Annotated in this window: 102 protein-coding genes (1 of these 102 running past the window's edge); 72 read left to right on the top strand and 30 right to left on the bottom strand. The window is 62.6% G+C overall.

Annotated features, from left to right (window positions below; genetic code table 11):
* Positions 1-112, top strand: partial view of a metallophosphoesterase gene (locus G365_RS0109270; protein ID WP_019645245.1) — the end only. The gene continues 893 nt to the left of window position 1, outside the view; 112 of the gene's 1005 nt are visible here — the last part of the coding sequence; its start codon lies beyond the left edge, outside the window; it ends in the stop codon at positions 110-112.
* Between the two features lie 66 nt (positions 113-178).
* Here G365_RS0109270 and G365_RS0109265 read toward each other — a convergent pair whose 3' ends face one another.
* Together G365_RS0109265 and serB are read right to left on the bottom strand one after the other, a co-directional pair.
* On the bottom strand, positions 179-1633 hold the full coding sequence (locus tag G365_RS0109265; RefSeq protein ID WP_019645244.1) for a sigma-54-dependent transcriptional regulator: 1455 nt from the start codon (positions 1631-1633) through the stop codon (positions 179-181).
* Positions 1634-1717: 84 nt separating this feature from the next.
* Positions 1718-2614: a phosphoserine phosphatase SerB gene (gene serB / locus G365_RS0109260; RefSeq protein ID WP_019645243.1), complete on the bottom strand. Its 897-nt coding sequence runs from the start codon at positions 2612-2614 to the stop codon at positions 1718-1720.
* Positions 2615-2788: 174 nt separating this feature from the next.
* Here serB and miaA point away from each other — a divergent pair, with 174 nt between their 5' ends.
* From miaA to G365_RS0109230, 6 genes are all read left to right on the top strand, one after another.
* Positions 2789-3751, top strand: a complete 963-nt coding sequence (gene miaA / locus G365_RS0109255; RefSeq protein WP_019645242.1) for a tRNA (adenosine(37)-N6)-dimethylallyltransferase MiaA — start codon at positions 2789-2791, stop codon at positions 3749-3751.
* Between the two features lie 127 nt (positions 3752-3878).
* Entirely contained in the window at positions 3879-5639 is a 1761-nt protein-coding gene (locus G365_RS0109250) for an acetolactate synthase 3 large subunit (RefSeq protein ID WP_019645241.1), read from the top strand.
* Between the two features lie 32 nt (positions 5640-5671).
* Positions 5672-6178, top strand: coding sequence for an acetolactate synthase small subunit (ilvN, locus tag G365_RS0109245; RefSeq protein WP_019645240.1), 507 nt, complete (start codon positions 5672-5674; stop codon positions 6176-6178).
* Positions 6179-6262: 84 nt separating this feature from the next.
* Entirely contained in the window at positions 6263-7282 is a 1020-nt protein-coding gene (ilvC, locus tag G365_RS0109240; protein ID WP_019645239.1) for a ketol-acid reductoisomerase, read from the top strand.
* A gap of 428 nt (positions 7283-7710) precedes the next feature.
* Positions 7711-8286 (top strand): substrate-binding periplasmic protein, encoded by a 576-nt coding sequence (locus tag G365_RS0109235; protein WP_407635439.1) that lies wholly within the window; start codon positions 7711-7713, stop codon positions 8284-8286.
* A gap of 212 nt (positions 8287-8498) precedes the next feature.
* The gene (locus tag G365_RS0109230) at positions 8499-9215 is read left to right on the top strand and encodes a substrate-binding periplasmic protein (RefSeq protein WP_019645237.1); all 717 of its coding nucleotides are present in this window, start codon (positions 8499-8501) and stop codon (positions 9213-9215) included.
* Between the two features lie 592 nt (positions 9216-9807).
* On the opposite strand, the gene G365_RS20915 is transcribed toward G365_RS0109230, so the two are convergent.
* Positions 9808-10602 carry a DeoR/GlpR family DNA-binding transcription regulator gene (locus G365_RS20915; protein ID WP_019645236.1) on the bottom strand — a complete coding sequence of 265 codons (795 nt, stop codon included), beginning with the start codon at positions 10600-10602 and terminating at the stop codon, positions 9808-9810.
* Between the two features lie 479 nt (positions 10603-11081).
* Between G365_RS20915 and glpD the strand changes: the two genes are divergently transcribed.
* The 9 genes from glpD to glpK all read left to right on the top strand — a co-directional run bounded on the left by glpD (position 11082) and on the right by glpK (position 20811).
* Positions 11082-12608 carry a glycerol-3-phosphate dehydrogenase gene (gene glpD / locus G365_RS0109220; RefSeq protein WP_019645235.1) on the top strand — a complete coding sequence of 509 codons (1527 nt, stop codon included), beginning with the start codon at positions 11082-11084 and terminating at the stop codon, positions 12606-12608.
* A 72-nt stretch (positions 12609-12680) separates the two neighbouring features.
* Positions 12681-13769, top strand: a complete 1089-nt coding sequence (locus G365_RS0109215) for an ABC transporter ATP-binding protein (protein ID WP_019645234.1) — start codon at positions 12681-12683, stop codon at positions 13767-13769.
* Between the two features lie 17 nt (positions 13770-13786).
* Positions 13787-14872: an ABC transporter ATP-binding protein gene (locus G365_RS0109210; protein ID WP_019645233.1), complete on the top strand. Its 1086-nt coding sequence runs from the start codon at positions 13787-13789 to the stop codon at positions 14870-14872.
* Positions 14872-15744, top strand: a complete 873-nt coding sequence (locus G365_RS0109205; RefSeq protein WP_019645232.1) for a carbohydrate ABC transporter permease — start codon at positions 14872-14874, stop codon at positions 15742-15744. Before G365_RS0109210 ends, G365_RS0109205 begins: the two co-directional genes overlap by 1 nt.
* Entirely contained in the window at positions 15744-16574 is an 831-nt protein-coding gene (locus G365_RS0109200) for a carbohydrate ABC transporter permease (RefSeq protein WP_019645231.1), read from the top strand. Before G365_RS0109205 ends, G365_RS0109200 begins: the two co-directional genes overlap by 1 nt.
* A gap of 22 nt (positions 16575-16596) precedes the next feature.
* The gene (locus G365_RS0109195) at positions 16597-16875 is read left to right on the top strand and encodes a DUF2160 domain-containing protein (protein WP_019645230.1); all 279 of its coding nucleotides are present in this window, start codon (positions 16597-16599) and stop codon (positions 16873-16875) included.
* A gap of 93 nt (positions 16876-16968) precedes the next feature.
* A complete protein-coding gene (locus G365_RS0109190) occupies positions 16969-18693 on the top strand; it encodes an ABC transporter substrate-binding protein (RefSeq protein ID WP_019645229.1) in 1725 nt (574 codons plus the stop codon).
* A gap of 247 nt (positions 18694-18940) precedes the next feature.
* Positions 18941-19189, top strand: coding sequence for a hypothetical protein (locus tag G365_RS0109185; protein ID WP_019645228.1), 249 nt, complete (start codon positions 18941-18943; stop codon positions 19187-19189).
* Between the two features lie 116 nt (positions 19190-19305).
* Positions 19306-20811: a glycerol kinase GlpK gene (gene glpK, locus G365_RS0109180; protein ID WP_019645227.1), complete on the top strand. Its 1506-nt coding sequence runs from the start codon at positions 19306-19308 to the stop codon at positions 20809-20811.
* Between the two features lie 127 nt (positions 20812-20938).
* Here the strand turns inward: glpK and alaS are convergent, their stop codons facing one another.
* Positions 20939-23563 carry an alanine--tRNA ligase gene (alaS, locus tag G365_RS0109175; protein ID WP_019645226.1) on the bottom strand — a complete coding sequence of 875 codons (2625 nt, stop codon included), beginning with the start codon at positions 23561-23563 and terminating at the stop codon, positions 20939-20941.
* 290 nt (positions 23564-23853) lie between these two features.
* Entirely contained in the window at positions 23854-24888 is a 1035-nt protein-coding gene (locus G365_RS0109170; protein WP_019645225.1) for a threonine aldolase family protein, read from the bottom strand.
* 459 nt (positions 24889-25347) lie between these two features.
* Here G365_RS0109170 and G365_RS0109165 point away from each other — a divergent pair, with 459 nt between their 5' ends.
* The 4 genes from G365_RS0109165 (at position 25348) to G365_RS0109150 (ending at position 28626) form a co-directional block, all read left to right on the top strand.
* A complete protein-coding gene (locus G365_RS0109165) occupies positions 25348-26205 on the top strand; it encodes an ABC transporter ATP-binding protein (protein ID WP_019645224.1) in 858 nt (285 codons plus the stop codon).
* 160 nt (positions 26206-26365) lie between these two features.
* The gene (locus tag G365_RS0109160; protein ID WP_019645223.1) at positions 26366-27124 is read left to right on the top strand and encodes an ABC transporter substrate-binding protein; all 759 of its coding nucleotides are present in this window, start codon (positions 26366-26368) and stop codon (positions 27122-27124) included.
* Positions 27125-27240: 116 nt separating this feature from the next.
* Entirely contained in the window at positions 27241-27885 is a 645-nt protein-coding gene (locus G365_RS0109155) for an ABC transporter permease (RefSeq protein WP_245554728.1), read from the top strand.
* Positions 27886-27900: 15 nt separating this feature from the next.
* Positions 27901-28626, top strand: a complete 726-nt coding sequence (locus tag G365_RS0109150; protein WP_019645221.1) for an ABC transporter permease — start codon at positions 27901-27903, stop codon at positions 28624-28626.
* Positions 28627-28707: 81 nt separating this feature from the next.
* Here the strand turns inward: G365_RS0109150 and G365_RS20910 are convergent, their stop codons facing one another.
* On the bottom strand, positions 28708-29631 hold the full coding sequence (locus tag G365_RS20910) for a LysR substrate-binding domain-containing protein (RefSeq protein ID WP_019645220.1): 924 nt from the start codon (positions 29629-29631) through the stop codon (positions 28708-28710).
* Between the two features lie 302 nt (positions 29632-29933).
* On the opposite strand from G365_RS20910, the gene argE reads away from it, so the two are divergent.
* From argE to G365_RS20905, 10 genes are all read left to right on the top strand, one after another.
* Positions 29934-31085: an acetylornithine deacetylase gene (gene argE / locus G365_RS0109140; RefSeq protein WP_019645219.1), complete on the top strand. Its 1152-nt coding sequence runs from the start codon at positions 29934-29936 to the stop codon at positions 31083-31085.
* Between the two features lie 63 nt (positions 31086-31148).
* A complete protein-coding gene (locus G365_RS23790) occupies positions 31149-31298 on the top strand; it encodes a hypothetical protein (RefSeq protein WP_155976204.1) in 150 nt (49 codons plus the stop codon).
* 60 nt (positions 31299-31358) lie between these two features.
* Positions 31359-31766 (top strand): SAM-dependent methyltransferase, encoded by a 408-nt coding sequence (locus G365_RS0109135; RefSeq protein WP_019645218.1) that lies wholly within the window; start codon positions 31359-31361, stop codon positions 31764-31766.
* 85 nt (positions 31767-31851) lie between these two features.
* Positions 31852-32151 carry a DUF2849 domain-containing protein gene (locus tag G365_RS0109130; protein ID WP_019645217.1) on the top strand — a complete coding sequence of 100 codons (300 nt, stop codon included), beginning with the start codon at positions 31852-31854 and terminating at the stop codon, positions 32149-32151.
* A 2-nt stretch (positions 32152-32153) separates the two neighbouring features.
* Positions 32154-33809 (top strand): nitrite/sulfite reductase, encoded by a 1656-nt coding sequence (locus G365_RS0109125; protein ID WP_019645216.1) that lies wholly within the window; start codon positions 32154-32156, stop codon positions 33807-33809.
* Positions 33796-34332 carry a DUF934 domain-containing protein gene (locus tag G365_RS0109120; RefSeq protein ID WP_019645215.1) on the top strand — a complete coding sequence of 179 codons (537 nt, stop codon included), beginning with the start codon at positions 33796-33798 and terminating at the stop codon, positions 34330-34332. Before G365_RS0109125 ends, G365_RS0109120 begins: the two co-directional genes overlap by 14 nt.
* Complete coding sequence (locus G365_RS0109115; protein WP_019645214.1) at positions 34329-35081, top strand: phosphoadenylyl-sulfate reductase; 753 nt, start codon at positions 34329-34331, stop codon at positions 35079-35081. Before G365_RS0109120 ends, G365_RS0109115 begins: the two co-directional genes overlap by 4 nt.
* Positions 35082-35091: 10 nt before the next feature.
* Positions 35092-35886 (top strand): sulfate adenylyltransferase subunit CysD, encoded by a 795-nt coding sequence (gene cysD, locus G365_RS0109110; protein ID WP_019645213.1) that lies wholly within the window; start codon positions 35092-35094, stop codon positions 35884-35886.
* Between the two features lie 27 nt (positions 35887-35913).
* Positions 35914-37815, top strand: a complete 1902-nt coding sequence (gene cysC / locus G365_RS0109105; RefSeq protein WP_019645212.1) for an adenylyl-sulfate kinase — start codon at positions 35914-35916, stop codon at positions 37813-37815.
* A gap of 141 nt (positions 37816-37956) precedes the next feature.
* Positions 37957-39270, top strand: coding sequence for an HD-GYP domain-containing protein (locus G365_RS20905; RefSeq protein ID WP_019645211.1), 1314 nt, complete (start codon positions 37957-37959; stop codon positions 39268-39270).
* 6 nt (positions 39271-39276) lie between these two features.
* Here G365_RS20905 and G365_RS0109095 read toward each other — a convergent pair whose 3' ends face one another.
* On the bottom strand, positions 39277-40815 hold the full coding sequence (locus tag G365_RS0109095; RefSeq protein WP_019645210.1) for a cryptochrome/photolyase family protein: 1539 nt from the start codon (positions 40813-40815) through the stop codon (positions 39277-39279).
* Between the two features lie 467 nt (positions 40816-41282).
* On the opposite strand from G365_RS0109095, the gene G365_RS0109085 reads away from it, so the two are divergent.
* The 4 genes from G365_RS0109085 to G365_RS0109070 all read left to right on the top strand — a co-directional run bounded on the left by G365_RS0109085 (position 41283) and on the right by G365_RS0109070 (position 45885).
* On the top strand, positions 41283-41591 hold the full coding sequence (locus G365_RS0109085) for a DUF485 domain-containing protein (RefSeq protein ID WP_026345215.1): 309 nt from the start codon (positions 41283-41285) through the stop codon (positions 41589-41591).
* The gene (locus tag G365_RS0109080; RefSeq protein WP_019645207.1) at positions 41591-43264 is read left to right on the top strand and encodes a cation acetate symporter; all 1674 of its coding nucleotides are present in this window, start codon (positions 41591-41593) and stop codon (positions 43262-43264) included. The genes G365_RS0109085 and G365_RS0109080 overlap by 1 nt, the downstream gene beginning before the upstream one ends.
* A gap of 170 nt (positions 43265-43434) precedes the next feature.
* Positions 43435-45255, top strand: coding sequence for a putative nucleotidyltransferase substrate binding domain-containing protein (locus G365_RS0109075; RefSeq protein WP_019645206.1), 1821 nt, complete (start codon positions 43435-43437; stop codon positions 45253-45255).
* 18 nt (positions 45256-45273) lie between these two features.
* Positions 45274-45885 (top strand): 3'-5' exonuclease, encoded by a 612-nt coding sequence (locus tag G365_RS0109070; RefSeq protein ID WP_019645205.1) that lies wholly within the window; start codon positions 45274-45276, stop codon positions 45883-45885.
* Positions 45886-45940: 55 nt separating this feature from the next.
* Here the strand turns inward: G365_RS0109070 and G365_RS0109065 are convergent, their stop codons facing one another.
* The gene (locus G365_RS0109065) at positions 45941-46366 is read right to left on the bottom strand and encodes an organic hydroperoxide resistance protein (RefSeq protein ID WP_019645204.1); all 426 of its coding nucleotides are present in this window, start codon (positions 46364-46366) and stop codon (positions 45941-45943) included.
* Positions 46367-46530: 164 nt separating this feature from the next.
* On the opposite strand from G365_RS0109065, the gene G365_RS0109060 reads away from it, so the two are divergent.
* Positions 46531-47010, top strand: coding sequence for a MarR family winged helix-turn-helix transcriptional regulator (locus G365_RS0109060; RefSeq protein WP_019645203.1), 480 nt, complete (start codon positions 46531-46533; stop codon positions 47008-47010).
* Between the two features lie 3 nt (positions 47011-47013).
* Here the strand turns inward: G365_RS0109060 and G365_RS0109055 are convergent, their stop codons facing one another.
* Positions 47014-47397 carry a winged helix-turn-helix transcriptional regulator gene (locus G365_RS0109055; RefSeq protein ID WP_019645202.1) on the bottom strand — a complete coding sequence of 128 codons (384 nt, stop codon included), beginning with the start codon at positions 47395-47397 and terminating at the stop codon, positions 47014-47016.
* A gap of 174 nt (positions 47398-47571) precedes the next feature.
* Here G365_RS0109055 and gstA point away from each other — a divergent pair, with 174 nt between their 5' ends.
* The 7 genes from gstA (at position 47572) to G365_RS0109020 (ending at position 56106) form a co-directional block, all read left to right on the top strand.
* Positions 47572-48177 (top strand): glutathione transferase GstA, encoded by a 606-nt coding sequence (gene gstA, locus G365_RS0109050; RefSeq protein ID WP_019645201.1) that lies wholly within the window; start codon positions 47572-47574, stop codon positions 48175-48177.
* A gap of 181 nt (positions 48178-48358) precedes the next feature.
* Positions 48359-48709: a hypothetical protein gene (locus G365_RS0109045; RefSeq protein WP_019645200.1), complete on the top strand. Its 351-nt coding sequence runs from the start codon at positions 48359-48361 to the stop codon at positions 48707-48709.
* 377 nt (positions 48710-49086) lie between these two features.
* A complete protein-coding gene (locus G365_RS0109040; protein ID WP_019645199.1) occupies positions 49087-50451 on the top strand; it encodes a methyl-accepting chemotaxis protein in 1365 nt (454 codons plus the stop codon).
* Positions 50452-50744: 293 nt separating this feature from the next.
* Positions 50745-51890 carry an ATP phosphoribosyltransferase regulatory subunit gene (locus tag G365_RS0109035; protein WP_019645198.1) on the top strand — a complete coding sequence of 382 codons (1146 nt, stop codon included), beginning with the start codon at positions 50745-50747 and terminating at the stop codon, positions 51888-51890.
* A 133-nt stretch (positions 51891-52023) separates the two neighbouring features.
* Positions 52024-53313, top strand: coding sequence for an adenylosuccinate synthase (locus G365_RS0109030; RefSeq protein WP_019645197.1), 1290 nt, complete (start codon positions 52024-52026; stop codon positions 53311-53313).
* 223 nt (positions 53314-53536) lie between these two features.
* Positions 53537-55555: a serine/threonine-protein kinase gene (locus tag G365_RS0109025; protein WP_019645196.1), complete on the top strand. Its 2019-nt coding sequence runs from the start codon at positions 53537-53539 to the stop codon at positions 55553-55555.
* Positions 55556-55560: 5 nt separating this feature from the next.
* On the top strand, positions 55561-56106 hold the full coding sequence (locus G365_RS0109020) for a hypothetical protein (protein ID WP_019645195.1): 546 nt from the start codon (positions 55561-55563) through the stop codon (positions 56104-56106).
* A gap of 90 nt (positions 56107-56196) precedes the next feature.
* On the opposite strand, the gene G365_RS0109015 is transcribed toward G365_RS0109020, so the two are convergent.
* The 4 genes from G365_RS0109015 to G365_RS0109000 all read right to left on the bottom strand — a co-directional run bounded on the left by G365_RS0109015 (position 56197) and on the right by G365_RS0109000 (position 60423).
* Complete coding sequence (locus G365_RS0109015) at positions 56197-57015, bottom strand: ABC transporter permease (protein ID WP_019645194.1); 819 nt, start codon at positions 57013-57015, stop codon at positions 56197-56199.
* Entirely contained in the window at positions 57012-58061 is a 1050-nt protein-coding gene (locus tag G365_RS0109010; protein WP_019645193.1) for an ABC transporter permease, read from the bottom strand. The genes G365_RS0109015 and G365_RS0109010 overlap by 4 nt, the downstream gene beginning before the upstream one ends.
* 9 nt (positions 58062-58070) lie before the next feature.
* Positions 58071-59162 (bottom strand): ABC transporter ATP-binding protein, encoded by a 1092-nt coding sequence (locus G365_RS0109005; RefSeq protein ID WP_019645192.1) that lies wholly within the window; start codon positions 59160-59162, stop codon positions 58071-58073.
* Positions 59163-59277: 115 nt separating this feature from the next.
* Positions 59278-60423, bottom strand: a complete 1146-nt coding sequence (locus tag G365_RS0109000) for an extracellular solute-binding protein (RefSeq protein ID WP_019645191.1) — start codon at positions 60421-60423, stop codon at positions 59278-59280.
* Positions 60424-60614: 191 nt separating this feature from the next.
* On the opposite strand from G365_RS0109000, the gene G365_RS0108995 reads away from it, so the two are divergent.
* Both G365_RS0108995 and G365_RS23785 read left to right on the top strand, forming a co-directional pair.
* Entirely contained in the window at positions 60615-61439 is an 825-nt protein-coding gene (locus G365_RS0108995) for an alkaline phosphatase family protein (RefSeq protein WP_019645190.1), read from the top strand.
* 64 nt (positions 61440-61503) lie between these two features.
* On the top strand, positions 61504-62064 hold the full coding sequence (locus G365_RS23785; protein ID WP_155976203.1) for a hypothetical protein: 561 nt from the start codon (positions 61504-61506) through the stop codon (positions 62062-62064).
* Between the two features lie 9 nt (positions 62065-62073).
* On the opposite strand, the gene G365_RS0108985 is transcribed toward G365_RS23785, so the two are convergent.
* Both G365_RS0108985 and G365_RS0108980 read right to left on the bottom strand, forming a co-directional pair.
* Positions 62074-62832 carry a metallophosphoesterase family protein gene (locus G365_RS0108985; RefSeq protein WP_019645188.1) on the bottom strand — a complete coding sequence of 253 codons (759 nt, stop codon included), beginning with the start codon at positions 62830-62832 and terminating at the stop codon, positions 62074-62076.
* Positions 62833-62842: 10 nt separating this feature from the next.
* On the bottom strand, positions 62843-65206 hold the full coding sequence (locus G365_RS0108980) for a Tex family protein (RefSeq protein WP_019645187.1): 2364 nt from the start codon (positions 65204-65206) through the stop codon (positions 62843-62845).
* Positions 65207-65503: 297 nt separating this feature from the next.
* Here G365_RS0108980 and G365_RS22860 point away from each other — a divergent pair, with 297 nt between their 5' ends.
* A complete protein-coding gene (locus G365_RS22860) occupies positions 65504-67201 on the top strand; it encodes a methyl-accepting chemotaxis protein (protein WP_019645186.1) in 1698 nt (565 codons plus the stop codon).
* Positions 67202-67224: 23 nt separating this feature from the next.
* Here the strand turns inward: G365_RS22860 and G365_RS0108970 are convergent, their stop codons facing one another.
* Positions 67225-68736 (bottom strand): multicopper oxidase family protein, encoded by a 1512-nt coding sequence (locus G365_RS0108970; RefSeq protein WP_081628511.1) that lies wholly within the window; start codon positions 68734-68736, stop codon positions 67225-67227.
* A gap of 203 nt (positions 68737-68939) precedes the next feature.
* Between G365_RS0108970 and G365_RS0108965 the strand changes: the two genes are divergently transcribed.
* The 5 genes from G365_RS0108965 (at position 68940) to G365_RS0108945 (ending at position 75241) form a co-directional block, all read left to right on the top strand.
* The gene (locus G365_RS0108965) at positions 68940-70208 is read left to right on the top strand and encodes an imelysin family protein (RefSeq protein WP_019645184.1); all 1269 of its coding nucleotides are present in this window, start codon (positions 68940-68942) and stop codon (positions 70206-70208) included.
* A gap of 90 nt (positions 70209-70298) precedes the next feature.
* The gene (locus G365_RS0108960) at positions 70299-71747 is read left to right on the top strand and encodes a di-heme oxidoreductase family protein (protein WP_019645183.1); all 1449 of its coding nucleotides are present in this window, start codon (positions 70299-70301) and stop codon (positions 71745-71747) included.
* A gap of 25 nt (positions 71748-71772) precedes the next feature.
* On the top strand, positions 71773-72915 hold the full coding sequence (locus G365_RS0108955; protein ID WP_169545097.1) for an imelysin family protein: 1143 nt from the start codon (positions 71773-71775) through the stop codon (positions 72913-72915).
* A 3-nt stretch (positions 72916-72918) separates the two neighbouring features.
* Positions 72919-74061, top strand: coding sequence for a DUF1513 domain-containing protein (locus G365_RS0108950; protein WP_019645181.1), 1143 nt, complete (start codon positions 72919-72921; stop codon positions 74059-74061).
* 97 nt (positions 74062-74158) lie between these two features.
* Positions 74159-75241, top strand: coding sequence for an AbrB family transcriptional regulator (locus tag G365_RS0108945; protein WP_019645180.1), 1083 nt, complete (start codon positions 74159-74161; stop codon positions 75239-75241).
* A gap of 173 nt (positions 75242-75414) precedes the next feature.
* On the opposite strand, the gene G365_RS0108940 is transcribed toward G365_RS0108945, so the two are convergent.
* From G365_RS0108940 to pxpB, 3 genes are read right to left on the bottom strand one after another with little or no spacing between them, the layout of a single operon-like run.
* On the bottom strand, positions 75415-76185 hold the full coding sequence (locus tag G365_RS0108940; protein WP_019645179.1) for a LamB/YcsF family protein: 771 nt from the start codon (positions 76183-76185) through the stop codon (positions 75415-75417).
* 27 nt (positions 76186-76212) lie between these two features.
* The gene (locus G365_RS20895) at positions 76213-77295 is read right to left on the bottom strand and encodes a 5-oxoprolinase subunit C family protein (RefSeq protein ID WP_019645178.1); all 1083 of its coding nucleotides are present in this window, start codon (positions 77293-77295) and stop codon (positions 76213-76215) included.
* Complete coding sequence (pxpB, locus tag G365_RS0108930; protein WP_019645177.1) at positions 77292-78047, bottom strand: 5-oxoprolinase subunit PxpB; 756 nt, start codon at positions 78045-78047, stop codon at positions 77292-77294. Before pxpB ends, G365_RS20895 begins: the two co-directional genes overlap by 4 nt.
* A gap of 262 nt (positions 78048-78309) precedes the next feature.
* On the opposite strand from pxpB, the gene G365_RS0108925 reads away from it, so the two are divergent.
* The 11 genes from G365_RS0108925 to G365_RS0108875 all read left to right on the top strand — a co-directional run bounded on the left by G365_RS0108925 (position 78310) and on the right by G365_RS0108875 (position 90942).
* The gene (locus tag G365_RS0108925; RefSeq protein ID WP_019645176.1) at positions 78310-79284 is read left to right on the top strand and encodes a TRAP transporter substrate-binding protein; all 975 of its coding nucleotides are present in this window, start codon (positions 78310-78312) and stop codon (positions 79282-79284) included.
* A gap of 81 nt (positions 79285-79365) precedes the next feature.
* Positions 79366-79908, top strand: a complete 543-nt coding sequence (locus tag G365_RS0108920) for a TRAP transporter small permease (RefSeq protein WP_019645175.1) — start codon at positions 79366-79368, stop codon at positions 79906-79908.
* Position 79909: 1 nt separating this feature from the next.
* Positions 79910-81211 (top strand): TRAP transporter large permease, encoded by a 1302-nt coding sequence (locus G365_RS0108915; RefSeq protein ID WP_019645174.1) that lies wholly within the window; start codon positions 79910-79912, stop codon positions 81209-81211.
* 114 nt (positions 81212-81325) lie between these two features.
* Positions 81326-81922: a winged helix DNA-binding protein gene (locus tag G365_RS0108910; RefSeq protein WP_019645173.1), complete on the top strand. Its 597-nt coding sequence runs from the start codon at positions 81326-81328 to the stop codon at positions 81920-81922.
* 27 nt (positions 81923-81949) lie between these two features.
* Positions 81950-82888, top strand: a complete 939-nt coding sequence (locus G365_RS0108905) for a LysR family transcriptional regulator (protein WP_019645172.1) — start codon at positions 81950-81952, stop codon at positions 82886-82888.
* Positions 82889-83162: 274 nt separating this feature from the next.
* Complete coding sequence (locus tag G365_RS0108900) at positions 83163-83627, top strand: formate dehydrogenase subunit gamma (protein WP_019645171.1); 465 nt, start codon at positions 83163-83165, stop codon at positions 83625-83627.
* Positions 83624-85192, top strand: a complete 1569-nt coding sequence (locus G365_RS0108895) for a formate dehydrogenase beta subunit (RefSeq protein ID WP_019645170.1) — start codon at positions 83624-83626, stop codon at positions 85190-85192. The genes G365_RS0108900 and G365_RS0108895 overlap by 4 nt, the downstream gene beginning before the upstream one ends.
* A 16-nt stretch (positions 85193-85208) precedes the next feature.
* Positions 85209-88001: a formate dehydrogenase subunit alpha gene (gene fdhF / locus G365_RS0108890; protein WP_019645169.1), complete on the top strand. Its 2793-nt coding sequence runs from the start codon at positions 85209-85211 to the stop codon at positions 87999-88001.
* 7 nt (positions 88002-88008) lie between these two features.
* Positions 88009-88830, top strand: coding sequence for a formate dehydrogenase accessory sulfurtransferase FdhD (gene fdhD, locus G365_RS0108885; protein WP_019645168.1), 822 nt, complete (start codon positions 88009-88011; stop codon positions 88828-88830).
* Positions 88831-88900: 70 nt separating this feature from the next.
* Positions 88901-89107 (top strand): formate dehydrogenase subunit delta, encoded by a 207-nt coding sequence (locus tag G365_RS0108880; protein ID WP_019645167.1) that lies wholly within the window; start codon positions 88901-88903, stop codon positions 89105-89107.
* Positions 89108-89220: 113 nt separating this feature from the next.
* A complete protein-coding gene (locus G365_RS0108875) occupies positions 89221-90942 on the top strand; it encodes an OFA family MFS transporter (RefSeq protein WP_019645166.1) in 1722 nt (573 codons plus the stop codon).
* A gap of 75 nt (positions 90943-91017) precedes the next feature.
* Here G365_RS0108875 and G365_RS0108870 read toward each other — a convergent pair whose 3' ends face one another.
* The 3 genes from G365_RS0108870 to G365_RS0108860 all read right to left on the bottom strand — a co-directional run bounded on the left by G365_RS0108870 (position 91018) and on the right by G365_RS0108860 (position 93594).
* Positions 91018-91647 carry a TetR/AcrR family transcriptional regulator gene (locus tag G365_RS0108870; RefSeq protein WP_019645165.1) on the bottom strand — a complete coding sequence of 210 codons (630 nt, stop codon included), beginning with the start codon at positions 91645-91647 and terminating at the stop codon, positions 91018-91020.
* Positions 91648-91771: 124 nt separating this feature from the next.
* Positions 91772-93022, bottom strand: a complete 1251-nt coding sequence (locus G365_RS0108865) for an MFS transporter (protein WP_019645164.1) — start codon at positions 93020-93022, stop codon at positions 91772-91774.
* Between the two features lie 56 nt (positions 93023-93078).
* A complete protein-coding gene (locus tag G365_RS0108860; protein ID WP_019645163.1) occupies positions 93079-93594 on the bottom strand; it encodes an Atu1372/SO_1960 family protein in 516 nt (171 codons plus the stop codon).
* A 223-nt stretch (positions 93595-93817) separates the two neighbouring features.
* On the opposite strand from G365_RS0108860, the gene G365_RS0108855 reads away from it, so the two are divergent.
* Together G365_RS0108855 and G365_RS0108850 are read left to right on the top strand one after the other, a co-directional pair.
* Positions 93818-94291, top strand: a complete 474-nt coding sequence (locus G365_RS0108855) for a VOC family protein (protein WP_019645162.1) — start codon at positions 93818-93820, stop codon at positions 94289-94291.
* A complete protein-coding gene (locus tag G365_RS0108850; protein WP_019645161.1) occupies positions 94288-95208 on the top strand; it encodes a glycine betaine ABC transporter substrate-binding protein in 921 nt (306 codons plus the stop codon). The genes G365_RS0108855 and G365_RS0108850 overlap by 4 nt, the downstream gene beginning before the upstream one ends.
* 70 nt (positions 95209-95278) lie before the next feature.
* Here G365_RS0108850 and bioA read toward each other — a convergent pair whose 3' ends face one another.
* Positions 95279-96631 (bottom strand): adenosylmethionine--8-amino-7-oxononanoate transaminase, encoded by a 1353-nt coding sequence (gene bioA / locus G365_RS20890; protein ID WP_019645160.1) that lies wholly within the window; start codon positions 96629-96631, stop codon positions 95279-95281.
* A 40-nt stretch (positions 96632-96671) separates the two neighbouring features.
* On the bottom strand, positions 96672-97817 hold the full coding sequence (locus G365_RS0108840) for an NAD(P)/FAD-dependent oxidoreductase (protein ID WP_019645159.1): 1146 nt from the start codon (positions 97815-97817) through the stop codon (positions 96672-96674).
* Positions 97818-98036: 219 nt separating this feature from the next.
* On the opposite strand from G365_RS0108840, the gene guaA reads away from it, so the two are divergent.
* The gene (gene guaA / locus G365_RS0108835; RefSeq protein WP_019645158.1) at positions 98037-99590 is read left to right on the top strand and encodes a glutamine-hydrolyzing GMP synthase; all 1554 of its coding nucleotides are present in this window, start codon (positions 98037-98039) and stop codon (positions 99588-99590) included.
* A 101-nt stretch (positions 99591-99691) separates the two neighbouring features.
* Here guaA and G365_RS0108830 read toward each other — a convergent pair whose 3' ends face one another.
* Complete coding sequence (locus tag G365_RS0108830; RefSeq protein WP_019645157.1) at positions 99692-100906, bottom strand: MFS transporter; 1215 nt, start codon at positions 100904-100906, stop codon at positions 99692-99694.
* A 226-nt stretch (positions 100907-101132) separates the two neighbouring features.
* On the opposite strand from G365_RS0108830, the gene G365_RS0108825 reads away from it, so the two are divergent.
* On the top strand, positions 101133-101825 hold the full coding sequence (locus G365_RS0108825) for a GNAT family N-acetyltransferase (RefSeq protein ID WP_019645156.1): 693 nt from the start codon (positions 101133-101135) through the stop codon (positions 101823-101825).
* A 2-nt stretch (positions 101826-101827) separates the two neighbouring features.
* On the opposite strand, the gene G365_RS0108820 is transcribed toward G365_RS0108825, so the two are convergent.
* On the bottom strand, positions 101828-102115 hold the full coding sequence (locus G365_RS0108820) for a hypothetical protein (protein WP_155976201.1): 288 nt from the start codon (positions 102113-102115) through the stop codon (positions 101828-101830).
* Positions 102116-102348: 233 nt separating this feature from the next.
* Here G365_RS0108820 and G365_RS22855 point away from each other — a divergent pair, with 233 nt between their 5' ends.
* The 4 genes from G365_RS22855 (at position 102349) to G365_RS0108800 (ending at position 109064) form a co-directional block, all read left to right on the top strand.
* On the top strand, positions 102349-105018 hold the full coding sequence (locus G365_RS22855; RefSeq protein WP_019645154.1) for a PAS-domain containing protein: 2670 nt from the start codon (positions 102349-102351) through the stop codon (positions 105016-105018).
* A 44-nt stretch (positions 105019-105062) separates the two neighbouring features.
* Positions 105063-106670 (top strand): DUF3369 domain-containing protein, encoded by a 1608-nt coding sequence (locus G365_RS20880; RefSeq protein ID WP_019645153.1) that lies wholly within the window; start codon positions 105063-105065, stop codon positions 106668-106670.
* A gap of 97 nt (positions 106671-106767) precedes the next feature.
* Positions 106768-108021 carry an SLC13 family permease gene (locus G365_RS0108805; protein WP_019645152.1) on the top strand — a complete coding sequence of 418 codons (1254 nt, stop codon included), beginning with the start codon at positions 106768-106770 and terminating at the stop codon, positions 108019-108021.
* A gap of 104 nt (positions 108022-108125) precedes the next feature.
* On the top strand, positions 108126-109064 hold the full coding sequence (locus G365_RS0108800; RefSeq protein ID WP_019645151.1) for an LOG family protein: 939 nt from the start codon (positions 108126-108128) through the stop codon (positions 109062-109064).
* Positions 109065-109144: 80 nt separating this feature from the next.
* On the opposite strand, the gene G365_RS0108795 is transcribed toward G365_RS0108800, so the two are convergent.
* The 4 genes from G365_RS0108795 to G365_RS0108780 form a co-directional block, all read right to left on the bottom strand.
* Complete coding sequence (locus G365_RS0108795) at positions 109145-109690, bottom strand: hypothetical protein (protein WP_019645150.1); 546 nt, start codon at positions 109688-109690, stop codon at positions 109145-109147.
* A gap of 369 nt (positions 109691-110059) precedes the next feature.
* Positions 110060-110620 carry a response regulator gene (locus G365_RS0108790; RefSeq protein ID WP_019645149.1) on the bottom strand — a complete coding sequence of 187 codons (561 nt, stop codon included), beginning with the start codon at positions 110618-110620 and terminating at the stop codon, positions 110060-110062.
* A 266-nt stretch (positions 110621-110886) separates the two neighbouring features.
* The gene (locus G365_RS0108785; protein ID WP_019645148.1) at positions 110887-111375 is read right to left on the bottom strand and encodes a response regulator; all 489 of its coding nucleotides are present in this window, start codon (positions 111373-111375) and stop codon (positions 110887-110889) included.
* A 144-nt stretch (positions 111376-111519) separates the two neighbouring features.
* On the bottom strand, positions 111520-112911 hold the full coding sequence (locus G365_RS0108780) for an SLC13 family permease (protein WP_019645147.1): 1392 nt from the start codon (positions 112909-112911) through the stop codon (positions 111520-111522).
* A gap of 213 nt (positions 112912-113124) precedes the next feature.
* Between G365_RS0108780 and G365_RS0108775 the strand changes: the two genes are divergently transcribed.
* The 3 genes from G365_RS0108775 (at position 113125) to G365_RS0108765 (ending at position 114816) form a co-directional block, all read left to right on the top strand.
* Complete coding sequence (locus G365_RS0108775) at positions 113125-113556, top strand: MerR family transcriptional regulator (RefSeq protein ID WP_019645146.1); 432 nt, start codon at positions 113125-113127, stop codon at positions 113554-113556.
* Positions 113557-113644: 88 nt separating this feature from the next.
* Complete coding sequence (locus G365_RS0108770; RefSeq protein WP_019645145.1) at positions 113645-114226, top strand: helix-turn-helix domain-containing protein; 582 nt, start codon at positions 113645-113647, stop codon at positions 114224-114226.
* 29 nt (positions 114227-114255) lie between these two features.
* Positions 114256-114816 carry a GNAT family N-acetyltransferase gene (locus G365_RS0108765; protein WP_019645144.1) on the top strand — a complete coding sequence of 187 codons (561 nt, stop codon included), beginning with the start codon at positions 114256-114258 and terminating at the stop codon, positions 114814-114816.
* Positions 114817-114923 lie beyond the last annotated feature (107 nt).

Below are 114923 nucleotides of genomic sequence, written 5' to 3'. Positions count from 1 at the left end.
CGGCGAAAAGCAGGTCCATGCGGTGAAAGTCACGGTTGATCCTGACAGTGAGGATGCCTTCACCTTCCAGCCGCTTTACGTCAAGGGCCAGCGTACGTTCGTAAAGCCGTAACGTGGGCAAGGGGCGCTTGCCCCGCTGATCCGGCAGGGCAAGCGCATGTCATGCAGAAGGACTGGGTTATTCCAGCCCTTTTTCAGACCAGGTGATCTTTTTGCGATAGATCGTCGAAGGGCTGATTTCCAGCAGGGCCGCGGCCTTGGGGATATTGCCGCCGCACAGCTCAATGGCGTGTTCGATGGCCTCTTTCTCAATCAGCCACAGTGGTTTCAGGTCTGCGGCACTGCCAAGGATCAGGGTTGCGACCTGATCGCGGGGATTGCCGGGGGCAGGGTCGGTGGCAGGGCGGGGGGCGGTTTCGGCGGAGACCTCGACCGATGACAGCGGCTGCGGGATCCGGCTGCCGGTGGACAGGACCGGGGGCAGCATTTCCTGCGTCAGTTCCGGGCCATCGTTCAGAACAACAGCACTGCGGAGGACGTTTTCAAGCTGTCGGACGTTGCCCGGCCAGTCGTAGCTGGCAATGGCGGCGGCGGCCCGGCGCTCCAGACGGCGGAACCCTTTACCTTCCTCGACGGCCAGTTTTGCCAGCAGGGATTCGGCGATTTCAAGCGCGTCTCCGTCGCGCTCCCGCAGGGGCGGCAGATGGATCGGGATCACATGCAGGCGATAGTACAGGTCTTCGCGGAACCGTCCTTCCTCCACCTCGCGCAGCAGGTCGCGGTTGGTGGCGCAGACCACGCGGATGTCCACCTTCTGGGCGCTGTCAGCCCCGACTTTCTGGACCATGCCGGTCTGCAGGAAGCGCAGCAGCTTGCCCTGAAGGTTGATGTCCATTTCCCCGATTTCGTCGAGGAACAGGGTGCCGCCGTCAGCGCGGGAGGCTGCCCCGTCACGGGTGGCGGTGGCCCCGGTAAAAGCCCCCTTCAGGTGACCGAACAGCTCGCTTTCCATCAGGTCTTTGGGGATGGCGGCGCAGTTGACTGCCACAAACGGCTTACCGGCGCGTGGCCCGGCCCGGTGAATGGCCTCCGCACACAGTTCCTTGCCGGTCCCGCTTTCCCCGGTGATGAAAACCGTGGCCTTTGACGGGGCGGCGGCCTCGATGATCCGGTAGACGCCACGCATGGCTGCCGATGCGCCGATAAAGCCGTAGAACGTGTTGGTCCGTTCTTCCCGCAGGGTTTCGGTCAGTTCTTCCACCTGTCGGGACAGGCGCTGTTTTTCCACCACATTGGCGATGGTGACCTGCAGCCGTTCCGGGGTGAAGGGTTTGACCAGAAAGTCAGTTGCCCCGGCCTGCAGCGCTTCCACCGCCAGCCGGACCGAAGCCTGAGAGGTGACCACCACCACCCCGACCGGCATCTGGGCAGACCGGATGCGGCGCAGGATGTCCAGCCCGTTCATATCGGGCAGATGGACATCCAGCACCACGGCATCCGGTGTCAGTTTTTCCAGGGCTGCAATAGCGGTCTGACCTGAATGCACACAGTCAACCGTATGTGCCGCCAGATCGAAAGCATACCGTTCTGCCATCAGCGGATCGTCTTCGACGATCAGTACCCGAGCTTTCATATCCGGCGCCTGTGTTCTTGCTGCCATAATTTCCCCAAATTAGCGCAGCCTTTTACCCGGCGCAACCGGATCACAGGGATCAGATCATGGGGCGGTGACAAACTCCGTCGCCTTATACCCCTGCGCGAACAGAAGGGCTGTCAGATTACCGGCGTTTACCTTGTGGGCGACACTGTCCCGGACCAGCGGCTTGGCGTGGTAGGCCACCCCAAGGGCGGCGGCCTGCAGCATCGGCAGGTCATTGGCCCCGTCACCGACGGCGGCGGTCAGGCTCAGCGGCAGGTGTCGGGCCCCGGCACCTTCCATCAGCAGGCGCAGTTTCGCATCCTTGCCCAAAATTGGTGAGCCGACTTCACCGGTCAGCTTGCCGTCTTCGAGTATCAGGGTGTTGGCGTGGTGCTCATGGAAGCCGCAGGCGGCAGCGACGCGGCCGGTGAAGAAGGTGAATCCGCCCGAGGCCAGAATGCAGTGGGCGCCGTTGGCGCGCATGGTCTGGACCAGCGTATGGGCACCGGGCATGAACCGGATTTCTTCCCATGTCCGTTCCAGCGCATCGGCTGACAGGCCCTTCAGCATGCCGACCCGTTCCCGCAGGGCTTCTTCGAAATCCAGCTCACCGCGCATCGCCCGCTCGGTGATGGCGGCGATTTTGTCCTTCAGGCCGGCAAAGGCGGCCAGATCGTCGAGAGTCTCGCCGGTGACCATGGTGGAGTCCATATCGGCGATCAGCAACTGTTTGCGGCGGTTTTCCACCGGCTGGAAAAACAGATCGACCCCGGCGTCGCTGAAGTGAGGGCGGACCACCGCGTCGGCGAAGTCGGCGGAAATACCGCTGAACAGCAGGTCGCAGGCGGTTTCTTCCGCCAGCCAGTCCGGCGGTGACACCGAGGCATGGGCCCCGCGCAGGGCATCCCGGGCTGTGGCGATGTGTCCGGCGGTCAGCCCGCCCGGAGTGGAAACGAGGGTCAGCACTTTTTCCATGACAGGCTCCGGGGCTATACGGCGGGGGCAGATGTCACTTCTCGGTGGCTCCATCTGCTGCTTTGCGGCATCGTATACGGAACAACCGCCCGTGAAGGCAAGACCGGAGCGGCGTCCGGCCCGACAGAGTATGTCAGGCGTTGGTGTAAAGTGTGTCAGGAGAGCAGGGTGACAATGACGGGAAACCCCGACCCCGAAAGGCTGCGGCAGGCAATTGTGGTGGTGGCCGGGCCCACTGCCAGCGGCAAATCCGCCTGTGCGCTGGATCTGGCGATGGAGTTTGACGGCTGCGTCATCAATGCCGATTCCATGCAGGTTTATCAGGATCTGCATGTCATCACCGCCCGTCCGTCGGCGGCGGATGTCGCCAGGGCACCGCATAGTCTGTATGGGATGCTGCCGGGGCGGGAGGTCTGTTCCGCCATGCGCTGGGCCGAGATGGCGGCGGCGGAAATTGCCGTCTGCCGTATGGCCGGGCTGCTGCCGGTCGTCTGCGGTGGCACCGGTCTGTATATCCGGGCCTTGATGGACGGCATGTCCCCGATCCCTGACATTCCCGACGAGATCCGTCAGCGCAGCCGTGCCGAGATGGACGACATGGGCAATGCTGCCTTCCATGCGCGGCTGGCGGAGGTCGATCCGGTTACTGCGGCGCGGCTGAATGTCGGGGATACCCAGCGCCTGTGCCGGGCGTGGGAAGTGTGGGAGGCCACCGGCCGCTCAATCACCGACTGGCAGACCGAGCCGAATGTCCGCCTGATCGACGGCGCGTTTTTTCCGATCCTGATCGCGCCGCCGCGTGACCAGCTTTATGCCTCCTGCGACCGCCGTTTTGACCTGATGATGGACAGCGGCGCACTGGAAGAGGTGCGGGGACTGGATGCGCAGGCACTGCCGGAAGATGCCCCGATTCTCAAGGCGTTGGGGGTGCCGGAACTGCGGGCTCTGCTACACGGGCGGATGGACCGGGCCGAGGCCATCCGCGCGTCTAAACAGGCCACCAGAAACTTTGCCAAGAGGCAGATGACATGGTTCCGCGGACAGCTTAATTCGCGGGAAATCCTTCCTGCGCAATATTCAGAAAGTTCGAGATCAGAAATCTTTGCGAAAGTTCGTCGCTTTTTGTTGACCGGCTGACCGCAACCCTCTAGGGTGCCGTTCTCCCCCGCGTTTCCGGCGGGGAAGACGCCGTTCCGGCGTGAACTCCCCACAGGCGGGGAGCCCCGGTTCCGGCGCGAGAAGACACTTTGAGAGGTTAAGGATTATGGCCCAGGAAACCATGTCGGGAGCAAAGATCGTCCTTAAAGCCCTGGTTGATCAGGGTGTGGACGTAATCTTCGGCTATCCGGGCGGTGCCGTCCTACCCATTTACGACGAGCTGTTCCAGCAGAACCAGATCAAGCATGTTCTGGTCCGGCACGAACAGGCGGCCGTTCATGCGGCGGAAGGGTATGCCCGGTCTACCGGTAAGGTGGGCGTGGTTCTGGTAACCTCCGGCCCCGGTGCGACCAATGCGGTCACCGGCCTGACCGATGCGCTGATGGATTCCATCCCGGTCGTCTGTCTGACCGGGCAGGTGCCGACCCACCTGATCGGTAACGACGCCTTCCAGGAGGCCGACACCACCGGCATCACCCGCCAGTGCACCAAGCATAATTATCTGGTGAAGAAGTCGGACGATCTGGCCCGCACCATGCACGAGGCCTTCTACGTCGCCACCACTGGCCGTCCCGGCCCGGTGGTCGTCGATCTGCCGAAGGACATCCTGATGTTACCCGCGCCGTACAATGCGACGGCAAAGGTCAAGCACAAGTCCTACAAGCCGCAGGTCAAGGGCGATCTGAAGAAGATCGAAGAAGCGGTGAAGATGCTGGCCAACGCCAAGAAGCCGATCATTTACGGCGGTGGCGGTATCATCAACTCCGGCCCCGGTGCCAGCCAGCTGCTGACTAATTTTGCCCGTACCACCGGGTTCCCGGTGACTCTGACCCTGATGGGGCTGGGGGCGTATCCGGCGTCTGACAAGCAGTTCCTCGGCATGCTGGGGATGCATGGTACTTACGAAGCCAACATGGCGATGCACGACTGCGACGTCATGCTGTGTGTCGGTGCCCGCTTTGATGACCGCGTGACCGGCCTGCTGTCCGCCTTTGCCCCGAACTCGAAGAAGATCCACATCGATATTGATCCGTCGTCGATCAATAAGAATGTCGCGGTCGATCTGCCGATCATCGGGGATGTCGCCCACGTGCTGGAAGACATGCTGAAGGTCTGGAAGTCCAGTCAGGCCAAGGCCGATGCCAAGGCGCTGGATGCGTGGTGGTCGGAGATCAACGGCTGGCGGAAGATCAACTGTCTCGCCTTCGATCAGGGCAGCGAGATCATTAAGCCGCAGTATGCGATCCGCCGTCTGTATGAGCTGACCCGTGGCCGGGAAACGTTCATCACCACCGAAGTCGGGCAGCACCAGATGTGGGCGGCCCAGCACTTCGGCTTTGACAAGCCCAACCAGTGGATGACCTCCGGCGGGCTTGGCACCATGGGCTATGGCTTCCCGGCGGCGATCGGGGTGCAGATGGCTCATCCGGATGCGCTGGTGGTCGATATCTCCGGCGAAGCCAGCTTCATGATGAACATGCAGGAACTGTCGACGGCGGTGCAGTACCGCCTGCCGGTCAAGGTGTTCATCCTGAACAACATGTACATGGGGATGGTCCGCCAGTGGCAGGAGCTCCTGCACGGCAGCCGCTACTCCGAAAGCTATTCCGAAGCCCTGCCGGACTTCGTGAAACTTGCGGAGTCCTTCGGCGCGGTCGGTATCCGCGTCCACAAGCCCGATGAGCTCGATGGTGCCATCAAGGAAATGATGGCGGTGGACCGTCCGGTGCTGATGGACATCCTCGTTGACCAGAAAGAAAACTGCTACCCGATGATTCCGTCGGGCAAGCCGCACAACCAGATGCTGCTGGGGCCGGTGGCCGCAGGGACCGAAGCCATTGCCGACGAAGGCAAAGTGCTGGTCTGAGCCACGCCTGACAGGGAGTAAACACCGTGCAAATGTCGACCGAAATCCAGTGTCACACCATTTCCGTTCTGGTGGATAACGAGTCCGGGGTTCTGGCCCGGGTGATCGGCCTGTTCTCCGGGCGCGGCTACAACATCGAAAGCCTGACGGTGTCCGAAGTGGACCCGCGCGAAAAGCTGTCGCGGATCACGCTGGTCACCTCGGGGACCGAGATGGTGATCGAGCAGATCAAGGCGCAGCTCAGCCGTCTGGTGCCGATCCACAAGGTGCGCGATCTGACCGTCGAAGGGGCGCATGTCAGCCGTGAACTGGCGCTGATCAAAGTTGCCGGAACCGGAGACAAGCGGGTCGAAGCCCTGCGCATTGCCGATATCTTCCGTGCCAACGTTGTTGATTCCACCAACGAAAGCTTTGTGTTTGAGATTGTCGGCAAGACCGACAAGCTCGACGCGTTCATCAAACTGATGGAACCGCTGGGGCTGATCGACGTCGCCCGCACCGGGGTTGCCGCCATCGCCCGCGGGGCCGAGGCCCTTTGATCTTTTATCGTGTCACTGCGGCGGGGAGTGCGTCCCCGTCGCCTTCATCTTCCAACTGACAGTTTGGTTTAAAAGGACAAAATCATGCGCGTTTATTACGATCGCGATGCCGACGTTAACCTGATCAAGACCAAGAAGGTCGCTGTTGTCGGTTACGGCTCGCAGGGCCACGCCCATGTGCTGAACCTGCGCGATTCCGGCGTGAAGGATGTCGCGGTCGCCCTGCGTGAAGGCTCTGCCACCCGCAAGAAGGCCGAAGGTGAAGGCCTGAAGGTCATGACCCCGGCTGAAGCCGCTGTCTGGGCCGACGTGGTCATGATCCTGACCCCGGACGAACTGCAGGCTGAGCTGTACTACGCCGATCTGCACAAGAACATGAAGGAAGGCGCCGCCCTCGTCTTCGCCCATGGTCTGAACGTTCACTTCAACCTGATCGAGCCGCGCAAGGACCTCGACGTGTTCATGGTCGCCCCGAAGGGCCCGGGGCACACCGTGCGTTCCGAATACAAGCGTGGCGGTGGCGTGCCGTGTCTGGTCGCCGTGGCCCAGAATGCCTCTGGCAATGCCATGGAACTGGCCCTGTCCTACGCTTCCGCCATCGGCGGTGGCCGTTCGGGCATCATCGAAACCAACTTCCGTGAAGAGTGCGAAACCGACCTGTTCGGCGAGCAGGCCGTTCTGTGCGGTGGTCTGACCGAGCTGATCAAGGCCGGTTACGAGACGCTGGTCGAAGCCGGTTATGCCCCGGAAATGGCCTACTTCGAGTGCCTGCACGAAGTGAAGCTGATTGTTGACCTGATGTACGAAGGCGGCATGGCCAACATGCGCTATTCGATCTCCAACACCGCTGAATACGGCGACTATGTCACCGGTCCGCGCATCATCACTTCCGAAACCAAGGCGGAAATGAAGCGCGTTCTGGATGATATCCAGTCCGGCCGTTTCGTGCGCGACTGGATGCTGGAATGCAAGGCCGGTCAGCCGTCCTTCAAGGCCACCCGTCGCCGCAATGCTGAGCATGGCATTGAAGAAGTCGGTTCCCGTCTGCGCGCCATGATGCCGTGGATCGGTGCCAACAAGCTGGTGGATAAGGAAAAGAACTGATCCTTCGGGATCGGCTTCCGGATCGGTCAGCCTATACAGGCTACGGCAGATCCCCGCTGTGCGACGCCCCGCAGGAAACTGCGGGGCGTTTTGCATGTCCGGGGGCCGGTTCTGACCCGGGGGTAATTGCATAAAGCTGCATGTTCTTACACTAAGGGTGGAAATAAGATTTCTCCTGCATTCTTTCAGGTGTAAACGTATATCCATCAGGGCGGGCTGGCTTTGATTCAGGAGATGATGTCGCTCATGGTGTCGGTGTGTTGAGGGTTTGTGGTTTTTGTGTCGGTTTGTTTGTGGCTTTGTTGTCAGGGTTTCCAGCCGCTGCGGAGCAGCGGACACTCACCCTGTATGGCGGCGATAAGCAGGCCCCGGTCGTATGCAATGATGAGGCAGGGCGTCCGGGGGCGCTGACGGAGAAGGCTACCGAGATGTTTCGCCGGGCCGGATATGCGGTGCGGATTGAATGCACCGCATGGAGCCGGGCACAGGCGTTGGTGAAGTCTGACCCTGACGGTATTATCCTGAATATCGCCCGGACACCCGAGCGGGAGGGCGAATATCGCTGGCTGGTGAAAACCGGAGAGGTTGATTACGGGATCGCCACCACCCGCAGCGATGTGACGTCTCTGGAAACTGCTTTGCAGGCCGGGCCGGTGGTTGCGGTGCGGGGCACGCCACGGGTCACCGAATTGCAGGCGGTCGGGCCTGACCGCAACATCGTACAGGTCAATGACCCTGAGCAGGCCGGCCGGATGCTGATCTCCAACCGCGTGATCGCATGGTATGATACTGATACCGGGATCCGGCGGACCTGGGCCGAGCTGGCTCCGGTCATCCGTCCGTCTTTCGTCATGGTTCGACGGGTTTCCGGGTATCTGGCTGGCGGGCATAGCCTGCAAGGGGCTGAGCAGATTAGCCTTGGGCTGGAGCAGGCGATGATGTCAATGCGGGAAGATGGCAGCTGGCAGGCTATTGACCTCCGCTATTCGGCGTCATCAAAGTAAGACTGGTGGCGGCGCTGTGCTGTACTCATAAACAAGGGGCACCGGCTGCTGTCTGATCGCGGCAGGGGAAGGGCTGACATGCTGGCGCGGTCGCGTGATGGACGGGGGGCGTGATGAGACAGCCGGCGCAGCCGCGCACCGCAATCCGAGGGTTGATCCGGCGAATGGCCGTTGTCTGTGTCCTCCTGCCTTTGCTGGCAGGGGGGTTCTTTTTGCCTGCAGCGGCGCAGGACCTTTTTCTCTATGGCGATGATCATCAGGGGCCGTTTGTTGGCCCGGATGATGCCCCCGGTCTGTTCCGTGAGGCGACGGAGGAGATGCTCCGGCGGGCGGGTGTCCCTTACACCCTGATCCTGACCCCGTGGCGGCGGGCGCAGGCTGAGCTGAAAGCCGGAGCAGGCGGGATAATCATGAATCTGGCCCGCACCCCGGCGCGGGAGGAAGAATTCCGCTGGTTGGTCCGGGTGGTTTCCACCCCCTATGTTTTGGTCAGTCGCACCCGGGGCTATGACACCCTGTCAGAAGCCTGTGCCGATGGTCTGGTGGTGGCGTTGGCCGGGACCCCACGGGCAGAGGAAGCGGCCTCTCTCTGTGGGGCGGGACAGGTGATCCCGGTCAACGATCCACAGCAGGCGGTGCGGCTGCTGCAAAGCGGGCGGGCGGTGGCGTGGTATGAAATCGAGCTGCGGGCCCTGCATGCATGGCGGTCAGCGGGGTATGATCCAGAGATGCTGAAAAGCGGCAGGCCGCTGCAGACCTTTGACAGTTATCTGGCGGCCAGTCTGGCCTTGCCGGAGGCAGAGGCCCTGCAGAAGCGTCTTCAGCAGGCGTTTGCCACCATGCAGGCGGATGGCACCTGGGAAGCGATTCTGGCGGCCTACGTCGGTCCGGTCCGGGCGCATACTCTTGCGGCAGGCCGGCGGCGCTGAAAAAAAATACCCCCGCGCCAGTCTGCCGTTTCGTCAGTCCCTCCAGGCCCGGGCGGATGACGGCGGCTGCGTGGCAGCGGGGGTAAGAGTAAGGCGGTTGCCCTGCGGGACGCACCGCGCTGTCTCGGGATACGGGAGAGAGGACCGCATCACCGAACGGAGTGCCCGGGCCCGGTATGCCGGGGCGGGCGGAATGGGGGCCGGAAGGTTCTGGGGAAACCTTCCGGTATAAGGGAAGGAATGAGGAGAGGGATTTGAGGATTAAAGGAGAGAGAGATAAGCAGGGTTACCGACGGCCACGTGGGCGGCTGCGGCGTGATAGCAATTAAAGCCCCGAGAGAGGGAAGGGCTGATCGCTACCGGCCAGTGCCATGCATCCGTTGCCGGAGGGGTGTTGCGGGCTGTTTGCCGATCCGCAGCCGCCCATCGTGGCGTCGATGACCCTGTTATACGCAGCTTCTCCCTCGAATGCAAGTGCAAATGATTTGCAATTGCGTTTTTGGTGCAAATGAGGGGTGCGGGGCAGGGCTGAAATGAAAAACCGGCGCAAAGTCAATGCCTTGCGCCGGTGTTGCTGGTTGGGGGGAAGGGGTCAGATCTCGCTGTAAGTGGGGCGCGGGGGCTGTCCGGTCAGAGAAAAAACGTCCACGCCGTGCTGGGTACAGGCCTGCGTCAGCTTGGGGGAGATCATTTCGTCCGTGAAGAAGGCGGTGATCTGCGAGAAATGACCGATCCGCACCGGAGCGGACCGCGACAGCTTGGTTTTGTCGGCGACCAGATAGGTTTTGCGGGCATTTTCAATGATCGCCTGCGCGACCCGGACCTCGCGGTAATCGTAATCGAGCAGGGCACCGTCTTCATCAATCGCCGACGCGCCGATCACCGCATAGTCCACTTTGAACTTTTTGACGAAATCGGCGGTAGCCTCACCGATCAGGCCGCCGTCGGAACGGCGCAGAAGGCCACCGGCGACAATCACCTCGCAGGACGGATTCTGTATCAGGGTGTTAGCGACATTCAGGTTGTTGGTGATCACCAGCAGGTTGCGGTGATTCAGCAGGGCCCGGGCCACCGCTTCGGTGGTGGTGCCGATATTCATGAACAGCGACGCATTGTTCGGAATTTCGGCAGCGCACAGACGGCCGATTTCGGTTTTTTCATCTGCGGCAATGATCCGCCGGGCTTCATAGCCGACGTTTTCGATGCCGGAGGCGAGAACCGCACCACCATGCACGCGGGCAAGCATGCCGCGGTCACACAACTCATTCAGATCACGGCGGATGGTCTGCGGTGTTACCTTGAACTGTTCGGCCAGTTCATCGACCAGAACCCGCCCGGCATCGCGGGCGGCATCCATGATTTCCTGCTGACGGAAGGACAGGGGCATGGGGCGGGTCTCTCTCCGGGGGTTTTGCCGGTTTCGTTATGGTCAGCCGACAGGGGGGGATATTGTTTTCCCCTGTTCTCCGGCTGTCATCGCGGCGTTTCGTTCAAAAGAATAATTCGGTTGCGCAGATGGTCAAGTGGCGAGTCGAGTGAATGTTTCATTTTTGTGACAGTTTCGTGAATGTGCGTCTTCCGGTAAGCGCGTGGCGACAGAGCGAAACATCATGGATTTCTCTGTAGTGATCTGATTTTTATCATATTTATGTCTTCTGTCCGGTTTTGGAGGTTATTCTGCGTGTGCGTAAATGTTGTGTGCATGTGCGAAATATGAACGTTTCATCGTCCAAAATTGAACTTTTACGAAAATTTCCTTGACCATAATGCGTCAATCCCGCTCAATCTCACTAACTGGCGAACCACGCACAGCATAGCAGCGGGTCATTCGGGCCCGGTTAGACAAGACCGGTTGGTGGGAAGAACATGACGGATCAGGCGATCTACGATCTGGCGATCATCGGGGGCGGTATCAATGGCTGCGGCATTGCGCGCGATGCCGTCGGGCGTGGCCTTTCGGTGTATCTGTGCGAGCAGGGCGATCTGGCGCAGGCAACCTCTTCCGCCAGTACCAAGCTGATCCATGGCGGTCTGCGCTATCTGGAATACTATGAGTTCCGTCTTGTGCGCGAAGCCCTGATTGAACGTGAAGTGCTGCTGAATGCCGCGCCGCATATCATCTGGCCGCTGCGCTTTGTGCTGCCGCACGTCAAGGGGCTGCGTCCGGCGTGGCTGCTGCGCCTTGGTCTGTTTTTGTATGACAACCTCGGCGGGCGTAAGCTGTTGCCGGGGACCCGTGGCCTTGATCTGCGGCATGATGCCGCCGGTGCGCCGCTGCGGGATGGATACCGCAAGGGATTCGAGTATTCTGACTGCTGGGTGGAAGATGCCCGGCTGGTGGTGATGAATGCGATGGACGCGGTGGAACGCGGCGCGGTGATTGAGACCCGTACCCGCTGCACCGGGGCCCAGCGTGAGGATGGTCTGTGGCTGGTGTCGGTTACTGATGCCGATACCGGGCTGTCGAAGAGCATCCGTGCCCGGGCGATCGTCAATGCTGCCGGCCCGTGGGTGGAAGACGTGCTGACCACCAAGGTCAAGGCGACTGTTCCGGCCCGTATCCGGATGGTCCGGGGCAGCCATGTGGTCGTTCCGAAGATCTTCGAACATGACCGGGCTTATATTTTCCAGAATCCCGATGGGCGTATCGTGTTCGCTATTCCTTACGAGCATGATTTCACCCTGATCGGCACCACCGATCACGATCACAAGGGTGATCCGGCTGCCGTGCACTGTACCGAAGAGGAAGCGCAGTACCTCTGCGATGCCGCGTCGGAATACTTCAGGCGTCCGGTCCGCCGTGAGGATGTGGTCTGGACCTATTCCGGCGTTCGCCCGCTGTATGATGACGGGGCTTCCGCCGCGCAGGCCGCCACCCGCGACTATGTGCTGAAGCTGGAGGACGCCAATGGTGCCGCCCCGCTGCTGAGCATCTTCGGTGGCAAGATCACCACCTTCCGGAAGCTGGCGGAATCAGCGCTGGAAAAGCTGATCCCCTACTTCCCCGGCAAACGCGGCCCGTGGACTGATAAAGCGGTCTTCCCCGGTGGGGATTTCTCCCCGACCGATGTGTGGTCCCTGATTGCGGCGCTTAAGAAAGATTACCCGTTCCTGGATGATGTCTGGGCCCGCCGTCTGGTCCGTGCCTATGGCACCCGCGCCCGTCAACTGCTGGGGGATGCGGCGTCTGTCGCGGATATGGGGGAACAGTTCGGGGCCACTCTGACCGAGCGGGAAGTGGTATACCTGATGAAGAAGGAATGGGCGCGCGAAGCCGCCGATATCGTCTGGCGCCGGTCCAAGCTGGGCCTGCGGATGACGGCGGAGCAGATCGCCCGTCTTGATCTGTGGATGCGGACCAACCGTGGGGTGGTTTCCCCGGCTGCTGAATAGGTGTGTCACCATTTGTACCGGTTCTGCTGAAGAAACGTCCGCTACCAAATAAATCATAAGGAACAGGGGCCAATGACCCTTACGCTGGAGAACGTCACAAAAACGTCAGGGCGTGAGACTCATATCCACCCGGTGTCAATGACACTGGAACGGGGGAGTCTCAACGTGCTGCTCGGTCCGACGCTGTCGGGCAAAACCACCCTGATGCGCCTGATGGCCGGGTTAGACAAGCCGTCTTCCGGCCGGGTGCTGTGGGACGGCAAGGATGTGACCGGGGTGCGGGTGCAGGATCGCAACGTGGCGATGGTGTACCAGCAGTTCATCAATTACCCGGCCCTCAGTGTCTATGACAACATTGCCTCGCCGATGCGTCTGAAGAAGGTCGATACCGCCACCATTGACCGTAAGGTCAAGGAAGCGGCGGCCCTGATGAAGCTGGGCCATCTGCTGGACCGCAAGCCGCTGGAACTGTCCGGCGGCCAGCAGCAGCGCACCGCTCTGGCCCGCGCTCTGGTCAAAGGGGCCGATCTGGTCCTGATGGACGAGCCGCTGGCCAATCTGGATTATAAGCTGCGTGAGGAACTGCGGGTCGAGATCCCGAAGATCTTCGAAGAGTCCGGCGCGATTTTCGTTTATGCCACCACCGAACCGCATGAGGCCCTGCTGCTGGGGGGCAATACCGCCACCCTGTGGGAAGGCCGGGTCACGCAGTTCGGCCCGACCCCGGTGGTGTACCGCCAGCCCGGCACGATGACCACGGCGCGGGTGTTCTCTGATCCGCCGATGAACTTTATCGCCGTTGCCAAGGCAGGCAACCGCCTGCTGTTCGGTGAAGGCCAGAGCACGGTTGCCGCCGGATCTCTGGCGGCGCTGCCGGATGGCCGGTACACCGCCGGGTTCCGTCCCAACCACGTCCGCCTCAATCCCCCGGCGGGGGAGGCTTTAAGCTTCCGCGTCCGTGTCGCGGTGACGGAAATCACCGGGTCTGAAACCTTCGTCCATGCCGATCACGGGGATGACCGCTGGGTCGCCCTGCGTCACGGCGTGCGCGATCTGGAAATCGGGTCGGCGATCGAAGTGTTTGTCGAGCCGCAGCACGTTTACGTGTTCGGCACTGACGGTGCGCTGGTGGCTGCTGCCGCCTACGCCGCCGCGGCCTGAGGAGCGGAGAGACCCCGATGGCAAAGATTACCCTGTCCAATCTGGCGCATGCCTACCGCCCCAATCCGCAGAGCCGCAGCGATTTTGCGCTGAAGCAGATGGATCACGTCTGGGATGACGGTGGCGCCTACGCCCTGCTCGGCCCGTCGGGCTGCGGCAAGACCACCCTGCTGAACATCATTTCCGGCCTGCTGATCCCGTCTCAGGGCAAGGTTCTGTTCGGTGAGGTCGATGTCACCCGGCTGCCGACCGAACAGCGCAACATCGCGCAGGTGTTCCAGTTCCCGGTCGTGTATGACACCATGACGGTGTACGACAATCTGGCCTTTCCGCTGCGCAACCGTGGGACGGAGGCGCATCTGGTTGATGCCCGGGTTCGCGATATTGCCCGTATGCTGGGCATGACCGACGTGCTGGGCAAGAAGGCACAGGGCCTGACCGCTGATGCCAAGCAGAAGATTTCCCTCGGTCGGGGGATGGTGCGCGAGGACGTCTCGGCGATTCTGTTCGACGAGCCGCTGACCGTGATCGACCCGCATATGAAGTGGGAGCTGCGGACCCAGCTGAAGGCCCTGCACCGCGAATTCGGCCACACCATGATTTATGTCACGCACGATCAGACGGAGGCCCTGACCTTCGCTGATAAGGTGGTGGTGATGTATGACGGCGAAGTGGTGCAGATGGGCACCCCGGCGGATCTGTTTGAACGCCCGGCCCATACTTTCGTCGGCTATTTCATCGGCTCGCCGGGTATGAACGTTCTGCCCGCGAAAGTCGATGGATCGGTCGCCTATCTGGAAGGCTGTCAGATTCCGCTGGCCCGTCACTACAGCGGGCTGGAAGCCGCCAAGACTGTCGAAATCGGCTGCCGCCCCGAATTCCTGACCCTGACCGATGGCCCGGACGGCCTGCCGGTTCAGGTGCGCCGGGTGGAAGATGTCGGTCGCCTGAAGATTGTCCGCGCTGATTTCTTCGGTCGGGAAGTGAATATCATCGCTCCGGAAGGGGCCAGCATTGGCGACCGTCTGAACCGGGTGGTGTTCGATCCGTCGCGGATCAACGTCTATGCCGACAGCTGGATTGTCGAAGGGAAGGCGGCGTGATGGAAAAGACCTTTAACAACAAGGCCTGGTTCATGGTGCTGCCGGTGGTTCTGCTGGTGGCGTTTTCGGCGGTGCTGCCGCTGATGACCGTGGTCAACTACTCGGTGCAGGATACATTCGGCAATAACCAGTTTTTCTGGGCCGGTCTGCAGTGGTTTGAGGAGGTTCTGACCTCTGAGCGTCTGCACGATGCCCTGATCCGTCAGTTTATCTTCTCCGGCGTCATTCTGGCGATTCAGATCCCGCTGGGGATTGCGGTGTCGCTGTGCATCCCCAAGCGTGGGGTGTGGTCCTCGTTCTGTCTGGTGCTGATGGCCCTGCCGCTGCTGATTCCCTGGAACGTGGTCGGCACCATCTGGCAGATCTTCGGGCGCGTCGATATCGGCCTGCTCGGGGCGACCATGGCGGCGCTGGGGATTGATTACAACTATACCCAGAACGCCGCCCATGCGTGGATCACCATTGTGGTGATGGATGTGTGGCACTGGACCTCGCTGGTGGCCCTGCTGTGCTTTGCCGGTCTGCAGTCAATCCCGGATGCTTATTATCAGGCTGCCAAGATTGACGGGGCCAGCCGCTGGAAAATATTCCGGTATATTGAACTGCCGAAGATGAACCGCGTGCTGCTGATTGCCGTGCTGCTGCGGTTCATGGACAGCTTCATGATTTACACCGAGCCCTTCGTGGTCACCGGTGGCGGCCCCGGCAACTCCACCACCCTGCTGTCGATCGACCTTGTGAAGATGGCACTGGGGCAGTTTGACCTTGGTCCGGCTGCGGCATTCTCGATCATTTACTTCCTGATCATCCTGCTGCTGTCGTGGGTGTTCTACACCGTGATGACCAACTATGGGAAAGGGGAGGGCCGCTGATGTCCACCGCCGTTCAGTCCGGTTCGTCCCGGATCAACGCCCGCACCGTCGGCATGGCCCTTTACCTGCTGTTCCTGCTGGTGCCGATTTACTGGCTGCTGAATATGAGCCTGAAGACGAATGAGGAAATCCTCTCGACCTTCTCGCTGTGGCCGCACAATCTGACGTTTGCCAACTACATGGTGATCTTCACCGATTCCAGCTGGTATTCCGGCTACATCAACTCGATGATTTATGTGGGTCTCAACACGGTGATCTCGATCGCCGTTGCGCTGCCCGCCGCCTATGCGTTCTCGCGCTACCGCTTTCTTGGTGACAGCCATCTGTTCTTCTGGCTGCTGACCAACCGGATGGCCCCGCCCGCCGTGTTCGCGCTGCCGTTCTTTCAGCTCTACAGCTCGGTCGGGCTGTTTGATACCCACATTGCGGTGGCGCTGGCCCACTGTCTGTTTAACGTGCCGCTGGCGGTGTGGATTCTGGAAGGGTTCATGTCCGGCGTGCCGAAGGAAATCGACGAGACCGCCTATATTGACGGCTATTCCTTCCCGAAGTTCTTCATCAAGATCTTCACGCCGCTGATTGCCAGTGGCATCGGGGTGGCGGCGTTCTTCTGCTTCATGTTCTCGTGGGTGGAGCTGCTGCTGGCCCGGACCCTGACCTCGGTCGATGCCAAGCCGATTTCGGCGGCGATGACCCGCACGGTTTCTGCCTCCGGCCTTGACTGGGGGGTGCTGGCCGCTGCCGGGATCCTGACGATCGTTCCGGGTGCGCTCGTCATCTACTTCGTGCGCAATTACATCGCCAAGGGCTTTGCCCTCGGCCGGGTCTGACGGTCTTAAGGAGGATATCAACATGGCTCTCGACTGGATGGCCTGGACCTGGCAGACCGCCGCGTTCTTCGGCTGCATCGGTATCACCCTTGTCGGTATGACCGTGTGGGCGGTCGTCGCCCCGCAGGCACCGCGTATGGGCATTCTGCGCTTTGAAACCACCCCCGGCGACCGTCTGTTCGTGTCGCTGCTGGGCAGTGCCTTTATTCATCTTGGCTGGCTCGGGTTGATCGGTGATCCGCTGTGGGCTGCCAGCATTGTTTCCGTCGTGTATGCCGCTGCGGTGTTCCGCTGGGTGTAAGCGCCGGTTGAAGGACGGAGCGGGGATCCCGAATTCCCCGCCCGTATCAGTCCAACAAGGAACTGAGACATTGAAAGTCATGGGAGGACTTGCATGAAATCGGGTATTAAGACCACGGTTGCCGCCATTGCGCTGATGACCGGCCTGTCTGCCCCGGCCTTTGCCGGTGTGGAAGAAGCCAAAAAGTGGGTGGACAGCGAATTCCAGCCGTCGACGCTGTCGAAAGACGCGCAGCTGAAGGAAATGGAGTGGTTCATTCAGGCTGCCGCCCCGTTCAAGGGCATGGAAATCAACGTGGTCTCGGAAACGCTGACCACCCATGAATACGAAGCCAAGGTGCTGGCCAAGGCCTTCACCGAAATCACCGGGATCAAGGTTCGCCATGACCTGATCGGCGAAGGCGATGTGGTCGAAAAGCTGCAGACCCAGATGCAGTCCGGCAAGAACATCTATGACGCCTATGTCAACGATTCCGACCTGATCGGAACCCACTACCGCTACAACCAGACTGTTGCCCTGTCCGACTTCATGAAGGGCGACGGTAAGGATGTCACCAACCCGGATCTGGACCTGAAGGACTTTATCGGTCTGTCCTTCACCACCGGCCCGGATGGCAAGATTTATCAGCTGCCGGACCAGCAGTTCGCGAACCTGTACTGGTTCCGGTACGACTGGTTCACCAACCCGGATATCAAGGCGAAGTTTAAGGCCAAGTATGGTTATGACCTCGGCGTGCCGGTCAACTGGTCGGCCTATGAGGACATCGCTGATTTCTTCACCAACGACGTGAAGGAAATCAACGGCGAGAAAGTCTATGGCCACATGGACTACGGCAAGAAGGACCCGTCGCTCGGCTGGCGCTTCACCGATGCGTGGCTGTCGATGGCTGGTGCCGGTGACAAGGGCCTGCCGAACGGTAAGCCGGTTGATGAATGGGGTATCCGCGTTGCCGGGTGCCGTCCGGTCGGCTCTTCGGTCGAGCGTGGCGGTGACACCAACGGTCCGGCGGCTGTCTATTCCATCACCAAGTATCTGGAGTGGCTGAAGAAGTATGCCCCGCCGGCTGCCGCTGGCATGACCTTCTCGGAATCCGGTCCGGTTCCGGCGCAGGGCAACGTCGCCCAGCAGATCTTCTGGTACACCGCGTTCACCGCTGACATGGTGAAGGACGGTCTGCCGGTGGTGAACAAGGACGGCTCGCCGAAGTGGCGCATGGCCCCGTCGCCGCATGGCGCTTATTGGGAAGAAGGCCAGAAGCTTGGCTATCAGGATGCCGGTGCCTGGACTCTGCTGAAGTCCACTCCGGTTGACCGTGCCAAGGCTGCCTGGCTGTATGCCCAGTTTGTCAACGCCAAGACCGTGTCGCTGAAGAAGAGCCATGTCGGCCTGACCTTCGTGCGTGAAAGTGACATCTGGGACAAGTCCTTCACCGAACGCGCCCCCAAGCTGGGTGGTCTGATCGAGTTCTACCGTTCCCCGGCCCGTCTGCAGTGGACCCCGACCGGCACCAACGTGCCGGACTATCCGAAGCTGGCGCAGCTGTGGTGGCAGAACATCGGCGATGCTGCCTCGGGTGCCAAGACCCCGCAGCAGGCGATGGATGCCCTGGCGGAAGAGCAGGATAAGGTGCTGGGCCGTCTCGAGAAGGCCGGGGTGCAGGGTGACTGCGGCCCGAAGCTGAACGAGAAGAAGGACAAGCAGTACTGGTTCGACCAGCCGGGCGCTCCGAAGGGCCCGCTGGCCAACGAAAAGTCGAAGCCGGAAACGGTTGACTATGATCAGCTGATCAAAAGCTGGGAAGCTGTGAAGAAGAACTAAGGCTTTTGCCCCTGCCGGATGGCCCCGGCAGGGGCAGAACCGGCCCGCCCTCCGGCTGTTTTGCGGGCGGAAGACGGGCTGATACCGGGACAGGCGCACGGCACCGGGGATTTCCGGTGCCGTGTTGCTGATCCCACCCCTCCTGATGCGAAGCAAGGGCCGGGTTCCGATCCGGCCTTGGTTTTTCGTGGACGGCGGTATGGGGGCTGAGACTGGCGTTTCCCGCCCCCGCAGTCACTGAGCGGACTTGCCGCCGGATCGCAACGGTGATCCGGCGGTTTTTTACAGGACCCTGGCGGATCGCAACGGTGATCCGGCGGTTTTTTACAGGACCCTGGCGGATCGCAACGGCGATCCGGCGGTTTTTTACAGGACTCTGGCGGATCGCAACGGTGATCCGGCGGTTTTTTACAGGACCCTGGCGGATCGCAACGGTGATCCGGCGGTTTTTTACAGGACCCTGGCGGATCGCAACGGTGATCCGGCAGTTTTTTGACATACAGCGGGCCCGGCGTCCGTGGCGTGTTTATGAATTCAGAACCGGGCAGAGAGTACGTTATGCTCCTGCCGGACAGTCCGGGAACGGACGTTGAAGGGGAAGGAACCTGTGCAATGACCACTTACGTTCTCTCGATCGATCAGGGCACCACGTCCAGCCGCGCCATTCTGTTTGATCAGGCGTTGCGTGTGGTTGCTGTCGGGCAGGAGGAGTTTGCGCAGCATTTCCCCAATTCGGGCTGGGTGGAACACGATCCGGAAGATCTGTGGTCTTCGACAGCAGCGGTTTGCCGTTCGGCGCTGGAACGGGCAGGGGCTCTGCCGGATCAGATCGCAGCCATCGGCGTGACCAACCAGCGCGAAACGACCGTGGTGTGGGACCGCGACACCGGCAAGGCCATCTATAATGCCATCGTCTGGCAGGACCGCCGGACCGCTGATTTCTGCTCCCGCCTGAAGGCGGAAGGGCATGAACCGATGGTGACGGAGAAGACCGGCCTTCTGCTGGACCCCTATTTCTCCGGGACCAAAATTGCCTGGATCCTCGACTCTGTCGAGGGGGCACGGGCAAAGGCCGAGGCCGGAAAGCTGATGTTCGGTACGGTGGATAGCTGGCTGATCTGGCGGATGACCGGCGGCGCTGTCCATGCCACCGATGCCACCAATGCGTCCCGCACCATGCTGTATGACATCCGCCGTGGATGTTGGGATGAAGATCTGCTGAAGCTGCTGAACATTCCGGCATCGATGCTGCCGGAGGTCAAAGACAGTGCGGCGGACTTCGGTGTCACCCGTCCCGATCTGTTCGGCGGTCGCAGCATCCCCATTCTTGGCAATGCCGGTGATCAGCAGGCGGCCACCGTCGGGCAGGCCTGCTTCAAGCCGGGGATGATGAAGTCAACCTATGGCACCGGCTGCTTTGCCCTGCTGAATGTGGGGGAAACCCCGGTGCGGTCGCAGAACCGCCTGCTGACCACTGTGGCCTATCAGTTGAAAGGCAAGCCTGCCTATGCGCTGGAAGGGTCGATCTTCGTCGCCGGGGCGGTGGTACAGTGGCTGCGGGATGGCCTGCAGATCATCCGGTCGGCCGCAGAGACCCAGCCGCTGGCCGAGCAGGCGGATCCGGCCCAGAGTGTCTACATGGTCCCTGCCTTCACCGGCCTTGGTACACCGCATTGGGATGCCGATGCCCGGGGGGCGATCTATGGTCTGACCCGGGGCACCGGCCCGGCAGAACTGGCCCGGGCGGCACTGGAAAGCGTCGGGTATCAGACCCGTGACCTGCTGGAGGCGATGAAGGGCGACTGGGCTGCTGCTGCTGCCAGTGCCGGGGAGACCGTGCTGCGGGTTGACGGTGGCATGACGGCTTCAGACTGGACCATGCAGTTTCTCGCCGACATCCTCGGGGCCCCGGTGGACCGCCCGAGGGTGCCGGAAACCACGGCGCTGGGGGCCGCGTGGCTGGCTGGCATGCAGGCCGGGGTTTATCCGGATCAGGAAGGATTTGCCGCCACATGGGCTCTGGACCGCCGCTTCACCCCGACGATGGAAGAGAGCCTGCGGACCCGTAAGTATGCCGGGTGGCAGGATGCCGTCCGCCGGACGTTGACCCGGGGATAAGCACCGATACCGCACCCCGGCTTCTCAGACAGAAAAACCCCCGCCAGAGGGATCCGGCGGGGGTTTTGACTGAGCAGGCAAACCTTCGGGCGGCGTCCTGCGGGATGCGCCGCCGTCAGGGTTTTCGTCAGGCCAGTTTGGCTTCAATAGCATCCAGCGCGGCCTGCGCCTTGTCACCATCCGGGCCACCGGCCTGTGCCATGTCGGGACGGCCACCGCCGCCCTTGCCGCCGACCGCTTCCGACCCGGCGCGGACCAGATCAACCGCGCTGAAGCGGTCCTTCAGGTCAGCGGTGACGGCGACCACCAGATTGGCCTTGCCTTCAACCACCGACACCAGCGCGATGACGGCAGAGCCAAGCTGCTTGATCAGCTCATCGGCAATCGGCTTCAGGTCGCGGGCAGGCACTCCATCCAGCAGGCGCGGGGCGTAGGTGATGCCATTGACCGTCTTTTCCGACGAGCCGCCGCCTGCCCCGCCCAGAGCCAGCTTCTTGCGTGCGTCTTCCAGGTCTTTTTCCAGCCTGCGCTTTTCGTCCATCAGGGCGGTGATGCGGTCGGCCAGCTCCGACGGCTGGGCCTTCAGGGCATCGGTTGCGCGCAGCAGATGGCTGTCGCGCTCGGCAACCCAGGCCAGCGCCCCGGCGCCGGTCACCGCTTCGATACGGCGCACGCCGGAGGCGACCGCACTTTCAGAAACGACCTTCAGCAGGCCGATATCACCGGTCCGGCGCACGTGAGTCCCGCCGCAGAGTTCGGTCGAGAAGCCGCCCATGGTGACCACGCGCACTTCATCGCCGTACTTTTCGCCAAACAGCGCCATCGCCCCGGCTTTAATCGCCGATTCCGGGTCCATCAGCTTGGTGGCGACCTCAACGTTGGCGCGGATTTCGGCATTCACAGCCACTTCGACCGCCGCCAGTTCCTCAGCGGTGATTGCCTTGGGGTGGGAGATGTCAAAGCGCAGACGCTCGGCATCCACCAGCGAGCCCTTCTGGGTCACATGCTCGCCCAGCTTAGTGCGCAGGGCGGCATGCAGCAGGTGAGTGGCGGAGTGATTGGCCCGCACGGCAGCGCGGTAGGCGCCATCGACATTCAGGAAAGCGGCGGCCCCGACATGGACACTGCCATCAGCGACAGTGCCGATGTGCACCACCAGATCGCCCAGCTTCTTCTGGGTGTCGGTGATGGTGACATGGCCTTTGCCGTCAGAGACGGTGATGGTGCCACGGTCACCGGTCTGGCCACCGGATTCACCATAGAACGGGGTCTGGTTGACGATTAGGGCGACAGTCTGGCCCTTTTCGGCAGACTGCACCGGCTGGCCATCAACGACCATCGCCACCACCTGACCTTCAGCGGTTTCGGTGGAATAACCGAGGAATTCGGTGGCGCCGACCTGTTCGCGCAGCTCAAACCACACCTTTTCGGTGGCGGCTTCGCCCGACCCGGCCCACGATTTGCGGGCCTTGGCGCGGGCTTCTTCCATCGCGCTGTTGAAGCCGTCGGTGTCGACGGCATAGCCTTCGCCGCGCAGGGCATCCTGCGTCAGGTCCAGCGGGAAGCCATAGGTGTCATACAGGGTGAAGGCGACTTCGCCCGGCAGGGTGCCGCCGCTGACCAGCTTCGACTTTTCGCCGTCGAGCAGGCGCAGGCCGCGTTCCAGCATCTGCTTGAAGCGGGTTTCTTCCAGCTTCAGGGTTTCGGTGATCAGGGCCTGCGCCCGCTCCAGTTCCGGGAAGGCCTGCCCCATGCGGCGCACCAGCGCCGGGACCAGCTTGTACATCAGCGGGTCCTGACAGCCCATCATATGCGCATGGCGCATGGCACGGCGCATGATGCGGCGCAGCACATAGCCACGGCCTTCGTTGGACGGCAGCACGCCGTCAGCGATCAGGAAGCAGGTTGACCGCAGGTGGTCGGCGATCACGCGGTGGCTGACCTTGTGCGGGCCGTTCGGATCGGTGCTGGCGGCATCGGCGATGGCTTCGATCAGGCCGCGCATCAGGTCGATGTCGTAGTTGTCGTGCTGGCCCTGCAGCACGGCGGCCAGACGTTCCAGCCCCATGCCGGTGTCGATCGACGGCTTGGGCAGGCTGATGCGGGTGTTGGCATCAACCTGTTCATACTGCATGAACACGAGGTTCCAGATTTCGATGAAGCGGTCGCCGTCCTGCTCGGCGCTGCCCGGCGGGCCGCCCCACACCTTGTCGCCGTGATCGAAGAAGATTTCCGAACACGGGCCACAGGGGCCGGTTTCCCCCATCATCCAGAAGTTGTCGCTGGTCGGAATGCGGATGATGCGGTCGTCGGATAGGCCAGCCACCTTTTTCCAGATCCCGGCGGCGTCTTCGTCACTGGAATGGACCGTGACCAGCAGCTTGTCCTTCGGCAGGCCGAATTCCTTGGTGATCAGGTTCCAGGCAAAGGCAATGGCGTCATCCTTGAAATAGTCACCGAAGGAGAAGTTCCCCAGCATTTCAAAGAAGGTGTGGTGACGTGCGGTGTAGCCGACGTTATCCAGGTCGTTGTGCTTGCCCCCGGCACGCACGCATTTCTGCGATGTTGTGGCGCGGGAGTAGGGGCGGTGTTCCTGCCCGGTGAAGACGTTCTTGAACTGCACCATCCCGGCGTTGGTGAACATCAGCGTCGGGTCATTGCGCGGAACCAGCGGACTGGATTCAATAGCTTCGTGACCGTTGCGGGCGAAGTAATCCAGAAACGTGGTGCGAATATCGTTGGTCGTCTTCATGGCGGCACACTTTCACACTACAGGCGCTTTAATACTGCGGGCGCGAAAGCCCGCGGCGGCCTGTGCCGGGGCTGTTCCTTGGCATAAACGAGATCCCGTTTTACGGGGGAAGAGGCGTACTGTCCAGAGATCCGTCTGTTTTATGGGTGTTCTGCCGGTATGGTTTCGCCCTGTGTGCTGTTATGGCGCGGCGACCAGCCCAGCCCGTCAGAATAATCGTCGGGAATTCGATGATCCGGGCAGGCCCCCCCCCACGCACGCACGGGGGGCGGGGGGCGCTTTTGTTCGCATCAGGCGGTGGCGGCGGTGGCAATCACCGTCGCCACGTCGTCCGCCCGGGTGTCGAAGGCGGTGACGAGACGGACCGCCCCCGGCCCGAGGTCCGGCCACGGGGCGACGATCACCCCGGCGGCGGTCAGGGCAGCCCGCACCGGATCCGGCAGGCGGACAAACACTTCGTTGATGGCGGTGGGCAGCAGCAGCTCTACCCCCGGGACTTCTGTCAGCCCATCCGACAGCATTGTGGCCATGGCATTGGCATGGGCGGCATTGCGCAGCCAGACGCCATCCTGCAGATACGCCGACAGCTGAATGCCAAGGAACCGGCTTTTACTCAGCAGGTGGCCCGCCCGTTTACGGTGATACTGGAAAGCCTCCGCATGGTCCGGGTTGAAGAAGATCACCGCTTCCGCAGCCCACGCCCCGTTTTTGGTTGCCCCGAAAGACAGGGCATCGACCCCCAGCCGCCATGTCATGTCAGCGGGGGAAACCCCCAGCGCCATCACCGCGTTGGCAAAGCGGGCCCCGTCCATATGCACGGCCATGCCGTGTTCGCGGGCAACGCTGCACAGGTCCTCGATCTCTTCCGGATAATACAGGGTGCCCAGTTCGGTGGCCTGCGTCAGGGTCAGGGCCTTGGCCGGGGCACGGTGGACGCCCCGTGACCCTGCTGTTTCCGCGGCCTCCCGCACCGCCTCAACCGTCAGTTTGGCATCGGTGCCGGTCACGGGCACCAGCTTGGCCCCGCCGGTCAGCAGGCCGGGGGCGGTGGCTTCGTCACTGTTTACGTGGGACTCGGTGTGGCACAGGATGGTGCCCCAGGGCGGGCACAGGGTGGCCAGTGCCAGGCAGTTGGCGGCGGTGCCGGTCAGCACCGGAAAAGCCACCAGATCCGGTTTTTCAAACAGCTCCCGCAGTTCGGCCTGTGCGGTCTCGGTCCATTCGTCATTGCCATAGGACGGTGCTGTGCCGGTGCTGGCATCCAGCAGGGCCTGCGCCACTTCCGGGCAGCAGCCGGTGACATTGTCTGAGGCAAAGTTGAGCATGGGGAGTCCTGTGTTGCTGGGTCGGGCCGGGGATCGGGCCTGTGGCTTCCGGTCTGGCCATCTTCAGCAGATTTGACCGGGTCTGTGCAGTATTTTCTTGTGCGGTATGACACTTTGCCGAAAAGGTCCGGCGATCTGCCGGATGAAAAACGCTGTTTGGGCAGATCGTCCGGTTACGCTTGGCGGAAGTGTCTGGCAGGCTTTCTGTCATAAAGAATGCGGCTGAAAAACAAGACGGGCCGCAAGAAAACAGGCTTCACATCTATATGCGCATCCGCTGATCAACAGTGGATTACCGGGAGACTTCGGCCATGCCACGCAATAGCGTTGCCTGCAGGGCAACTTTCTTTCTTGACACCTCTTCACCTGCCCCTTGAAACTGATGCCTTCGGAATGCCCCCAGTCTTCTCGGGGCGCACTGACCGGAGCCCGTTCAACGGCGCCTGATCCGGACCGGCCATGGCACTGGCTGTTCGTCGGCGTCTGTCTGCAGCCGCAGTTTTCAATGAGGTCCAGGTGACCAGAAATACGAACAGGGACACCGGAGCAGGGGCCGCAACCCCGGCACTGGACGTCGAGGATATTCATAAGAAGTTTCATGGTCTGGAAGTGCTGAAAGGCATCTCTCTGACCGCGTATGACGGTGATGTCATCTCCATCATCGGGTCGTCAGGGTCCGGTAAAAGCACCTTTCTGCGCTGTATCAACTTCCTTGAGACCCCGGATGCCGGACGGATCCGCGTCGGCGGTGAAGAAATTGAGGTGCGCCAGAAGCGCGGCAGCCTGCAGGCCAGTGACCGCCAGCTGGTCAAGCTGCGTCAGCGTCTTGGTTTCGTATTTCAGAACTTCAACCTGTGGCCGCACATGACGATTCTTGAGAACGTCATTGAAGGGCCGGTGCAGGTGCGTGGCCTGTCCAAAAAAGAGGCGGTCGAAAAGGCTGAGGCCCTGCTGGCTAAAGTCGGTATCGACAGCAAGCGTCATGCCTATCCGTCACATCTGTCCGGCGGGCAGCAGCAGCGGGCGGCCATCGCCCGGGCGTTGGCGATGGACCCGCAGGTGATTTTGTTTGACGAGCCGACCTCCGCCCTTGACCCCGAGCTGGTGGCCGAGGTGCTGGGGGTGATGCGCGGTCTGGCCGAGGAAGGCCGGACCATGCTGATCGTCACGCATGAAATGGGGTTCGCCCGCGAGGTTTCGAACAAGGTGGTGTTCCTGCATCAGGGACGGGTTGAGGAACAGGGGCCGCCCGGTAAGGTGCTGGTTGACCCTGACTCGCCGCGCCTGCGACAGTTTCTGTCCAGCCACCTGCACTGACCGGCCTGCCGGAAGGGGCAGGGGGCCGGTACCGGCACCTGCCTCCCCCGGTGGTCCCTGTGATCCGGGTCTGGCGGAGGGTGCCGCAGGCAGTGCCGCTGCCGCCAGACCGGCCAAGACCGGCCGATTGAGCCGGACCATCAAACAAGGAGAGGTTTCCGTGGCCACTTTCAAAAAGTCCCTGCTGGCGGTTGCCGCCGTTGCCGCCCTGATGACCGGCGCCACCGCCGCTCAGGCCGCCCAGAAGATCAAGATTGCCACCGAGGGCGCTTTCCCTCCGTTCAGCGCCATGAGCAAGGAAGGCAAGGCGATCGGCTTTGACGTTGATATCGCCAATGCCCTGTGCGCCGAAATGAAGGTGGAATGCCAGGTCGTTACTCAGGACTGGGACGGTATCATCCCCGGCCTGCTGGCGAAGAAGTACGATGCTATCGTGTCGTCGATGTCGATCACCGACGAGCGTAAGAAGGCGGTCGATTTCACCGACCCGTACTATTCCAACAAGCTGCAGTTCGTCGCCAAGAAGGGCGTGGACTACACCCTGACCGCCGACGGTCTGAAGGGTAAGGCCGTCGGGGCCCAGCGTGCCACCATCTCCGCCGAGTGGATGGAAAAGAACATGCCGGGCATTGAGACCAAGCTGTATGGCACGCAGGAAGAAGCTTTCCTTGATCTGGCCGCCGGCCGGACCGATGTTGTGCTGAACGATGTCTACGTCACTTATGACTGGCTGCAGAGCGACGCTGGCAAGGCTTTTGAATACAAGGGCAAGGTCGTTTATGACGACGACAAGATCGGCATCGCCGTGCGCAAGAACGATGCCCTGCGTGAAAAGCTGAATGCGGCGATCAAGGTGATCCGTGCCAATGGCACTTATGCCAAGATCAATGCCAAGTATTTCCCGTTCGACATTTATTAAGCTGCGACCGGACGGGGGCGGCTCCTGCCGGGGCCGCCCCCGTTTCTATTGGGGCTTTTCCTTATAACTGATACATGTCAGGCAGGTTGGGCGTGCTGCAAGGATTTGGACCGCAGTTGCTGGCCGGATTGGCGATCACCGTGCAGGTTGCACTGGTGGCGCTGGGGGTCGGATTGATTCTCGGCCTCGGCGGCGGGATCGCCAAGGTTTATGGAAACCGGGCCGTGCGCGGGGTGGCGGAGGTTTACACCACCATCTTCCGCGGGCTGCCGGAATTTCTGGTGGTACTGATCGCCTTTTTTGGCGGATCGCTGATTTTGGCGCAGTTTTCCGAGGATGCGGAGCTGAACGCCTTTACCGCCGGGTCTCTGGCGCTGGCGACCACCTTCGGGGCCTATGCCACCGAGGTGTTCCGTGGGGCGTTTCAGTCGGTGCCGCCGGGACAGATAGAGGCCGGGAAGGCGGTCGGCCTGTCGGGGCTGACCATCATGCGGCGCATTGTGCTGCCGCAGGTGTGGCGTCTGGCCCTGCCGGGGCTTGGCAACCTGTTCCTCAGTCTGCTGAAGGATACGGCGCTGGTGTCGGTGATCGGGGTGGATGATCTGATGCGCAAGGCCGATATCGCCCGCAGCGTCACCAAGGATTCCTTTACCATGTATGCAGCGGCTGCCGTGCTGTATCTGATCCTGACGGCGGTCACCACGGTGATCCTGCATCTTCTGGAACGTCGGGCCAGTCGCGGCATCCGGCGCGCGGCGTAAGGGAAGGGGCGGATCATGGATTTCAGTTTTGAGCTGATTATCGACAGCCTGCCGCAGTTGCTGGCCGGTGTCGGGCTGATCCTGAAGCTGGTGGCGGCGGCGGTCTGTCTTGGCTTTTTCATCGCGGTCCCGGTTGCGGTGCTGCGCACCAGCCGGAGCCCGCTGGTACAGGCACTGCCGTTTTCCTACGTGTTTTTCTTCCGGGGGACCCCGCTGCTGGTACAGATCTTTTTGATCTACTACGGTCTGGGGTCGTTTGAGGTGGTACGCAACAGCCCGTTGCTGTGGCCGATTTTGCGCGAAGCCTACTGGTGTGCGCTGATTGCCTTCACCCTGAACACCGCCGCCTATTCCGCTGAGATCCTGCGCGGGGCAATTATGGCGGTGCCGTTCGGCGAGATTGAGGCGGCCAAGGCGATCGGGATGACCCGCGTGCAGGCCTTCCGGCGGATTATCCTGCCCCGGGCCTTCCGGATTGCCCTGCCTGCCTATGGCAACGAGATCATTTTCATGATCAAGGGGTCGGCGCTGGCCTCAACCATCACGCTGCTGGATCTGACCGGGGTAGCGCGGCGGATTGTCGCCCGGACCTATAAGCCGGTGGAAGTGTTTCTGGCTGCGGGCATTCTGTACCTGATCATCGTTTACGGGGTGACGTGGCTGTTGAAGCGGCTGGAACGCCGTCTGTCGATTACCCCGCCGCGCCTGCCGGTGAAGGCCGAGGATGCCGGTCCGGTGTGATATCATGGTGTATCCAGGCAGAAACGCCGGGGCTTTGGTGCCCCGGCGTTTTTGTCTGCGGATGCCGGAATAAACCGGTTCTCAGTCCGTGACGCAGGTGGCGGTGTTCAGGGCAGGCGGCGATTCACGCAGGGCCTGCCGGAGGCAGTCGGTGAAGGCGGCGGTCAGGTGAGGGGACCGCTGGCGGGTTGGCAACAACACCGAATAGCGGTAGCGGACTTCGGTCGATACCGGCCGCAACACCACCCCGTGCGGTACATAGGTCTGGGCGGCGAAGGGCTCAAACAGGCCGATCCCGGTGCCCTGTGCCACCATGGCATAGGCCACCATCGAGTGGGTGGTGCTGACCCGGCGGCGCGGACGGATCCCGTGTTCGCGGAACAGCTCGTCGGTCCGGTTCCAGCTTAACGGCCCCAGCGGCAGGATGCTGATGAAATCCTGATCGTGGAAATCGGCGAGATCAATCTGGTCCTTGGCCGTCAGCGGGTGCCCGGCAGGCAGGGCGGCGACAAACGACACCTCGGCCAGCGGGATCTGCTCAACACCGGGGGCGTTGCTCATTTCCTGCGACAGCGCCAGATCGGCCTGACCGGACTGCACCACTTCCTGCGTGCTGGGGGGGTGCAGGATGTCGATGGTGACGTTGACATCCGGATGATTACACTGAAACAGCCGGATTGCCGCCGGAACCAGAGACGCCGCCAGAACCGGCAGGGCGCAGATGGTCAGGGTTTCGCCACGCGTTTCGCGGATGCGGTCAGCGGCGGCTTCCAGCTTTTGCAGGCCGACGAAGGCGTGATCGACGGCGGTATAAAACTGCAGCCCTTCCTGTGTCGGTGACAGGCGGCCGCCGGTCCGGTGGAACAGCTTGAATTCAAGGCTGTCTTCCAGATCCGCCAGCAGACGGCTGGCGGAGGGCTGGGTGATCTGCAGCAGCGAGGCCGCGCCGGTGACCGATCCGGTCAGCATGGCGGCGCGGAAGGCTTCAATCTGGCGGAAACGCATGCCTGCGGTCGTGCCTTTCGGGTAACAAGGGGGAGTGGCTGCCCGGCCCGGATGACGGAGGGGGCAGCAGGGTGACCGGCACTATACCCGGTCCTGCGGGTGGGCTGTATGTGGCAAGCGTATACCCTGTTAGGGCCGCTGCATTATTCGGACAGATAATATGATCCGTCTATGGTCTATACATTTCCGGCTGGTAGCCGGGGGCCGGACTATTGCGGTTGTCGCCTGCGAAACAGGGTGTTACACGGGAGAAAGGCGCCTGTCCGCCGATACTCCCCATCCCCGTTTACAGGAGCTGACCAGTGGATCAGTCTTCCCGCGATATGATTGCCCGCCTGATCGGGTTCGATACGGTGTCCCGGTCCAGCAATCTGCCGCTGATCAAGGACGTAAAGGCCTATCTGGCCGGTTTCGGGATTGAAAGCCATCTGGTCTATAACGCGGATCAGACCAAGGCCAATCTGTACGCCACCATCGGGCCAATGGTGGAAGGCGGGGTTGTCCTGTCCGGGCATACCGATGTGGTGCCGGTCGATGGGCAGCCGTGGGATACCGACCCCTTCACCGTGGTGGAAAAAGACGGTCGGCTGTACGGGCGCGGCACCTGCGACATGAAGGCCTTTTCTGCCGTGGCGCTGGCACTGGTCCCGGAGATGCTGGCGGCGGGCCTGAAGCGGCCGATCCATCTGGCCCTGAGCTATGACGAGGAAGTCGGCTGCCTTGGTGCCCCGTCGATGATTGAACGCATTGTCGCCGATCTGCCGAGGCCGGAGGCGGTGATCGTTGGCGAGCCGACGGATATGAAGCCGATTCTGGGGCACAAGGGCGTGGTCGCCCTGCGCACCACCATCACCGGGCATGAGGCCCATTCCAGTCAGGTTCACCGTGGCGTCTCGGCGGTGATGACCGGGGCGCGTCTGATCACCTTCATTGCCGACATGATGGCGGAGAACAGCGCGGTGGCGGATCCGGAAAATCCGTTCACTCCGCCCTATACCACCCTGCACTGTGGTGTGATCAACGGCGGTACGGCCCTGAACATTATTTCGCGCGAGTGCAGCTTCCTGTGGGATATCCGTCCGGTGCCGGGCGATGACTGGCGGCGGTATCTGACCCGGTTTGAAGAGTACTGTGCCACGCTGACGCCGGCGATGCAGGCAATTGCCCCGCACACCGGCATTGTGACGGAAGTGCTGTCGGATACGCCGTCGATGTTCACCGAGGCTGATAGCCCGGCGGCGCTGCTGGCCTATAGCCTGAGCGGGCACAACACCGCCGGATTCGTTCCCTATGGGGCAGAGGCAGGGCAGTTCATTCAGGCCGGTCTGTCGACTGTGATGTGCGGCCCAGGGTCGATCGATCAGGCGCATCAGCCCAATGAATTCATTGAGATTTCGCAGGTGACTGCCTGCGAGGACTTCCTGCGCCGCCTGATCCGCCGTCAGGCTGTCTGAGACGACTCCCGGAGACAGTGTGGCGGATAAAGTACACCGTACTTTACGGGGAATGCTGATTTTATGGAAACCCTCTCCTGCCCGTGGGTGGGGAGAGGGTTTTCTTTTTTGTTTATAAAACAAGGCACTGCAAATTTAGCATTTAAAAAATGTATATTAAAAAATAAATTACACAAAAAAATCGCAGCAATCGTTGACGGTGGGAAATATTAACAGTACATATCTGTCTATGGACGGGGATGACCCCGCCGCAAAGACAGAATGGAGGCTGCCATGTCTCACTCCCTTGGCCCGGTTCAGATCATCACCGCAGCGTCGTCCGATCCCGACATGCTGACCGTGAAGGCCGCGCGGCTGCTGGAAGGGGCGGGCGCCGTGGTGTTTGATGATCCGGCGCTGGGCCCTCTGGCCCGTCTGGCTGATGACGCTGTCGTGCTGCAGGTGGCCCCGTGGGATGATATTCCGGGGCTGGTCGCGGCTCTGGCGCGGGAAGGTCTGGCAGTGGTGCGGCTGGCGTCGCAGGCTGATGCCGCCGGGGTGGCGTGCGAGGCTGACGCCCTGCACGCTGTCGGTATTCCGGTTGGCACGCTTGGTGCGGCTGCGGCCTGCACCCCGGCATCCCGCCGTCCCCACAGCTGGCTGGATCTGGCTTTCCCGCCGCTGTTCGCCGCCGCAGTCTAAAGGGTTGCCTTCAGGGAAGCCCGTAAAACAGAAACGCTAAAAAAAGACCGCCGCAAAACAAGGCGGAGACCAGAGAGAGATCCCGATGAGCCGCCAGATTGTTTCTGCCAACCGCCTGACTGACGGGCTGGTGGTGTTCCGTACCGCCGCCGGAACGTGGACTGAACGGGCTGAAGATGCCCGCGTCTACAGCGTTGAAGAAGCCGAGATTGAAGTCGCTGCCGCATCACGGGAAGGGACCGTGGTTGTCGGGGTCTATGCGGTTGATCTTGAAGAGCAGGGCTCTGCGCCGTCCCGCCTGCGGGAACGGATCCGCGCCACCGGCCCGACCGTGGCGTATGGCCCCGCCGCCGTGATTTCTCCCCGCCGCGCCGCAGGAGCCTGAGCATGTACCGCTACGACGAATTCGACCATCAGGTGGTGCGGGAGCGTGTCGCCGAGTTCAGCGATCAGGTTGCCCGCCGCCTGTCCGGGGATCTGTCGGAAGAACAGTTCCGTCCGCTGCGCCTGATGAACGGCGTGTATCTGCAGTTGCACGCCTATATGCTCCGGGTTGCCGTGCCGTATGGCGAGCTGACGTCGGGGAAGATGCGGCGGCTGGCCCATATCGCCCGTGTCTATGACCGGGGATACGGCCACTTCACCACCCGTCAGAACATTCAGTTTAACTGGCCGAAACTGTCCGATATTCCGGCGATCCTGCGGGAGCTGGCCGAGGTCGAGATGCACGCCATCCAGACCAGCGGCAACTGCATCCGCAATGTCACCACCGATGCCTTTGCCGGTGTTGCGGCGGATGAGATCGAGGATCCGCGCCCGTGGGCGGAAGTGCTGCGCCAGTGGTCAACCTTCCACCCGGAATTCACCTATCTGCCGCGTAAGTTCAAGATTGCCATCAGCGGCGGGGCGCAGGACCGGGCGGCGACGTTCTTCCATGACATCGGCATCCGGCTGGTGCGGGCGGAATCCGGTGATGTCGGCTTCCAGATCATCGTCGGCGGCGGCATGGGCCGTACCCCGCGGGTTGGCCGGGTGCTGAACGGTTTTGTCGCTAAGTCAGAAATCCTCAGCTACCTCGAAGCGATCCTGCGTGTCTACAACCTGCATGGCCGCCGGGATAACAAGTATAAGGCGCGGATCAAGATCCTTGTCGATGCCCTGACCCTGGAAGGGTTCCGGGCGGAAGTCGATGCCGAATGGGACCGGATCCGTGGCAGCGTGGTTGAAGTTCCGGCGGAAGAAGTGGAGCGTATCGGCGCCTACTTTGCCGACCCGGACTGGCAGGCGCTGGCCGATAACCCGCCGGAGCTGGCGGCCGCACGCTCCCGCAGCGCGGCCTTCAACGGCTGGGTGTCGGCCAACGTCATGGCGCACCGGGTGCCGGGGTATGCCGCCGTCACCGTGTCGCTGAAGCCGGTCGGCGGGATCCCCGGTGATGCCACCGCTGACCAGATGGACGCGCTGGCCGATTTCGCCGACCGTTACAGTCTGGGGGCGCTGCGGGTCAGCAAGGAACAGAACATCGTTCTGCCGTTCGTCCGTCAGGACCAGCTTTATGCCCTGTGGCAGGCGCTGGTGGCGGAAGGACTGGCAACCGCCAACAAAGGGCTGATTTCTGATATCATCGCCTGCCCGGGGCTGGATTACTGCGCGCTGGCCAATGCCCGCTCGATCCCGCTGGCACAGATGATTTCTGAACGGTTCTCCGACATTGCCCGTCAGCATGACATCGGCGAAGTCACCCTGAACATCTCGGGCTGCATCAACGCCTGCGGCCATCACCACGTCGGCAACATCGGTATTCTGGGCGTTGATAAGCGCGGTGAGGAATCCTACCAGCTGGTGCTGGGCGGGGATGCCACCCAGACCGCTGCAATCGGTGACATCGCCGGGCCGGGGTTTACCGCTGAAGGCGTGGTGGATGCGATTGAAACCGTGATCGGCGTTTATCTGGCGCAGCGCCAGACCGGCGAACCGTTCATCGACACTTACCGCCGGATCGGCCTGACCCCGTTCAAGGAGGCGATCAATGCCGCTCGTTAAGCTGACCGCCGCCGGGATTGAGCCGGTTGAGACCGTCTGGACCCGTCTGGGGGGTGAGGATGCCGTGCCTGCCACCGGGGCTGTTCTGGTTCCGCTGGCTCGCTGGCAGGCCGAGAAAGACAGCCTGCTGGCGCGCGCCGATGCCGTCGGTGTCTGGCTTGCTGCGGGGGAAACCGCCGACAGCATCAGCGGTGATCTCGACCGTCTGACTGTGGTGGCGCTGGACTTTCCCGCGTTCAGCGATGGCCGGGCCTACAGCACCGCCCGTCTGCTGCGCGACCGCTTCGGTTATCGCGGCGAGCTGCGGGCCATTGGGGATGTGCTGCTCGATCAGCTGATCCAGATGGTGCGGACCGGTTTTGATGCGCTGGATGTCAAAGCTCCGGTCAGCGGGGCAGCGGTGACGGTGGAAACCATTCAGGCTGCTCTCAGCCGCTATTCTCTGGTCTATCAGGTTGCCCATGATCCCCGTCCGCCGGTGTCGGCCCTGCGCCGCCGTCTGGCGGCAGGGGGGCAGGCATGAGTGCCGCCGCGCAGGTCCTGACCGGTCTTGAGGGGATGACGGCGGATCTGGCCGGGGCGACCCCGCAGGAGATCATCGCCCGCGCTTATGCCGATCACGGTCAGGGGCTGGCACTGGTGTCCTCCTTCGGGACCGAAAGCGCGGTGCTGCTGCACATGGCGGCACAGATTGACCCGGCCCTGCCGGTGCTGTTTCTGAACACCGGCAAACTGTTTGGCGAAACCCTGCGCTACCGCGACACGCTGGTCGCCGCGCTTGGCCTGACCAACGTGCGGACCCTGAAGCCGGAGGCGGCGCCGCTGGCGGCGGAAGACGCTGACGGCATGCTGTTCAGCCGCGATTATGACCGCTGCTGCTTCCTGCGGAAGGTTGAGCCGCTGGCCGCCGGTCTTGCCGGGTACACCGGCTGGATCAACGGGCGCAAGGGGCATCACGGGTCAGGGCGCGCCGCCCTGCCGGTGGCTGAGGCAGACGGTGACCGGATCAAGTTTACCCCGCTGGCCCGCTGGACGGCGGAGGATGTGGCAGCTTACTTCGATGCCCACAGCCTGCCGCGACACCCGCTGGAAGAGGACGGTTACCCGTCCGTCGGCTGTTACACCTGTACCAGCCGCGTCGCCGCCGGGGGCGACATCCGGTCCGGCCGCTGGGCCGGAACCGGCAAGACCGAATGTGGAATTCATACCGTTTTGAGCAGTGTCACCCCGACCCCGAGCCAGACGCGCTCCCCGGTGACGGTGCAGGACTGAGGATCAAGTCATGAACCATCTCGATGCCCTTGAAGCCGAAAGCATCTACATCTTCCGCGAAGCTTACGCCAAGATTGATAAGCTCGGCATGCTGTGGTCGCTGGGGAAAGACTCCAACGTCATGATCCGTCTGGCGCAGAAGGCCTTTCTGGGCCGGATCCCGTTCCCGGTGATCCATCTGGATACCGGCGCTGAATTTCCGGAGACCTATGCCTTCCGGGAGCGGTACCACAAGGAATGGAACCTCGACATGATTGCGGACGACTGCCCGCCGATCGAGGATGCCGACCCGGATCTGCCGCCCGCCAGCCGCTTTGCTTCCCGCAAGTCGCTGGGTCTGAAGCAGACCCTCAGCCGCTACGGCTTCACCGGCATTATCGCCGGGATCCGTCGTGACGAGCAGGCCACCCGTGCTAAAGAGCGGGTGTTCAGCCCCCGTGCCGACGACGGGGTGTGGGACTTCCGCGATCAACCTGCCGAGTTCTGGGATCAGTACAACCTCGACCATCCGCAGGGGGCACACCTGCGCGTTCATCCGCTGCTGCACTGGACCGAAGTGGACATCTGGCAGTACATCGAGCGGGAAAACATCCCGGTGGTGCCGCTGTACTTTGCCCGCGACGGCAAGCGGTTCCGGTCTCTGGGGGAAGAGGGCATCACCTTCCCGATCGACAGCCATGCGACCACCATTCCGGAGATTATCGCCGAACTGATGGCGACCAAAGAGCCGGAGCGCGCCGGGCGCGCCATGGACCATGACTCCGAAGACAGCTTCGAGCGCCTGCGCGCCGCCGGGTATATGTAAGACACGCGAACACGGGATATCAGCATCATGGCAGCTTCCGCGACCACTCCGGTCCGCGCCCCGTCGTCACGCGGGCAGGACTTCCCCATCGTCATCGTCGGCCACGTCGACCATGGCAAATCCACCCTGATCGGCCGTCTGCTGAACGACACCGACAGCCTGCCGAATGGCAAGGTTGAAGAGCTGCGGGCGTCTTCCGTCCGCCGTGGTGTTGCCTTCGAATGGTCTTTCGTCATGGATGCCCTGCAGGTCGAGCGCGATCAGGGCATCACCGTTGACACTACCCGCATCTGGTTCAAGACCCCCAGGCGGTCCTACGTCATCATCGACGCCCCGGGCCACAAGGAATTCCTGAAGAACATGGTGACCGGCGCGGCCAGCGCCCGGGCTGCGGTGCTGGTGGTCGATGTTGCCCGTGGCGTGTCAGAACAGACCCGCCGCCATGCCTATCTGCTCAACCTGCTCGGGGTATCGCAGATCGCGGTGGCGATGAACAAGATGGACCTCGTCGACTATGATCAGGCCCGCTACGATCTGGTCAAGGCCGAGCTGGAAGCCTACCTCGCCAGCATCGGCCTGACGGCTGCCGCCGTGGTGCCGGTGTCCGCGCAGAAGGGCGATAACCTCGCCGGGCGCAGTGCCGCCACCCCGTGGTACAAGGGGCCGACCGTGGTCGAGGCGCTGGATGCCTTTAAGGCCCCGGCCTCAGCCAGAGATCTGCCGCTGCGCCTGCCGGTGCAGGACGTGTTCAAGTTTGACGAACGCCGCGTGGTGGTGGGCCGGGTGGAAGCCGGGACCGTCAACCTCGGTGACGAGCTGGTGTTTACCCCCGGTGGCCGCCGTGCCCGTGTTGCCTCCTTCGAGACCTGGGCCGGCCCCGGTACCCCCCGCATCGTGCCGCGTCAGGCCGAAGCCGGGGAACCGATTGCCATCACCCTTGATCAGGATATCTTCGTCGAGCGCGGTCAGGTGGCGGCGCTGGACGGCACCACTCCGGCGGAAGCCCGCCGCCTGCGGGTGCGGGTGTTCTGGCTGGGCCGCGAACCGCTGAAAGTCGGGGTCCGCCTGAAGCTGAAAGTGGCGACCGGTGAATACCACGTCACCGTCGCCCGGGTGCTGTCGGTGATCGACGTCCACACCGTGTCGGAAGACCTGCTGGCCGATGTGGTGGAGGTCGGCGGCATCGGGGATGTGATCCTCGAAAGCCGCTCGCCGGTGGCCTTTGATACCGAAGCCGGTCTGCGCTCTACCCGCCGTGGGGTGCTGGTGCAGGATTACCGTCAGGTCGGCGGTGTCCTCATTCAGGGCGCTGACGAAGTGGAGAAAGAGGCCCCGGAAAAGGCCAGCGTGCTGGTGGCCCCGACCCATTCCGTCACCCGCCGGGAACGGGAAGTGGTCAACGGTCATAAGGCCGGAGTGCTGTGGCTGACCGGCCTGTCGGGCTCTGGCAAGTCAACGCTGGCGATGACCCTGCAGCGCCGCCTGTTTGAGGCGGGCAAGCAGGTGACGGTGCTGGACGGTGACGCCCTGCGCACCGGCCTGAGCAAGGATCTGGACTTTACCCCGGAAGGGCGGCGGGAAAACATCCGCCGGTCTGCCGAAGCGGCCAGACTGCTGGCTGAGTCCGGTCATATCGTGATTGTCAGCCTGATTTCGCCGCTGGCGGCGGACCGCGATATGGCCCGCCAGATCATCGGGGAAGGCTTTGCCGAGGTGTATGTCAGCGCCTCTCTGGATGTCTGCGAAGGCCGTGACGTGAAGGGCCTGTATGCCCGGGCCCGGGCCGGAGAGATCCCGGCGTTCACCGGGGTGTCGGCCCCCTATGAGGCACCGGAAACCCCGGACCTGACCGTCGACACCGGGGCGGAAAGCCCGGATCAGTCTCTTGACAGGCTGCTGACGCTGGTGTCTGACCGCTATCTGATCTGACCGTCTTCCTGAAGAGTTTTTCGTGCACGGCCATTTCCGGGAGACCGGGAATGGCCGTGATGCTTTTGCACCATTGGTTTCCGCATGGGATCAGGCGCATCATGGGTAAAGACGTAAGCGACTGTCCGTCCGGGGGTTATTATGGTTGTCCCCTCTGTAGATCTTCCTGCGGCGCTGTTGCGGGGTGCCGACCCGGCTGACTGGCAGCCCCAGCGCTGGACCGGCCTGCGGCTGGATCTGGGGCAGGTGGCCCATACGGTTGCCCGGGCGCTGGATTATGTCGGCGTTGATGACCGCAGTCATGGCCGCCGGGTCGGCCTGATGTGCGGGCGGGTGGCGGCAGAACTCGGCTGGTCACCGGCCCGTCAGACCGAAGCGCTGATTACCGGCATGTTGCATGATTGCGGTGTCTCATCGACGGACATGCACCGTAAGCTGACCGCCTCGATGGAATGGTCGGGCGCAGAGGAGCATTGCCTGAAAGGGCATGCCGCCCTGTCAGGCTTTGATCCGTTTGCCTGTTATGCCCCGGCGGTGCGCTGGCATCATACCCGCTGGGCCAATCTGTCGCCGACGGTCGGGGCAGAGACGCGGATGATGGCCAATCTGGTGTTTCTGTGTGACCGGCTGGATGTGCAGACGGCGGTGTTTTTGACCAGTCACCCGCCGGTCGATCTGTTGCAGGCACGTTTTACGCTGTTTGACAGTCTGGCGGTGCATGCGGGGCTTCTGTTTGATCCGGTGTTGCTGGCCGGAGTGCGGCAGGCGATCCACCGTGACAGCTTCTGGCTTGAACTGCAGGATGATTTCCTCGACCGGGCGATCTTCGAAATTCTCGATGCTCACAGCCAGACGGTTGACGTCAGTTTCGGCGATGTTCTGTCGCTCGGGGCGTTTCTGTCGCAGATTGTTGATGCCAAAAGCCCGTTCACCCGGCAGCACAGCCTGCGGGTTGCCGATCTGGTCGAGGCGATGGGCGGCCTGCTTGGATACGGCGGGCGGCGGCGGGATCTGCTGCGGCTGGCCGGTCTGCTGCATGATATCGGTAAGCTGCGGACCCCCGATGAGATTCTGGAAAAAGGCGGGCCGCTGTCTGTGGTTGAGCGCGACTGCATGCGCCGCCACCCGATGGACAGCAAGCTGATTCTGATTGATCTGTTCCCCGATACTCCGTTGGCCCGCTGGGTGTCGCATCACCATGAGAAAATCAACGGACAGGGGTATCCTTACGGTCTGGGGGGCAATGATCTGGATCAGGAAACCCGCCTTCTGACCCTGTGTGACATTTTTCAGGCCCTGTCCCAGAACCGGCCCTACCGAAACCGTCTGCAACCGGCTGAGATCATGACAATCATGACCGGGATGCGGGAGAATGGCGAGCTGGATGCGGATCTCTTCGCGCTGCTGGATGCCCACCGCGAGGAGATGTACCGGATCGCGATTGCCGAAGACTGACGGGGGTCACAGGGTGTCGGCCTGATCCTGCATCCGTGCGGCCCACTGGCGGGTCGCGGTGCGTTCTTCTGCCGTCATCCGGTCCAGTGTCCGGTAGGTCATCGCCAGCCGGGGATTCCGCGACAGAGTCTCGGCATGGCGGGCGTGAAAATCCCAGTACAGGCTGTTCAGCGGACAGGCGCCGTCACCATGCCGCTTTTTCGGGTCATAGGTGCAGCCCCGGCAGTAATCCCCCTGCCGCTGGATATAGGCGGCTGAGCCGCAATAGGGCTTGCTGCCGACCAGTCCGCCATCAGCAAACTGGCTCATGCCCCGGGTGTTTGGCAGCTGCACCCATTCAAAGGCATCAATGTAGATTCCCAGATACCAGGCATCGACCACATCAGGGGCGCAGCCGTTCAGCAGGGTGTAAGATCCGGTGACCATCAGCCGCTGGATGTGATGGGCGTAGGCGGTGCGCAGAGACTGGCTGATGGCCTGCCGCTGGCAACGCATCCGGGTTTCACCGGTCCAGAACCACACCGGCAGGGGGCGGTCGGCATGCAGGGCATTCAGCCGGGCATAGCCGGGCATCCGGGCCCAGTAGACCGCCCGCACATATTCCCGCCAGCCGAGGATCTGACGGATAAACCCTTCAGTGGCGGTCAGCGGGGCGGCTCCGGCCCGCCACGCGGTCAGGGCGGCCTCGATCACTTCCGACGGATGCAGCATTTTGACATTCAGGGCAAAGCTCAGGCCGGAGTGGAACAGGGTCGGGCTTTCCAGACTGAGAGCATCCTGAAACTGTCCGAAATGGGGCAGGCCATGACGGATGAAGGCGTCCAGCATCTCCAGTGCCTGCCGTCGGCCGAGTGGCCACGGAAAATCTCCGGCAGCGGCAGAGCCGAACGTCTCGACTCCGGCCGCCTGTATCTCGTCCCACAGGGGGGAGAGATCGGCGGAAAACCGGGGCCATGGCGGTGCGGGCGGATAGCCCGGCCAGCGGTCGCGGTTTTCAGGGTCATAATTCCACCGCCCGCCTTCCGGTTCATTCTCTGACGTCATCAGAATGCCGGTCCGGCGGCGCAGACCACGATAAAAGGTTTCAAGGCGGGGTATTTTATGGGTGAATGTCTCCACCGCTTCTTCCCGGCTGACCAGAAAATGGTGGGCGCTGACGGTGGCGGAGGTGATCCCCAGACGCTGACACAGCGGGTCAACCTCTTCACTGAAATGCTGTTCCAGCCGGTATTCGTCAGCTTCAATCCGTTCGAAACGGGTGACCTGAAAGCGCCGGAACAGGGCGGGCAGGGTCGCAGCGAAACTGCCGCCGTTGTCAGGGTCGAGCAGAGAGACCGTATGCACGCGGTGTCCGGCCTGCCGCAGGGCGTCGGCGAAGCGGCGCATGGCAGCGAAGATCGCCAGAACTTTCTGGGCGTGATGCCGTACGTATCCGGTTTCGCTGCGCATCTCCATCAGGACATACAGCACATCAGGGTCCGTCTGCCGAAACCACGGATGGCGGACGGTCAGCTGGTCGCCAAGGATCAGGCGCAGGCAGGTCATCGGGTGTGTTCCGGGGCAAGGGGAAAGCTGTGTTGCCTTACGGTCAGGATGCGGATGCGGATCTGCGGCGGTCACAACAACCTGCGCAGTGCGGGCGAACCGGATGATTCTTACAGCTTTATGGTGCGGTGCAGCGACTCGTTTCCTATCGGTATTGAGGGTGGGGGATGAGGATATTTACAGATTTACAGATTATTTTCCGGATCCGTAAATCATGATTGTCAATGTGGTCTCCTGACTGAATTTCTCCGGGATTGCTGCGTAAATGCGGGTTACAGGCCGGATAGGCCATTGCCGTATCTCGAAAAAGTGCTGGTCTTTTTACACAGGAGGCGTACTGTTTCGAAGACATGGCAGCCATGCGGCTGCTGCATAGTTAACAAGTCCAACAAGAAAAAGATCAACGTCGCCCCGGAACGGGTCTGCTGCCAAAGGCCGGACCTAAAAGACGAAATGGGAGGGTGCAAGTGAGTAAAAGCAGTTACGAGCGGGTTATCGCAAACCCCAAATTCCACGAGCTCTGCAGCAAGCGCGCCAGCTTCGGCTGGACGCTCTCCATCGCTATGCTGGTGGTCTACTATGCCTTCATCGCCGTGATCGCCTTTGATCCGGTCCTGCTGGCCAAGCCGCTGTCATCCACTGGTGTGACCTCCGTCGGTATCCCCGTCGGCCTTGGCGTCATCATCTTCGCGTTCCTGATCACCGGCGTCTATGTCCGCCGGGCCAACAGCGAATTCGATGAACTGAACCGCCAGATTGTCGAGGAGAGCAAATAATGCGGATGTCGCGTTTTTCCGCGGCCCTGACCGGCCTTGCCGTCAGCGGCTTCTCCACCGCCGCGCTTGCCGCGGGTTCCGTTGACGGGGCGGTGCAGAAGCAGGCCACCAACTGGACGGCCATCATCATGTTCGTGGCCTTCGTGCTGGCCACGCTGGGCATCACCTACTGGGCAGCCCGCCGCACCAAGTCCGCCAAAGACTTCTACGCCGCCGGCGGTGGCATCACCGGGTTCCAGAACGGTCTGGCGATTGCCGGTGACTACATGTCCGCCGCGTCGTTCCTGGGGATTGCCGGTCTGGTGTTCTCTGCCGGGTTCGACGGCCTGATCTACTCCATCGGCTTCCTTGTCGGCTGGCCGATCATCCTGTTCCTGATTGCGGAACGCCTGCGTAACCTCGGCAAGTTCACCTTCGCTGACGTGGCGTCCTTCCGCTTCCGTCAGACCCCGATCCGCTCCATGGCTGCCTCCGGCACCCTGGTTGTGGTCATCCTGTACCTGATTGCCCAGATGGTGGGCGCGGGCAAGCTGATCCAGCTGCTGTTCGGTCTGGACTACACCCTTGCGGTGGTTCTGGTCGGCGTGCTGATGGTCGCCTATGTGATGTTCGGCGGTATGCTGGCCACCACCTGGGTGCAGATCATCAAAGCTGTCCTGCTGCTGTCCGGTGCCTCGTTCATGGCCTTCATGGTGATGGTGAAGTTCGGCTTCTCGATGGAAGCCCTGTTCGCCAAGGCCACCGAAGTGTCGCCGAAAGGTATCAAGCTGATGGCCCCGGGTGGTCTGGTGTCTGATCCGATCGACGCCATCTCCCTCGGTATGGCCCTGATGTTCGGGACCGCCGGTCTGCCGCACATCCTGATGCGCTTCTTCACCGTGTCCGATGCCAAGGAAGCCCGTAAGTCGGTTTTCTATGCCACCGGTTTCATCGGTTACTTCTACATCCTGACCTTCATCATCGGTTTCGGTGCCATCGTGCTGGTGCTGAACGTGCCGGAATTCATGGCGGCTGACGGCAAGGGCATCCTTGGCGGCACCAACATGGCGGCGATCCACCTGTCCAAGGCTGTCGGCGGTGACCTGTTCCTCGGCTTCATCTCCGCGGTTGCCTTCGCCACCATTCTGGCAGTGGTGTCCGGCCTGACCCTCTCCGGCGCTTCGGCAGTGTCCCATGACCTCTACGCCTCGGTGTTCCGTCAGGGCCATGCCAACGAAGTTGAAGAAATCCGTGTCTCGAAGATCACCACCCTGTTCCTTGGCGTGATCGCCATCGTTCTCGGGATTGCCTTCGAAAATCAGAACATTGCCTTCATGGTCGGTCTGGCCTTCGCGATTGCCGCGTCCGCCAACTTCCCGGTGCTGTTCATGTCGATGTTCTGGAAGGGTCTGACCACCCGTGGCGCCTTCCTCGGTGGCTTCATCGGTCTGATCACTGCCTCGGTTCTGGTGGTCCTCGGCCCGCCGATCTGGAAGAGCGTCCTCGGTCACCCGGCTGCGATCTTCCCGTACTCCAACCCGGCGATCTTCTCCATGCCGCTCGCGTTCTTCTGCTGCTGGCTGTTCTCCAAGATGGACAGCTCTCCGGATGCCGCGAAGGAGCAGGAAGCCTACGGTCCGCAGTATGTCCGGTCGCAGACTGGTATTGGTGCCGAAGGTGCTTCCGAGCACTGACCGGTCCCTGATCCAAGGGATGGGGCAGGGGTCCTGCTCCATCCTCGGACCATCCAAGATCCCCCGTCTGCCGATCATGGCCGCCGGGGGATTTTTTTTAACCTGAGATGATTATCCGGGCCGGACGGCGCAGAAGACGCTGACGGCCTCTTTTAAGGGGGAAGCGCACCATGGCCGGAGACGCCTTTGATTTTTCCATACCGCCGTTCGACCGCCTGACCACGCCGGAACGGGCCAAGGTCGCCGCAGTGGCCGACATCGCCTATTACCGCCCGCAGGAGAAAGTCATTCAGGCCGGGCAGCCGGTCGATTTTCTGTTTGTGGTGATGAAGGGGCTGGTGATTGAGCGGGCCGGTGACGAGGTGATCACCGTTTACGGGGCCGGGGACAGTTTTGGGGCCATGGCCCTGATCCATGGGGCCGAGGCGGCGGACTGCGAGGCGCAGGAAGAAACATTGGTCCATCTGCTGCCGCGTCAGCTGATCCTTGATCTCTGCCGCAGCAATGGGCGGTTTGAGCGGTTTTTCACCCATTCGGTCAGTGAACGGCTGGCCGAGCGTGCCAATGTGGAAAGTGCGCGCGGGATGGCCGCTTTCATGGTGGCGCGGGTTCACGAAGCTTATCTGCATCCGCCGATCACCGTTCCGGCGACAACTCCGCTGCGGGATGCAGCAAAACTGATGAAACACCACCGGGCAACCAGCCTGCTGGTGGAGCATGATGATGGCCGGATCGGCGTGCTGTCAGGGTCTGATTTGCGGGAAGCGGCCCTGATCCACGAAAAGCCGCTGTCCACCCCGGTCGGGGATTGTGCCACTTTCGGCACCATCATGATTGATGCCGATGATTTTCTGTTCAATGCGCAGGTGCTGATGACCCGGCACAGCATCCGCCGTCTGCCGGTGATCCGCGACGGCCATGTGATCGGGGTGCTGGAGCTGCTGGATCTGCTGTCGTACATGTCCAGCCATTCGCATCTGGTGGCCGTACAGATCGACCGTGCTGGAACCCTGCCGGAGCTGGCACAGGCCGCGCAGGCGCTGGATCCGCTGCTGACCGGGCTGCATGGCTCCGGGGTGAAGATCCGGTATATTGCCGAGATGGTGTCGGATCTGTCGCGGAAGATGCAGCGGCGGCTGTACGGGTTTCTGGCAACGCCGGAACTGCAGCAGGCATCCTGCCTGATGGTGATGGGCTCGGAAGGGCGGGGCGAGCAGATCGCCAAGACCGATCAGGACAATGCACTGATTCTCAGCGATGAGGTTGATCCCGGCAGTCTGCGCAGCCTGTGTGAGCAGTTTACCGAAGCGATGCTGACGTTCGGCTATCCCCGCTGCCCGGGCAACATGATGGTCTCTAACCCGGAATGGTGCCGGACTGAAAGCCAGTTCCGGGATGAGCTCTTTCACTGGATCATGACGCCGTCAGAACGGTCGTTCCTGAATCTGGCAGCTTTTCTGGATGGCGAGGCGGTGGCCGGTGACCCTCTGCTGTTGCACCGCCTGAGAAGCTATCTGTTTGACCGGCTTACGGATAATGCCGGATTCCTTGCCAACTTTGCCCGTCCGGCCCTGAGCTTTGATACCCCCATCGGCTTTTTCCATCAGCTGGTGCTGGAACGTGGGGAGCGCCGGGGCACGATTGATATCAAAAAGGGTGGGATTTTCCCGGTGGTGCATGGCGTGCGGGCTCTGGCGTTGGAAAAGCACCTGCACACCTGCAACACGTTTGAGCGGATCGAGGGCCTGACCGGGGCCGGGCTGTTTGATGCCGCCTTTGCCGCAGATCTGACCGAGGCGCTGCAGTTTCTGATGGAAATGCGGCTGGCGGCACGGGTGCAGCAGAACCGGCTGGATGCCCATGGCAGCGATAATTACGTGCAGGCGGCGCAGCTGACCAAACTGCAACATGACGGATTGCGGGATTCCCTTAAAATCGTCAAAGCCTTCAAGCAGTTGGTGGCGCATCATTTCAAGCTTGGCAGCTTCTGACAGCAAAAGGGACCGGATATGCTGACCTCTCTCCGTCAGGCTTGGGCCCGTCGCCGGTTGCGCAACCCGGAGTATGACTTTCTATTTGATCCGCCGCCGCCGGATGAGGCAGTCTGCTTTGACTGCGAAACCACCGGCCTTGACCGCCGGGCTGACAGTATTGTGCAGATTGCCGCTGTGCGGATCAAAGGGCGGCGGGTGCTGACCAGCCAGCGCCTGAATCTGATGGTGCGCCCGCCAGCCGGGATGACTGCCGGGGTGATCAAGGTGCATCACCTGCGGCAGCAGGATGTTGCTGACGGTCTGGAGCCGCTGGAGGCAATGGACCGGTTTCTGCGGTTTGTCGGGTCCCGTCCGCTGGTCGGATACTATCTGGAATTTGATGTGGCGATGGTCAACCGCCTGATCCGTCCGTGGCTGGGGATCGGGTTGCCGCAGCAACAGATTGAGGTTTCCAGCCTGTATTACGATTACCGCGTTGCCGGGCGGGATGCGGTGTATACCGGCAACATCGACCTGCGCCTGAGTGTCATCATGGATGATCTCGGTCTGCCGCGTCTGAAGGCTCATGATGCCTTCAATGATGCGGTCATGACCGCGATGGCCTACGTTAAGCTGAAGGCTGGCTAAAATGCAGCGCACCGCAGCCCGGGGGACTGCGGTGCGCGTGCCTTTGTGCGAATGCTCAGACCGCAAGGCCGGTGATGGTCACCGGAATGTTGCCCCGGGTCGCCTTGGAATACGGGCAGACCGCATGGGCAGCGGTGGCCAGATCGGCGGCGACGTCAGGGGTGACACCGCTGACGCGGGCGGTCAGGGCGGCTTTCAGGCCATATCCGGCGCCGTCATTACCAAAGGTGATGTCAGCGGTGACGGTCACGCCGGTGAACGTGATGCCCCGGGTGCGTGCGACCAGCCGGAGGGCGCCTTCGAAGCAGGCGGCATATCCGGCGGCAAAAAGCTGTTCCGGGTTGGTGCCCGGCCCGCCGTCACCGCCCATTTCTTTCGGCACGGACAGAGTGACGCTCAGGCGGTCATCGCTGGTTTTGGCAGACCCGGCCCGCCCGCCGGTGGCGGTGGCGGAGGTGGTGTAGAGATCGGTGAAAGACATGGTGGGCTCCTGTCCTGAGTGGCGGCGTCAGTGCCGGTGTTGATAGGTATATATTGAGCACAATTTAATTTTTTACAATATAATTGTTTTCTTGATGTGTTGGGGCTATGGTTTAAAACATCCCGCCATCCGCCCTGATCCTGTCTTTACGGGGAGACCCGACGATGAAGAGCCCTGAAGCCGTCCTTTCGCAGCCTGCGGGCTGTCCCAGCGATGATGACTTCCTGCGCCTTGACCAGCAGGTCTGCTTTCCGCTGTATGCGGCCAGTAATGCCCTGACCCGGGCTTATCGTCCGGTTCTGGCCCCTCTCGATCTGACGTATCCGCAGTATCTGGTGATGCTGGTGCTGTGGGAACGGGATGGCCTGTCCGTCGGCGACCTTGGTCAGCGTCTGCGGCTGGACAGCGGTACGCTGACCCCGCTGCTGAAGCGGATGGAGGCCGCCGGCCTTTTGTCGCGTCAGCGGGCCAGTGATGATGAGCGACGGGTGGAAATCCATCTGACAGAGGCCGGACGGACTCTGCGGCAGGCGGCCACCGCCGTTCCGCCGCAGATGCTCTGCGCCATGGGATTAAGCATTGATGAGCTGAAAAGCCTGAAGGCCGGGCTGGAAAGCCTGCTTGACCGTCTGGATGCGGGCTGAGGCTTACTCTGCGGCGTTGGCGGCGTTCTGGGCGGCCTGCATCTGCGCCTGCACCTTCAGTTTGTGGCCGATTTCAGCGATGGTCTGAATGGCTGGCAGAAGTTCCCGCCCCAGCGGCGTCAGGCTGTATTCGACTGATGGCGGAGAGGTCGGCATGACCTGCCGGATCACGATCGCACGGTCTTCCAGATCCCGCAGGCGGGTGCTGAGCATCTTTGCCGAAATGGCCGGTATATCGTGCCGCAGCTCGGAAAAGCGCCGGGGGCCGCCACTGAGGTACCAGATGATGTTGGGGGTCCAGGCGCCGCCCAGCAGCGACATACAGTGACTCAGCGGGCACATGTTCGGCGGGGCCGGGGCGTTGTTTTTCCGCAGCTTCAGGGCCATGGTGCAGGCATCCTGTCCGGGGTGAGTAGGCAATGGCAGTACGTTACCAGATGGAAACCGGAAAGTGAAGGTAACATAATGTTATCTGATGACGGAAGGTGATGGCCGCGCTTACCATCGGCACCGGATCAAGAGCGGGGATGACCCCGCCAGTCTGACTGGAGACATCTGACGATGAAGCTGTATTACTCCCCCGGCGCCTGCTCTCTGGCCTCTCATATCGTGCTGCGCGAAGCTGGCGTGTCCGTCGATCTGGAGAAGGTGGCGCTGGCGACCCGGACCACGGAAAGCGGGGCTGACTTTGCCGCCATCAATCCCAAGGGCTATGTTCCGGCGCTGGTGCTTGAGGATGGGTCGCTGCTGACCGAAGGCGTGGCGATCATGCAGTACGTGGCGGAGGCCAACCCGCATGCCGGTCTGGCCCCCAAGGATGCCCTGTCCCGTGCCCGGGTGCAGGAAGCGCTGAACTATCTGGGGACGGAAGTTCATAAGTCTTTCAGCCCGCTGTTCAAGCCGTGGACGACTGAAGAAGGCAAGGCGCAGGCCCGTGAAATGGTGCTGAAGCGCCTTGGCCTGATCGAGACTCAGCTGGCGGATGGCCGGGACTGGCTGCTGGGCGATGCCCCGACCGTGGCGGATTTCTACCTCTTCGTCATCACCAACTGGGCGGGGCATGTGGCGGTATCGCTGGACGGCTTCCCGAACCTGAATGCGCTGCGGGCCAGAATTGCGGCCCGCCCGGCGGTTCAGGCGGCGCTGAAAGCGGAAGGCCTGATCTGACGGCGTTTCTGCGGGTTGATTGCGGTTATGGTTGCAACGGCAGGGGTCCCCCCCTGCCGTTGTCTTTTTCTGTGCGCGGCTGTGATCGCTGCCCTTGACGCCGGGCGGGCGGTGACGCACCTGAAAAGGCGGAACGGGTCTCTCCGGCTGCTCTGACAGCCCTGCACGGAACGAGGTAACAATGCTGCAGCGTATCAAACCGGCTCTTCTGGCTGGCCTGACCGGTTTTATCCTCCTGACGGGCCCCGGTGTTGCCCGGGCGGAAACCGCCCCGTCCTGTGCGGTGGTGCAGACCCGCTGTGATGCGTCCTGCGCGGCCCGCTACACATCTGAGGCCGGAAAGGTCGGGTGTCAGGCCCGCTGCGCCTCTGAGCGGGGGGCCTGTGATGCGTCTGCCGGGTATGATCAGGCGAAACCGTGGGTGAAAAAGAAAGTGCAGTCGGTCGGTGAGTTTTTTGACGGGCTGACGGATGGTGGCGAGAGCCCCCCGTCGGAGCCGCCACCGGCAAAACCGGCACCGGTCAGGAACTGAGGAGGCAGGGGATCGCACCGGCGTCCCGCAGGCAGTCTGCACCCGAATCGCAGGCAGACGATCTGACAGCGGCGGAGAGAGGGGCTCCGCCGTTTGTCGTAAAAATCAGCGGTGTTTATGACCGTATAGAAAAAATGGATAAGGCTGTTTCGCGCTATCGTTTTGTTGAGGTTTCATTTTTGTGACAGATGCAAAATCTGTGAGCTGATTATACATATTATTATTGTTGTTTCAGGGTTTGGGGTGTACTCCAAAAGCCGGTTGGGGGCACCCGCTTTGCGGGATTGTCTTACGTCTTGAAAAACCGGTACCGCTGTCAGGCTTAAATCTGTCGCCGGGTCCGGACAGGGGAAACGATCAGGCAGGGATGGCACCGAATGATCCGGGATGAACAGAAAGACCGCATTGCAGGGGAAACAGGGCTGTCCGCTGATGTGGCGGAACGGCTGGAGCAGGCAATCCGTCTGATGACGGAAGGCTGTTATCTGTCGGTAGCGGATGGGGCCCATCCGCTGGAGCGGCAGATGTACCAGATGGCACAGGCCGTTCATCAGCGGGCAAAAAGCGAACTGGTCCGCACCGTCAGTATGTCGGTCAATGTCAATGAAAGCGTCACCGCCACGGCGGAAATGAAGCGGGCGGTGGAAGAGGTGCGGCACCGTACCCAGTCGATTGCCTCGGCAATTGATGAAATGGCCACTGGTGTCACCGAAATCTCCCGCTTTACCGGGGATGTGGCGCGCGAGGCGGAGGAAAGCCACCGCGCGGCAGAAGAGGCGCGGCGTACCGGACATGGCGCGGTGCAGGCGGTGGCGGAAATCACTGATGTGGTGAGCGACGCCTCCCGGCAGGTTGACCGCCTGCATGAGGCGTCTGACCAGATCGGGGTGATTGTCCAGCAGATTGAGGCGATTGCCCGTCAGACCAACCTGTTGGCCCTGAATGCCACCATCGAGGCGGCGCGGGCCGGGGAAACCGGAAAAGGGTTTGCCGTGGTGGCGTCGGAGGTCAAGACGCTGGCGCAGCAGACAGCCCGGGCGACGGTGGATATCCGCAGCCGGATTGCCGCCCTGCAGGAAGGGATGAGCGGGATCATGCACACCATGCATGCCGGGGCCGAGGCGGTGGAACGGGGGCAGGGTGTGATCACCGCGGCAGGAACCGGGATGGACATGGTGCTGTCGCATGTCGAGCGTGTCAGCCTGCGGGTTGCCGAGATTGCCGCGATCCTTGACCAGCAGACCGCGGCATCGGCAGAAATCTCTTCGGGTGTCACTGCGATTGCCCGGATGACGTCGGCCAACGTGCAGGCGATTGAGGAAATTCTGACCGTCTCTGACGATACGGATACCCTGATCCGGCTGGCGGTGGCTTCTCTGTCGGAAACCGAAATTGAAGACTTCACCATTCATGTTGCCAAGTCTGATCATATGATCTGGCGCAAGCGGCTGGCGGAGATGGCCGCCGGGCGGGAGAAGCTGGACCCGAAAGAGCTGGCCGATCATACATCCTGCCGTCTTGGCCGCTGGTATACGGCAGTGAAAGACGCGGGGCTGACCGGGCATCCCGCCTTTCTGCGGCTGGAAGAGCCGCACCGGGAGGTACATGCCGCCGGAATTGAGGCGGCCCGCCGGTATGCCGACGGTGATGTTGATGGGGCGCTGGAACAGATTGCCCGTGTTGCCGAGGCCTCCAAGGGGGTGATGTCGGCGCTGGATGACCTCTGTAACCGCCCCCGCTGAGGGGTATGCTCAGGGCTGCCGCCGCGGCCTGTGGCAAATCAGCAGGGGGAGTGCGGTTTTCGTTTGCCCCCGGCAGGGGGAATGGAGTACACAGCGTTACCGCCGGTCCGGGCATCCCCCGTGACCGGCGGAGTCGTGTTCGGCCTCCCCCGTTTGCTTTGCCGCAGAGGCGCAGCGCAGGAACGGGGAGGGCGTCGTTAGTGGCTCCGTCCGGCAGAAATGCCTGTTTCGTCCACCGCGCCTGCCCGCTGTTGCCGGGCTGGCCGCACCGCAGTTCAGGGAAAACCACCCGGATGTCCGATACCGTCAGCAAGGCATTGTTGCCCGCAGGTCTGCGCGATTTTCTTCCGCCGGATGCTGCGTTGGAAGCCCATGTCGTCTCCGGTCTGATGGCGGATTTCGGTGCCCATGGTTACGAACGGGTCAAGCCGCCGCTGATCGAGTTTGAAGAGAACCTTCTGGACGGTGCCGGGGCTGCGACCTCTAAGGATACCTTCCGGATGATGGATCCGGTCTCGCAGCGGATGATGGGTCTGCGGGCCGACATGACCATTCAGGTTGCCCGGATTGCCACCACCCGTCTGTCGAAGGCCCCGCGCCCGCTGCGGCTGTGCTATTCCGGGCAGGTGCTGCGGGTGAAGGGAACCCAGCTGAATCCGGAGCGGCAGTTTACGCAGGCCGGTCTGGAACTGATCGGCTCTGACTCTCCGGCTGCCGATGCCGAGGTGATGGCCCTGACCGCCGGGGCGCTGACGGCGCTGGGTGTGCAGGGGGTCAGCGTTGATCTCAACCTGCCGACACTGGTGCCGGTGCTGTGTGACGAGATGGAGCTGTCACCGGAAACCCAGCTGCGTCTGCGTGCGGCGCTGGACCAGAAAGACGCTGCTGCCGTCCGTGAAATGGGTGGCCCGATTCAGGACCTGTTCGGTGAACTGATCCGCTGCTCCGGCGAAGTGGATACGGTGCTGGACCGTCTGGGGCAGATTGATCTGCCGCAGGCTGCCGCTCAGCGGCGTGACCGCCTGAAGACGGTGGTGGCGCTGGTGCGCCGCCTGATGCCGGGGCTGTCGCTGACCGTTGATGCCGTTGAAAACCGTGGCTTTGAATACCATACCGGTATCAGCTTCTCGATTTTTGCGCCGGGGGCCCGGGGTGAGCTGGCCCGGGGCGGGCGTTACCGCGCCGGATCGGCGAAAGAAAAAGCCGTGGGCTGCACGGTTTATGTTGATACGGTGATGGGCGTGATTGCCCCGCCCGCAGACCGCCCGCGCCTGCTTCTGCCCTATGGTGACCGTGCGCAGGCTGCGGCGTGGCAGTCAAAGGGCTGGGTGACGGTGGCGATGCTGGAGGACGGCGTGGCCGACCCCGAGGCTGAAGCCCGCCGCCAGCGCTGCACCCATTATGTCTCCAACGGGCAGGTCAGGGCGGTCGGCGGCTGAGGCTGCCCCGTCTGACGGGCCTGACAGAATTACCCCGGCCGCGGCCGGGCCTTCCCGACCGGAACAGACCGGTCCTTTTCCCCGACCGGCAGGGACCGGTCCTGTTTACAGAGTCAAGGTAGGGATCAAGCCCATGACCAACGTGGTTGTCATCGGTTCTCAGTGGGGCGATGAAGGCAAAGGCAAGGTTGTCGACTGGCTCGCCTCGCGGGCGGATGTTGTTGTGCGCTTTCAGGGCGGCCACAACGCTGGCCACACGCTGGTGGTTGACGGCGTTTCCTACAAGCTGAGCCTGCTGCCGTCGGGCGTGGTGCGCGGGACCCCGTCGATCATCGGCAACGGTGTGGTGGTTGACCCGTGGGCGCTGCTGCGGGAAATCGACAACATTGCCAAGCAGGGCGTGAAGATCACCCCCGATGTGCTGATGCTGGCGGAAAACGCCGCCCTGATTCTGCCGCTGCACGGCAACCTTGACCGCGCCCGCGAAGCGGCTGCCGGGGCCGGTAAGATCGGCACCACCGGCCGTGGTATCGGGCCGGCCTACGAAGACAAGGTTGGCCGCCGCGCCATCCGCGTCTGCGATCTGGCCGATGAAGCGGCGCTGGGCGCCAAGATTGACCGCCTGCTGGCCCATCACAACCCGCTGCTGCGCGGTCTGGGGGAGCCGGAGCTGGATCCGGCCCAGATTCTGGCTGAGCTGAAAGAAATCGCCCCGCAGATCCTGCCGTATGCCCGCCCGGTGTGGCGCGTGCTGTCGGAATACCGCAAGGCCGGTAAGCGTATTCTGTTTGAAGGCGCGCAGGGCTCGCTGCTGGACGTCGATCACGGCACCTATCCGTTCGTCACCTCCTCCAACACCCTTGGCGGTCAGGCGGCGGTTGGGTCCGGCATGGGGCCGGGCGGCATCGGCTATGTGCTGGGCATCACCAAGGCCTACACCACCCGCGTCGGCGAAGGGCCGTTCCCGACCGAGCTGTTCGATGACGTCGGTGAGCGTCTGGGCACCCGTGGCCACGAATTCGGCACCGTCACCGGCCGTAAGCGCCGCTGTGGCTGGTTTGATGCCGTGCTGGTGCGTCAGGCGGTCAAGACCGGTGGCATCGACGGCATTGCCCTGACCAAGCTGGATGTTCTTGACGGTTTCGAGAAGCTGAAAGTCTGTGTCGGCTACCGCATCGACGGTAAGGAAATTGACTATCTGCCGGCCTCGATGAGTGCGCAGGCGAAGGTCGAGCCGATTTACGAAGTGCTGGAAGGCTGGAGCGAAAGCACCGAAGGTGCCCGCAGCTTTGCTGATCTTCCGGCTACTGCCGTTAAGTACGTGCGGCGGATCGAAGAGCTGATTGAGGCCCCGGTGGCTCTGCTGTCGACCAGCCCGGAACGCGAAGATACCATTCTGGTGCGTGATCCGTTCACCGATTGATCGCGGCATCTGATCGGCTGATAAAACCGTATGACGGGCCGGGGGCAGTGCTTCCGGCCCGTTGTCTTTGCGAGTATCCCTGCACATTTTATGGACAGCGGCGCGTTATCTTGAGGGATTGCCCGTTTTTTCAGAGTTTTGTAATCGTATTTTGCGTATCCTCCTGAAGATTGAGTTTCCACCCTCTATTTTTACCGGCTGACAGAAAAGGCTCCCCCCCGGCATGGCGAATGAGGCTCCGATCACGGCAGGTGGCGCGGTCATCCTGCGCGAGCGGTTCGAAATTGATCCGACCAAGCCGATCAACGACCTGAGCACCCCTCAGGCGCTGGCCTTTGCCTGTGCTGACAAGCGGGGGGCGGGGCGTTCCCTGTTCGCATTGATTTGCCGTCATGACCTGCCGTTGCGAATGGGCGCGATGCGGGCGATGAAGGGCGTGCAGGCCGCCGGTGTGCTGACGCTGGTGGATTACGGCATCATCGACTGGCCTCTGGTCGGGCGGAAGGTGATGGTGGTGGTGTATGAACGGCCCGGCGGCCCGCGGGTGCTGCCCAAGCCGGGCGCGAAGTTTGACCCGATCCCGGAAATTCTGTTCCCGAAAAAAGTGCTGCGGCCCCTGTTTAATGCCCTGAACGAAATGTCGCAGCGTGGGGTTGTGCACCGGGCGATCCGGCTGGATAACCTGTTCTGGTCAGATTCCGGCAAGGATCATATCGTTCTTGGCGATTATGTCACCTCGCCGCCGGGCTATGACAATCCGGCGCTGTATGAGCCGCTGGAACTGGCGATGGCCAACCCGGAAGGGCGCGGCCAGACCAGCGTGAAAGACGATCTTTATGCGCTGGGCATGGTTTCGATCGGCCTGCTGAATGGCCGCGACTTTCCGGTGCAGGGGCAGGGCGCGGCGGAGGTGGTGGCGGCAAAGCTAGCCCAGTCCACCTATGCCAACTATGCCACCGACAGCCGGGTGCCGCTGAATCTGCTGGAGTTGTTACGCGGTCTGCTCTGCGATGACACCCGCGACCGCTGGAAGCTGGAAGATCTGGACCTGTGGCTCAACGGTCGGCGGGTGACACCGATACAGCCCAAACCGGCAAAGCGGTCTCAGCGACCGTTCAAGTTTGAGGGCAAGGATTTCTTCGCGGTGCGGGAACTGGCGAATGCCATGTCCCGCCAATGGGATGCCGCCGCGCAGGTGATCATGGATGGCCGGGTGGAAATCTGGCTGCGCCGGGGTTTGGAAGATAACGAGCTGGCGGATGCGGTGGCGTCAGCCATCCGCATGGCGCAGGCGACCGGCGATCCCCGACAGGCCGGGGATGTGGCAGTGGCCCGGGTGCTGATGATCCTTGATCCCCGCGCGCCGATCCGGTACCGCGAGATCCGGGTGACCCTTGACGGTTTCGGGGCGGCCTTGGCCATGGCCTTCATGCAGAAAAAGGCGCTGCGGCCCTATGCGGAGATTCTCGCCCGTGATCTGGCAAAGTACTGGGTCGGGGCGCAGGGCTACCATAATACCGAGCTGGGGCACTATGAATCCCAGTTCAAAGATCTGGCGGGCAATCTGTCCACCCCGATGATGGGGTGGGGGATTGAGCGCTGCCTGTACGAACTGAATGAGACCCTGCACTGCCAGAGCCCGCTGATTGAGGCCGAGTTCGTCTCTGACATCCGCGAGCTTCTTCCCGCACTTGACCGCGCTGCCCAGAAACTGGACCCCAAAACCAAGCCGGTGGACCGGCATATAGCGGCCTATATCGCGGTAAAATGGCAGCGGGATACCAAGGTGCAGTTCCGGACTATGGCGGAGCAGGATCCGGTCCGTGCCACGCTGGGGATGGTCAGCCTGCTGGCGGTCCTGCAATGGCGCCTTGGCCCGCCCGCCCTGCATGGGCTGTGCGGCTGGGTCGGCGGGCAGCTTGCGCCGCTGATCAACAGCTTCAACAGCCGGTCGAAGCGGAAGGAGCTGGAGGCTGAGATCCCCAAGCTGGTCCGCAAGGGCAGTCTGCCGGATCTGTACAACCTGCTGGATAATCAGGAAGACCGTCTGAAGGATGCCGAAGGGTTCGCCTGGGCGCGGGCCGAATATGCTGCGGCCGAGCAGCAGCTGAAGGCGGCCGAGCAGGGGCGTACCGTGATTGATGAGCGCGCCGCCCTGCAGGGTCAGCAGGCTGCGGCGGTGATGGCAACCTGTATTGCCCTGCTGACCGTAACCGCATTGCTGTTCATGAAAGTCTGGTGAGGATAATGGCGAAGGCTGCATCCAAGGCGCTGGGATCAAAAGGGAAGTCCGCCGGGGGCAAAAAGCCGTCGTTGATCCGCAACATCGGTCTGCTGGTGGCGGTGGTGCCGCTGATTTTTGTCTTCATGCCGACAGTGATCTTCATGGGTATTGCCCTGATCCCGACACTGGTGGCGCTGATGGTTGATAAATCGGCCCGGCGGTACTGTGGTATCACGGTCGGGGCCCTCAATTTCTCCGGGGCGCTGCCGTATCTGCTGGATCTGTGGCTGAAGGACCATTCGGTCCCCCATGCGCTGACCCTGCTGGCCAATGTGTTCAATCTGATGGTGATTCTCGGGGCCTCGGCCTTTGGTTGGATGCTGTATGTGGTGACGCCGCTGCTGGTGTCGGGGGCGATGTCGTTTTCTTCATCCAACCGGACCTCCAACCTGAAGACCAAGCAGCAGGATCTGCTGGCGCAGTGGGGGCCGGATGTGGCAAAGGCTGACGACGGAGCAGATATGATGAAAAAGCGTCGCCGCCCGGGGGCGGACGACGACGACGACTGAAGGCCCCGGACCCGGCAGTCTGAGAAAGCATGAAAAAAGCCGCGTCCTCTGAGGAGCGCGGCTTTTCTCTGTCCGAAGGTCCCGGAAGGATTATCCGGCGGGGGTCCGGGCCCGTTCCCGTTGGCGCAGCAGCACGTACAGGACTGCCACCACCACAGTGGTCACCACAAACAGCAACCCGATGATGTTGACCACCGGGGTCAGGCCAAAGCGCATCCGCGATCCGATTTCGGTGACCAGTGTATGGCTGGCACCGATGGAGAAAACCGTGGTGTTATAGTTTTCAATGGATTGCAGAAAAGCAATCACTGCGGCGGACAGCATGGCAGGCCGCAGGAATGGCAGGGTGATCCGCCGGAACACCTGCAGATGGGTGGCCCCCAGATCCAGCGCCGCTTCTTCCAGCGAGGTGTCCTGCCGTTGCAGCCGGGCCATGAACATCAGCATGCAGTAGGCGGCGATAAAGGTGCTCTGGGCCATCACCGTCAGGCCGAGCCCGCCGCCGACATCCACCTGTCGCCAGAAGATCAGGGTGGAGATACCAAGGATAATCCCCGGTGTCAGGACCGGAGAGACCAGCACCCCGTACAGCAGGCTGCCGGTGCGGGCATCAAGGCGGGACAGCAGCAGGGCCCCGGACAGGCCAAGCGGCAGGGACACGGCAATGACCCCGGTGGCGACGATCACCGAATTGACGATCCCCTGCAAAATGCGTTCGTCGGCGGCGAGCTCGGAAAACCAGCGCAGGGAAAACCCTTGCCACTGCGTCACGGATGGGGGGCTGTAGCTGTTAAAGCCGGCGGCCACCATCAGGATCAGCGGCAGGAACAGATAGCCGAAAAACAGGGCCATGTAGACCGACAGGACCACACGGCTGGCGGAAGAGGAAGAAGAAGCCGTGCTGCTCATTTGGCGATATCCCGGATGCCGACCTTAAAGACCTTCATCATGATGATGATGAAGGCCACGCATACCAGCAGCAGGGTGAAGGCGTAGGCCGCGCCCTGATTCCAGTAGAAGCTGTCGTAGAATTTGGAATAGATCAGCTGGGAGAACCACGGCTGGGCGGTGCCCCGGGTCATGATGTGCGGCACCGAGAATGATCCGGCGGACAGCATAAAGGTCATGATGCTGCCGACCGCGATCCCCGGTTTGGCATGGGGCAACACCACCCGGGTGTGGATCTTCCAGGTTGAGGCACCAAGATCCCGTGCGGCCTCGATCTGGTTGCTGTCCAAAGTCTCAATGGTGTTGTAGATCGGAAACACCATGAACAGCACATAGGCATAGACCATCGCCACAAAGACACCGATCCCGCTATCCAGAAAGCGGATCGGCTCCGGCAGGCCCAGCCACAGCAGCACGCTGTTGGCAACCCCCTGATAGTCAAGGATCATCAGCCAGGCGAACACCCGCAGCAGTTCATTGATGGCATAGGGAATCACCAGCCCCAGCAGGATCAGGGCTGCCCGCTGCGGTTTTGCCAGTTTGGCGGCGGCATAAGCCACCGGATAGCACACCGCAAAGGCAATCAGCGTCACCAGCAGCGATGCGCCGATGGTTTTGACGAAGATTTCGGCGTGATAGCCGCTCATCTCGGTATAATTGCCGATGGTATAAACCTTCACCGGGGCGGTATCCTGCCCCTGCAGGGTCGACAGTTCCTGCTCCATCTCGCTGACGGACCGGGCCAGTTTCTCCCGTTCGGCGACCTTATCGGGCTCGGTGGCACCATCAAGGGTGCCAAGATCGTACTGCGCCAGACTGAGGGCGTTGTTCAGCTCCTCAATCCGCATTCCGGCGGTGACGGCGGAATCCGGCTGTTCCAGCCGCCACAGGCTCTGTTCGACCATGAACACCTGTGGGCCGATGATCATCGCCAGCGTCCATACCGCCACCCCCAGCAGGATGATGGTGCCAAGAAGCGGGCCGTAACTGCGGTAGACAGCATTCATCAGGCGGCCTCACTCGTCACGGGCCAGCGCCCCGGCGGGCAGGGCAAGGGCATCCTCGGGGGCAATGCACAGCCAGCGTTCCGCCGCGCTGTCGCTGGCATGGCGGCTGTCGTTGGTGACATGCACTGTCACCGGCAGCCCCTGACAGTCGAAGAACAGGTTGACGAACGGTCCTTCCAGATCGCGGCGCAGGAAGGTACCGCGCAGGGCGAAACCGCTGCCGTCCGGGGTGTCCTGCAGGCGGGTCCGCTCCGGGCGGATAAAGACGATTGCCTTCTCTCCGGCGGTCAGTCCGGCCCCGCAGCGGGCCTGTAGTGTGCCAAAGCGGGTGGCGATGCTGGCCTGCCCGCCGCTGATGGCTTCGACGGTGCCGCTCAGGCGGTTGCTTTCCCCGACAAAGCTGGCGACGAAGCTGGTGGCCGGATTGTCGTAGATGTCATCGCCGCGCCCGACCTGTTCCACGATTCCCGAGCGCATCACGGCGACGCGGTCAGACATGGTCAGCGCTTCCCCCTGATCGTGGGTGATGTAGAGGAAGGTGACCCCGGTTTTGCGCTGGATTTCTTTCAGCTCAGTCCGCATGTGCTGGCGCAGTTTCAGATCCAGCGCCGACAGCGGTTCGTCCAGCAGCAGCACTGCGGGTTCCACCGCCAGCGCCCGGGCGATGGCAACGCGCTGGCGCTGCCCGCCGGAGAGGGCGGTCGGCAGCTTGTCCCCCTGACCGTCCAGCGCGACAAGGGCCAGCAGTTCTTCGGCCTTTTCGCGACGCTGGCGCTTTGAGACCCCGCGGACCTCCAGCCCGAAAGCGACGTTTTCCCATACCGGCATCAGCGGAAACAGCGCCAGATTTTGAAAGATCAGCGCGGTCGGGCGGCGGTTTGGGCCAAGGGCGGTCACATCGGCGTCACCGATGCGGATCGTGCCCCCGGTCGGGGTCATAAAGCCGGAAATCATCCGCAGAAGCGTGGTTTTGCCGCAGCCTGACGGGCCGAGGATAGAGAAGAACTCTCCGGCCTGAATGGTCAGTGTGGTGGGCTGAACGGCGGTGAAATCACCGAACCGCATTGAGACGGAGTCAAGGGAGACGCTTTTGCCGCGCATACGCATCCTGCCGCAGTGGGGGCCTGCCGGGAAAAAGAACGGGGCCGGGGGAAAGAAAACACCGGAAAAGAAACGGGCGCGGGGGCCGGGGGCCCGCCGCGCCCGTCGATCAGCCTCAGGCGTTGGTCAGCTTCTCGACATATTCCTGACGGACCTTAGAGAAGTAAGGCGGCTGCGGCGGCCAGAACACCAGCTTTTCGGTGGAATCGCCGGAATAGGCGGCTTTCTGGAATTCCCGCGCCACTTCGCTGATATGGGCTTCGGCGCCCTTCACAGCGGAGTTGTAGCCGGTGACGTTGGCAATATAGCCACCGACCTTCGGATCCAGCAGATGGTTGATGAAGGCGTAGGCCTGTTCGACATTCTGCGAACCGGACGGGATGCCGACGGTGTCGATCCAGCCGATCCCGCCTTCCTTCGGCATCAGGAACTTCCACTTCTTGTCGAGCTTATACAGCTCAAGACCCGTGGAATCCCAGACCTGACCGATGGTGCATCCGGCATCGGTGAAGGCGGTGCGGGCCTGCGTGCCGTCATTCCAGAACGCGCCGACGTTCTTCTTGTGGGCGGCGGCAAACTTCAGGCAGCCGTCCATCACGCGGCGCATTTCGGCTTCCGACTTATAGATATCCAGCGAGCGGTTGCTCTTCACCTCGCCGATGGCGTCGAGGTAGATGGCCAGGCCGATCAGCACCGACTTCTGGCGCATGGCGACCTTTTTGGTCAGGTCGCCGTTCCACATGTGGGCGTAAGACAGCTCGCCGTACTTGGCCGGGAATTTGGTGGAATCGAGGGCGATCGCCTCCGTGCCCCAGATGTGCGGGATCAGGTAGCGCTTCCCCTTGCTGACCCCGCCGGAGGTGATGGAGCCGCGCCACAGACCGGCGTCGATGGCATCCACCTTGATCTTCTTTTCGTCCAGTGCCAGCAGCAGGTTGCCGTTGTCGTAGTTGGTGCGGGTGTCAATGGACGGGAACACCACGTCAAAGCCCTTACCGCCCGATGCACGCAGCTTGTTTTCCAGCTCGTCATTGGCACCGTAGGTCGCCAGCGTCGTCTTGATGCCGGTGGCCTTCTCAAAGTCGGCGATCACGCTTTCCAGCTTGTAATCACCCCAGCTGTAGACAGTGAGGGAGCCGGAGGAGGAACGGGCATTGCGTACGTAGGCCGGGGCGGCGGCCAGCACGGCACCGGCGGCTGCGCCCTTCAGAACGGTGCGGCGGTTCAGGCCGCCGGTCAGCAGGGTCTTCAGATCAGACATGGTTGTTCCCCAGATTTCATAAATGCAGAGTTGTCAGGTCAACATCAAACGGGTACTCGCAGAACGAAGCGCGCAGTGTAAAAGGGGACTGCGACAGTTTGGTGACGGACGGATGAAAGTTTCATGCCGCTGTACAATCAGCGGATAATGATTGCATACGTCTGCACCTGTTCAAAGCGGAGTTTGAGGGAATGGCCGGAAGAGAAAGCGGTTTTCCGAAAGTGGTTCTGGTTGTGCTGGACGGGCTGGGGGCGGAAACCGCCTTCGCCGAATTCGGCTGGCTGGAAGCGCTGACAGCTGCCGGGCGGGCCGCCCGCTGGACCATGACCTGCTGTCTGCCCAGCCTGTCCCGGCCCCTCTACCATACTGTTTTAAGCGGTCTTCCGCCGCTTAAGCACGGCGTCATCAGCAACGAGGTCAACAGGCTGGCCGGGGACGAGACGGTGTTCAGCGTCGCCCGGGCGCAGGGCCGCCGGACGGCGGCGTCAGCCTCCCACTGGTTTGCCGAGCTGTATCATGCCAATCCTTATGTTCCGGCAGAGCATCGGGAGGTCGATGATCCACGCGCGCTGATCCAGCATGGCCGGTATTACAGCACCTTCGATTGCCCGGATGAAGAGGTGTTCCACGCGGCGGGATCGCTGATCCGCCGCCATGCCCCGGATTTCCTGCTGCTGCATGCCCCGGCCTGCGACACCGTCGGCCACCGTTTCGGCGGGCAGTCGCCGGAGTACCGGCGCACCGCTTCGATGGCCGGGGATCTGATCGCCCGGTATGGCACCGACTGGCTGGAGCGTGGCTACCGGCTGGTGGTGACGGCGGATCATGGCATGGATGAGATCGGCTGGCATGGCGGCACCCGTCCGGCGGCACGGCAGGTGCCGTTCTATGTGGTCGGGGCGCGGGTCAGCGGGGTGCAGACGGCAACTGCCGACCAGCTTTCGGTGGCGCCGACGGTGCTGTCGCTGCTGGGGCTGCCGGTTCCCGCCGGGATGACCGGGGTGGTGTTGGGGTGAACATCTCAGGGTTGATTTTTTAGGTCAAATCTATACCCTCCACTCATTCAATCGGAGGTGGTGAATGGGTGGAATGAAGTCTTTTATTCTGATTCTGTGTCTTCTGATCGCCGGATGCGCGCCGGTATCTGTGGTAGAGCCGACAGGGGGCAACCGGGCGCGGGTCCGCTTTGTTACCAATACGGAAGGAATAACGGTTCTACGAGCCTACGAAGGCGAAAACTGTTCCGGAGAGGAACAGGAGTGGGTGCGTATGCGGAATGGATATCTTCTTACCGGAAGTGAGAAGCGGCTTGGAATTCCATTGTGGTCGTATAACGTAAATGCTGCAAAAGAGCTTTATGTGAATACAGATAAAGCAATGCATGGAATGTTTTTTGGAAGCGAAAGCGTCGGAAACTATGTTGTATCCTGCGCTGTTCCTTTTACGTTCTCATTTCTACCTGATCATGATTATGAGGTATCGTATAAATTTTTTATTAGCACCTGTCTTGTCGAAGTTTCTGAGATTGAAGGGAATAGTCAGGGTGGCTTTCGTGCCCGACAGCTCTCTGTTTTCGACAATAAACTTGATGAACGGGATGCGAGCTGTAAGAAACACTTCCGGCAAGGGCGCCGTTCATAGCAGCACTCTTCAGAGCGTCCCTGTCCGCAGCGCCTGCGCCCAGTCAGGGCGGGCGTTGCGGTCAGCCTGACCGGCGGCCAGAGCGGTGTCGTAAGGCAGACTGATCAGATCGACGGTCCAACCTTCCGGGGTCTGGTCCAGCAGGGCGTAGCGGGCGTCCGGGCTGCCGGTGGCGACCTTGTGAGGGATCGGGTGATCGTCGGTATAGGCGGGCAGGCCGACGCTGCCGGGATTGACGATCAGCGGCCCCTCGTTCAGGTGCACCGTGCGCGGCAGGTGAGTGTGACCACACAGGATCAGATCTGCTGTCACAGCCCCCAGCCGGGTACGGATTTCGGCCTCTGTCGCCGGGCGCACACCATCCGGGGCGGTGGCGTCTACGGTGTCCAGCCAATAGGTCAGGTCACTGTCGGGGGTGCCGTGACACAGCAGGATGTCAGGCGTCAGCCATGCCCGTGTCGGCAGGGTCGTCAGCCAGTCCCGGCTGGCCGGACTCAGGCAGGCATGAGCATGCCGGTCTGACGGGCCACGCCGGACCGGATCAAAGTCCAGAAGCTGCCGTTCATGATTACCGGCAATCTGCACCCAGTCTGTCCGTGATCGCAGCAGGGTGGCGGTCTCTTCCGGCCACAGCGGGCCGGAAAGATGGTCGCCAAGGGTGACGATCTGCACGTCCCGCCCCCCGGTCCGGCGGTCCACGTCAGCCAGCACCGCCTGCAGGGCAGGCAGGTTGCCGTGGATGTCAGACAGGATGGCGAGACGTGTCATCAGCGTATCCTTATTTGGTTTTCCAGCCCGCCCGGGCGAAGGCATCGGCCAGAGAGCCCATGTCCTGCTTCTGCGGTCTGGCGGCAGGCTTGGCAGCAGCCGGTTTCCCTGCGGTGCTGCCACCCCGGCCTGCGGCGTTGGCCGCAGCAGGGCGCCCCATGCCGCCGGGGGCGGACCGTGGCCGGTCTTCTTTCGGGCCGGGCTCGTCGCTCATACGGCGGGTCAGGGCGATGCGGTTGCGCTTCAGGTCGACTTCCAGCACCTTCACCTTCACCACGTCCCCGGCCTTGACCACATCACGCGGGTCTTTGACGAAGCCGTCGGCGAGGGCGGAAATGTGGATCAGCCCGTCCTGATGGACGCCGATGTCAACAAAGGCCCCGAAGTTGGCGACGTTGGTCACCGTGCCTTCCAGCACCATCCCCGGCTTCAGGTCACTGACCTTTTCAACACCGTCCATGAAGGTGGCGGTCTTGAATTCCGGGCGGGGGTCACGGCCCGGCTTTTCCAGCTCTTTCAGGATATCGGCCACCGTCGGCACCCCGAAGGTGTCATCGGTGAACTGTTCCGGCCGTAGGGTGCGCAGCACGGCGACATTGCCGATCAGACCGTCGATGTTGGTGTTGGCGGCCTTCAGGATCCGCTGGACCACCGGATAGGCTTCCGGGTGGACCGAGGAGGCATCCAGCGGCTGAGTGCCGTTGCGGATCCGCAGGAAGCCTGCGCACTGTTCAAAGGTTTTGGGGCCGACCCCGCTGACGTCCAGCAGGTCCTTCCGGCTGGAGAACGGGCCGTTGACATCACGGTGAGAGACGATGTTTTCCGCCAGCCGTTCCGACAGACCGGCAACGCGCGACAGCAGCGGGGCAGAAGCGGTGTTGAGGTCAACGCCAACGGCGTTCACCGCGTCTTCCACCACGCCATCCAGCGCACGGGCCAGCTTGGTCTGCGACACGTCGTGCTGGTACTGGCCGACGCCGATGCTCTTCGGCTCGATCTTCACCAGTTCCGCCAGCGGGTCCTGCAGGCGGCGGCCGATAGAGGCGGCACCCCGCAGGGACACATCAACCCCCGGAAGTTCCTTCGAGGCATAGGCCGAGGCGGAATAGACCGAGGCCCCGGCTTCGTTGACCACCACCTTGGTCAGGCGGTAGTCCGGCAGCTTGCGGATCAGTTCCATCGCCAGCCGTTCGGTCTCGCGGCTGGCGGTGCCGTTGCCGATCGCCACCAGTTCAACCCGGTGCTTCATGGTCAGGGCCCCCAGCACGGCCAGTGCCGCATCCCACTGGCGTTGTGGCTCGTGCGGGTAAATGGTGGCGGTTTCCACCAGCTTGCCGGTGGCATCGACCACTGCGACTTTGACCCCGGTGCGGAAGCCGGGGTCAAGGCCCAGCGTCGGGCGCATCCCGGCGGGGGCCAGCAGCAGCAGATCTTTCAGGTTGGCGGCAAAAACGCGGATCGCCTCTTCCTCGGCGGCGTCGCGCAGGCGGCCCATCAGATCCATTTCAATATGGCCGGACAGCTTGACCTTCCAGGTCCAGCGCACCACCTCGCCCAGCCACTTGTCGGCGGCGCGGCCCTTGTCGATGATCCGGGTGAAGGCGGCAATCTTGCGTTCTGCCGGGCCCGGATCGCGCGGGTTTTCCGGGTCGTCGCGATGGACCAGCGCCAGACGCAGCACGCCTTCATCGCGGCCACGGAACATAGCCAGCGCGCGGTGACTTGGCACTTTCTGGATCAGTTCACGGTGGTCGAAGTAATCGGCAAACTTCGATCCGGTTTCCTGCTTGCCGTCAATAACGGCAGAGGTGAGGAAGCCGTCGGTCCACATCATATCGCGCAGCCCGCCGACCAGTTCCGCATTTTCGGCGAACCGTTCGATCAGGATGTGCTTGGCCCCTTCCAGCGCGGCGGCGGCATCGGTGATGCCTGCCTCGGCATTCAGGAAGCGGGCGGCCTCAGTCTGCGGGTCCAGCGTCGGGTCGGCATACAGGGCATCGGCCAGCGGTTCCAGACCGGCTTCACGGGCAATCATCGCCTTGGTGCGCCGCTTGGGCTTATAGGGCAGATAGATATCTTCCAGCCGGGTCTTGGTGTCGGCGGTGATGATCTGCTTGCGCAGTTCATCGGTCATCTTGCCCTGTTCTTCTATACTCTTCAGCACCGTCTGGCGGCGGTCTTCCAGTTCCCGCAGGTAGACGAGGCGTTCTTCCAGCGTGCGCAGCTGTATGTCATCCAGTCCGCCGGTCACTTCCTTCCGGTAGCGGGCGATAAAGGGGACGGTCGAGCCGGAATCCAGCAGCTCCACGGCGGCATTCACCTGCGCTTCGCGGCACGACAGTTCCTGAGCGATCTGGGCAGCAATCGACAGCATTTAACGGATGACTCCCGGTACAAAAAAACGGACAGGTGGCGCAAAAAAACAGAAAGGGGCCACCCGGATCGGGCTCCCCCATCCAGACCCTAACGCGTTTCCGCCCTGCGAAGCAACCGCCGTGAGACGGGTGACAGGCTGCGGATTTGTCTGCATGACTGCCTAAGTACAAAACAGGTCTAGGTGTAATAAAACCTTATCTGGATGGAGGCTGACAGTTCCGGTAGCGCTGGCGGCGGGGTTAAAGGGGCCTTTTATGAAAGGGGCGGAATGGTTATGCCTTCCGCTTGATTGCGCATGATGCTGTGGAATATTCGCGTTCAGACCCGCCTGATCCTTCTGGTATCCGTTTTATGCGGTGTGATTGCCGGTGTCGGTGTTGCCGGTGTCTGGGGCGGGGCGACGGCCCGGCAGGCGCTGGACGCAATCCGACGCGACCGGGTTGCCCCGATCGAGCTGCTGAAGCAGACCGGGCAGGCCTATCAGCAGCTTGTCGATCAGGTGAACCGCTTTGACGCCGGGCAGGTGCCGGCAGCAGAGGCCGAGCAGACAATCGCGACCCTTCGGGCGCAGGCCGCAACCCAATGGCAGCAGGCCCGGCCCTTTTTTGTCAGTGCTGCCGAGATGAAGGCCGCCGATGACTATGAGGCGCTGGTGTTCACCGCAGCCCAGAAAGTGGACTGGCTGGTGCAGGCGATCCAGAGCGGTGATGCCGAGATGGTCAACCGCTTCAACCGGGATTACCTCTATCCGACGGTGAGCGAACTGACGACAGCGCTGGATGCGTTGGAACGCCTGCATCTGGACGCGATGAAGGCGTCTTATGATGCCTATGCCGAAGTTTATACGCTGGTGCTGGCGCTGGTCGTCGGGGGCGGCGTCGCAGGCTGCCTGATCGGGGCCGGGGTCGGTTTTGCGGTGATCCGGTCGGTGGAGCGCCCGCTGAAGCGGCTGGAAGAGACGGTATCGGCACTGGCGGCAGCGGATCTGGACGCTCCGGCGGCTCAGGTCGGGCGCAGGAATGAGTTTGTTCCGCTGGCCCGCGGGCTGGAGGAATGGCGGCAGGCGATGCGGCAGGGGCAGGCCCTGCAGGCAGCGGAACTGGCGGCGCAGGCCCGGCAGCAGCAGCGTCAGCAGGCGCTGGAAACGGCGATTGCCGGGTTCGACCGGTCCATCGCTGATGTGGCTGAAGCCCTGCGGCTGGCGGTCGGCAGTATGCGCACCTCTGCTGATGGGCTGGTGCGCAATGCCGGGCAGGCACAGGCCCGGACGAATGATGCAGCAGAACAGATCGAGCAGGCCGTCAGCAGCCTTGAGACCATTTCTGCCGCCAGTACCGAGCTGAGTGCCTCAATCGCGGAAGTCTCCCGGCAGGCCCACGAAACGGCGGAGCTGGCCGATGACGCGGTCGGCGATGTCGGGGATGTCCGGCAGCGGGTTTCGCAGCTGGCTGAGGTGACCGGCAAAATCGGCGATACGGTCACCCTGATCGGCGATATTGCGGCCCGTACCAATCTGCTGGCCCTGAATGCCACCATTGAAGCCGCCCGGGCCGGGACGCTGGGCAAGGGGTTTGCCGTGGTGGCGGGTGAGGTGAAGGGACTGGCCGGGCAGACGGCAGCGGCAACGGAAGAGATTACCGCCCTGATCGCGGCCATTCAGGTCGAAACAACAGCCGTGGTCGGGGCGATTGAGGCTGTCAGTGCCCGTATTACCCGGATCAGCCACCATGCCCATGCCACCGCCGGGGCGGCTGAACAGCAGGATAGTGCGACGGCAGAGATTTCCCGCTCGGTGGTGGCGGCGTCAGAGCGGACCCGTGATCTCAGTGACCGGGTCCGCGATGTGTCGATGGCCGCCGACGAGACCGGCAGCATGGCGCAGCAGGTGTTTTCCGCCGCAGACAGTCTGGTACAGCGCCGTCGGGTGCTGGATGATGCGGTCAGCAGTTTTCTGCTGACCGTGCGGGAGGAGGATGCCCCGCAGGCCGCGTAAGGCAAGGGGCCGCGGGTGGCGGATTATGCCACCCGCACCACCCCCATCATGCCGCTGGCCTGATGTTCGATGATGTGGCAGTGCATCATCCAGTCACCGGGGTTGTCGGCCACCACCGCCACCACCGCCCGCTCCTTGGGGCCGAGCAGGACGGTATCGCCGGTCTGGCCGGTCCGCATGCCGGCCCGGGTGGAAGAGACCATCTGCACCGCCAGCCCATGCAGGTGGATCGGGTGCGGATGTGGGGTGTAATTGGTCAGTTCCAGCAGATAGGTCTTATTCCGCTGCAGGGTGGCCAGCGGGGTGCCGTCGCCGCAGATTGCGGCTTTGGCATCGGCAAAGCTCTGGCCCGGCAGCATCGGCAGTTCCGGGGTCGGGCCGGTGACGCCATAGGCTTCCACCCACGCCCGCCGGTTGATCGACCACAGCGCCGGTTTGGCGCCATCGGCCTTCTGGCCGTCTTCCACTCCGGCCCCGAAATCAAAGCGCAGGCTTTCAGCGGCGGCCAGATCCGGGACTGTGACCGGATTGGCGGGCAGAGGGCTGCGTTTTGGCAGGCTGCGCTTCCGCGATGGCCCATCTGCGGTCAGCGTCAGGACTGTCCACGGGGTGCTGGAGGAGGTGTTGCTGAAGCTGACGCGGTCTCCGGCCCGGTCGGGCATCCGTACCAGCAGGTCGCAGCGCATGCCGGGGCCGATGCTTTCGCGCTCCAGCGGTTCCGGGCGGGCCAGCGGGTGACCGTCGATGGCAATGACCTGCACCGCCGCCCCTTTCGGCAGGTCGTCGGCGACAATCCGCAGGATGCGGGTGACATCGGCATTGCACAGCCGCAGCCGCACCAGTCCGCCGGATGGCGCGGTCAGCACCGGGGCCTCCTGCCCCGAGGCAGTATGCAGCGGGCCGAAAGTTCCGGCGCGGCCGGACTCCCGCTCGTCAACCAGATCAAGCCAGCTGCCGTCCTCACCGATCCGCCAGTCCCGCAGCAGCAGCGGGATGTCGGCATCGAAGCCGGGGTCGTCGCGTTCTTCGACGATCAGCAGCGCCGACAGCCCGCGGGAGAGCTGGGTCAGGCTGTTGAGGTGCGGATGCAGCCAGAAGGTCCCGGCGTCGGGAGGGGTAAAGGTATAAGTGAAGCTTTCGCCCGGCCTGACCGGGTTCTGGGTCAGGAACGGCACGCCATCCATCGCCACCGGCAGCCGCAGGCCATGCCAGTGGACGGTGGTCGGCTCCGGCAGGTGATTGGTGAAGACGGCGGTGAACGGCTGCCCCTGCTTTGCCCGCAGGACCAGCGGGGCAGGGGCCCCGGGCAGCGGCGCTGGGCCCTCCGCGCGGTAGCTCCACAGGGTTTCCGTTTTCCCGGCCCGGAAGCTGTGGGGCAGCGGCAGGGCTGCAAAGGCGGTGCTGACCCCGGCGGCCCGGGCCGGGGTGCCGCGCAGCAGGGCGGGCAGGCCAACCGGCAGAGCCATAGCCCCCGCAGCAAGGGCAAGACTGCCGCGCAGCACAGTGCGGCGGCTGGAAAGGAGCGGTGCGGACATGGCGAAGACCATTTTTCTTTTGATGGCTTTATGTTAGGGGGCTGCGAGTGATTTTGCAAATAATTTGCATTGACCCTGCCGGGCTGCGGCAGTACCACACAAAGGTGCCGCCCCGGACCGGACCCCGGCCTGACCGGAATTTGTGAGCCGGTGCGGCTCTCTGACATACGCAACCTTACGCTCTGAAAGCGGGGAGAAGCAGGATGAAAGCGCTGTTGGCGGCAACGTCGGTTCTGGCCATGGTCGTTGGCGCGTCCCTTCCGGTGCAGGCGGCTGCGCCGTCGAACAAGGAAGTGGTCGCCACCTATGTGACCATCGCCCATGCCAAGTTTCAGGATACCCTGACGGCGGCGAAGGCCCTGAAAGTGGCCGTGGATGCGATGATCGCCAACCCGACCCCGGAAACCCTCGCCAAGGCGCGGGATGCATGGAAGGCGGCCCGTGTGCCCTACATGCAGACGGAAGTCTACCGCTTCGGCAATCCGATCGTTGATGATTGGGAAGGCAAAGTGAATTCCTGGCCGCTGGACGAAGGCCTGATCGATTATGTCGATACCGCCAAGTACGGCGAAGAATCTGACGAAAACCCGTATTTCCGTGCCAACGTGATTGCCAACAAGTCGGTCAAGCTGGGTGGCAAGACCATCAACGCCAGCAAGATTGACAAGAAGCTGCTGGGCAAGACCCTGCATGGTATCGACGAGATCGAGGCCAATGTCGCCACCGGCTACCACGCGATCGAATTTCTGCTGTGGGGGCAGGACCTGAACGGCACCGGCCCCGGCGCCGGGGACCGTAAAGTCACCGATTTCGACCCGAAGGCCTGCACCAACGGCAACTGCGAACGCCGGATCCAGTATCTGAAGACGGCGGTTGACCTGCTGATCGACGATCTGGCGGAAATGGAAAAGGCCTGGTCCGCCAAGGGGGCCGCTGCGGCCGCCCTGACCAAGGGCAAGCCGGAAAAGGCGCTGGTTGCCATGCTGACCGGGATGGGCAGCCTGTCTTACGGCGAGCTGGCCGGGGAGCGCATGAAGCTCGGCCTGATGCTGCATGACCCGGAAGAAGAGCAGGACTGCTTCTCTGACAACACCCATAACTCCCACTATTACGATGCGGTCGGGATCCGCAGCGTCTTCACCGGCAGCTACACCCGCCTTGATGGCAGCGTGATCAGCGGTCCGGCCCTGAAGGATATCCTGCCTGCCACCGATGCGCAGGAACTGGGGACGGCGCTGGAAACCTCTGTCGCGAAGATGCAGGTTCTGGTGGACCGTGCCAATGGTGGCGAGGCCTACGACCAGATGATCGCGGAAGGCAATGTGGCCGGGAATGCGGCGGTGCAGGCCGCGATTGACTCCCTGCTGGCCCAGACCAAGGTGATCGAGCGGGCGACCAAGACCCTTGGCCTCGATAAGATCGCCTTTGAAGGGTCTGACAGCCTCGACAACCCCTCGGCGGTCGGCAAGTAAGCTGTTGCCTGTTTTCCTGATGCGCCTGCGGGGGCCGGATCTGAGTCCGGCCCCCGTTGGTGCTTCCGGCCCTGCTGATCTGGAATGATTATGAAACGTGTTGCTCTGCCCCTGCTGCTGCCGGTCCTGTTGCTGTCCTCCGTTCCGGTGGGGGCGGCGGAACCGGCGGCCTTCACCCCCGGCGAGGACCGTCCGGCGGGGGATCTGACCCACCATCAGCCCCGCGATAAAAAGGCCTTCACCCGCCCGGCGGCGACGCTGACGGCAGATCAGATGATGCGTTTTAAGCTGGGGGATGGGTTTTTCCGGCGGATCTGGGTGTCAGCCCCGGCCTCGACGCAGGCGGCGGACGGTCTGGGTCCGCTGTTCAATTCCCGCTCCTGCCAGCGCTGTCACGTCGGGGATGGCCGGGGCCATCTGCCCGATGGCAGTATGGGGTCAGAGGCGTTTTTCCTGCGGCTGTCCGTGCCCCCGCGCACGGAGGCGGAGCAGAAGGCTCTGGCCGACGGACGGCAGGCGGTGATCCCGGATCCGGTCTATGGCACCCAGTTACAGACATCCTCGATACAGGGGCATGCGGCGGAAGGGCAGGTGCGGATTGACTGGACTGACCGCCCGGTGACGCTGGCCGATGGCCACCGGGTGGTACTGCGCCAGCCGCACTATCAGATTACCGGTCTGGCCTATGGTCCGCTGGATCCGGACGTGATGATATCCCCCCGTGTCGCCCCGCCGATGATCGGTCTGGGGCTGCTGGAGGCAATCCCTGAGGCTGATCTTCTGGCGAAGGAAGATCCGGATGACCGGGATGGTGATGGTATCTCCGGGCGGGCCAACCGGGTGTGGGATGTCGCCGCCGGGGCGGTGCGGATGGGGCGTTTCGGCTGGAAAGCCGGGCAGCCGACGCTGGATCAGCAGAACCAGAGTGCCTTTAACGGCGATATCGGTCTGTCTACCCCGCTGTTCCCGAAAGCCGCCGGGGACTGTACGGCGGCGCAGGCCACCTGCCTGACCGCACCGGACGGCAACAGCCCGCAGTATCAAAACCTTGAGGTTCCGCAGGCTGTTTCTGATCTGGTGCTGTTTTACACCCGTACCCTGTCCGGCCCGGCCCGCGATGCGCGGGTTGCGGCATCGGCGCAGGTGCTGCGCGGCAAGGGGCTGTTCACCGATATCGGCTGCGCCGCCTGCCATACCCCGCAGCACCGCACGGCGGATCAGGGTGTTGATCCGGTTGTCGCCGGGCAGACGGTCTGGCCTTATACAGATCTGTTGCTGCATGACATGGGCGACGGGCTGGCTGATAACCGGCCGGAAGGTCTGGCCGATGGCCGGGAATGGCGGACACCGCCGCTGTGGGGGCTGGGTCTGACCGCCGTTGTCAGCCCCCGCGCCGGGTATCTGCACGATGGCCGGGCGCGGACGGTGCTGGAGGCGGTGCTGTGGCATGGTGGCGAGGCTGCCGCCGCCCGGGACCGGGTGCAGGCCTTGCCCGCCGGTGACCGGGATGCCCTTCTGGCATTTCTGAATGCGTTGTGAGGATGATCTGATGGGGAGAGAGTGGATGACCGGACCGACCTCTGTTATGGCCGTTGCCGCCGCTGTGCTGCTGCTGACCGCGGCCCCGGTGCTGGCGGGGAAGGATGTCGAGGATCCGCGTGTGGTTTCCGACCGTGACATGCTCGCGCTGATCACCGCACAGACGGACCATCAGATCATTCCGGGCTATCGGGCGTTTGCCGGGGCCTCGGCCACTCTGGCGGATGCCGTCGGGCAGGCCTGCGCGGATGGCACGCTGTCGGCGGCGGAGCTGACGCCCCTGCGCAGTGCCCATACGGCTGCCTTTGCCGCCTGGCAGCGGGTGCAGCATCTGCGCCTTGGCCCGGTGATGGAGCAGGACCGGTTTCACCGTATTGAATACTGGCCCGATCCGAAAGGATTGGGCGGCAGGCATCTGAAGGCGCTGCTGACCGAGGCCGAGCCGCCTGCACTGAAAGAGGTGGAGCCGGGCAGGGGCTTCCGCAGCGGCAGCATTGCCGTGCAGGGGTTTCCGGCATTGGAGCGCCTGCTGTGGGATGAGACCGAGGAGGGAACGCCGCAGCGCCGGTGTGCGGTGGTCACCGCGATTGCCAACACCCTGAAGACCATGGCAGCCGAGACGGCGGAGGGCTGGACCCGGCCCGACGGTTTCCGGCAGCAGCTTCTGGCATCGGAGACGGGAACCCCCGCGTTCCGGGCCCCGGTCGAGGCGCTGAAGGCCCTGCACGGCAGCCTGTCGACCGGATTGCAGGTGATGGCTGATCTTAAACTGTCGGGGCCGCTGGGCAGCGGCGCTGACAAGGCGCGGGCAGAGAAAGGCGAGGCGTGGCGGGCCGATCTGACCCTGATCGCCCTGCGCGCGAATGCCGAGGCAGCGCGGACCGCCTATTATGGCACCGGGGCCGGGGAACTCAGCCTGCGGGCACTGGTCCGCCGCCATCCGGATGGTGAAGATGTCGATGCGTCAGTCAGTCATGGCCTGACGGAAGCGGTCCGTCTGCTTGATACCCTGAAGGGCGGCTGGCGCGAAACGCTGGAAAACCCGGACGGGTACCGCACCCTGCAACTGGTGCGCGGCAACCTGCAGACGGCGCTGGCGTCGGTTCAGACCGATGTGAACGGTATCCTTGGGCTGGGGATCGGCTTTAATGCACTGGACGGGGACTGAGCAATGTTGTCGCGCCGCCGTGTTCTGCACCGGCTGCTGACCGCCGGGGCAGCCCTGACCGTCCCGTCTTTTGCTGTGCCGGTGCTGCCGTCTGTCTCTGGTCGGGCTGTTGCTGCTGAACCGGAGGCGGACTGGCCGCTGCTGCTCAGTTCTGCCCGGGGGCCGGATGGTAAAGACTATGCGGTCGGCTGGCACCCGGAGGGCGGGATTCTGTGGCGACAGCCGCTTCCGGCGCGGGCTCATGGCCCCGCGCTGTCGCCGGACGGGCGGGTTGCGGCCTTTCCGGGGCGTCGCCCCGGCAGCACCGTGCTGTTGGTTGACCCGGAGGACGGGCGCAGACTGGCCCTGTGGCAGGCGCCGGAGGACCGCAGTTTTCAGGGGCATGCCGCCTTTACGGCGGATGGCCGTCTGCTCTACACCACCGAGGTCAGGGCGGATGCGTCTGCCGCTGACGGGGAAACCGGTGTGCTGGGGGTATGGGACGTTGCCAGCGGCCACCGCCTGGGAGAGGTCTCCACTCACGGCATTGAACCCCACGAAATCCGCCGCATGGCGGACGGGGTGACGCTGGTGGTGGCCAACGGAGGTATTCTGACCAGCCCGGAGACCCGGCGCGTCAAGCTGAACCTTGGGGCGATGGATACCTCGCTGGTCTATCTCGACAGCCGCGATGGTCGCCTGCTGGAACAGGTCCGCCCGCCGGAATCTCTGCAGCGGGTCAGTCTGCGGCATCTGGCGGAAACCCCGGACGGAGCGATGCTGGTGGCCGGGCAGTATCAGGGCAACCCGGCGGATGCGGTGCCGCTGCTGGCCCGTCACCGGCGCGGTGAGGCCTTAAGCTGGGTGCCGGTGCCGGGGGAGACGGTCGCTGCCCTGAAGCAGTATTGCGGCAGTATCGGGGCGCTGGCGGATGGCCGGTTTGTGGTCACCAGCCCGCCGGGGGGGCTGGCGTTGCACGGGCAGGCCGACGGGAGTGGCGAAACCCGACAGATCGCCCGGCCCGATGTCTGTGGTCTGGCGGTGGATGGGGCGCGTGTGCTGCTGACCACCGGTTTCGGGGAAGTGCTGACCCTGTCACCGCAGGGGCAGGTGGATCTGTTGGCCCGCGAGACTGTGCAGTGGGATAACCATGCGCTTTTTGCATGACTCGGCCTGAAAAGGCAGCGGGAATGGCGCTTGTTGCCCATGGGCGACCCCGATAGGCTGGGACCACTTGAAATAAGTGTGCGCGAGGAAACCCATCATGCCGTTACCTGCTCTGCCCGACCGTCGTGATGTGATCGGGTGGGGGGTGACGGTGGCGGCATCTCTGCTGGCGGCGGTGGGTTTTGATGTTCTGGCCCTGCCTGCGGCGTGGGTGTCGGGGCCGATGCTGGCAACGGCGGCGCTGGCGCTGGGTGGGGTACGGGTGGTGATGCCGCAGCAACTGCGGCAGCCGGTGCTGCTGTTGCTGGGGGTTGCCATGGGGGCATCGGTGACGCCTGATGTGGTGTCCCAGTTGCCGCGCTGGCCGTGGACCCTGCTGGGGGTGATTCTGACCCTGCCGCTGGTGATGACAGCTTTGATGGGGTACTACCGGAAACTGACCGGGGCGGACCGGATCACGGCCTTCATGGCATCGGTTCCCGGCAGTCTTGGGTTTGTGCTGGCACTGGCAATTGAGGTCAAGGCTGACGCCCGGCAGGTTGCGCTGGTCCATGCCGTCCGGCTGTTCCTGCTGGTGCTGATCCTGCCGGTGGTGGTGACGCTGGGCGGGGCGACAGCCACGGTCAGCCCGGTGGTGGCACAGCTTTCCCATGATCCGCTTCAGATTGCCCTGCTGCTGGCGGCGTCGCTGGCGGTGGGCGGGGTGCTGCATCTGTGCCGGATGCCATCCGCCCTGATGGTCGGGGGGATGGTCGGCAGCGCGGTCCTGCATGGGACCGGGATCAGCCATGCAACCCTGCCGCAGCCGGTGCTGTCGGTGTGCCTGCTGGTTCTGGGGGCGATGATCGGGACCCGGTTTGCCGGAACCACGCTGCGGCAGCTGGGGCAGATGCTGCCGACCGCCGTCGGGGGAACCCTGATTGCGGCGGCGCTGGCGACCGGGCTGGCGGCGATTGTCGGGGCAATGACCGGTTTCAGCTTCGGGCAAATGGTGATGGCCTATGCCCCCGGCGGGCTGGAGGCAATGGTCTTCGTTGCGATGGCGCTGGGCTATGACCCGGCCTTTGTCGGCAGTCACCATCTGGCGCGGATGCTGTTCACCGCCTTTACCCTGCCGCTGGTGGTCAAGGTGATGTTTCCCGAGCTGGGGCGGCCCGCCCCTGAGAAAGACGGTCCCTGATGGCCCGTCCGATAAAAAAGACCGCCCGGCCGGAAGATCCGGCGGGCGGCTGAAGGTGCGTATAGTCTCAGAGTAAAAGCAGATTCTGCGCAACACACTGCGGCAAAATCAGATCCCGGCAGCATCTGCCGGGCTGACCGGCAGGAGACCACCGGGCAGGACGGGGCCGGGGATTACCCGGCAAACATATCCGGCAGCGCGGCCAGAGTGTGCCCCCGCTCCAGCAGGGCGGCACGGATGGCGCGGGCGGAGGCGACCGCTTCCGGGCCATCGCCATGCAGACAGATGGAATGGAAGGCGCAGGGCAGGACCGCGCCGCTGGTGGTGACGATGCCACCGGCATCCACCAGTCTGAGGACGTGGGCGACGCAGTCTTCCGGGTGGTGCAGCACCGACCCCGGCAGTTTGCGCGGGGTCAGCTGGCCGTCTTCCTGATAGGTTCGGTCGGCAAAAACCTCCAGCGCCACGGTCAGGCCGTCGTCCAGTCCGGCGGCGGCCAGCGGGGACAGCGCCGGGGCCAGCAGAATCAGGGACGGATCAAAGCGCCTGATGGCGCGGCTGATCACTTCGGCCAGTGTCCGGTCGGCGCAGGCCATGTTGCTGAGGGCGCCGTGGGCCTTCACATGGGTCATGCGGTGCCCAAGGGCCGAGGCAACCCCGGACAGGGCTGCCATCTGGTACATCAGCACGGCTTCCAGTTCCGCCGGGGGCAGGGTCATCGGGCGGCGGCCGAAACCCTGAAGATCAGGGAAGCCGGGATGGGCGCCGATGCTGACGCCCCGGGCCTTTGCCAGCTCGACCGTGCGCAGCATCACCAGCGGGTCACCGGCGTGGAAGCCGCAGGCAACATTGGCACTGTTGACGATATCCAGCAGCGCGGGATCATCGCCCATGGTCCACGGGCCAAAACTTTCCCCGAGGTCGGCATTCAGATTGATCTGCATAACAGGGTCTCCGGTAAGGGGAAGGGTTTATTCCGTATAGAGGTTGCCGGGAAAATGGTCTGCCAGCCGCATATCGACCATGCCGTCGATCAGGCTGGTGGTGTACAGGGCTTCCAGATCAATTTCGCCGGGGCGGCGTTCCGGGGCAATGCTGGCGATGGCGGCGTCCAGCCGTCCCCGCAGGGCGCGGGCGGCCTGTTCAGCCTCTTCCACCGAAACCAGGCTGAAGGTGATCGTTTCCCCCGGGACCCGGTTGGCAAGGCGGGGCAGGTCGGCGCTGATCACCGTGGCGATTTTAGGATAACCGCCGGTGGTCTGGGCGTCTGCCATCAGAATGATCGGCAGCCCGGATCCGGGTACCTGCATGGCCCCCGGGGCGATACCGTCAGAAATGATATCGCTGCCTTTTGCCGGGTCATGCTTCAGCGGTGTCCCTTCCAGCCGGAAGCCCATGCGGTCGGCCTCGCGGCTGACGGTAAAGGCTGTTGTGGTCAGCGTCTGATAGGCTTCGGCGGTGAAGTATTCTTCCTGCGGCCCGGCAACCACGCGGATCGGGCCGTCGCCGAGATCAAACCCGTCAGGCAGGCACAGCGACTCGCGGGGCAGTTCAGCATCCGGCGTCAGCAGCGGCAGGGCATCTCCGGCCTGAAGCGGGCGGCCCTGAAAGCCCCCGAATCCGGCCTTGATCTGGGTGGACCGGCTGCCAATAACGTCAGGCACCGCGACCCCGCCGTCAACGGCGATCACTCCGATTCCGCCGCGTTCGGGGGCGGCGAGCTTCAGGCTTTCGCCATCAGACAGGATGAAGGCGGTCCACGGACGGACTTCCCGGCGGGAGTCGGGGTCGTCGGCGGCGATGATGTGACCGGACAGACTGCCGGAAAGGGCCAGCCGCACCGGGCCGCCGCTGGCGCGCAGGGTGGGCGAGGTCAGCCGGACCTCGATCACCGCCGCATTTTCTGCGTTGCCAAGCAGGGCATTGGTCAGGATCAGGGCGGTGCGGTCAAGGCATCCGGCCACCGGCACCCCAAGGGCCCGGCTGCGGGTCGCCCCGCCATCCTGAATCAGCGACAGTGCCCCGGGGCTGACAATCTGGAGGGTCCGGGTCATGATGCGTCTCCCGTCCGGCGGAACTGGCTCAGGTCCAGAGACCCGGCGGCGGCCTGTGTCGTCAGCTGATCAAAGTCAGTGCGGCTGACCGCCTGAAACCGGACCCGGTCGCCCGCTGACAGCAGGGCCGGAGCAGTGCGGGTGCTGTCAAACAGTGGCACCGGGCAGCGGCCCAGCAGATGCCAGCCACCGGGGCTTTCCCACGGATAGATAGCGGTCATGCCGTTGGCGATAGCCACCGATCCGGCCGGAACGCGGGTGCGCGGGCTGGTCCGGCGGGGCAGGCGCAGGGTAGCGTCAAGATCCCCCATAAACGGAAAGCCGGGCAGAAAGCCGATACAGTACACCGAATAGTCGGTGCTCAGATGGCGGGCGATCACGTCTTCCGGGCTCAGGCCGGTGCGGTCCGCCACATCGGCCAGATCCGGGGCCAGATCGGTATCGTGGCAGATCGGCAGGGTCCACAGGGCCCCGGTCAGGGCTGCGGCGGGGGTGGTCTGTTCCAGCAGGGGCACCACCGCTTTCAGCACGCTGGCGCGGTCTGTCCGCAGCGGATCATGATGGACTGTCACCGAGCGGAAGGCGGCGGCAACCTCGGTCACGCCGGGCAATCTGCCATCGGCAATGGCGGCGTTGAGAACCGCCGTGGCGGTATGCACCCGCCGGGCAGCGTCTTCGCCGGCGGCGGGGGCCAGATCTAGGGTAAAAGCCGTGTCGGCAAGGGGACGGATAGCCTCGATTTCCACCGGCATGACTCCCTGTTCAGTATCGCAGTGGCGGGGTGAGGAATTTTGGGATGCGGCGCGTCTTTGTTATGATTTTCCGGCTTTAAGGCCGGGCTTTAAAAACCGGCACGGTGAGTCCGGCTTTAAGGCCTATCAGGGCACTACATCCTGCAATCGTTCTAACAAAAACGTTGACAAGTTGTCAACGTAATGATGACATAAATTCGCCACAAGCGCACCTGCACTCAAGGACATTCAATTCCAATTTCAAACACAGGGAGCACCCGTGATGCTGCAACTGCGTGGGATTCTGCTGGCTACCGGTCTGGCCGTCAGCCTGTCTGTTCCGGCCTTCGCCGCCGATAAGTGGGATATGCCGACTCCGTATCCGGATTCGACCTTTCACACCGTCAATATCCGTGAGTTTGCCAAAGACGTCGAGCAGGCCACCGGCGGCAAGCTGGTGATCAATGTTCATTCCGCCGGGTCGCTGATCAAGCATCCGGAAATCAAGAATGCTGTGCGCAGCGGTCAGGCGCAGGCCGGGGAATTCTTCCTGTCCACGCTGGGGAATGAAAACCCGATTTTTGAAGTTGATGCGGTCCCCTTCCTCGCCACCAGCTATACGCAGGCTGACAGCCTGTGGCAGGCATCCCGCCCGCTGGTGGAGAAGGAACTCGCCAAGCAGCGCCTGAAGGTGCTCTATGCCGTGGCCTGGCCGCCGCAGGGCCTTTACACCAAGAATGAGGTGAAGGTTCCGGGCGACTTCAAGGGCATGAAGATGCGCTCCAACAACTCCATCACCGAACGCCTGAGCACCCTGCTGGGCGCGGTGCCGACCCAGGTGCAGGTGCCGGATATTCCGCAGGCCTTTGCCACCGGTCAGGTGGAAGCGATGATCACCTCTCCGTCCACCGGCGTGGGGTCGAAGGCGTGGGACTTTGTGAAGAACTACTACGACGTCGCCGCCTGGGTGCCGAAGAACGTGGTGGTGGTCAACGCCAAGGCGTTTGATGCGCTGCCGGCTGACGTGCAGAAGGCTGTGCTGGATGCTGCCGCCCGCGCTGAAAAGCGTGGTTGGGAAATGAGCCTGAACGAAGCCAATTCCATGACCAAGGAACTGGAAAAGAACGGCATGGCCGTGCGTGAAGCCTCGCCGGAAGTGACCGCTGCGCTGATGCAGGCCGGTGACAAGCTGGTGAAGGAATGGAGCGCCATGGCCGGGGCCGATGGTGAAGCCATCCTCAAGGCTTACAAGAAGTAAGATCTGCGATGCAGGCGGGATGATGGATAAAGGCATCTTCCCGCCTGTTTTGTATCTATCTCACGCCGGAGGGCTTCTCTCATGCGCCGGACTCTGGACGGTCTTTATGCTGGCAGCGGGCTTGTTGCCGCCCTGTGCCTGTTTGTGATCTTTGGCCTGATCCTGTTGCAGGTTGTCGCCAATACCATTGATTTTATCGCCAAGCTGACCACCGGCACCGCCTATGGCCTGTCGATCCCCAGCTATACCGACTTCTGCGGTTTCTTTCTGGTCGGGGCCTCGTTTCTGGCGCTGGCGTCGACCTTCCGCGCCGGGGGGCATATCCGTGTGTCGCTGATCCTGCAGGCCATCCCGCTGTGGGCCCGCCGCTGGGCCAATGTGCTGTGCGCGGTTATTGCGTTGGGGCTGACCCTGTTCATGAGCTGGCATGCGTGGGAACTGGTGCGGGACAGCCTTGACTTCGGGGATGTCTCCGGCGGTCTGATCCCGGTCAAGCTGTGGATTCCGCAGGCGGTGATGGCACTGGGCGTTACTATCCTCGGGGTTGCGGTCTGTGACTCCTTCCTCGCCGGTCTGCTGGGCAAGGCGGATCCGGCCCTTGATTCCCTCGAAGGGGGCGAATGAGATGTCGGAAATGCTCGTCGCCGCGATTATCTCGCTGGTCGCTCTGTTCGGGTTCCTCGGTCTGGGGACTTGGGTGGCGTTCTCGCTGCTGGGTGTCGGGGCCGTCTGTATGGCGCTGTTTTCCAATGCGCCGCTGGGTACCAGTCTGGCCTCCACCCTGTGGGGGGGCGCTAATCAGTGGTCGCTGGCCTCGCTGCCGCTGTTTCTGTGGATGGGGGAAATCCTGTTCCGTTCCCGGTTGTCCAGCGACATGTTTGCCGGTCTAGCCCCGTGGATGACCCGCCTGCCGGGCCGTCTGCTGCACGTTAACGTGTTCGGCTGCGGTATCTTTGCCGCAGTGTCGGGGTCGTCGGCTGCCACCGCTGCCACCATCGGCAAGATTTCCCTGCCGGAGCTGCTGAAGCGCGGCTATCCGGAACATATGGTGCTGGGCACGCTGGCCGGATCTGCCACCCTTGGCCTGCTGATCCCGCCGTCGATCATCATGATCGTGTACGGGGTGGCCACGGACCAGTCGATTGCCCGTCTGTTCATGGCCGGTGTGATCCCCGGTATTCTGCTGATGGCGCTGTTCGTCGGCTATGTGGTGGTGTGGTCGCTGTTCAATCGCCACCGCCTGCCGCAGGAAGATGCGGTTAAGGTGACCTGGGGTGACCGGGTTCTGGCCATCAAGCGCCTTGGTCCGGTGTTCCTGCTGATCGGTGGTGTGATCGGGTCAATTTACTCCGGCATTGCCTCGCCGACCGATGCGGCGGCGGTTGGGGTGGCGATTGCGCTGCTTCTGGCCCGGATTTCCGGGGACCTGAACTGGTCTACCTTTAAGGCCGGGCTGATCGGCGCCACCCAGATGTCGTGCATGATTGCCTTCATTCTGGCCGGGGCCAACTTCCTGACCACAGCCATGGGCTACACCGGCATTCCCGCCGGGCTTGCCCAGTGGGTGGCGGCGCTGCAGCTGTCGCCGTATGCGCTGCTGGCGGCGCTGACCGTGCTGTTTATCATTCTTGGCTGCTTCCTCGACGGGATTTCTATGGTGGTGCTGACCACCTCGGTGATCCTGCCGATGGTTCTGGCTGCCGGTATTGATCCGATCTGGTTCGGGATCTATCTGGTGTTTGTGGTTGAAATGGCCCAGATCACCCCGCCGGTCGGCTTTAACCTGTTCGTTATTCAATCGTTGACCAACCGCAATATCCTCACCATTGCCAAGGCCACCATGCCGTTCTTCCTGATCATGGTCGCGGCGCTGGTGTTGATTACGGTGGTGCCCGATATCGCGCTCTGGCTGCCGAACCAGATGTAAAGAGTACAGCTCTGTGGGGTGGGCAGAGCAATCTTCCCGCCCCGCAGACCGGCAAACGTTGCACTCCCGGGGCGGCGGTGCTGTAATCGGCCCCTGATCAGACAGGAGAGACCCGTGACCGGCACTGCCGATACCCCGCCGCCGAAAGCCCCCCGAAAGCCCCGCCGCAAGCTGTTTGATGAAGTGGCGCGGATTGCCTCGGCGATGCCGGCGACGATGATTGTGTCGTCGGAGCATCTGGCCTCGGACGAAGGCTGGCAGCTTTCCGAATACGAATACGGCCTGATTGTCGCGTCCCACGCTTTTAACCGCTGGATGATCCGCTGCATGGCGGCGGTGGGGTATTCCGACTTCAGCCCGCTGGACGTACTGGTGCTGCACAACGTCAATCACCGTAAGCGGGCCAAGCGGCTGACTGATATCTGCTTCGTGCTGAATATTGAAGATCAGCATACGGTCAATTATTCCATCAAAAAGCTGCTGAAGGCCGAGCTGGTCGAAGGCGAGCGCCGTGGTAAGGAGCGGTTCTACCGCACCACCGAAAAAGGCCAGCAGGTCTGCAAGAATTACCGTGATCTGCGCGAACGCTGTCTGGTCGAGGCGATCCGCTCGCTGGAAAGCGACGGCGAGGATCTGCGGCGGGTGGCAACCATGCTGCGCGGCCTGTCAGGGTTTTACGATCAGGCGGCGCGCTCGGTGTCGTCGGTCTGAGGGGCCATGTGACGGCAGGGGGCGGCGATGTTCCGCAAATACGTCTATCTGATGGCCCTGTCGCGGGAGCGGCATTTTGGCCGGGCAGCGGCGGCCTGTAACGTTTCGCAGCCGACCTTATCCAATGCGATCCGGCAGCTGGAGGCGGAGCTTCAGGTGCCGATCGTCGAGCGCGGGCAGAAGTTTCAGGGCTTCACCCCCGAAGGGCTGAAGGTGCTGGAGCATGCCCGTCGGATACTGGCCGAGCGTGACGGTCTGCTGCAGGATCTGGGGGCGCTTCAGCAGGGAATCAGCGGGACCCTGCGACTGGGGGTCATCCCCACGGCCCTGCCCGCAGTCGGGCATCTGATTGGCCCTTTTGCCGAACGCTATCCCGATGTGCGCATTTCCGTGGTGTCGCTCAGCTCGCGCGAAATTCAGCGTGGGCTGGATGAGTTTGAGATCGACGTCGGTGTCACTTATCTGGATAACGAGCCGCTGTCGCATGTGCGGATGGTGCCGCTGTACTCCGAGCGGTATTTTCTGCTGACCCGCCGCCGCGACTGGGATGGGCGGACCAGTGTCAGCTGGGCCGAGGCGGCGCAGGTGCCGCTGTGCCTGCTGACGCCGGATATGCAGAACCGCCGGATTGCTGAAGGGGCGTTCCGTATGGCGGGCTGCTCGGTGACGCCGACGCTGGAAACCAATTCCCTGATGAACCTGTTCGTTAATGTCCGTCATGGGCATTGGTCCAGCGTGGTCCCGGGACAGCTGCTGACGCTGACCCAGCCCGATGAAGGGCTGGTGGCTTTACCGCTGACCACTCCGGACATCACGTATGTCATCGGTCTGGTCTATGCCGAGCGGGATCCGGCATTGCCGATGGCGAAAGCGCTGGCAGCCTCAGCCACCGAAAACAAGCTGTCCACCCGTATTGCGGAATACACCCGGGACCGGCTGCGGCAAAGCGGCGTCATAGGTTTTTGAAATTACCCTATCGCGGGCGTCGGGCACTGAAGCGCCGTTCCGGCGGGGTTCCGTGATAGATTTTTGCTATCGCAGTATTGGCAAAAAAAATTTGCCGACAGACCCCGCCGGACCGCAGCATGCGGTAACAGACGGCGTGGCCGGGGTGGGTGCCCTGTCCGCGACCGGCAAGAGAGAAGAATAGAGAGAAATGGGAGGCGTCATGACTGACCCCCGCCACTCCGGGACGGAGGCGGGCAGCACTGCCCCGTGGCCCGCACAGGAATCCTCCTCCGTGCGCCCGTGGGATGCTGCCGTTGCACAGCAGATTATTGACGGGTTCGCCGGTCAGCGCGGGGCGCTGCTGCCGATGCTGCACGCCCTGCAGGGCTGTTTTGGCTGCATTGATGATGCCGCCCTGCCGCTGCTGGCCCGCAGCCTGAATCTGTCACGGGCTGATGTGCATGGGGTTGTCACATTTTATCATGACTTCCGCCGGACCCGTCCGGGGCGCCATATTCTGAAGGTCTGCCGGGCGGAAGCCTGTCAGGCGATGGGGGCCGATGCCCTGATCGCGCATATCAAAGACCACCTGAGCGTCGATTTTCATGAAACGACCGGGGACGGGGCTTTCACTCTGGAGGCGGTCTACTGTCTGGGCAACTGTGCCCTGTCCCCGGCCCTGATGCTGGATGAGACACTGGTGGGGCGGGTCACTCCGGCCCGGTTTGATGCTCTGGTGGCGGGGGTGCGGTCATGACGGAGATGATCACCGTTTACGTGCCCTGCGATGCTGCGGCCCTGTCTGTCGGGGCCGATGAGGTCGCCGCTGCCATCGTTGCCGAGGCCGCCCGCCGCCATCAGGCGGTGACGGTGGTGCGCAATGGCAGCCGCGGTATGCTGTGGTTGGAGCCGCTGGTGGAAGTGGCCACCGCGCAGGGCCGGGTTGCCTATGGTCCGGTGGCGCCGGAGCAGGTGGCAGACCTGTTTGAGGCCGGGTTCCTGACCGGCGGGGCCCATCCGCTGGGGCATGGCCTCACGGAGCAGATCCCGTTTTTTCACCATCAGCAGCGCCTGACTTTTGCCCGCTGCGGGCTGACCGATCCGCTGTCGGTGGAGGACTACCGCGCTCATGGCGGTTTCGTCGGGCTGGAACGCGCACTGACCATGGCCCCGGCTGATATCTGTACCGAAGTGGCTGAGTCCGGGTTGCGCGGGCGTGGCGGGGCCGGGTTCCCGACCGGGATCAAATGGCGCACCGTGCTGGACGCCAAAGCCGATGAAAAATTCATCTGCTGTAATGCTGATGAGGGCGACAGCGGCACGTTTGCCGACCGGATGATCATGGAAGGGGATCCGTTCTGCCTGATTGAAGGGATGACGGTTGCCGCGCTCGCCGTCGGGGCGACGCAGGGCTACATCTATGTGCGGTCGGAATATCCGCATGCGATTGCCACCCTGCGGCGGGCGATTGATCTGGCCTATGAGCAGAACTGGCTGGGGGCCGGTCTGCACGGGTCGGCACATCGTTTCGATCTCGAAGTGAGAACCGGTGCCGGTGCCTACATTTGTGGTGAGGAAACGGCGATGCTGGAAAGCATCGAGGGGAAGCGCGGCATGGTCCGTGCCAAACCGCCGCTTCCGGCGCTGGAAGGGCTGTTCGGTAAGCCGACCGTGGTGAACAACGTGCTGTCCCTGTGTTCGGTGCCGGTGATTCTGGCCAAGGGTGCGGCTTTTTACCGTGATTTCGGGGTCGGGCGTTCGCGTGGGACCCAGCCGTTCCAGCTTGGCGGCAATATCCGTCACGGTGGCCTGTTTGAGACTGCGTTCGGCATCACCCTGCACGATCTGGTGTATCGTTTCGGGGGCGGCACGGCTTCGGGCCGTCCGGTGCGGGCGGTGCAGGTCGGCGGGCCGCTGGGGGCCTATCTGCCGGAACATCTGTTCCACCTGCCGAAGGATTATGAAGCCTTCGCGGCGGAGGAGGCGATGGTCGGCCACGGCGGCATCGTGGTGTTTGACGACAGTGTCGATATGGCAAAGCAGGCCCGTTTCGCCATGGAATTCTGCGCCATTGAAAGCTGTGGCAAGTGTACGCCGTGCCGCATCGGCTCCACCCGTGGGGTTGAGGTGATCGACCGGATCATCGCCGGAGAGCGGCGCGATGAGAATCTGGCCCTGCTGGAAGACCTGTGCATGGTGATGACGGAAGGGTCGCTGTGCGCGATGGGGGGGCTGACGCCGCTGCCGGTGCGCTCTGCGCTGAAGCATTTCCCCGAAGATTTTGACCGCCCGGCCAGCGCCCCGGCGCAGGCAGCCGAATAAGCGAGGAGGGCCGATCATGACCCTGATTAAAGAACAGGATTACGGTACTCCTGCCTCCCGCAGTGAGAAAATGGTCAGCCTGCGGATTGACGGGCGCACCGTCACCGCCCGCGAGGGGACCTCAATCATGCGAGCCGCCGCCGAGGCCGGGATCTCCATTCCCAAGCTGTGTGCCACCGACAGCCAGAACGCCTATGGCTCCTGCCGCCTGTGTCTGGTGCAGGTCGAAGGGCGGCGGGGGACGCCTGCCTCCTGCACCACGCCGGTGGCGGACGGGATGGACGTTCTGACCCAGACCCCGCGTCTGGCCGCCCTGCGCAAAGGGGTGATGGAACTGTATATCTCCGATCATCCGCTGGACTGTCTGACCTGTGCTTCCAACGGGGACTGCGAATTGCAGGACATGGCCGGGAAGGTCGGCCTGCGCGAGGTGCGCTACGGCTTTGACGGCGCCAATCACCTGAAGGCGGAAAAGGACGAGAGCAACCCCTATTTTACCTTCGATCCGGCGAAGTGCATCGTCTGTTCCCGCTGCGTCCGTGCCTGTCAGGAAACGCAGGGCACGTTCGCGCTGACCCTTGACGGGCGGGGGTTTGCCTCGAAAATCGCTGCCGGGATGGATGACGGTTTTCTGGCCTCTGACTGTGTGTCCTGCGGGGCCTGTGTGCAGGCCTGCCCGACCGCCACACTGATGGAAAAAGCGGTGATCGATCACGGTCAGCCGGAACACAGCGTACTGACCACCTGTGCCTATTGCGGGGTCGGCTGCTCTTTCAAGGCCGATATGCAGGGGGAAACCGTGGTGCGGATGGTGCCGTGGAAAGACGGCGGTGCCAATGAAGGTCATTCCTGCGTGAAGGGGCGCTTCGCCTGGGGCTATGCCACCCACAGTGACCGGGTGACCACCCCGATGATTCGTGACACGATCCATGAGCCGTGGCGCAAGGTGTCGTGGGACGAAGCGATTGGTTTTGCCGCCACCCGCCTGAAGGCGATTCAGGCGCAGTACGGCAAAAACTCGATTGGCGGGATCACCTCTTCACGCTGTACCAACGAAGAGGTCTTCGTGGTGCAGAAAATGATCCGCGCCGCCTTCGGCAACAACAATGTCGATACCTGCGCCCGTGTCTGCCATTCCCCTACCGGGTATGGTCTGAAGCAGACCTTCGGGACCTCGGCGGGGACGCAGGATTTCCGCAGTGTCGATCAGTCCGATGTGTTGCTGGTGATCGGGGCCAATCCGACCGACGCCCACCCGGTGTTCGGCTCACGGATGAAAAAGCGCATCCGCGCCGGGGCGAAGGTGATCGTGATTGATCCGCGCCGCACCGATCTGGTGGAAAGCCCGCATATCCGGGCGTCGCATCATCTTCAGCTGCGCCCCGGGACCAATGTGGCGATCGTCAACGCGCTGGCCCATGTGATTGTCACCGAAGGGCTGGTCAACCGTGCTTTCGTTGAAGAGCGCTGTGATCCGACCGAGTTCGCCCGCTGGGAAGGCTTTATTGCGGACCCGCGTCATAGTCCGGAGGCGGTTGAGGCGATTACCGGCGTCCCGGCGGCAGAGGTGCGCGGGGCGGCCCGCCTGTATGCCACCGGCGGCAATGCGGCGATTTATTACGGGCTGGGCGTGACTGAACACAGTCAGGGCTCCACCATGGTGATGGGCATGGCCAATCTGGCGATGGCCACCGGCAACATTGGCCGGGAAGGGGTGGGGGTCAACCCGCTGCGCGGTCAGAACAACGTGCAGGGCTCCTGCGATATGGGCTCGTTCCCGCATGAGTTTTCCGGCTACCGCCATGTGTCGGATGATACCGTGCGGGCCATGTTCGAGGTGGTCTGGGGCACGGCGCTGGATCCCGAGCCGGGCCTGCGGATCCCCAATATGTTTGATGCCTCCATCGGCGGGTCTTTCCGGGGGCTGTATGTCCATGGCGAAGATATTGCCCAGTCTGACCCCAACACCAACCATGTGGCGGCGGCGCTGGAGGCGATGGAGTGTGTGATCGTGCAGGACCTGTTCCTGAACGAGACCGCCAATTATGCCCATGTGTTCCTGCCCGGCACCTCGTTCCTGGAAAAAGACGGTACCTTCACCAATGCTGAACGCCGTATCAACCGGGTACGCCCGGCGATGCGCAGCCAGACCGGCAAGGATGAGTGGGAGGTGACCTGTGATCTGGCCGCCGCCATGGGGTACCCGATGCGCTACGACAGCGCGGCTGAGATCATGGATGAAATCGCCCGCCTGACCCCGACCTTCAAGGGTGTCAGCTTCGAGCGCCTTGACCGCGACGGCAGCCTGCAATGGCCGGTGAATGATGCCGCCCCCAATGGCACCCCGCTGATGCATGTTGACGGTTTCGTGCGGGGCAAGGGCCGCTTCATGCTGACCGAATACGTGGCAACCGAGGAGCGGGCCTCCCGTTTCTTCCCGCTGTTGCTGACCACCGGGCGTATTCTGTCGCAGTACAACGTCGGCACCCAGACCCGCCGCACCGGTAATGTGGCATGGCACCCGGAGGATATTCTGGAAATCCATCCGCACGATGCCGAGGAGCGTGGCATCCGCGACGGTGATCTGGTGTCACTGGCCAGCCGCAAGGGGGCGACCGGCCTGCGGGCGATGATTTCTGACCGGATGCCGCAAGGGGTGGTCTACACCACCTTCCATCACCCGGTGACCGGGGCCAATGTGGTGACCACGGAGAATTCCGACTGGGCCACCAACTGCCCGGAATACAAGGTGACGGCGGTCCAGGTCACCCTGTCGAACCAGACCCCGCAGGTTTCGGCGGCGGAGTAAGACAGGGATGATGGATGGCAACGGCCTTCTGGCGGGTGTTCCGGCCGGGTCAGTCCGGGTCAGCGGGTGGCTCAGTCCGCCTGCTGACGCGCCGGAAGGCGCGGTTGACTGGCTGGTCCCGGAAGAAGTGCCGGTTGCCATTACCCTCAACGGGTCAACCCTGGCCGTGATGATGGCGACACCGGCTGATCTGGAAGATTTTGGCATCGGCTTTGCCGTGGCCGAAGGTGTGCTGGCTGATGTCGCTGCAATAGAGGACATTGCGGTTCTGGATGACTGCAACGGCATGGTGGTGCATCTGTCTGCCGCCCCGTCTCGGGTGCGGGAGGAGGCGATCCGCAGCCGGACTCTGGCCGGACGCTCGGGCTGCGGTCTGTGCGGCGTTGACAGTCTGGACGGGGCCGTCCGCTGGCCGGGCCAGCAGGTTCGGCCCCTGACCGTGACCGCACAGGCCGTACAGCGGGCGCTGGCCTTGCTGCCTGAGTATCAGCCGATGAACCGCCTGAACCGGTCTGTCCATGCGGCTGCATGGTGCCAGCCCGATGGTACGGTGATGCTTGCGCGGGAAGACGTCGGGCGGCATAACGCGTTGGATAAACTGATCGGGGCGCTGTTGCGCGCCGGGATCTCTCCGGCAGACGGATTTGTGGTGATGACCAGCCGCTGTAGTTTTGAACTGGTTCAGAAAGCGGCGGCAGCCGGGATTCCGGTTCTGGCAACCCTGTCGGCACCGACGGCGCTGGCCTTACGGCTGGCCGATGCGGCCGGGCTGACGGTTCTGTCAGCTCACCGGGGGGGTGGGGTGGTGCGGTTTAACACTCCGGCCTGAGGGGCGGGGTTGGTTTAAAGAAGAATGACGGGACGGTTTTCCGCCCGGCTGGCAGGGGATGTGAGCAACAATGGACACCGCTGATCTGGTCCGTATGGCCAATCAGATCGCCGCCTACTTCCGGTCCTACCCGGAGGCGGAGGCGGTCAGCGAAATTTCCCAGCACATCAAAAGCTTCTGGGATCCGCGTATGCGTCAGGGGCTGGATGCCCTGATGGCATCGGGCGGCGAAGAGCTGGACCCGCTGGTCCGCAGGGCGTTTCCGCCACAGGACTGACGGTGATCGGCCCGCCACAAGAAAGAGTGCTTAAGATCCGGCATCTGTAAGCCGGGCATCGACAGGACAGGACGGCAGGACCGGGGATACCGGCCACGTATCCGGGAGGATTCATGAATATCTTTGAAGGCCTGAAAAAGGAACAGATCGTCGCCGGGGACGATTACAACCGCTGGCTGGTGCCGCCAGCTTCGATCGCCATTCATCTGTGCATCGGCTCGGTGTATGCATGGAGCATCTTTAATCCGCCCCTGACCCGTGAATTCGGGGTTGTTGCCAGTTCCTCGGCGGACTGGTCGCTGGGGCAGGTGGTGTGGATTTTCTCCACCGCCATCGTCTTCCTTGGCCTGTCGGCGGCGATCGGCGGCAAGTGGCTGGAAAAGGTCGGCCCGCGCATGGTCGGTACCGTTGCCGCCCTGTGCTGGGGCGGTGGTATTCTGCTGGGCGGCCTCGGGATTTATCTGCATCAGCTGTGGCTGGTATATCTGGGCTATGGGGTGATTGGCGGCTGCGGCCTTGGCCTTGGCTATGTGTCCCCGGTATCGACGCTGATCCGCTGGTTTCCTGACCGTCGCGGCATGGCCACCGGTATGGCGATCATGGGGTTCGGCGGCGGGGCGATGATTGGCGCGCCGCTGAAGGAATGGCTGCTGAAGCTGTACTATGAAGCGCCGATGTATCTGGGCAAGGCAGCCGATGTTGCCCTGACCACCGATGGCGGCAAGCGTTTCGCTCAGGTCGGTGGTGCCCTGAAAGAGGTTGTGGTGGTCTCCGCCAAAGAGGCCGCCAAGCTGACCGTACCGGGGCCCGAGGGTGTCTATGTGGTCGGGACCGGTTCCACCGGGGCGGCGGCGACGTTCTTCACCCTTGGTATTCTGTACCTGATCGTGATGGTGGCGGCGGCGTTCTCTTACCGTGTGCCGCGTGACGGCTGGCTGCCGAAGGGCTGGACCCCGCCGAAGGCCGACACCAGCGCCAAGAAGATGATCTCCACCCGGCATGTGCATATCGATCAGGCCCTGAAAACCCCGCAGTTCTATTTCCTGTGGGTGGTGCTGTGCGCCAACGTCACCGCCGGGATCGGCGTGCTGGGGGTGGCGAAGACCATGATGACGGAAATCTTCGGCTCCACTCTGCCGATGATCGTCAATGGCAGTTTCGCGGCTACCTATGTGCTGATGATTTCGGTGTTTAACATGGTCGGGCGCTTCTTCTGGGCGTCCAGCTCAGATTTCCTTGGCCGTAAGAACACCTACTTCATCTTCTTCGGGCTGGGGATTCTGCTGTATTGCTCGGTGCCGTTCGCCGCGCAGCAGGTCAGCGCCCATCCGGCGGTGATGTGGCTGGTGATGTTCTATGCGGCCACCATGGTTATCTTCACCATGTACGGCGGTGGGTTTGCCACCATCCCGGCCTATCTGGCCGACATTTTCGGCACCAAGTTTGTCGGCGGTATCCATGGCCGTCTGCTGACCGCATGGTCCACTGCCGGGGTGCTTGGCCCGCTGGTGCTGACCGAGCTGCGGGAGGCGTCGCTGGTGTCGGAGCTGAAGGCGCTGGCCGGGAAGGTCGATCCGGCTAAGTTCCAGTCCACCTTCGGGGCGGGTGTGGATAAGCTTGACGAGCTGATCACCGCCAAGACGGTCACGATCTCCCGTCTGATGGAGATTGCTCCGGCCGGTACGCTGGACCCCACCCCCAGCCTGTACAATACCACCATGTATGCGATGGCCGGTCTGCTGGTGGTCGGTCTGATCGCCAACATGATGGTCAAGCCGGTGCATGAGAAGCACCACATGCCGCACGACGAATTTGCTGACGGCATGTCGCAGTAACCTGCCTGAGGCGGTCTGCAAAAAGCCCCGCCGGAGTATTCCGGCGGGGTTTTCTTATGGTGCAGTGCGTCGCGGTCAGCTGACAGGCAGACCGCTTAACAGCATGGCGATGCGGGCCCGGATGATGTCATCAAGAAAATCCGGAACATCAAGCTGATAAATCCAGCGCCTGAACCCCATATAGAAAAAGCTGGAATGGAAACCCCAGAACAGTTCCATTTCCAGCGCGGTTGGGGCTGGGGGCAGGTCTCTGGCGGTTCGCAGCTCGGTCAGGATCGGGCGGAAGATCCGCTCTTGCAGCAGGCTGATATAGCGTTTGTTCAGCGTCGGATCTTCCAGCGCGGCAAAGACAAACAGCCGGATCCAGTCATTTCGCAGAATGGTCTGGGTATAGTCTTTCAGGTATATGAACAGCCTTTGTTCAAGCGGCTGCGCGGTATCGCTGATCCATGTTTCCCACAATGGGTTCCAGCTGCTGAAAAACCGTTCTTCGAAGACCCGGTTGATCAGGGCTTCCTTCGAGGGAAAATAGCGGAACAGCAGCGGCTGGGTGATGCCGATATGGGTCGCCAGATCCCGGGTGCTGACGGAAAACCCCTGTTCGGAAAAACATTCTGCTGCCCGGGCGACAATCTGGGCCTCTCTCTCATGGGCGGACAGGTGGCGGGCGCGGGGGCGCCGGGCGGGGGGGGCAGTGTCTTGCATGGGCCTGACGCGAAAAAGGATTTGGAGCAAGAGAATACCTTATCCCGCGCAGAGAAGAGACAGTCAAAAAAGCAGGCCCGGGATAGCCGGGCCTGTCAGGGGTCTTGCAATGGCAGGGCGGGTGTCAGCCCTGCTCTTCGGGGGCCGGGCGGGGCAGGGCCTGTGGGCTGTATCCGCCGGTCAGAGACTGGCGCAGCCACAGCAGGGAGAACACCACCGTCAGTGCAGCCGGTAAAATGGCAATAGACATCAGGGCGGTGGCGGCATCGTTGGTGTCGATGATCCGCCCGATTACCGGCAGGCTGAGCATAACGGACAACATGCCGGCGCCGCCCATCAGGTTCACCAGCAGGGCACCGCCTTTAGGGAACAGTTCGCTGGTGACTGCCAGCATGGTCGGCCAGAAGAAGGTTTTTCCAACTCCAAAAACGGTTGCGCCCAACAGAGCCAGCAGTGTGACCGTACTGCCGCTGCCACTGATTGAGCCGAGAATCACCAGCCCGCCCATCGACAGGAGGGCGCTGCCCGACAGGATTGCGAAGGGAGAGACACGGCGGAGGGCCGATGCGGCAAACTGTCGCAGCAGAAACATGATCCCGGCGGTATACGCCAGAAACAGAATGGCGTTTTGCCCCAGCGAAGGGACCAGATCAGCCATGATTTTCGAGAACCACTGATCGGGCCCCAGCTCGGTGGCGGCAGTCAGCCACATCAGGACGAACAGCAGGAGAAACATCGGCTGGGTCAGCTGGCGATACATCTCCCCGGCGCGCACATTGGCCGTCACCCGTTCTGTCTTTGGGTAAGCCTGTGTGATGGAGAGCGCCAGATACAGCAGGGCGGGTACGGTCACTGTCGCCAGCTTGACCCGCCAGGAGGCGTCAAACTGCCCGAGCAGCCATGCAACCACCCCGCCGAAGATCAGCCCGGCGGGCCACCATGCATGCAGGCGGTTGAACATGCGGCGTTTGTCGTGGCTGTAAAGGGTTGCGACCAGAGGATTGGTCACACCTTCGACCACCCCTTGAGAAACACCGGTCAGCAGGAAGCCGGTGTAGAGAAGGGCTGTACCGGATGCGGCGTTGTCGACGGTATTGGCCGGGGCCGACAGGATCAGCGCAATCCCACCAAGATAGCCGACGCCGGACAGTACATGCAGGGTCTTCATACCAACCAGGTCGACCAGCATGGCGCAGACAATGATGCCGAGGGTAAATCCCCAGAACACCGAGCTCATGGTCAGGCCGATCATTTCGTTGGACAGCAGATATTCATGGCTGACCGGCCCGAGAATGTCAGCGCGGATAGAGAAAATCATCGACGTGACCAGCATCGACAGACAGCTGGTGACGAACAGGCGGGTGGGGTGGATCATCGCGGTCGGTCTCCCGCAAGCAAGGGAAGGGGCGGCGGAGTCTGGTGATCGGTCCATCATCGGGCCTGCTCCGGGGCAACCTGGGCATACATATAAACCAGACAGAAGGCATCGCGGGGCATCACCGGATTGGTCCAGATCATCCGGGTATGCCGTCCACGATCCCCGAACATCTCGACCAGAATGTCAGAGGCACCGTTCAGGGCCTGCGGATGATCGAAACAGCCTTCGGCAACGTTCAGCACCCCTTCGACCCGATAAATGCGGCGCAGGCGGGAGAAGTCTCCGCCAAGGGCATCGTGCAGCTGTGCCACAGCATTCAGGGTAGCAAGGCGGCAGGCGTCATAGCCCTGCTCAACCGTGACTTCGGCACCAAGGCGGCCGGTATACCTCATGTCTCCCGAGATCCAGGGGAACTGCCCGGATGTCATGAAGGTTTCCCCGACGATGGACCAGGATTCGTAGTTGCCAAGCGGTCGGGCTGCGGGGGGCAGAGACAGACCAAGCGCTGTCAGCCGGTCAAGGGCCGGGCACGCCGGAGAAGCGGGGGTGTGAATGGCGGCAGTTGTCATTTTCAGGGGTCCTCCCGTGGACGATTTCGTTTATGGGGAAATTAATTATCAAATGATAAAAATAAGCAACCCTCTTTTGACGGGTCTGACGGTCGGTTGCCCATCTGCCTTCTCTAATGTGCGTTATCTTCAGAAAAATATGGGATGTACGAAAAATTTCTTGCTGTGGAAGAGGGACTCGGTAACTTTAAAAATTATCAAATGATAAATATTGAGGTCTATCATGACGGTTTTGGCGCTTGATCACTTCACGATCAGAACCGCCCGGGTGGCGGAGACAGTGACCTTCTTTCGCGATGTCGTGCGCCTTGAGGCAGGCTGGCGGCCCGGCTTCCGGTTTCCCGGGGAGTGGCTCTACGCGGCGGGAAAGCCCCTGCTGCACATCGTTTCACTCAGTGATGACGACACAGAGCTGCATGCCTATCTGGGGGAAAAGGGGGGCTGTGACGGTGGCGGATGCATCGATCATGTGTCCTTACGCTGTCAGTCTCTGAGTGACATGCAGCAGCATCTGCTTGCCGTGGGGCAGGCGTTCCGGGAGCGGCTGGTGCCGGAAGCCGGGGAGCATCAGCTTTTCCTTGAGGATCCCAATGGTGTGACCATCGAGATGATCTTCCCCTTCTCTGCGGACAATGCGGTGGTCGGGGCTGAAATGGACCGCCTGGCCATGCGGCAGGATGGGGAGGGAGCGCCATGATGACCACGCGCAGAAGGTTTCTTGGTGGGCTGGGGACTGCGGTTGCCGGTGTAGCGGCCGGGGTGGGGACTGCACCCTCTGCCGTAGCGCAGTCGCGCCGGACTGTCCGGCTTGGGGTCACGGACCTCAGCTTTCACCGGGCGACGGCGGCGGCGGTGACGCTGGTGCTGCAACGGATGGGGTTTACGGTTGAGCGCCGCTATGCCCTGCATGAAGCCAATTTCGAAGCGCTGCGGGCCGGGGAGGTTGGCATGGTGGCTTCAGCCTGGATTCCGTTCAGCCACGGGGTTTACAAAGCCCTGGTAGAAGAGGTGGTGCCGACCCGCGAACTTGGGCTGCATTACGAGCCGTATGCCCTGTGGGGAGTGCCGGACTATGTGCCGGAGGATGCCGTTTCTGCCGTGCCGGATCTTCTCAAGCCTGATGTCCGACAGAAAATGACCCCTCTGATACAAGGGATCGGCCCCGGGGCGGGCATCACCCGGTTCTCGCAGCGGATGATGCAGGATTATGGCCTGAGTGCCGCCGGATATACCTTCCAGACCGGAACGCAGCGGGACTGCTTTGATGCCTTCGAGGCTGCGGTGCGGGAGCGGCGCTGGGTGGTGGTGCCGCTGTGGCACCCGCAATATCTGCACAACCGCTATGTCATCCGCGAACTGGAGGATCCGAAAGGTCTTCTGGGCGGAAAAGACCGGGCCGTCCTGCTGGCGCGGGAAGACATTCTGCAGGGGTTTACCCCGCAGGAGGTGGCGGCGCTGAACGCCATTACCCTGTCTAATGCCATCGTGTCGCGCCTTGATGATCTGATCAACACCGATGGGATGGATCCGGATGCGGGGTTCCGCCACTGGCTGGGCGAGGCGGCCAGCCAGCCACTGCGGGCCGCGTTGGCGGCCCAAGGCGTGACGCTTTAAGAGGGTGCCCTTTAAGGGCCTGTGGCGTGCCGGAAGCAGGCCCTTCCGGCACGCGGCTCTGATCGGATCATCAGAACATATCGCTGGCTGCCGGGCGTTGCGGGGCGGGAGACAGGCTGTTCAGCGCCCGCTCCAGCCCGTCCCCGGCACGGTCAAGCTGGGCATCGGTCACGCAGTAAGGCGGCAGCAGATAGACGCTGTTCCCCAGCGGGCGGATCAGCAGGTTGTCACGGGTAAAGCTTTCCCGCAGGGCCGGAGCGACGGAGGAGGTGTACCCGCCATCCCCGGTTTCCACGTCGAAGGCAGCAATGGTGCCGGTGACCCGGAACCGGCGGACCAGCGGGTGCCCGGCCAGCCGGTCGGCCAGAACGGTACGGTGATGGGTTTCGATTCTGGCGCGGGCAGCGGTACAGGCGGGATCCAGCAGCAGATCAAGCGAGGCCAGCGCCGCCGCACAGCCCAGCGGATTGGCGGTAAAAGAATGGCCGTGCAGAAAGGCCCGGTCCAGCCGCTCGTCGCGGAACGCATCGTACACCGCGTCAGTGGTGACGGTGGCGGCCATCGGCAGGAACCCGCCGCTCAGGCCCTTGGACAGGCAGATGAAATCCGGGGTCACTGCGGCCTTCAGGCAGGCAAACAGGTCACCCATACGGCCAAAGCCGGTCATCACCTCATCGAAAATCACCAGAATGCCGTGGGCACGCAGGCGCTCCACCACCCCGCGCAGGAACTGCGGGCGGTGCATCCGCATGCCGCAGGCCCCCTGCACCAGCGGCTCGATGATTGCCGCCAGTGTCTGGCTGCCATGTTGATCAAGGTGGGCCTCAAGCGCGTTCAGGGCTTCGGCTTCCCGTTGACCGACCGCCTCATCGTCTATCCATGTTGCGGCTACCGGCAACACATCGACGGGAAACAGCATCTCCTTCCACGCTTCGAAAAAGCGCGAGGAAACCCCGGCTGACATCGCCCCGACGGTATCGCCGTGATAGCCGCCGTCGAAGGCCAGATAGCGGGTCCGCTGGGTTTCCCCCCGGTTGCGGGCGTACTGCAGGGCCATCTTCATCGAGACTTCAACAGCGGTGGAGCCGTTGTCGGAGAAGAACACCTTGGTCAGCGCATCCGGCAGCAGGCCGCACAGGCGGCTGGCCAGCGTCACCGCCGGTTGATGGGTAAACCCAGCGAAGATCACCTGCTCCAGCGTTTCTGCCTGCCGGGCGATGGCGGCGGCGATCGCCGGATGGGCATGGCCATGCAGGTTGACCCACCATGAGGAGATCAGGTCAAGGATCTCCCGGCCATCCGCTGTGGTCAGCACCGCCCCTTTCCCGGCGATCACCGGCACCGGCTCAGATGCGGTCATCGCCTGTGTGAACGGGTGCCAGACATGGGCGGCATCGGTGCGGATCAGATCAGCGGGGGTCATGCTCGGGGAAGCCTTGAGGACGGGGAAAAGGGGGGGCAGCTTAGTGTTTTCTCAGTCTGTTGACCATGGTCCGGCGCGGAGCAACTTCCTGCGGGTCGAACGCCTCACGGCTCAGTTCCTCGCGCAGCGGCTTGCCGGTGGCCAGCGCTGATCCCAGCCACGCCATGGCCGGGCAGGTCTGAATCCCATAGCCCCCCTGACCGGCAAACCAGAAAAAGCCGTCGCTGCCGGGGTCAAAGCCGACCACCGGGCTGCGGTCAGGGGCAAAGGTGCGCAGCCCGGCCCACGAGCGGTCAACACGGGTGACTTCCAGCGTGACGGCCTGTTCAAAGCGGTGCAGGCCTTCAGCCAGATCCATGTCATCGACAAAGGCGTCGTGCGGCTCCATCGGCACTTCATCCACCGGGGAGACCAGCAGCTTCCCGGCGTCGGGCTTGAAGTAAAAGCGTTCCATCACGTCGTTGATCATCTGCCAGTGATCGAAGCCGCCAGCCGCCGGGCCGGGCAGAATGGCCCCGGTGCGCCGCAGCGGCTGCAGGCCAATCGGTGTCAGACCGGCCATCTTTGCCACCTCGTCGGACCATGCCCCGGCCGCATTGACGACCAGCGGGGCCACAAAGGTGCCTGCCTTGGTTTCCACCGTCCACAGACCGTCTGCCCCCCGCGACAGAGCGGTGACGGCGGCGTTGCAGCGTACCGTGCTGCCTGCCCGTGTCAGGCGGCGCAGCCAGCACTGATGCAGGCGGGCGACGTCGATATCTTCAGAGTCCGGCTCTTCCAGCACATAGGCGGCAGCTTCAGGCCGCAGGATCGGCACCCGTTTCAGGGCCTCTTCCGTGGTGTGGGGGATCAGATGCGGCGAGGCGGCGTGCAGGGCATCGACCGCAGCTTTATCTTCGGCGCGGCCAATGTACAGATTGCCGCGCGGGCTGAGAAACCCTTCATCGGAGAAGTCCGGCGGCGGCTGACGCAGAAACGTCAGACTGGCACGGTTCAGCTTGCAGATGGTGGCATTGCCGTAAGAGGCAATGAAAATTGCCGCCGACCGCCCGGTGGTGTGGTAGCCCGGCATTTCTTCGGCTTCCAGCACCACCACTTTACGGTCCTGCGCCAGTTCTGCCCCGATGGAGGCACCGGCAATTCCGGCCCCGATAACAATGGCATCCACATGCGACAGAGCGGTCACGGTCCAAACCCCTGCTCAAGTTCCGGTGAAGACAGGATAATTGTATCCAATCCAGCCGCCGACCTTACAGTCTATAAGCGCCTGTGCATAGAGGGGCGAACCGGATGGCTGCCATGAAACCGCCGGGGGAGAGGCGGGCGATTTGTCATAGAGACAGGCGACGAGGTGTTGTAATGTGCCGCCAATCCCGATTCTTACCCCCAGCCGTACGGATCCTCCATGACCGATCGTATCCTCATTGTAGATTTCGGCTCTCAGGTCACTCAGCTTATCGCCCGCCGGGTGCGTGAAGCTGGCGTGTACTGCGAAATCCACCCGTTCAACCGGGTGACTGTTGACAGCATCCGCACTTTCGACCCGAAGGGCGTGATCCTGTCCGGCGGTCCGGCCTCGGTGACCGGGACCGACACCCCGCGCGCGCCGCAGGGCCTGTTCGAGATGGGGTTGCCGGTTCTGGGGATCTGCTACGGCCAGCAGACCATGATGGCCCAGCTGGGCGGTAAGGTCGAAGGATCTGATCACCGCGAGTTCGGCCGTGCCTATGTCGAGGTCTCCGACGCCTGCGCCCTGTTTGAAGGCACCTGGAGCCCCGGCGTGCGCGAGCAGGTGTGGATGAGCCACGGCGACCGCGTCACCGCACTGGCCCCGGGCTTCCGGGTTGTGGCCACCTCTGACGGGGCGCCGTTTGCGGCGGTTGCCGATGACGAGCGTGGGTTCTACGGCGTGCAGTTCCACCCGGAAGTGGTGCACACCCCGCACGGAGCCCAGCTGCTGCGGACCTTTGTGCAGACCATCTGCGGCTGTTCGGGCGACTGGACCATGGCGTCCTTCCGCGAGACCGAAATTGCCAAGATCCGCGCTCAGGTCGGGTCCGGCCGGGTCATCTGCGGCCTGTCCGGCGGCGTTGACAGCTCGGTGGTGGCGGCGATCATTCACGAAGCCATCGGCGACCAGCTGACCTGCGTGTACGTTGACCACGGCCTGATGCGTCAGGGTGAGTCCGAGCAGGTGGTCAAGGTGTTCCGTGACCAGTTCAACATCAATCTGGTGCATGTTGATGCGTCCGATCTGTTCCTCGGCCTGCTGGCCGGGAAGACAGATCCGGAAGAAAAGCGCAAGATCATCGGCAAGACCTTCATCGACGTCTTCGAGGCGGAAGCCAAGAAGATTGGCGGTGCCGAGTTTCTGGCACAGGGTACCCTGTACCCGGACGTGATTGAGTCTGTCTCCTTCACCGGCGGCCCCAGCGTCACCATCAAGTCGCACCACAATGTGGGCGGCCTGCCGGAGCGCATGAACATGAAGCTGGTGGAGCCGCTGCGCGAACTGTTCAAGGACGAAGTCCGGGCGCTGGGCCGCGAACTGGGGCTGCCGGAAGAAATGGTCGGCCGCCATCCGTTCCCGGGGCCGGGTCTGGCGATCCGCATTCCGGGGCAGGAAATCACCCGCGAAAAGCTGGATATCCTGCGCAAGGCCGATGCGATTTATCTGGAAGAAATCCGCAATGCCGGTCTGTATGACGCCATCTGGCAGGCCTTTGCCGTGCTGCTGCCGGTGCGCACCGTCGGCGTGATGGGCGATGGCCGCACCTATGATTACGCGCTGGCAATCCGGGCGGTGACCTCCACCGACGGGATGACCGCCGATTATTACCACTTCGACCACGCCTTCCTGTCGCGGGTGTCCAGCCGGATCATCAACGAGGTCAAGGGCGTCAACCGCGTGGTGTATGATATCACCAGCAAGCCGCCGGGCACGATTGAGTGGGAATAACCGCTTCCCCGGTTTTACCGATCCAGAAAAGGCCCCGGTTTCCGGGGCCTTTTTGCGTCTTCTGTGTCCTTTGGGGGCCGGTATGGGGGGAGGGCCGGTCTCTAACGGCCCCGTTTCCGCCGGTCAGCGAGGGACCACAGATGCACCGCCAGACCGGCTGCGGCCAGTGCCGCCCCGACCAGCCCGGTGGATGACCAGCCATAACCGGCTTTGATGGCCAGCCCGCCCAGCCACGGGCCCAGCGCGTTGGCCGCATTAAAGGCCGAATGATTGAGGGCCGCTGCCATGGTCTGGGCATCGCCTGCCACTTCCATCAGCCGGGTTTGCAGGGCGGCGGCAAGGGCCATCATCGTCCCGACCAGCAGAATGTTCAGCGGGCCGAACACCGGGTGCGCGGCGGTGACCCAATAGGCCGCCATCAGGCAGCCGCCCCAGACCAGCACGATAAAGATGGTCCGTTCCAGCGCTTTGTCAGCAAAACGGGATCCGGCAAGGTTCCCGGTGATCATGCCGACCCCGAACAGGGCCAGAATCACCGGGATCACACTTTCCGGCAGTCCGGCCAGTTCCGTCATGGTGGGTTTGACGTAACTGAAGATCGAAAACACTCCGCCGGATCCGATTGCTCCGATCCCCAGTGTCAGTAACACCTGTTTGCGGCGCAGGGCGCCCAGCTCCCGCAGTGGGCTGGCTGTGCGGCTGGCCGGAATAAACGGAACCCAGCGCCATACCAGAAAGGCGGTCAGCGCCCCGATGGCCCCGACGAGGGCAAAGGCAACCCGCCAGCTCAGCATCTGGCCGATGGCGGCGGCGGCAGGTACCCCGATCAGGGTGGCCACCGTCAGGCCCATCAGCACCATGGCGACGGCCTGTGTCCGCTTTTCCCGCGGGACCAGACCGGCGGCGACAAGGGCCGCAACCCCGAAGTAGGTGCCGTGCGGCAGGCCGGTGACAAAACGCGCGGTCATCATTGACAGTACGCCGGGCGCCACCGAGCTGACCAGATTGCCCAATCCGAAAAACAGCATCAGGGCAATCAGCAGGCGGCGGCGGGGCCAGCGGGCCCCCAGCACCGCCAGCAGCGGGGCCCCGATCACCACTCCCAGCGCGTAAATGCTGATCAGGTGTCCGGCATCGGGGATAGAAATGGCAAGATCCGCCGCAGCATCAGGCAGCAGACCCATAATCACGAATTCACCGGTACCGATGGCAAAACCGCCGACACTCAGGGCCAGCAGGGCCTTACGGACCTGTGACGGGGTCAGAGAATGCGAAATCGTGCCGACGGCATCGCCGCCGTCTGTCGAAGAGGCCATTCAGGGGGAGGTCCTTATGGGAGCAGAAACGATAAAGGGGCCAGCATAGATAGGGAGGTTTGCCGCCGGACGGAATGGTTGAAATCGACGGACAGCAATACCGTTTTTGCAGGTGCCGTCCGCAGGGTGATGTCACTGGTCTGGGCTGACTGCCGAAAACTGGATCTTTTACCGGTCCGCCTTTTCCGGCACGCTGGGCACGATACCTTATCCCGGAGTTTTACCGATGTCCGTTCCGTTGTCTGATCCTGTGCCCCTGACCGACTGGACACCGCGCCCCCGCCCGCAGCGGACGGTGCTGGAGGGACGGACCGTCCGGCTGGAGCCGCTGGACGCGGCCCGCCATGCGGATGGGCTGTATGAACAGTCCGCCGTTGCCGATGCTGAAACCCGGTTTGCCTGGCTGTTCGAAAATCCGCCGACTGACCGTGACAGCTTCCGTCAGTGGGTCGAGGCGGTGGCCCGCAGTGATGATCCCCTGTTTTTTGCGGTGATTGATAAGGCCAGCGGAAAGGTCGCCGGGCGGCAGGCTCTGATGCGGATTGACACCGCGCACGGTGTGATCGAAATCGGCAGTATCTATTGGGGGCCGCTGGTTTCCCGCCGCCCGGCCGCGACCGAGGCGCTGTTCCTGTTTGCGGACTACGCATTCAGCACGTTGGGATACCGGCGTTTTGAGTGGAAATGCAATAACAGCAACGATCCCTCAAAACGGGCCGCCCTGCGGTTCGGGTTTACCTACGAAGGGCTGTTCCGCCAGCATATGGTGGCCAAAGGACAAAACCGGGATACGGCGTGGTTTTCGATTCTCGATGGGGAATGGCCAGCCCTGCGGCAGGCTTATCAGGCATGGCTGTCACCCGATAATTTTGATCTTGATGGCCAGCAGCGTCAGCCACTGTCCGCATTCCGGGGCTGACATCAGCTCCGGGGGCCAAACATCCGCCGTCGTGCCGCTGCTCGGCGGCGGATCAGTCCGCCGATTCCGGTCATCAGCAGACCCAGCAGAAAGATGGCGGCAAGGATCGCGACGGCCTGCATGTCGGCGTTAAAGCCGCAGGCCCCGTCACCGCTGACGGTGTCTGTGGTGTAGCCAGCCATCCGGCACAGTGCGGCGGCGATACGGTCTTCGATATCCGTCAGCAGCACCGCCGCTGCCAGCGCTGCGACTGCCGCCATCACCACCAGTCCCGCCCGGTACAAAAACATGTCTGCGCTCTCCATGCTGACTGACCTGTCAGGTGGCGGCAGGGTGCGCCTCAACTGTGGCGGTAATAGGGCCCCTCTGTCATATCCGCTATGGCGAGAGGCTGCGCATGAAAAGCGCCGGGTATGATCTGAATGGCTCATTGTTGTGCCCACGGGCCTCCGTTAGTCTCGAAGGAAGGGGGAAGGCGTTTTGCGTACATCCGGCCCCGTGGCCCGGACAGGAGAAGAACGGCATGAGGTCTCCCGCCATTTCAGGATCTGCCGGAGCCAGCGTTCTGGGATCGCCCCAATGGCTTGAGGCGCTGTATTCGTCGGCGCCGTTTGCAATCATTACGTGGGATGACCGCTTTCAGGTGATCGGCTGGAATACGCAGGCAGAGCGTATTTTTGGCTATACCGCCCTGGAAATGCTGGGCGAGGGGGCCGACCGGCTGCTGACCCCGGCCTCTGTCGCCAGAGTGGTGCCCCGGGTTTACCGTATTCTCCGGGATGGGGCCTCTTTTACGTCCCAGAATGAGAACGTGACCAAGGATGGCCGGATCATCCTGTGCCGCTGGCACGTGTCGCCGCTGCGCGACAGAGACGGGCAGATCTGCGGGATTGCCTCTTTCTGCGAAGATATTACGGTCCAGCATGAGGCGGCGATGGCAATGGCCCGGTCAGCGGAGCGGAACCGCCTGTTGATGAACGCCATGCAGTATATCCACCGGCATCCGACGATCACGCTGGGGGCGTTGGATCAGGCCTGCCGGTCGCTGACCGAAATCACCGTGACAGCGCTGGAGGTTGACCGGTCGGCGATCTGGATGATGGACGACAGCGGTCAGAATCTCCGCTGCGTTGATGTTTATGAGCCGCACAGTCAGGGCCATTTTGTTGAGCCGCCGCTGCGGATTTCTGATTTTCCCGAGTATTTTGAACGCATCGGGGCCGGTCGGCTGTTTGTGATCGCTGATATGGCGGCGGATGAGCGCCTTTCTGCCCTGCGTGATCATCTGTTCCATGGGCAGACCTATGCATCACAGATGGGGGTGCCGGTCTTCTCAGAAGGGCGGTGCGTTGGTGTGATGGTGGTGTCCACTCTTGAGCCGAAACCGGAGTGGAGCAGTCAGGAGCAGATGTTCGGGGCTTATGTCGGCGATGTGCTCAGCGGTCTGTGGCATAACGACCGTCGGCTGGCGGCGGAGGCATCGCTGCGGGCACTGAACGAATCCCTTGAACAGCAGGTCTTGCAGCGGACGGCGGAGCTGGAGCGGCAACGGGCCCTGCTGGATGTGGTCGTCACCAATATGTCTCAGGGGGTTACTTACATTGATCCCGATCTGAAGGTAGCGTTCCAGAATCAGCCTTACAGCGATATGTTCATGCTTCCTCAGGCTCTGCGCCGCCCCGGTGTGCCGGTTGAAGTCATGATCCGCGCGATGGCTGAAAACGGCCAGTATGGTGATGTTGATATCGATACCGAAGTCACGGCACGGCTGGAATCAATCCGCTCGATGGAGCCACGGCGGTTTCTGCACCGGACCCCTTGTGGCCGGATCATCGAGACCCGGCGGAATCCGCTGCCCCCTGAGATCGGCGGGATTATCTCGACTTATACCGATATGACCGAGATCGTCACCGCGCAGGAACGTCTTGAAGCGGAAAAAATCCGTCTGGAAGAGGTAACGCAGGAGCTGCGTCTCTATTTCACCCTGCTGGATGCGACGTTTAACAATATTTCGCAGGGAATCACCGTCTTTGACCGGGATCTGCGGCTGCGGATGTGCAACCACCGCTTCATAGAGTTTCTGGGCTTCCCGGATGATCTGGTTCAGCCGGGGACCCCTCTGGCGTCGTTGTTCCGCTATAATGCCGAGCGGGGTGAATATGGGCCGGGGGATATTGAGGCGCAGGTCGAGGCCCGTCTGGAGCTGGCCCGTCAGATGACGCCCCATCATTTTGTGCGGAGCCGCCTGGATGGCGGTGTACTGGAAGTTGATGGCCGCCCCCTGCCTGAAAGTATCGGGGGGTTTGTGACCACCTATACCGATGTGACAGAAATTCACCGCTCGCGCTCTGAGCTGGAGGCGGCGAAAAACAAAGCGGAAAAAGCCAGCCGGGCGTTGCAGAACAGTCTGGATGATCTGCGCCGGACGCAGGCTGATCTGGTTGAGGCCGAGAAAATGGCGTCCCTCGGCAGTCTGGTTGCCGGGGTTGCTCACGAGATCAACACTCCGGTCGGGGTTGCGGTGACGGCAGCTTCGCTGATGCAGGATCATCTGAACACTCTGCATGCAGCCTATGAAAGCGGGACACTGGAAGAAAGCGTCTTTGAGACCTTCCTGCGCAATTCGGTGCCGACAGCTGAGATGATCAGCGTCAACCTGCGCCGGGCGTCAGAATTGATTTCCAGCTTCAAGCGGGTGGCGGTGGACCAGAGCAACGGCGAGATCCGGCCGATCCTGCTGCGGGAATATGTCGAGACCGTGCTGTTCAGTCTGCAGCCCCGTCTGCGCCGGACACAGGTGCGGACGGTGACGGACATCCCGGAAGCGGTGATGGTGCGTACCGTGCCGGGCGCCGTCTCGCAGATCCTGTCCAATCTGCTGATCAACGCCATCCTGCATGGCTTTGAGGATGGCAATGTGGCCGGAACGATCCGCATTTCAGCCCGGTCCCTGCCACAGGGGCGGGTCGAGCTGATCGTGCAGGATGATGGTGCGGGAGTCCCGCAGGAGAACCTGCGCCGGATCATGGAGCCGTTTTTCACCACGCGGCGGGGGCAGGGTGGCACCGGCCTCGGGCTGCATATCGTTTATAATCTTGTGACCAGCGTCCTGCGGGGAACCATCCATTACAGCAGCGAACCGGGACAGGGGCTGACCGTGGCGATCCGCTTTCCTTCCCTGCCAATGGCTTGATCCGGCTGGGGTGCAGGGTAACAGACACCAACAAGGGGGGCCTGATGGCTGACGGAAAACTGATGTTCGGGGCGACACCGCGCCGGGTCTCCGGGCTGCCGCCTGCTGCGGCAACTCCTGCGCCTGCCGGGCGGACTGCCCCGGCTGGCGTGATGGCAGGGGATCTGCCGTGGACGGTGCTGATCGTTGATGATGAGCCCGAAGTCCATCGCATAACAGAACTGGCGCTTGCCGGTTTCAGCTTTGCCGGCAGGGGGCTGGAATTCCTGAATGCCCGGTCCGGTGCTGAGGCAAGGCAGTATCTGAGTGACCATGACAGCATCGCCGTTATTCTGCTGGACGTGGTGATGGAACATGAGCATGCGGGGCTGGATCTGGTGCGGTGGATCCGTGAGGATCTCGGCAATACGCAGGTCCGGATCGTGCTGCGGACCGGCCAGCCGGGGCAGGCCCCGGAGCGGGACGTGATCGCATCGTATGATATCAACGACTACAAGGAAAAGACCGAGCTGACGTCGCGGAAGCTGACCACGCTGATGTATTCCTGTCTGCGGGCATGGCGGGACATTAATGCGCTGGAAGCCAACCGGCGTGGGCTGACCCTGATTATCCAGTCCAGTCAGGATCTGTTCCGCCAGCAGTCGATGGAAACATTCACGCTGGGGGCACTGGAACAGCTGGCAGCCCTTCTGCAGAGCAATCGCGGGGCTTTCTTCGGCACCCTTGACGGGGTGGCGCTGCACCGGCCGGGGACTGGCCGGGCGCTGACGTCCATTGCCGGGATCGGACGGTTCAGAAGTGCCGGGGATATTGATCTGGAACAGGTTCTGCCCCCGGCCTTATACCGGATTCTGGAAGAGATGCCGCTGGCGGAAGGGATCCTGCATCACGATACTTCGGTGATGTGTATTTTCCGCAGTTATTCCGGGTCGGTGAATATTCTGTTTCTGGATGGTCTGGAGCATCCGGCCCAGGTGGACAGCGCACTGGTCCAGGTGTTCAGCCGCAATATTGCCATCGCCTTTGATAATCTCGAGATGATCAACACCATCGACGCCACCCAGCGGGAACTGCTGCAGCGGCTGGGGGAGGCGGTCGAAAGCCGGTCGCAGGAAACGGGCAATCATGTGCGCCGGGTGGCGGAGCTGAGCTGGATTCTGGCCCGGGCTGCCGGTCTTGATGTCCGGGCGGCGGATGTGATCCGTCAGGCATCCCCGCTGCATGATGTGGGAAAGATCGGTATCCCCGATGCCATCCTTCATAAGCCGGGCAAGCTGGACCCTGAAGAATGGGAGCAGATGAAATCTCACGTTGAGATCGGCGAGAAGCTGTTGCAGGGCTCAGATCTGCAAGTGATCCGCTGTGCTGCCAGCATTGCCGGTAATCATCATGAACGCTGGGATGGCAAGGGGTATCCCCGGGGACTTGCCGGGGAAGAGATCCCGCTGGAGGCCCGCATCACCTCCATCGCCGATGTCTTTGATGCCCTGTCCAGTGCCCGCTGTTACAAACCGGCCTGGCCGAAGGATGAGGTCTTTGCCTATTTGCAGGCCCAGCGGGGCACCCAGTTTGACCCCCGGCTGATTGACCTGCTGTTTGAGAACACTGACCAGATTGATGAGCTTTATGCTCGGCTGAAGGATCCGACCTGAAGGGGAGAGTAAAGGACGGAGCGTTGATCCTGCTGTTGTTCCGGTCTTCCGTCCTGTATGGAACGGGGGAAGAGGGCCGCAGCAGGAGTATGGAGGAATGTCCGAAGGGCTGTTGATCGTGACGCTGGCGGTTTTTGCGCTGGTGTATCTGGGGATGGCTGTCGGGCGGATTCCGGGGCTGCAGGTTGACCGGACCGGCATCGCGGTACTGGGGGCGATCATACTGGTGGCTGTCGGGGCTGTTGATGGCCCGGCTGCGGTGTCGTCAGTGGATTTCCCGGCTTTGCTGGTTCTGGCGGGTTTGATGGTCGTCTCCGCGCAGGCGGGGGAGGCCGGTCTGTATGACTGGTGTGCGGCCCGGCTGGCGGTGTCGCCGTCGGCTCCACCCCGGCTTCTGGGATTGGTGGTGTTTGTCAGCGGCGGATTGTCCGCGCTGGTGACCAATGACGTGGTGGTGTTTGCCGTGACGCCGCTGCTGTGTGTCGGTCTGTTGCGGCGGGGGCTGGATCCGCGCCCTTTCGTGCTGGCTCTGGCGTTGGCGGCCAATGCGGGATCGGCCCTGACCCCGATCGGCAATCCTCAGAATATCCTGATCGCTCAGGCCGGAGCCCTTCCGTTCTGGCCGTTTGTCCTGTTCTGTCTGCCGGTGGCGCTGGCATCCCTGTTGCTGATCTGGGGGGGAATGGTCTGGCTGTGGCGCGGGCGCTGGAGGCTGGATCAGCCGGGATGTGGTGCCGAGGGGAGTGTTCCGGTCCCAGTTCCGGTGGACCGCCGGGGCGCGGTCAAAACCGCTGCCGCCGCGGTTGGCCTGCTGGTGATGCTGTCGTTGCCGGTGCCGCAGGCGCTGGGCGTAACGGTTGTGGCCGGGGCCCTGCTGATCAGCCGCCGCCTGACCACCCGACGGACGCTGCTGCTGGTTGACTGGCCGTTGCTGGTGCTGTTTGCGGCCCTGTTTATCGTCACCCATGCCGCCCAGATGACCGGGGTGCCATCCCGTGTTCTTGCCTCGCTCGGGGATGTCGGGCTGGATTTGCGCCAGCCATGGGTGCTGACGCTGGTGTCGCTGCTGGGGTCGAATACGATCGGCAATGTTCCGGCAGATATGCTGGTGTTGTCTCTGGTGCCGGACCGTGACCCTCTGTTCCTCCACAGTCTGGCGCTGTTGTCTACGCTGGCCGGTAATCTGCTGATCACCGGCAGTATGGCGAACATCATCGCGGTTGAGGCGGCCGCCCGGCAAGGAGTGAGGATTTCCTTCCTTGACCATGCCCGCAGCGGGGTGCCGCTGACTCTGATCACAGTTTTTCTGGCGGCGCTGCAGATGACGCTGTTTGTGCGTCTGCCGTTATGATGGTGCCTGCAACCCTTTGTGCTTCTTGCATTTTGACGGTTCCCCCCTCATCTTGAACGGAAGGGGCCGGGAGCCCCGTATGGAAATGTCCTGTGGAGGGGCCAATGACCGATCAAAACAGGCGCTACTCGCCTTTCCCCACCTCTGCGGAAGACCGGCGGACCCATGAAGAGCGTCAGGCCCGGAACCCAACGCCGCAGACGGAGTCTGACAGTTACCGGCTGGCATTTGCCGATGTTGATTTTCTGACGATGCGCGATCTGCGTCCGGTCCGGCTGCAGCTGGAAATGCTGAAGCCGGAGCTGCTGCTGCAGGATGAGGGGGTTGTGTCGACTGTCGTTGTTTTCGGCAGCGCCCGCATCCCGGAAGAAGATGTGGCCCGGCAGCGCCTGAAAGAGGCTGAGGATCATGCCGCTGCCAACCCCGATGATGCCGCCGCCCGGCGTGCGGTGACGATTGCCGGACGTATTGTCGCCAACAGCCGTTATTACGCCGTCGCCCGTGATTTTGCCCGCAAAGTCTCTGAGCATAGTCAGGTGCCGGGGCATCGCCGTTATGTGGTCTGTACCGGGGGCGGGCCGGGGATTATGGAGGCTGCTAACCGGGGGGCCGCCGATGTCAACGCTGACAGCATCGGGCTGTCGATTGTACTGCCACATGAGCAGGCCCCGAACGGCTACATCACGCCGAAGCTGAGTTTCAATTTCCACTATTTCGCCGTCCGGAAGATGCACTTCCTGATCCGGGCAGAGGCTTTGGCCTGCTTCCCCGGTGGGTTTGGCACCATGGATGAGCTGTTCGAGGCGCTGACCCTGATCCAGACCGGGAAGATCCAGCGGATTCCGGTGCTGCTGTTTGGGAAAGAGTGGTGGCAGAAGGTGATCAACTTCGAGGCTTTGGTCGAAGAGGGCACCATTTCTCCGGAAGATCTTGAAATCTTCCACTTTGTGGAAACGGCTGAAGAAGGGTGGAAAATCATCACTGATTTCTACAACACCCACCCGCACCCCAACCGTTGGGCCGATCCGGGGATGGGGCCGTAACGGTAGCCTGTTCTGACGTCTGTAAAGGAAAAGGGCCCGGAGTTTTCGGGCCCTTTTCTGTGCTGCCTCAGGGGGCAGGGTCAGTTCAGATCAATCTGACCGATGGTTTTGGTGATGGCGGCGGCCAGACCGCGCAGCATCCGGTCACCGGTGGCACCGCCATCCCCTTCCATCCGTTCGCTGATGATCAGCCGCAGGGAGTCAACATGCACCCGCAGCACTGGCCAGTGGCTGGGGCGGGGCGCATCCTGAACCGCTTCGATAAAGCGGCAGAGGTACTTCCCGACCACGGTCATCAGCACGTAATTAAAGCTGCCGCCCTGACCCTTGATGTCGTGGACAATGGTGAACAGCTCCGTTAGCAGCGGCTTGGCGTCATCTCCGCTGCAGGTTTCAATCTTTTCCAGCAATGCCTGTGCGCGGCGCAGATCGTCCTCGACCCATGTCAGGTACGATGGCGACAGGCTGGCAATCACCTGCTCCGCCTTTTCCAGCATCTCCGGGTTGACCCCGTTGGCGCTGATGCTGACCTTATCACGCAGATTGGTCGGCGGAGTGATCACTTCAGCTTTAACCGGTGGGGTGATGATGGTGGCCGGGGAAGCCACGGGGTCCTGAGTGTCCATAGTTCAGCTCCGTCCAATTCTTGGTGTTCCGGGCAGATTCTTGACCGGGTCAATAGGTCCGTGCGCCGACAGCGTGACCGGGGCGGGCCTCAGCTTCAGTCAGGGGTGAAGCGGGGCCATCGGTTGATCCGGCACGGCAGGTCAGGCAGCACACAAGTGATCCAAGGATTCCATACCCGTGCCTGAAATGCACCAAATTCCTCGGATAAAGCATTCGCACTCCCTGCTTCTGCCCCGTCGCAGCGGTGCAGAAGCCAGAGAGAGGCAGGGATAAGGCAACCTCCGGCCTTTTCGGAAGATGTGTCACTGCGGACAGATCAACCGGGGAACCGGGGAGGGGAGGAGGATAGCCGTGGGGGTGCCGGGGGCTTAGCCTCCGAGCAGGGCCTCAACCTCAGCCTGACTCAGCCCGCCGCCGGTTTCCGGCTGAACGGTATTCTGCAGGTGGGCTTTCCGTCGTTCCGGGCCTTTCCAGTCGATCTGACGGCGGCGGCGGTCCGGGCCGAAGTACAGCCCGGCACGGATAAACGGGCGCGGCTTATCAATGATCGATTTGATGCGGGAATACAGGCCCTTGGCCGAAATCGGCTTAGCAAGAAATTCGTGCACCCCGGCATCTCTGGCTTCAATCACCCGATGCATTTCGGTGTGGCCTGTCAGCATGATGATCGGCACAAACGGGTTGGGACTGTCTTTCCCGGTACGGACCAGACGCACAAAGTCCAGACCATCCAGCGGGGACATGTTCCAGTCGCAGATAATGATATCAGCCGGAAAATGCCGCAGTTCCTTGAAGGCGTCGGCTCCGTCAGCGGCTTCGTGGACGTTCTTTGATCCCAGCGCGTGCAGAATGGTCTTTACCAGTGCCCGCATATGTTTGTTGTCGTCAACAACCAGAAAGTTAAGACGCTCGAGATTATAGCCGCTCATTGCCGTCCTGTTCCGATGGGGTATTACGGCGCGGGGTCCATGGCCCGTGCGGCTGCCGGCGCATACTTTTCGCCCCCCGCGAAAAGGCCCGGCCTTTTCAGGGCCGGGGCAGTGCCGGACGGCCTGTGGCGGTCCGCCCTTCGTCGTCGGGTCCCATCACAAAGCCCCAACACTTGCTATTACTATATCCCACACTGGCGGTCTTCAGAAAGAGGTTTAAAGTCTGCCTGCACAGACCCTGCGTTATCGTGTTCCCCGCTGCCCGCTTATGGGGCCTTGCGGCGTTCCGGTCCTTTCAGGGGGACCTGACGGCGGCGCCGGTCCGGCCCGAAGTATGCGGGGGACCGGACAAACTGCCGGGGGGACTGCAGCGTGGCCTGCAGCCGGGATTGCAGGATTTTGGCCGAGATCGGCTTGGCAATAAATTCATGCACCCCGGCGTCACGGGCATCCAGCACCAGCCGGAGCTCCGTGTATCCCGACAGCATCAGGATCGGCAGATAGCGGTTCGGGCTATCCGGGCTGGTACGGACAAAGCGGGTGAAATCGAGGCCATCCATCGGGGCCATCCGCCAGTCCACCAGCGCGACATCAGCAGGGAAATGGGTCAGGGACTTCAGGCCGTCGGCGCCGTCGGTGGCTTCTTCGATCATCCGGCAGCCCATGGAGCTAAGGACACTGACCAGCAGGCGCCGGAAATGCGGGTTATCATCAACAATCAGAACGCGCGTGGACTGAAGGGAAAAGTCGGACATGCGGAGGAACCCTGTCTGAATGGCCTGTCGGGCGGGCTGATCTATGCCCGGCAGTTCTGCCCCCGCCGCGCCCCCATGCAACGGTGGTGAGAAGACTTTATATCTTAATGGCTTGGTCGCTGATCGGCAACCGCCGCCCGGCCCTTACGGTAAAAGAGCGAGCAGTTTCCACCAGCCGTATGTGGTCGGCCAGATCAATACGACTGTCAGGAGTAACAGCACAAGTGTGTAGCGTGCGGCCGGTTTCATCCGGACGCCACCAAGCTGCATCGCCAGAATCAGCGGCGGCACCTGATATGGCAGCACCACGCTGGAATAGCCGACGGCCTGTGTCATCAGGGTCATGGTCAGGCTTGCCCCGGTGGCGGTCGCCATTGCCTCTGCCATCGGTGTCATGATGGCCGGGGTGCCGGGGACAGTGGCACCCAGGGCAATCACGGTTGTCAGAACCACCTGTGACAGCCATGACAGGGCCGGATGCTCTGCCGACAGCGGCATCAGGGTCAGCAGGGCGTTGCCGAGTCTGTCGCCAACCCCGGAGCTGGACAGGACAGCCCCCAGCCCCATCAGTCCGGCGATATAATACAGCGATCCGTGGCTCATTTTTTCATTAAAGGCAGCCATCGGGACCAGCGGGCGCGGTGGCAGCAGGCAGGCTGCGCCGCCCGCCAGAGAGATCCACGCCGGGCTGATGCCATGCCAGCGGTCGGTCAGCCACAGCAGCAGCGTTACCGACAGCAGCAGGGACAACCGCTTTTCATCAGCGCTCATTGGGCCGGGAGGTTGTTCCTGAGCCCGTCGCGGGGGTTCTTCGGCAAACATCTTCCAGGTAATGCCGACAATCAGCAGGCACTTGAGCAACCCCAGTGTCGGAAAGGCGGCGGTCAACCATGAAAAATAGTCAAAGCTCAGGCCATACAGACGCTCGGCAGCGCCGGTCATGACATTGTTGGGGACTACGGCGGGCAGAATACCAACCGCCGGACCCAGCCCCATCATCCCGGTCATCAGGGCCATGCCGGTGCGGCCCCGGCTTTCCGGACCATAGCCGAGGCGGTCGGCCAGACCCATCACGACGGGCAGCATCAGCATCACCCGCCCCATGCTGGATGGCATGATGAAGGCAAGCACCATGCCGATCCCGGCAATCCCCCAGCACAGAGCCAGCCAGCTGGTGCCGACCCGCCCCACCAGCGCGTGGGCCAGCCGTTCCCCCAGCCCGCTGCGCTTGACCGCCATCCCCATCAGCAGACCGCCGAAGACAAGCCAGAATGCCTTAGAGGTAAAACCGGAAAACACATCTTCTGCCGGGGCTGCCTTCAGCAGGATTGCTGCGGCAAAAAAAGCGATTGCGGCGGCGGCTTCGGGGATGATGCCGGTGGCCCATAGGGTCAGCCCGCCCAGAACCACCGCAGCGGCGTGCCACTCCGTCGGGTTGCCTGCCGGTGTCAGGTGTGGCCACAGGGCCAGCCCTGCCGATATCAGCAAAGAGACAGCAGCAAAGACAGTCAGGGGCCTCAGGGGGCGGTCAGCCATGCGACATGCTCCGGCAGGGCGGGAGAAAGGGGCTCAACAGTACGAAAACGGCGGGGGCGGTCAACCGTTGACCGTCCTCACTGGCGGTAAGGGGCAGGTTGCCGTAACGGAAGTTCTGGACAGGGCTTTACGTTTACGTAAACTAGAACTGACATGAGGGAGTGGCACCACCCTGAGAAGGCCGCTCATCACTTTCTGCAGGAGAGGACAGCCATGAAGACGTCTGCCGGGGTATCCCCCGCGTCTGACCGCTTTAATGCGGCGGGAGAGCGCGAATTCAGCATTTCGGAATTGGCGGCGGAATTCGACGTCACCGCCCGCGCGATCCGGTTTTACGAAGATAAAGGGCTGGTCTCGCCGCGTCGCGACGGGCAGCGCCGGATTTATAGCCCGCGTGACCGGGTGCGGCTGATCCTGATTTTACGCGGGAAGCGGCTTGGATTTTCCCTGCGCGAAATTCAGGAAATCCTTGACCTTTATGATGCTGAACCGGGCGAAGCCGGGCAGCTGCGGCACCTGCTGGGGAAAGTGCAGGAACGGCGGATCAGTCTGGCTCGCCAGCGCGAAGACATCGACAGCATCCTGCATGAGATTGACCGCCTTGAGCAGCAGTGCCTTGAGCGTTTGAAGACGCAGGAAGGCTAATCGGCCCATCTGACCGGGCCTGCTGAGATTTTGCTTTCAAATTCCCAAAAATGAGATAGTTTCTCTTAATTGGGAATTTGAGGCTGCCATGCTGACGTCTGTAAAATATGAAGCGGCCCCCCTTGAGGCTCGTCTGGCCGCCCGCCTGTCGCAGTTGCGGCAGGCGCAGGGCCATTCTCTTGAGACTGTGGCGGAACGCAGCGGGATCAGTCGGGCGACCCTATCGCGTCTGGAGCGGGGCGAAACCAGCCCGACGGCCGGAATGCTGGGGGCCTTGTGTGCTGTGTACCAGACCCCGCTCTCCCGGCTTATTGCCGAGGTTGAGGAAGAAGGGCCGTCGCTGATCCGGGCTTCGGATCAGGTGGTCTGGACCGATCCCGAAACAGGCTTTCGCCGCCGGATGGTTTCGCCTCCTGCTCCCGCGCTGGCGGGGGAGGTCATCGAAGGGGTTTTGCCGCCGGGTGCTGACATCTCTTATCCGCACACTCCGTTGACCGGGCTGGAACATCACCTCTGGCTGCTGGAAGGGGCTCTGACGCTGAATGTGGAGGGGCGCGGGTATGACATGCTGCCGGGGGATTGCCTGCGCTATCGCCTGTTTGGGGGCTCCCGCTTTCTGAGTACCGGACCGGACCCCGCGCGGTATGTCCTGTCCATGGTCCGCCCGTAACGCCTTCACTGCCGGAATAGAGACGAAGAATGACAACACAGAGCCCGCCGGTTGTTCCGGCGGAAACCCTTACGGCTGTCTGGCTGACGGCAGAGGGTCTTGAGGCTGCCCTGATGGACTATGTTGACCTACTGGCGGCCTGTATCGACGGTGGCGCCAGCATCGGGTTCCTTTTGCCTGTGGCCCAGAGCCGGCTGGAGCAGTATTGGCGCGCGGTTGCTGTCGCCGTCGCAGCGGATGAGCGTCGGGTTCTGGGGTTGTGTCTGGATGGGCGTCTGGCCGGTAGTGTGCAGTTGGGGCTGTCGATGCCCCAGAATGGAGCGCATCGGGTTGATCTGGGTAAACTGCTGGTCCATCCGTGGGCCCGGGGAAGGGGGCTGTCACGTCTCTTGATGCAAGCAGCGGAGGGAGAGGCCCGCCGTTTGGGGAGGAGCCTGATTGTTCTGGATACCGAGGAAGGCAGTCTGGCGGAAAGCCTGTATCCCCGGTTTGGATATCAGGAGGCCGGTCGGATCCCTGACTATGCCTGTAATCCCGGGGGAACGCTGCATCCGACGGTCCTGTTCTATAAACGGCTGAAACCGGCCTGAAACCGCAGGGTCCTGAAAAAGAGTCATTTTTCTGAAAAAAGTGTTTGACGGTTCTGCGTGGGGGACCTATAAAGCGCCTCCCGACGACGCGGGCCGCAGCGAAAAGC

Origin of the sequence: Novispirillum itersonii subsp. itersonii ATCC 12639 (assembly GCF_000381985.1) — a bacterium.
GTDB classification, from domain to species: domain Bacteria; phylum Pseudomonadota; class Alphaproteobacteria; order Rhodospirillales; family Rhodospirillaceae; genus Novispirillum; species Novispirillum itersonii.
This window is presented reverse-complemented; position numbering and strand designations above follow the sequence as displayed.

Excerpts from the sequence above, each read along its gene's own strand:
- G365_RS0109135 (WP_019645218.1), top strand. The coding sequence starts at position 31,359 with ATGTCTCACTCCCTTGGCCCGGTTCAGATCATCACCGCAGCGTCGTCC.
- G365_RS0109065 (WP_019645204.1), bottom strand. The coding sequence starts at position 46,366 with ATGTCTTTCACCGATCTCTACACCACCTCCGCCACCGCCACCGGCGGG.
- ilvC (WP_019645239.1), top strand. The coding sequence starts at position 6,263 with ATGCGCGTTTATTACGATCGCGATGCCGACGTTAACCTGATCAAGACC.
- G365_RS0108940 (WP_019645179.1), bottom strand. The coding sequence starts at position 76,185 with ATGCAGATCAATCTGAATGCCGACCTCGGGGAAAGTTTTGGCCCGTGG.
- G365_RS0108925 (WP_019645176.1), top strand. The coding sequence starts at position 78,310 with ATGCTGCAACTGCGTGGGATTCTGCTGGCTACCGGTCTGGCCGTCAGC.
- G365_RS0108805 (WP_019645152.1), top strand. The coding sequence starts at position 106,768 with ATGTCCGAAGGGCTGTTGATCGTGACGCTGGCGGTTTTTGCGCTGGTG.
- G365_RS0109055 (WP_019645202.1), bottom strand. The coding sequence starts at position 47,397 with ATGGCCCTGAAGCTGCGGAAAAACAACGCCCCGGCCCCGCCGAACATG.
- G365_RS0108995 (WP_019645190.1), top strand. The coding sequence starts at position 60,615 with ATGGCCGGAAGAGAAAGCGGTTTTCCGAAAGTGGTTCTGGTTGTGCTG.
- G365_RS0108920 (WP_019645175.1), top strand. The coding sequence starts at position 79,366 with ATGCGCCGGACTCTGGACGGTCTTTATGCTGGCAGCGGGCTTGTTGCC.
- G365_RS0108830 (WP_019645157.1), bottom strand. The coding sequence starts at position 100,906 with ATGGCCTCTTCGACAGACGGCGGCGATGCCGTCGGCACGATTTCGCAT.
- G365_RS20915 (WP_019645236.1), bottom strand. The coding sequence starts at position 10,602 with ATGCCCCTGTCCTTCCGTCAGCAGGAAATCATGGATGCCGCCCGCGAT.
- G365_RS0109040 (WP_019645199.1), top strand. The coding sequence starts at position 49,087 with ATGATCCGGGATGAACAGAAAGACCGCATTGCAGGGGAAACAGGGCTG.
- fdhF (WP_019645169.1), top strand. The coding sequence starts at position 85,209 with ATGACCCTGATTAAAGAACAGGATTACGGTACTCCTGCCTCCCGCAGT.
- G365_RS0109190 (WP_019645229.1), top strand. The coding sequence starts at position 16,969 with ATGAAATCGGGTATTAAGACCACGGTTGCCGCCATTGCGCTGATGACC.
- G365_RS0108915 (WP_019645174.1), top strand. The coding sequence starts at position 79,910 with ATGTCGGAAATGCTCGTCGCCGCGATTATCTCGCTGGTCGCTCTGTTC.
- G365_RS0108825 (WP_019645156.1), top strand. The coding sequence starts at position 101,133 with ATGTCCGTTCCGTTGTCTGATCCTGTGCCCCTGACCGACTGGACACCG.
- G365_RS0108875 (WP_019645166.1), top strand. The coding sequence starts at position 89,221 with ATGAATATCTTTGAAGGCCTGAAAAAGGAACAGATCGTCGCCGGGGAC.
- G365_RS0108870 (WP_019645165.1), bottom strand. The coding sequence starts at position 91,647 with ATGCAAGACACTGCCCCCCCCGCCCGGCGCCCCCGCGCCCGCCACCTG.
- G365_RS0108895 (WP_019645170.1), top strand. The coding sequence starts at position 83,624 with ATGACGGAGATGATCACCGTTTACGTGCCCTGCGATGCTGCGGCCCTG.
- G365_RS0109060 (WP_019645203.1), top strand. The coding sequence starts at position 46,531 with ATGAAGAGCCCTGAAGCCGTCCTTTCGCAGCCTGCGGGCTGTCCCAGC.
- G365_RS20910 (WP_019645220.1), bottom strand. The coding sequence starts at position 29,631 with ATGCGTTTCCGCCAGATTGAAGCCTTCCGCGCCGCCATGCTGACCGGA.
- G365_RS0109150 (WP_019645221.1), top strand. The coding sequence starts at position 27,901 with ATGGATTTCAGTTTTGAGCTGATTATCGACAGCCTGCCGCAGTTGCTG.
- G365_RS0109250 (WP_019645241.1), top strand. The coding sequence starts at position 3,879 with ATGGCCCAGGAAACCATGTCGGGAGCAAAGATCGTCCTTAAAGCCCTG.
- G365_RS0108800 (WP_019645151.1), top strand. The coding sequence starts at position 108,126 with ATGACCGATCAAAACAGGCGCTACTCGCCTTTCCCCACCTCTGCGGAA.
- G365_RS22855 (WP_019645154.1), top strand. The coding sequence starts at position 102,349 with ATGAGGTCTCCCGCCATTTCAGGATCTGCCGGAGCCAGCGTTCTGGGA.
- G365_RS0108795 (WP_019645150.1), bottom strand. The coding sequence starts at position 109,690 with ATGGACACTCAGGACCCCGTGGCTTCCCCGGCCACCATCATCACCCCA.
- G365_RS0109000 (WP_019645191.1), bottom strand. The coding sequence starts at position 60,423 with ATGTCTGATCTGAAGACCCTGCTGACCGGCGGCCTGAACCGCCGCACC.
- G365_RS0108770 (WP_019645145.1), top strand. The coding sequence starts at position 113,645 with ATGCTGACGTCTGTAAAATATGAAGCGGCCCCCCTTGAGGCTCGTCTG.
- G365_RS0109205 (WP_019645232.1), top strand. The coding sequence starts at position 14,872 with ATGGAAAAGACCTTTAACAACAAGGCCTGGTTCATGGTGCTGCCGGTG.
- G365_RS0108905 (WP_019645172.1), top strand. The coding sequence starts at position 81,950 with ATGTTCCGCAAATACGTCTATCTGATGGCCCTGTCGCGGGAGCGGCAT.
- G365_RS0108965 (WP_019645184.1), top strand. The coding sequence starts at position 68,940 with ATGAAAGCGCTGTTGGCGGCAACGTCGGTTCTGGCCATGGTCGTTGGC.
- G365_RS0108820 (WP_155976201.1), bottom strand. The coding sequence starts at position 102,115 with ATGTTTTTGTACCGGGCGGGACTGGTGGTGATGGCGGCAGTCGCAGCG.
- G365_RS0109195 (WP_019645230.1), top strand. The coding sequence starts at position 16,597 with ATGGCTCTCGACTGGATGGCCTGGACCTGGCAGACCGCCGCGTTCTTC.
- G365_RS20895 (WP_019645178.1), bottom strand. The coding sequence starts at position 77,295 with ATGACCCGGACCCTCCAGATTGTCAGCCCCGGGGCACTGTCGCTGATT.
- ilvN (WP_019645240.1), top strand. The coding sequence starts at position 5,672 with ATGTCGACCGAAATCCAGTGTCACACCATTTCCGTTCTGGTGGATAAC.
- G365_RS0108775 (WP_019645146.1), top strand. The coding sequence starts at position 113,125 with ATGAAGACGTCTGCCGGGGTATCCCCCGCGTCTGACCGCTTTAATGCG.
- G365_RS0109130 (WP_019645217.1), top strand. The coding sequence starts at position 31,852 with ATGAGCCGCCAGATTGTTTCTGCCAACCGCCTGACTGACGGGCTGGTG.
- gstA (WP_019645201.1), top strand. The coding sequence starts at position 47,572 with ATGAAGCTGTATTACTCCCCCGGCGCCTGCTCTCTGGCCTCTCATATC.
- G365_RS0108765 (WP_019645144.1), top strand. The coding sequence starts at position 114,256 with ATGACAACACAGAGCCCGCCGGTTGTTCCGGCGGAAACCCTTACGGCT.
- G365_RS23785 (WP_155976203.1), top strand. The coding sequence starts at position 61,504 with ATGGGTGGAATGAAGTCTTTTATTCTGATTCTGTGTCTTCTGATCGCC.
- G365_RS0109215 (WP_019645234.1), top strand. The coding sequence starts at position 12,681 with ATGACCCTTACGCTGGAGAACGTCACAAAAACGTCAGGGCGTGAGACT.
- G365_RS0109165 (WP_019645224.1), top strand. The coding sequence starts at position 25,348 with ATGGCACTGGCTGTTCGTCGGCGTCTGTCTGCAGCCGCAGTTTTCAAT.
- G365_RS0109020 (WP_019645195.1), top strand. The coding sequence starts at position 55,561 with ATGGCGAAGGCTGCATCCAAGGCGCTGGGATCAAAAGGGAAGTCCGCC.
- G365_RS20880 (WP_019645153.1), top strand. The coding sequence starts at position 105,063 with ATGGCTGACGGAAAACTGATGTTCGGGGCGACACCGCGCCGGGTCTCC.
- G365_RS0108985 (WP_019645188.1), bottom strand. The coding sequence starts at position 62,832 with ATGACACGTCTCGCCATCCTGTCTGACATCCACGGCAACCTGCCTGCC.
- G365_RS0109070 (WP_019645205.1), top strand. The coding sequence starts at position 45,274 with ATGCTGACCTCTCTCCGTCAGGCTTGGGCCCGTCGCCGGTTGCGCAAC.
- G365_RS0109035 (WP_019645198.1), top strand. The coding sequence starts at position 50,745 with ATGTCCGATACCGTCAGCAAGGCATTGTTGCCCGCAGGTCTGCGCGAT.
- G365_RS22860 (WP_019645186.1), top strand. The coding sequence starts at position 65,504 with ATGATGCTGTGGAATATTCGCGTTCAGACCCGCCTGATCCTTCTGGTA.
- G365_RS0109235 (WP_407635439.1), top strand. The coding sequence starts at position 7,711 with ATGTTTCGCCGGGCCGGATATGCGGTGCGGATTGAATGCACCGCATGG.
- G365_RS0109025 (WP_019645196.1), top strand. The coding sequence starts at position 53,537 with ATGGCGAATGAGGCTCCGATCACGGCAGGTGGCGCGGTCATCCTGCGC.
- fdhD (WP_019645168.1), top strand. The coding sequence starts at position 88,009 with ATGATGGATGGCAACGGCCTTCTGGCGGGTGTTCCGGCCGGGTCAGTC.
- G365_RS0108865 (WP_019645164.1), bottom strand. The coding sequence starts at position 93,022 with ATGATCCACCCCACCCGCCTGTTCGTCACCAGCTGTCTGTCGATGCTG.
- G365_RS0108780 (WP_019645147.1), bottom strand. The coding sequence starts at position 112,911 with ATGGCTGACCGCCCCCTGAGGCCCCTGACTGTCTTTGCTGCTGTCTCT.
- G365_RS0109120 (WP_019645215.1), top strand. The coding sequence starts at position 33,796 with ATGCCGCTCGTTAAGCTGACCGCCGCCGGGATTGAGCCGGTTGAGACC.
- G365_RS0108960 (WP_019645183.1), top strand. The coding sequence starts at position 70,299 with ATGAAACGTGTTGCTCTGCCCCTGCTGCTGCCGGTCCTGTTGCTGTCC.
- G365_RS0108860 (WP_019645163.1), bottom strand. The coding sequence starts at position 93,594 with ATGACAACTGCCGCCATTCACACCCCCGCTTCTCCGGCGTGCCCGGCC.
- G365_RS0109015 (WP_019645194.1), bottom strand. The coding sequence starts at position 57,015 with ATGAGCAGCACGGCTTCTTCTTCCTCTTCCGCCAGCCGTGTGGTCCTG.
- G365_RS0109265 (WP_019645244.1), bottom strand. The coding sequence starts at position 1,633 with ATGAAAGCTCGGGTACTGATCGTCGAAGACGATCCGCTGATGGCAGAA.
- G365_RS0109030 (WP_019645197.1), top strand. The coding sequence starts at position 52,024 with ATGACCAACGTGGTTGTCATCGGTTCTCAGTGGGGCGATGAAGGCAAA.
- G365_RS0109075 (WP_019645206.1), top strand. The coding sequence starts at position 43,435 with ATGGCCGGAGACGCCTTTGATTTTTCCATACCGCCGTTCGACCGCCTG.
- glpK (WP_019645227.1), top strand. The coding sequence starts at position 19,306 with ATGACCACTTACGTTCTCTCGATCGATCAGGGCACCACGTCCAGCCGC.
- G365_RS0108790 (WP_019645149.1), bottom strand. The coding sequence starts at position 110,620 with ATGAGCGGCTATAATCTCGAGCGTCTTAACTTTCTGGTTGTTGACGAC.
- G365_RS0109210 (WP_019645233.1), top strand. The coding sequence starts at position 13,787 with ATGGCAAAGATTACCCTGTCCAATCTGGCGCATGCCTACCGCCCCAAT.
- G365_RS0108970 (WP_081628511.1), bottom strand. The coding sequence starts at position 68,736 with ATGTCCGCACCGCTCCTTTCCAGCCGCCGCACTGTGCTGCGCGGCAGT.
- G365_RS0109125 (WP_019645216.1), top strand. The coding sequence starts at position 32,154 with ATGTACCGCTACGACGAATTCGACCATCAGGTGGTGCGGGAGCGTGTC.
- G365_RS0109080 (WP_019645207.1), top strand. The coding sequence starts at position 41,591 with ATGCGGATGTCGCGTTTTTCCGCGGCCCTGACCGGCCTTGCCGTCAGC.
- miaA (WP_019645242.1), top strand. The coding sequence starts at position 2,789 with ATGACGGGAAACCCCGACCCCGAAAGGCTGCGGCAGGCAATTGTGGTG.
- glpD (WP_019645235.1), top strand. The coding sequence starts at position 11,082 with ATGACGGATCAGGCGATCTACGATCTGGCGATCATCGGGGGCGGTATC.
- G365_RS0108855 (WP_019645162.1), top strand. The coding sequence starts at position 93,818 with ATGACGGTTTTGGCGCTTGATCACTTCACGATCAGAACCGCCCGGGTG.
- G365_RS0108950 (WP_019645181.1), top strand. The coding sequence starts at position 72,919 with ATGTTGTCGCGCCGCCGTGTTCTGCACCGGCTGCTGACCGCCGGGGCA.
- pxpB (WP_019645177.1), bottom strand. The coding sequence starts at position 78,047 with ATGCCGGTGGAAATCGAGGCTATCCGTCCCCTTGCCGACACGGCTTTT.
- G365_RS0109005 (WP_019645192.1), bottom strand. The coding sequence starts at position 59,162 with ATGCGCGGCAAAAGCGTCTCCCTTGACTCCGTCTCAATGCGGTTCGGT.
- G365_RS0109170 (WP_019645225.1), bottom strand. The coding sequence starts at position 24,888 with ATGCTCAACTTTGCCTCAGACAATGTCACCGGCTGCTGCCCGGAAGTG.
- bioA (WP_019645160.1), bottom strand. The coding sequence starts at position 96,631 with ATGACCCCCGCTGATCTGATCCGCACCGATGCCGCCCATGTCTGGCAC.
- cysD (WP_019645213.1), top strand. The coding sequence starts at position 35,092 with ATGAACCATCTCGATGCCCTTGAAGCCGAAAGCATCTACATCTTCCGC.
- serB (WP_019645243.1), bottom strand. The coding sequence starts at position 2,614 with ATGGAAAAAGTGCTGACCCTCGTTTCCACTCCGGGCGGGCTGACCGCC.
- G365_RS0109010 (WP_019645193.1), bottom strand. The coding sequence starts at position 58,061 with ATGAATGCTGTCTACCGCAGTTACGGCCCGCTTCTTGGCACCATCATC.
- cysC (WP_019645212.1), top strand. The coding sequence starts at position 35,914 with ATGGCAGCTTCCGCGACCACTCCGGTCCGCGCCCCGTCGTCACGCGGG.
- G365_RS0109200 (WP_019645231.1), top strand. The coding sequence starts at position 15,744 with ATGTCCACCGCCGTTCAGTCCGGTTCGTCCCGGATCAACGCCCGCACC.
- alaS (WP_019645226.1), bottom strand. The coding sequence starts at position 23,563 with ATGAAGACGACCAACGATATTCGCACCACGTTTCTGGATTACTTCGCC.
- G365_RS0108980 (WP_019645187.1), bottom strand. The coding sequence starts at position 65,206 with ATGCTGTCGATTGCTGCCCAGATCGCTCAGGAACTGTCGTGCCGCGAA.
- G365_RS0108880 (WP_019645167.1), top strand. The coding sequence starts at position 88,901 with ATGGACACCGCTGATCTGGTCCGTATGGCCAATCAGATCGCCGCCTAC.
- G365_RS0109095 (WP_019645210.1), bottom strand. The coding sequence starts at position 40,815 with ATGACCTGCCTGCGCCTGATCCTTGGCGACCAGCTGACCGTCCGCCAT.
- G365_RS23790 (WP_155976204.1), top strand. The coding sequence starts at position 31,149 with ATGGAAACCCTCTCCTGCCCGTGGGTGGGGAGAGGGTTTTCTTTTTTG.
- G365_RS0108850 (WP_019645161.1), top strand. The coding sequence starts at position 94,288 with ATGATGACCACGCGCAGAAGGTTTCTTGGTGGGCTGGGGACTGCGGTT.
- G365_RS0108785 (WP_019645148.1), bottom strand. The coding sequence starts at position 111,375 with ATGTCCGACTTTTCCCTTCAGTCCACGCGCGTTCTGATTGTTGATGAT.
- guaA (WP_019645158.1), top strand. The coding sequence starts at position 98,037 with ATGACCGATCGTATCCTCATTGTAGATTTCGGCTCTCAGGTCACTCAG.
- G365_RS0108955 (WP_169545097.1), top strand. The coding sequence starts at position 71,773 with ATGACCGGACCGACCTCTGTTATGGCCGTTGCCGCCGCTGTGCTGCTG.
- G365_RS0109115 (WP_019645214.1), top strand. The coding sequence starts at position 34,329 with ATGAGTGCCGCCGCGCAGGTCCTGACCGGTCTTGAGGGGATGACGGCG.
- G365_RS0109045 (WP_019645200.1), top strand. The coding sequence starts at position 48,359 with ATGCTGCAGCGTATCAAACCGGCTCTTCTGGCTGGCCTGACCGGTTTT.
- G365_RS20905 (WP_019645211.1), top strand. The coding sequence starts at position 37,957 with ATGGTTGTCCCCTCTGTAGATCTTCCTGCGGCGCTGTTGCGGGGTGCC.
- G365_RS0108945 (WP_019645180.1), top strand. The coding sequence starts at position 74,159 with ATGCCGTTACCTGCTCTGCCCGACCGTCGTGATGTGATCGGGTGGGGG.